Source organism: Rhizobium sp. ZPR4, assembly GCF_040215725.1.
GTDB classification, from domain to species: domain Bacteria; phylum Pseudomonadota; class Alphaproteobacteria; order Rhizobiales; family Rhizobiaceae; genus Rhizobium; species Rhizobium rhizogenes_D.
This window is the reverse complement of record NZ_CP157967.1, coordinates 2,538,105-2,650,270: the sequence shown is the minus strand read 5'-3', so window position 1 is coordinate 2,650,270 and position 112,166 is coordinate 2,538,105. Positions and strand designations below refer to the sequence as shown.

Sequence of the window (112,166 nt, the reverse complement as noted above, 5' to 3'; positions counted from 1 at the left end):
TTGGTCGTTGATCCGCAGTGGTCTCGATCAGCTCGGCCGCGCGATGGTTCTGACCACGATGCCCGGCCCTTATCTGCTGCAGGCGATGATCGCTGCCTGCCACTCCCGCGCGGCGACCGCGGCCGATACCGACTGGATCGCCATCGCCGCTTACTATCAGGCATTGGCGCTCGCAGCACCGTCGCCGATCGTCGAAATCAATCGAGCGGTCGCTGTCGGCATGGCATTTGGCGCTCCACAGGGTCTTGCCATCGTCGACGCGGTCAAGGACGAGCCGCGCCTGAAGGAATCGCATCTGCTGCCGACGGTGCGGGGCGATCTTCTGGCGAAGCTTGGGCGAATGGAGGAGGCTCGGGTGGAATTTTACCGCGCCGCCGAATTGACTGGTAACGAGCGGGAGCGCGTGCTGCTTTTGGCCCGCGCCGAGACATCCGTCATTCGGACATAAGCATCAGCTTCGCTGCCGTTCCATCATGCTGCGCGGCGCGGTCAGTATCCAGACGAGGCCAGCCGGGCGGAAATCGACTTCGACATGGCCGCTGAAGGATGCCGCGGCATGGGTTTTCGTGACGGTAGTGCCAAAGCCGGTATCGCTCGGTGGTTTGACCGGCGGACCGCCACTTTCGGTCCAGACGAAGCGGATCATCGTGCCGGTTTCAGCGGCTTCGTTCGTCCATTCGATGGTGATCTTACCCTCCTGCGCGGAAAGCGCGCCATATTTCACCGAATTGGTGGCAAGCTCGTGCAGGACCAGGCCGAGATTCTGCACCGCCTCTGGCTTGAGCAGGAAGTCATTGCCGAGAACGTCGAGTTGCTGAGGTCCCTGCAGGAAAGTCGCGAGATGGATGTCGATCACGCGGCGCAGCGACACGCCGGACCATTGTTCGCTGGTCAATACCTCGATCGAGCGTGCCAGCCCCTCCAGCCGGTCGGCGACGGCCCGTTGGAAAGTATCGACGCTGTCCGTCTGTCGCGCGAGCTGACGCGTCATTGCCTGGGCGAGCGCCAGCAGATTCTTGGTGCGGTGGACGAGCTCGTGCATGACGAAATGCAGCCGATCCTCCGTAACGCTGCGGTCGAAGGATGCATTGGAAAGCGCAACGGCCACCTGGTTTGCCTCGACAACGCTGGTGTCGATCGGCGCCACGATCTCGCCGCGGCCCATGCGGTCCGCCATGTCGGCAATGTCCTGTATGGTGGTGCGCACCTGACGCGCCAGCGCGTAGACGGCGATCAGCGCGATCAGCAGCAGCGTCACGCCGCCATAGATCAGGAAGCGCCAGGTGCTCATCAGCGACGCCTGCGCAGAGGCGATCGGGCCCCAGACGACGGCCTTCCAGGACCAGCCTGAGATTTGCGCATAACCGAGCACCGCGTTCGGCAGGACCTTGTCATCCTGATAGACGCCGCTGGATGCGATCAATTTCGGCAGAATATTCTTATTGAATGCGTCGCCCGGGGCGAGGGTCGTCGGGCCGCCGGCAGCAACGACATGGCCGGATTTGTCCAGAACGGCAGCAGACCAGCCGGGTGGCAGGGCTTCCGTCGTCACGAGCTTGGCGAGTTCGTCGGCATCCTGCGTTACCGCCAAGGCGGCGCCGGCCGGCGAATGTTCGAGGGGCAGGGTGACGTTATAGACCCAGCGGCGGGCAGTCGAGCCGACGAAGACATCGGATGCCTCGATGCGGCCGGAGTCCAGTGCCGATTGAAGTGCGGCGATGTTGCCGGTTTTGCCGAGTGGCTTGCCGAGCGGCCAGCGGGTATTCAGCCGGAGCTGGCCATCCTTTTCCATAAGCAGCACGAAAAGCGAATCGGTGCGCAATACCGTTTCCGTGCGGGCGAAGAAGGTGGCGATGTCGTTGCGCTCAAGTTCCGGTGAGGAAGACAGGAGGCGCAACGTCGTCGCCATGTCCTGCAATTGGCGATCGATGACGCGCGAAAGCGCCTGCGCATCCTGAACCGTGTCGCCTTTCAGGGCATCGCGTTCATTATCCTCGAGCTGGACCAGAAGCAGCGCGACGAAGGCGAGAATAGGCAAGGCAATCGCCAGGGCTATGGCGATCAGATAGGCACCAATCGACGCTTTCGGAAAATGCGGCTTCCTCATGGGGCGATCAACCGATCGTGCCTCCATGAGGGTCCGATGCGCTGGCAAACGCGAAGAGAATGGTATTGGTCATCATGCCAAGCGCCCCCGTGCCCAGATCCGAGCTACATGCTCCCGAAGCGCCATGTTAGGGCCCGGTAATTTTCCTTGCAACATCTGAAAAGTCATTATTGCGAAATCATAAGCGATCTCGGGTATTTACGACTGTGGCAATGCATCCCTGAAGTTGCGCTGACAAACCTTGTGTTCGAGCTAGGCAAAGCGTGAGAGGCGGAAAGGAGCAAGTTCGTGAGCTTCGCCACCATCAACGATCTCTTGTGCTGCGAGTAGGCCGACGAGCGGCGCCAGCGTAACGCCGGAGTGAAGGACTGCGAGGTAAAGGCCAGGTGCCGCACTGACACCGCCCAGAATTGGAAGGCCGTCTTTCGGCGTCGGGCGATAACCGATGGTGTAGAAATCAAGCTCCAGCGCCTCGCCGCCCTTCAATGTCGTTTTGACCCTGGCGAAAAGATCGTCGGCTGCGGCTTGTGGATCGCTGCCGGGATCGGTGCCGCCGAAGTCACTGCCGGCGATGATTCGCCCCTCCACCGTCTGGCGCAAATGCAGTTCCGGCGCCATTACCAGACCATTCAACATTTTCCGCACGGGGCGGGAATGAACGATGAGCCCTGGAGGCGTTTCCAGTGGCACGAGAATATCCGCCGAGGCCGCAAGTGCTGACGTGCCCGCGCCGGCTGCCAGAACGACATGATCGGCGCGCATCGGTCCTTCGCTCGTTTCGATGCCGGTAATTCGCCCGCCCTCTCTAAGCAGGCCCTTGACCTCGATGCCGGATGACAGGATCGCGCCCTGACGGCGGGCGTCTTCCAGCAGCAGCTTGGCGGCCGCAACAGGTTCGACAGCGCCTTCCTCGGCAACATGCAGGGCATAATCCGGTGGATTGGCGAGGCTCGGTTCGATCATCGCGCTTGTCGCCCGGTTGACCGGCTGTATGCCATAGCCCCAGCCATGATGTTGTGCGGCATAGGCGTCGAGTTCTGCCTCGGGCAGATCCCAGCACAGGCCGCCGCACCAGGACAAGGGAATATCCGGCAGAGCGTCCTGAAGCCTCGACCATTCAGCCATCGAGCGACGACGGACCTGGAAATAGAATTCCGGATTGCCCCAGCTCGCATTGATCCAGGCGAAGGAGTTCGGGGTCGCAACGCCGCCGGTCTGCTGAGCGACCACCATCACGGATGCACCCTTGCGACTGAGATGCCAGGCGATGGACGCACCGATGATTCCGGCGCCGACGACGATGACTTTTTGGGGGGAGGGCATGTCTTTGTCTCGCTTGAACGGATAAGTCGAGACTACAGCATGTCGCGCAAAAGTGTGCAGCGGTTTTGCGATAACGACATGCACAAAATCAAAGACCTAAAGCGCAAGAAGCGAATTTGAAGGATCGCGGTGTACCTTGGGCCTTTGCCGAGGCAAAGAAAAGCCGCCGGGCAGGGGATTGCCGGCGGCTGGATGTCTTGTTTCGCTATGCTCCTATATCAGGAGCCGGCGCCGACACGTGCCAGGCCATCTCTGGCCGGCTGGTAGTTAGGATCGAGATTGACCGCGTGCTGATAGGAACGGCGCGCTTTCGCCTTGTCACCCTTGCGCTCATAGACGAAGGCTTGGTTCGCCCAGGATTCGGCGACCTTGTTGTTCAGGTCGATGGCATGGTTGAAATCGGCGAAGGCGTTGTCGTCGTCATTCTGCGCGAGATAGGAAATGCCGCGGCTGTTGTAAGGCTCCGGCGAATTCGGCGAGAGCGAGATCGCCTTCGAGAAATCGTCGATCGCCTTATCCTGCTGATTGCGCTTCTGGAAGATCACGCCACGACCGTTATAGGCGCGGCCGTCCGTCGTGCCCAGGCTGATGGCCTTGGAATAATCGTTGAAGGCATCATTGTCGCGGCCGGCCTGGCGGTAAAGATTGCCGCGGCCGATATAGGCGACGTCGTAATTGCCGTTGATCTGCAGCGCGGCATTGTAGTCCGCGACCGCTTCAGGCAGCTTGCCCATGTTGCGATAGATGAGCGCGCGGTTGGCGTAGGCCTGATAGAACTTCGGATTGAGCTGGATCGCCTGATTGAAGTCGGCAAGCGCGCGGTTGAAATCACCGCCGCGGCCATAGGCCGTGCCACGCACATTGTAGCCTTCCGGATCCTGCGGATTGGCATTGATGACAGACGTCAGCGAGGAGATATTTTCCGAAGAGCCTTGCGCCTTGTCGATTTGGATCACGTTATCAGTGGTGGCGGTCTGGCAGCCGGAAAGGCTGATTGCGGCAAGTATCGCCAAGGCAGGCAGGGCTGCGGCGCGCTTCGAGACGAGTAAGGAGAGGTTCGAAGTGCGGAACTTTACGGAAGTCGTCATTGCCATTATCGGGTTCGCTTTCCCCATGCGTCATATCAGGCTGTTCTGATTTAATCCGATTTGCGTAGAGAATAAATCAAAAAGGCGGCGGCGAACGACTCGCCCCCGCCACACATGCATCTGAAAACGTCGAAAAAACGGCGATTACTTGGCAACAAGGCCTTCGCGCTGAGCGCGCTTGCGAGCAAGCTTGCGAACGCGACGAACAGCTTCAGCCTTTTCGCGAGCACGCTTCTGCGACGGCTTTTCGTAGTAGTCGCGCATCTTCATTTCGCGGAAAATACCTTCGCGCTGCATCTTCTTCTTGAGAGCGCGGAGAGCCTGGTCGACATTGTTATCGCGGACAAGTACCTGCACGAGAATCACGTTCCTTTGGTTTGGTTGATGCCAACGGCGACGGCAGCGCCAGGAGGCAAAAATATAACGTTCGCGAAGCCGCAGCCTTGCGATTGGTTAGGCGAGATAGCAGATCGGTTTGTCAAAGTCTAGCCAGATCGTGAGTTTGCAGAGGAAAAAGCGGTTTGTCGAGCACTGAATTCAGCCGGCGGTGCCTGTGGCGCTTCATCGAAGCTTTTGAATAAGGGGATTGGCAGATCCTGATCTTTGCGACATTGACATGCTTGTGTGAGTATTTCGGATCACAGTCATTCGTGGGCGGTGGCGATTGCGCCATCTCAGCAGTTGTTCGAGCAAAGGGGGGAATCGCTTTATATGGGATCGCTCGACTTCGCCGTCGTAGGGAGGCTGCTTGCAGCGCCCATGCTTGCCCTTGTCATTCTTGCGACGATACTTGGACCTGCCACAGCCGGCGAGGTGCGCTTCGGCAAGAATGTCCGAGTCGGCGGCCACGATTTTTCGCACCAGACTTTCGACAGCAAGCACCGTGCGAGGATCTATCTTTACAATGGAAAGCCGCGGAAAGAGGGTTGCGTATGGCGCAAGGATGGCCACGGCGGGCGCGTGAAGGTCTGCCATCTACAGCGCAAATAGATCTGCTAAGCAGTCATGGGCAGGCCACTCGGCTGATTGGCAATTTTAACCGTGTCGAAAGACGGTCCTGAATGCGTCGCAAAAGAGCCGTTGTGTCGGTTTTTGATTTGCGATTTGTATGGCCCATAAAAATGGCGTCTTGCCTGAAGGAGTTGAGGGCGAATGCGTAAATACTCGGTTTTTGCCGTGGCACGGGAAGCGATGCGGGCTCACAAGGGCTGGGAGGCTCAATGGACCTCGCCGGAGCCGCGCAAGGAGTATGACGTCATCATCGTCGGCGCTGGTGGTCATGGCCTGGGTGCGGCCTACTACCTCGCCAAGGAGCATGGCATCACCAATGTCGCCGTCATCGAAAAGGGCTGGCTCGGCGGCGGCAATACCGGCCGCAACACCACCATCATCCGCTCGAACTATCTCTATGAAGAGAGCATGCACATCTACGAGCATTCGATGAAGCTCTGGGAGGGGCTGTCTCAGGATCTCAATTACAATGTTATGTATTCGCCGCGCGGCGTGATGATGCTGTCGCACAATGTACATGACCAGCAGTCCTTCAAGCGGCATATCCATGCCAACCGCCTCTACGGCATCGACAATGAATGGCTGACGCCGGAACAGGCGAAAGCTTATTGTCCGCCGCTCGATATTTCGAAGACGGCGCGCTACCCGATCAACGGCGCTGCCCTGCAGCGTCGCGGCGGCACCGCGCGACACGACGCGGTTGCCTGGGGCTTTGCCCGCGCTGCTTCCGATCGCGGCGTCCACATCATCCAGAATTGCGAAGTGACCGGCATTCGCCGCGCCCCGGATGGCCGCGTCACCGGCGTCGAAACAAGCAAGGGCTTCATCGGCGCTAAGAAGGTCGGCGTTTCCGCCGCCGGCCACACGACGGTTGTCATGCAGATGGCCGGCGTGCGCGTGCCGCTGCAATCGAGCCCGCTGCAGGCGCTGGTCTCCGAACCGCTGAAGCCGATCTTCCCCTGCGTCGTCATGTCGAACACAGTGCATGCCTATATCTCGCAGTCCGACAAGGGCGAGCTCGTCATCGGCGCCGGCACGGACCAGTATAATTCCTACAGCCAGACCGGCGGTCTGCAGATCATCACCCATACGCTGGATGCGATCTGCGAGCTCTTCCCGATGTTCCGCCGCGTGAAGATGATGCGCTCCTGGGGCGGCATCGTCGACAACACGCCGGACCGTTCGGCGATCCAGTCGAAGACGCCGGTACCGGGCCTCTATGTCAATTGCGGCTGGGGCACGGGCGGCTTCAAGGCGACGCCGGGTTCGGCCAATCTCTTTGCCCATCTCATCGCCCGTGACGAGCCGCATAAGTTCAACGCCGGCCTGACGCTGGATCGCTTCCGCACCGGTCGCCTGATCGATGAGGCGGCAGCAGCCGCTGTGGCGCACTGATGCCGGCGGCGGTCGGGATCGTTCTTGCGGCAGGGCTTTCCCTGCCGATCGGAACGACCGCGACCGAAGTCAGCGATCTTATTCCGGGGGCGGAGGATTTTCGCATGCAGGTGATCCACAAGGCAAAGGATGAGGCCGACTGGCCCTTCGTTGCCGAAAGCGGCGTGCTTGCCTGCGCCAAGGTGCTGAACAAGCCGGCCGTTTATTTCGTGCCGGACCAGAAACCTGAGGCAACACGGGCTTTCGTGCTCGATACGGATCTTTTGGGCATGAGTCTGGTCAATATAGGGATGACCAACGTGCTGAAACCCTATGGATCGTTGGAGGCGCTGCTGAAGCGCATAACACCTTTCGTCACCATGGGACGGCGGCTTTGCGCACAGCCTCCCGGTACAAGCCTTACTGGCTCCGAGCTTTAACACAGGTAGAAAACGATGCTGCTGATTTACTGCCCCTATTGCGAGGAAGAGCGCTCGGAACTCGAATTCCGCAACGCCGGTGACGCGCACATCGTGCGGCCGGCCAATATTGCCGGGATCTCGGACGAGGAGTTCGAGGAATATTTCTTCCTGCGCGACAATCCGAAGGGCCTGATCTTCGAGCGCTGGCGGCACATCCATGGCTGCGGCCGCTTCTTCAATGCGGCGCGCGACACGGTGAGCGATCATTTCTACCGCACTTACAAGGCTGGCGAGCCGAAGCCCGATCCGGCGACGCTGCGGCCAGGTGCTTCCGAGCCGGCGGCGCAGCAACAGAACGAACAAGAACAGACGGCACAAACAGAGGGATTTGCTGAATGAGCGGCGCCAATCGTATCGCGGGCAAGGGACGTCTGACGCCGGCCAGAACCGCTCGCTTCACTTTTGACGGCAAGAGCTATACCGCGCTGGAGGGCGATAGCGTCGCCTCGGCGTTGCTCGCCAATGGCGTCCATCTCGTCGGCCGGTCCTTCAAGTATCACCGTCCGCGCGGCATCCTGTCAGCCGGGGCGGAGGAGCCGAACGCGCTGCTCGATATCTCCCGCGATGCGGCGCGGCGACAGCCGAACGTGCGCGCCAGCGTCCAGGAAGTCTTCGACGGCATGAAGGCGCAGTCACAGAACCGCTGGCCGTCGCTCGCCTTCGACATCGGCGGCGTCAACAATCTGATGTCGCCCTTCTTTGCTGCCGGCTTCTACTACAAGACCTTCATGTGGCCGAAGTCGGCCTGGAAGCACATCTACGAGCCCTTCATCCGTCGCGCCGCCGGTCTCGGCGTTGCTCCGACGGAGGAGGATCCGGATCATTACGCCAGCCGCTATGCCCATTGCGACGTGCTCGTCGTCGGCGCCGGCATTGCCGGTCTTTCGGCGGCGCTTGCCGCTGCCGAAACCGGCGCCAAGGTCATCCTCTGCGATGAGCAGCCGGAAGTCGGCGGCGCGCTGCGCTTTGACACCGGCGTCAAGATCGACGGCGTCGAGGGCTATGACTGGGCGCAGGGTGTCGTCGCCAAGCTCAAGGCAATGCCGAATGTTGAGGTGCTGACCCGCACGACCGCCTTCGGCTATTACAATCACAATTTCTTCGGCCTTGCCGAGCGTGTCACGGACCATCTGGCAAAGCCGGGCCGCGATCTGCCGCGCGAACGCCTTTGGCAGGTCCGCGCCAAGCGCGCCATCCTCGCGACAGGCGCCATCGAACGCCACATGGTGTTTCCGAACAACGATCGCCCGGGCATCATGTTGGCCTCGGCTGCGCGTGCCTATCTCAACCATTATGGCGTCGCGGTCGGCGCCAAGATCGGCGTCTATACGGCGCATGATTCCGCCTATGAGGCTGCCTTCGATCTGAAGCGCGCCGGCGTTTCCGTCGCCGCCATCGTCGACAGCCGCGCTCGTCCCGGCGAGGCCGTGCTGGCAGAGGCAAAGCGGCTGGGCATCGAAGTGATGACCGACTATGCCGTTGTCGATACGGCCGGTAAGCTGCGCGTTTCCTCCATGACGGTTTCGCGCAACGGCAGCTCCGCCACCCGCAAGATCCCCGTGGATGCCCTGCTGGTTTCGGCCGGTTGGACTCCTTCCGTTCATCTCTTCTCGCAATCGCGCGGCAAGCTGAAATTCGATGCCGAGAAGCAGCGCTTCCTGCCGGGCACCTATGTCCAGGACTGCCTTTCCGTCGGCGCCTGCAACGGCACGGACGGGCTGCAGGCCGCGATCGAGGAATCACTTGCCGCCGGCGAGCTGATGGCGCGCGCCACCGGTGCTACCAATGGCGGTGAGAAGATCCAGCTTCACGCCGAGCAGGCATTCGAATGGACCGGCGGCATGATCGGTGTGGCCGAAGGCGCCGGACCGGACACGAATGCCAAGGCTTTCGTCGATTTCCAGCACGATGTCTGCGCTAAGGATATCCGCCTTGCCGTGCGCGAGGGCATGCATTCCATCGAGCATATCAAGCGCTTTACCACCAACGGTATGGCGTCCGACCAGGGCAAGCTTTCCAACATGCATGGGCTGGCGATTGCTGCCGAAATGCTCGGCAAGGATATCCCGCAGGTCGGTCTCACCACCTTCCGTGCACCCTATACGCCCGTCACCTACGGCACGCTGATCAGCCATTCGCGTGGATCGCTCTTCGATCCCACCCGCAAGACGCCGATGCATGCCTGGGAAGAGGCGCATGGCGCCATCTTCGAAGATGTCGGCAACTGGAAGCGCGCCTGGTTCTATCCGCGTGCCGGCGAGACCATGCATCAGGCCGTCAATCGCGAGTGCCGCACGGCGCGCGACGTGGCCGGCGTGTTCGATGCCTCGACGCTCGGCAAGATCGAAGTGGTCGGGCCTGATGCGGCCGAGTTCCTGAACCTGATCTACACCAATGCCTGGGATACGCTGAAGCCCGGCCGTTGCCGCTACGGCATCATGACCCGCGAGGACGGCTTCGTTTATGACGATGGCGTCGTCGGGCGTCTGGCCGAGGATCGCTTCCATGTGACGACGACGACCGGCGGTGCGCCGCGCGTGCTGCATCATATGGAAGACTATCTGCAGACCGAATTCCCGCATCTAAAGGTGTGGCTGACGTCGACCACCGAGCAATGGGCCGTCATCGCCGTGCAGGGTCCGAAGGCGCGCGAGATCATCGAGCCGCTCGTTGAGGGCCAGGATCTGTCCAACGAGGCCTTCCCGCATATGAGTGTCGCCGAGTGCAAGGTCTGCGGCGTGCCGGCGCGGCTGTTCCGTGTCTCCTTCACCGGTGAAGTCGGCTACGAAATCAACGTGCCGGCCGATTACGGCCAGTCGGTTTGGGAAGCCGTCTGGGCGCGCGCCGAGCCGCTGGGCGCTTGCGCCTACGGCACCGAGACCATGCACGTGCTGCGCGCCGAGAAGGGCTACATCATCGTCGGCCAGGACACCGACGGCACCGTCACGCCTGACGATGCCGGCCTTGCCTGGGCCGTTTCCAAGAAGAAGACCGATTTCGTCGGTATCCGCGGCCTGAAGCGACCGGATCTCGTCAAGGAAGGACGCAAGCAGCTCGTCGGTCTCGTGACCCGCGATCCGAAGGTGGTGCTGGAGGAAGGCGCGCAGGTCGTCGCCGATCCGAATGAGCAGAAGCCGATGACCATGCTCGGCCATGTCACCTCGGCCTATTGGTCGGAAAATCTCGGCCGCTCCATCGCCTTTGCGCTGGTTGCCGGCGGTCGCGAGCGCATGGGCAAGACACTCTATGTGCCGATGCCCGACAAGACGATATCAGTCGAGGTGACGGATCTGGTGTTCTTTGACAAGGAAGGAGGCCGGATCAATGGTTGATCTCGCTACCCGCAAACTGCCGCTCGCCGGCCGCCACGGCGGTTCTTCGACCGTCCGGCTGACGCCCGCGGCCCCCGCAAGCCGCATTTCGCTGCGTGCGCCTGGCGACTCCCTGGGCAGTCTTTCGCAGGCGCTCGGCCTGCAGCTGCCGACCCGGCCGAAGACCTCGGCCAGCAATAACGGACGTCATGCCCTGTGGCTCGGCCCGGACGAATGGCTTGTCATCGATGAAAACGGCGCCGATCTGGTCGGCGTGGCCGCATCGTCCGGTGCTCTGCACTCTGCGACGGATGTCTCGCATCGCAATACCGCTATTATCGTGTCCGGCGCCAGCGCAGAAGCAACGCTTGCCGCCGGCTGCCCGCAGGACGTTTCTATGGGAGCATTTCCCGTCGGCGCCTGCTCGCGCACGCTCCTTGGCAAGGCGGAAGTCGTGATCTTGCGGCTCGATGAAGAGACATTCCGCATCGAAGTCTGGCGCTCCTTCTCCGACTTCGCTTTCGGTCTTCTGGCCGAAGGCGCGGAGGATGCAGGCCTTTAGGCTCGGCAGGCTTTTGCGAGCAAAGCTAAGATAAAGATTGGCTGGGCGCATGATGCCGAGAGTTGATGGCAATCGATCTTGTTTGCCGTCAATTTCGGTCGCATATTGGTTGTATCGGCGAGCTCGCAACACTCGCCTTCAATCAGCGCATTTTGATGCGCGATACAAAGGCCATACCCGTGGGCTCTGATAGGAAAAGCCTTGAAGTCGATTCCAAATCATGGACCGGAATTGGGACTCAGTCAGAAAGCTCACAAGCTTCCGTGCGAAGTGAATATTTCAATATAGATTATATATGCCGCTTTGCCTTATGGTGGAGTTTAGCACAGGTGGTTTTTCGCATAATAGAGAAGATCGCATCTGGGCAATTTTCTCTGAGCCTTAAGTATATAAGGGCGGACTTTGGATTCTATATATTTTATATTTCATTCGCAGCGATTGCGTTTGTTATTCTGTCTTTGAGAAAAATGTCTCGCAATTCAGAAAAGCACTAAGCCTCTTCCGGCCGATCCTTCGGATCGAATTGCGATATGGTCGTCCATGTCGCAGTCAGTGCCGGTTTGCGCTCGTTTTCGATCTCGACGGTCACATCATAGGTGAGCATCAGCATGTTGGCGCCGCGCAGTCGCGTTTCGGCGAGGGCGAAACGCCCGCGCACCCGCGCGCCGCACTTGACCGGCGACATAAAGCGGATCTTCTCGAAGCCATAGTTGATGCCCATGGTCTGCTCGCGGATTTTCGGCAGGCCGCTGTAGTTCATTGCCGAGAGTAGCGAGAGCGTGAGGAAGCCGTGGGCAATCGTGCCGCCATAGGGCGTTTCCGTCCTGGCGCGCTCGGGGTCGACGTGGATGAACTGATGATCGAGTGTCGAATCGGCAAAGGTGTCGATCATCGTCTGGTCAACGATGATCCAGTCGGAAACGCCGATCTCCGTTCCCGCAAGTTTCATGATCTCAACAAGCGAAATTTCGCTGGGCATCCCATCCTCGTCAGTCTGTGTCGTCAGAATCCTTTCTGGCGAATCGAGACTGAAAGTGCAACCGCGATCAGTTTTCAAGAAGGAAGGCGACGGAGCGGGCGGCTACGGTGATCTGCTCTCCGGCCGGTGTTTCGCCTGCCGTCGTCAGCTCAGACCAGTCGCCGCTCTCCGAGGTCGGCAATGTGATGGAGCGTTCGTCCGCGGCGCGATTGAACACCATTGCGAGCCGCGTCGATCGGCCTGTTGCGCGATCCTGCGTTCGCAGCGCCATGCCAAGCACGTCCGCCCTTGGCGCTTCCCAATCCGGCACGGTCATCGGCGTTCCCGCGCCCGAGAACCAGAGCACGTCGCCGTCGCCGCGGAAGAAGTCCATAGTGTCAAAGGCGGCGAAGCGGCGGCGCAGGCCGGCAAGCCAGGCCGTGTGGCCGATCAGCTCCTCGTCCAGCGCCGTCCAGTCCATCCAGGTGATGGCATTGTCCTGGCAATAGGCGTTGTTGTTGCCCTGCTGGCTGCGCCCGCCTTCGTCGCCTGCCGTCAGCATGATCGTGCCGCGCGTGGCAAAGAGCGTCGACAGCATGGCTTCTATGTCGTTGCGGCGCTTGTCTCGGATGACCAGATCGTCCGTTCTGCCTTCGACGCCGTTGTTCCAGGAGAAGTTCTCGTTGTGACCGTCGCGATTGTTCTCGCCATTGGCCTCGTTGTGCTTGTTCTCGTAGGAAACGAGGTCCATCAGCGTGAAGCCATCGTGAGCGGCAAGGAAGTTGACGCTGCGCGTCTGCGAGCGGCCGCTGCGGCCGAAGATGGAGGAGGAGCCGGCAAGTACGGTTGCAAGGTCGCCGACGCCGGCGTCACCTCGCCAGAAGCGGCGCAGGTCGTCGCGGGCGCGGTCGTTCCATTCGAGGAACGGCGCGGGAAAATTCCCGAGCTGATAGCCGCCGGGACCGATGTCCCAGGGCTCAGCGATCATGATCCGATCCCTGAGTACGTCATCCGCCAGCATGGTGCGCAGCGTCATGCTGTCTGGATCGAAACCCTTGCCATTGCGGCCGATCACGGTCGCGAGATCGAAGCGGAAACCGTCGATGCCGGCATTGCGGACGAAATGGTTGAGGCTGTCGACGATGAGCTTGCGTACAGCCGGCTGATCGCAGGCGACGGTGTTGCCGGTGCCGGTATCGTTGACCAGCGTGCCGGGCTGATCCGGCAAGCTGCGGAAATAGGTGGGATTGTCGAGGCCGCGCAGGGACAGCGTCGGGCCTTGGCGATCGCTTTCGCCGGTATGGTTGAAGACAAGATCGAGGATGACGGCGATGCCCTCGGCGTGGAGGGCGGCGACGGTCTCGCGCAGTTCCTTCATGCCGCCGGGCGCGAGACGCGGGTCGAGCGCCATGAAGGCGACAGGATTGTAGCCCCAGCCGTTGGTGAGGCCGAGTGGCGGCAGATGCCGTTCGTCGATCCATGCGGTGATCGGCATGAGCTCGACGGCGTTCACCTGCAGGCGCTTGAGATGCGCGATGATCGAGGGATGGGCGAGGGCACCGAGCGTGCCCCGTTTCTCAGCCGGCACATCCGGATGCAGTATGGTGAAGGGCTTTATGGCGACTTCGTAGATCAGGCCGCCAGGTTGAAACAGAGGCTTGGCCGGTTTGACGACGACATCGCACGAGACGATCGCCTTCGGCATGAGGTCCTGCGTGTCTTCGCCGAAGACTCGGAGGCGTTGGTCATATCGGAACGGCCTGTCGATTTCGACCGCATAGGGATCGACAAGCAACTTGGACGGATCGAACCACAGGCCCTCGTCAGGATCATAGGTACCATGGGCGCGCAGGCCATAGCGCATGCCCTGCTTGGCGTTCTTGACGAAAAGACGGTGCTCGTCGCCGTCGCGCGTCATCGGCAGGCGCAGGACTTCCTTTTTTCCCTCCGCGTCGAACACGCAGAGTTCGATCCGCTTGGCATTCCTGGACCAGACGGCAAATTCAACACCGGTATCGGTAAGGGTCGCGCCGAGGGAACGGGGTGTCGGTTCTGACATGTCTCGCGGGCTTTCTGGCTGGCTAGCTAAAGGTCGCCCCCTCTCCCCGCATGCGGGGAGAGGGCTAGGGTGAGGGGCGGTGCGTCCGGCAGATTGTGCAGTCGCGGTGAATTTCGAGAAGGCCCCTCATCCGACCAGTCGCTGCGTCACTTCGTTCAGCCGCTCCTGGCCACCTTCTCCCCGCATTTGCGGGGCGAAGGGGCTTAAAACCTAAAACTCAGGTGATGACCGTCGGTGCGTCGCGGCCGGTGCGGCCCTTGATATCGGCGATATCCTGAGCGGCCGTGATGAGATCGGCGAGCGCTTCCTGGGTCTCGATATTGTGGCGGGTCGGGTCAGCCTCGTAGCGCTCGATATAGACGCGCAGCGTCGCGCCGGTGGTGCCGGTGCCGGAGAGGCGGAAGACGACGCGGGAGCCGCCTTCGAACATGATGCGGATGCCCTGATGCTGGCTGACCGACTTGTCGACCGGATCGTGATAGGCGAAGTCGTCGGCGGCAGAAACGGTGAGGTCGCCGAATTTCGTGCCCGGCAGCGTCGGCAGCTTTTCGCGTAGCGCTGCAATCAGGCCGTTGGCAGCATCGGTATCAACGCCTTCATAATCGTGGCGGGAATAATAGTTGCGGCCATAGGCGGCCCAATGCTGCGTCACGATATCGATGACGCTCTCACCGCGCACGGCCAGAATGTTCAGCCAGAGCAGCACGGCCCAAAGGCCATCCTTTTCGCGAACATGGTTGGAGCCGGTGCCGGAGCTTTCTTCGCCGCAGATTGTCGCCATGCCGGCATCGAGCAGGTTGCCGAAGAATTTCCAGCCGGTCGGCGTTTCGTAGATGCCAACGCCACGCTTTTCGGCAACGCGGTCGGCGGCACCGCTGGTCGGCATCGAACGGGCGATGCCGGCGATGCCATGCGAGTAACCGGGGGCGAGGTTGGCGTTGGCCGCGAGGATCGCCAGGCTGTCGGACGGGGTAACATAGATGCCCCTGCCGATGATGAGGTTACGGTCGCCATCACCGTCCGATGCCGCGCCGAAATCAGGCGCATCCTCGCTCATCATGTCGTCGTAGAGCTCTTTGCAATAGACGAGGTTCGGGTCGGGATGATGACCGCCGAAATCCGGCAGCGGCAGGAAATTGCGGACCGATCCATCGGGGGCGCCGAGACGGATCTCGAAGATTTCCTTGGCGTAGGGGCCAGTGACGGCGCTCATCGCATCGAAGTTGAGGCGGAAGCCGAGACTGATCAGATTGCGGATCGCGCCGAAATCGAACAGCTCTTCCATGAGGGCCGCATAGTCTTCGACCGGATCGATGACCGAGACGATCATGCCACCCACATCCTCGCGAGCGATGCGGTCGAGGTTGATGTCGGGGAAGTCGGCAATTTTGTAGCTGTCGATCACCTTGGAGCGCTCGTAGATGGCGTCGGTGATCTTTTCAGGCGCGGGGCCGCCATTGCCGATGTTGTACTTGATGCCGAAATCTTCCGTCGGGCCACCGGGGTTGTGGCTGGCCGACAGGATGATGCCGCCGAAGGCCTTGTACTTGCGGATGATGTTGGAGGCTGCGGGCGTCGAGAGGATGCCGCCCTTGCCGACCATCACCTTGCCGAAGCCGTTCGCGGCGGCCATCTTGATGGCCTTCTGGATGACTTCGCGATTGTAGTAGCGGCCGTCACCGCCGATGACCAGGCACTTGCCCTGATAGCCTTCGAGCGAATCAAAAATCGACTGGATGAAGTTTTCCGCGTAGTTCGGCTGCTGGAATACGGGAACCTTCTTTCGCAGGCCCGAAGTACCTGGTTTCTGGTCCGCGAAGGGGGTGGTGGGTACGGTTTTAATCATCGGGTTAAGCGCCTCTCGAGACTAGACTGGAGTAGAGAGCGACATAGCGTTCTGCGCTCCTGCCCCAGGATACGTCGGATTTCATGCCCTGCTTTTGCATCTGCGTCCAGACCTTTCGATCCTGGAAAAGATGCATGGCACGGCGCACGGCCTGTAACAGCCCCTCCGCGGTGACGGGCGAAAATTGAATGCCGGTCGCGACTTTTGCCTGCAGCGCGGCATGGTTGGCGTCGATAATCGTATCGTTCAGCCCGCCCGTTCGTGCAACGATAGGCAGGCAGCCGTAACGTAAGCCATAAAGCTGCGTGAGGCCACAGGGTTCGAACCGCGAGGGAATGATAATAGCGTCACAGCCGGCCTGCATCAGATGCGACATGGGTTCGTTATAGCCGGCTGAAACGCCGACACGGCCGCGATGGCGGCCGGCTGCGGCAAACAGTGCGCCCTCCAGCGCCGGATCGCCAGCTCCCAGAATGGCGAGCTTGCCACCCATGTGGACGATCTCGCTGGCAACTTCAGCCAGGAGATCCATGCCCTTCTGCCAGGTAAGGCGGCTGACGACACAGAAGATCGGACCATCATCGTCGTCGAGGCCGAAATGCTCGATGACGCGCTGGCGGTTCAAAGAGCGATCCTTCAGCGTCGTTGCATTGTAGGTCTTGGCGATCATCGGATCGGTCGCGGGATTCCAGATGTCGTCGTCGATGCCGTTGACGATGCCGTAGAGATTGTAGGCCTTGCTGGCGATCACGCCTTCGAGACCCATGCCGAATTCCGGCGTCAGGATTTCCTCGGCATAGGATGGACTGACGGTGGTCAAGGCATGGGCCGTCTGCAACCCGCCCTTGAGGAAACCGACATCACCGTAATATTCGATGCCTTCCATGGAAAAGGCATGGGCCGGCAGGCGCAAGCCGGGAAAGATGCCGGCGCCGAACTGACCCTGGAATGCGATATTGTGGATGGTCAGCACGCTCGGGAGCTCCGGCGTCGGATAGTAGCGCATGTAGACCGGCACCATGGCCGACTGCCAGTCATGCGCATGCACGAGGTCTGGCCGCCAGCCGGGCAGGAGACCGGCGGCAATTTCCGCGCCGGCCAACGACAGCGCGGCGAAGCGACGCCAATTGTCAGGATAATCCTTGCCAGTCGCATCGACATAAGGGCCGCCCGTGCGGCTGTAATAAGCGGGGGCATCGAGCACCAGGAAAGAAATGCCTGCGTGCTCGACCTCCAGAACGGTTGCCGGCTCGCCGAGCAGATCCGGAAGCTCCAAACGGGCAACCGGATCGCGGATTGCCTTCATGACGGCGGGATAGCCCGGGATGAGGGTCTTGGTTTCGACACCATAGGGCTTCAGCGCGATAGGCAGGGCGCCGGCGACATCGGCCAGGCCCCCTGTCTTGATCAGGGGGAAGACTTCGGACGAAACCGATAGAACCTTCATAAGTTACAGATCCAGCTTGTCGATCATGGATTGGGTGATGAGGCAGATGCCGCTCTCGGTGCGGCGCCAGCGTTTGGCATCCAGTTCCGGATCTTCACCGACTACCAGGCCCTCGGGAATGGTGACGCCGTGGTCGATGACGACATTCTTCAGCTGTGCCCGACGGCCGATCTTGACGCTCGGCAGCACGACTGCGCCCTCCAGCTTGGAGTAGGAATTGGCGCGTACGCCGGTAAAGAGCAGGCTGTTGTAGAGGCTGGCGCCGGAAATGATGCAATCGCCGGCGACGACGGAGGAGACTGCCGAGCCGCGGCGATCCTCGTCGTCATGGACGAACTTGGCCGGCGGGCTGATTTCCGCATAGGTCCAGATCGGCCAGGACTTGTCGTAGATGTCGAGTTCCGGCACCACGGCGGTCAGGTCGATGTTGGCCTGCCAGTAGGCATCGATCGTGCCGACGTCGCGCCAATAGGCTTCGCGCTCGAAATCCGAGCGAACGCAGGATTGGGTGAAGCGATGGGCGACGGCCTTACCGTTCTTGACGATGTAGGGGATGATGTCCTTGCCGAAGTCGCGGCTGGAATTCGGATCGGCAGCGTCGCGCTTCAGGCATTCGATCAGGAACTTCGTGTGGAAGACGTAGATGCCCATCGAGGCGAGCGCGAAATCCGGGTTGCCGGGAATGCCGGGCGGATCGGCCGGCTTCTCGACGAAATCGATGATCTGGTCTTTTTCGTCGACATGCATGACGCCGAAGCCGACGGCTTCCATGCGCGGCACTTCAAGGCAGCCGATCGTCACCTGCGCGCCGGAATCGACGTGCTGCTGCAGCATCCACTCATAGTCCATCTTGTAGATGTGGTCGCCGGCGAGGATGACCATGTATTCCGGGCCATAGGGCTCGATGATGTCGATGTTCTGATAGACGGCATCGGCCGTGCCTTCGTACCATTGCGTTTCCGAGACGCGCTGCGAGGCTGGCAGGATATCGAAGCTTTCGTTTCGCTCCGGGCGGAAGAAGTTCCAGCCACGCTGCATATGGCGGATCAGTGAATGCGCCTTGTACTGCGTCGCGACGCCGATGCGGCGGATGCCGGAATTGAGGGCATTGGATAGCGCAAAATCGATGATCCGGGTCTTGCCGCCGAAATAGACGGCTGGCTTGGCACGGCGGTCGGTCAGTTCTTTCAGGCGGCTGCCGCGCCCCCCGGCAAGAACGTAGGCCATGGCATCGCGTGCCAGCGGCTGGAAACGTTTTTCTACCATTTTATTCCTCCCTGTCCGTAGTGATCTCAAAATTCCGGTTCGAGCATGATCGTCGCCAGTGGAGGCAGCGTTATGATCGCTTGTACGCCTCCGCCGGCATTAACGGCCTGTACACGCCCGCCGTTCCCCTTGCCGCTGCCGCCGTAGATATCGGCATCGGTGTTCAATATCTCGCGCCACCGCCCCTCAGCTGGCAGGCGCAAGGTGTAATTCTCACGATAGACTGGCGTGAAATTGGTGATGACGGCAACCGGCTTTTCGCCAGGCGCCTTACGCAGCCAGGCAAAGACCGAGTTTTCGAAATCGTCGACGACAAGCCATTCGAAGCCATCGCCCTCGCAGTCGCGGGCATGGAGAGCGGGCTTGCTGCGATAGGTGAAATTGAGATCGCGAACGAGGCGGCGCATGCCTTCATGCATTCGGTATTGCAGCAGGTTCCAGTCCAGCGCGCGCTCTTCGCTCCACTCGCTCCACTGGGCGAATTCCTGGCCCATGAAGAGCAGCTTCTTGCCGGGATAGCCCCACATGAAGGCATAGTAGGCACGCAGATTGGCGAATTTCTGCCAGTCGTCACCCGCCATCTTGGCGATCAGCGATCCCTTGCCGTGAACCACCTCGTCATGAGAGAGCGGCAGGACGAAGTTTTCCGAGAAGGCGTAGATCAGGCCGAAGGTCAGCTCGTTGTGGTGATATTTGCGGTGCACGGGCTCGCGGGCGAGGTAGCTCAGTGTGTCGTGCATGAAACCCATGTTCCATTTGAAGCCGAAGCCGAGGCCGCCTTCATGGACCGGCTGCGACACCTTCGGCCAGGAGGTCGATTCTTCGGCGATGGTCATGACGCCGGGATGCGCGCCGTAGATTCGCGTATTCATCGACTGCAGGAAACGCACGGCTTCGAGATTTTCGTTGCCGCCATATTCGTTCGGGATCCATTCGCCATGCTTGCGGGAATAGTCGAGGTAGAGCATGGAGGCGACGGCATCGACGCGCAAACCGTCCAGGTGGTATTTTTCTGCCCAGTAAAGCGCATTGTTCAGCAGATAAGCGAGGACTTCGGTGCGACCGAAATTGTAGATCGCCGTATTCCAGTCGGGATGAAAACCCTTGCGCGGGTCTTCGTGTTCGTAAAGGGCGGTGCCATCGAACCAGCGCAGGCCATGTTCGTCTGTCGGGAAATGCGCCGGTACCCAATCGAGGATAACGCCGATGCCGACCTTGTGGCAGCCGTTGACGAAGCGGGCAAAGCCTTCCGGCTCGCCGAAGCGGGCGGTCGGGGCATAAAGACCTGTGGTCTGATAGCCCCAGGACGGATCGTAGGGGTGTTCGGTGATCGGCAGGAATTCGATGTGGGTGAAGCCCATGTCGACGCAATAGGGGATGAGGCGCGAGGCAAGCTCGTCCCATGACAGCATCGAGCCATCGTCGCGGCGCTGCCAGGAGCCTGCATGAACCTCGTAGATGGAGATCGGCTGGCGGCGCTGGTCGACGCTTGCCCAATGTTCGCGGTGCGCGGAATCGTCCCAGACCTGAAGCAGTTCGTTGGCGGTGACCGAAGCCGTCTTCGGGCGGAGCTCGCTACGCCTTGCAAAGGGATCGGCCTTCAGCGGCAGCAGCACGCCATCCTGGCCACGGATCTCGAACTTATAGGCAACTCCTGCAGGCACATCCGGGGCGAATATCTCCCAGATGCCGCTGTCCGAGCGGAAGCGCATGACGTGCCGGCGGCCGTCCCAATTGTTGAAATCGCCGACGACCGAAACGCGCTGTGCATTCGGTGCCCAGACGGCGAAATGAAAGCCCTGGACGCCTTCATGTTTCAGCGGGTGGGCGCCCATCTTGTCGAACAGGCGCAGATGCGTACCCTGACGGGCGAAGTAATCGTCCATCGGCCCGAGAACCGGACCGAAGCTATAGGGATCGGTAACCGCCCATTCGGCATCGCCGCGCCGGGCGCGATAGCGGACCGGCTGCTGCTTGGCGAGCTTGACGTCGCCCGAAAAAAAGCCTGCCGGATCGAGGCATTCGAGCTCGCCGATGACGGAACCGTCGAGCGCCGTGGCGGTGACGGCTTCCGCGCCAAGGATGAAACAGCGGGCAACATAGCCTTCGTCTGTCTTGTGAACGCCGAGAACGGCGAACGGATCGGAATGGGTGCCTGCGAGAATTGCAGCAATATCCTCTGCCGAAATATCGCTCAAGCTCGTGCCGTCAGCGGGTTTTTTCGGCTTTTTCATCCGGCTCTCCAGATTTCCTTGGCATATTGACGGATCGTCCGGTCGGAGGAGAACCAGCCCATGCGGGCGGTATTGTTGATCGTCTTGGTGTACCACTCCGACGGATTGGCCCAGAGAATATCGACTTCGCGCTGTGCCGAGGCATAGGCATCGAAATCGGCGGCAACCATGAACCAGTCGTGGCTGTAGATGCCGTCGATCAGGCCGGCGTAGCGGTTGCGGTCGTCGGGAGAAAAGACGCCAGAGGCAATGGCCGAAAGCGCTTGAGCCAATTCGCGCGAACGCTCGATAATGGCGCGCGGATTGTGACCGTCGCTGCGCAGGTTAGCGACCTCATCGGCCCGCAATCCGAAAATGACGATATTGTCCTCGCCGACATTGTCGCGCATTTCAACATTGGCGCCATCGAGCGTGCCGATGGTCAGCGCGCCGTTGAGGCCGAATTTCATGTTGCCGGTGCCAGAGGCTTCCATGCCGGCGGTCGAAATCTGCTCCGAAAGATCGGCGGCCGGAACCATGACCTCCGCCAGCGAGACGTTGTAGTTCGGCACGAAGACGACCTTCAGCAAGCCGCGTACCGAGGGGTCGTTGTTGATGACGCGGGCGACGTCGTTGATCAATTTGATGATCAGCTTGGCGTTGTGATAGCTCGGCGCGGCCTTGCCGGCAAAGAGCTTGACGCGCGGCTGCCAGTCGAGCTCCGGATGCGAGCGGATCTGGTCGTAAAGTGCCACAGCCTCGATGACGTTCAGAAGCTGGCGCTTGTATTCGTGGATGCGCTTGATCTGGATGTCGAACATCGCATTCGGATCGAGCTTGATGCCCATGCGGCTGGCGACGAGATTGGAGAGCTGTACCTTGTTGGCACGCTTGACCGCGGCGAATTTCTCCTGGAAGGCGCTGTCACGGGCAAACTGATCCAGCGGCTTCAGCTGCTCGGCATCATCGAGGAAGGCGTCGCCGATGGTTTCGCGCACGAGGTTCGTCAGGCCGGGGTTGCACTGCATCAGCCAGCGCCGCGGCGTGATGCCGTTCGTCTTGTTGTTGATGCGGTCCGGATAGAGCTTGTGCAAGTCGGCAAAGACCGTGACCTTCATCAGATCGGTATGAAGTGCGGAAACGCCGTTGATCGAATGCGAGCCGACGAAGGCGAGATTGCCCATGCGCACGCGGCGATCGCCATTCTCGTCAATCAAAGAGATCGAACGGATTTCGGTATCGCTGAAATTGCGCAGCTTACGAGCTTCGACCAGAACCTTGGCGTTGATGGCGTAGATGATCTGCATGTGCCGCGGCAAAAGCCGCTCGAACAGCGGTACGGGCCAGCTTTCCAGTGCTTCCGGCAGCAGGGTGTGGTTGGTGTAGCCGAAGGTGTTTCTAGTGATATCCCAGGCCTTGTCGAAATCGAAGCCGTGAACATCGACCAGCAGGCGCATCATTTCCGTGACGGAGACGGCCGGATGCGTGTCGTTCAGCTGGATCGCGACCTTGTCGGCGAGATTGGTCAGATCGTCATATTGCTGCAGGTGGCGGCGCAGGATGTCCTGCAGCGAGGCCGATGAGAAGAAGAATTCCTGGCGCAGGCGCAGCTCCTGGCCGGCAGGCGTCGCATCGGCGGGATAGAGGACGCGCGTCAGGCTTTCGGCCTTGTTGCTTTCGCGCAGCGCGCCGATGTGGTCACCGGCGTTGAAAGCATCGAGCAGGATCGGGTCGATCGGCTGTGCGGACCAGAGACGCAGCGTGTTGACGCGCTGGCCACGCCAGCCGACGACGGGCGTGTCGAATGCGGTGGCGATGACGCGCTCTGCCGGCTTCCAGACGTAGCGCGGCTGATCGTCATGGCTGCTGATGGTCTCGACAGCACCGCCAAAACCGATTTCATAGGAGCTTTCCTGGCGTTCGAATTCCCAGGGGTTTCCGTGCGCCAGCCAGGTTTCGGGCAGTTCCACCTGCCAGCCATCGGCCATCTGCTGGCGAAACAGGCCGTGGACGTAGCGAATGCCATAGCCATAGGCCGGCACATCGACGGTTGCCATGGATTCCATGAAACAGGCGGCGAGACGGCCGAGGCCGCCGTTGCCCAGAGCGGCATCGGGCTCGAGACCGGCGATGACACGAATATCGACGCCCAGCGAGGCGAGAGCGTTAGTGATCTCCTCCATCAGGCCGAGATTGGAGATGGCGTCGCGCATCAGGCGACCGATCAGGAATTCGAGAGACAGATAGTAAACGCGCTTGGCACCCGTCTGATAGGTTTTTCGGGTCGATTCAATCCATTTGTCGATGACGCGGTCGCGGATGACAAGGATCGTTGCCGTTAGCCAGTCGTGTGGCTTGGCTACCTTCGCATCCTTGCCGATGCGGTATGTCAGGCGCTCGATGATTTCTTCGGCAAGGATTTCGGGGCGGGAACTGCGCGGGGCTGGAACGGGGAGATCGGCCTTCGTCAAGTTATTCATACTATCAACTCTCGCCATTTATGATTTATATTCAGCGTGTTACGCTCAATTAAATCGATTTGCCTTTCCGTTTCACTATCAGTTTACGCACTGATGTAAAGCAGTTGCAACAAGCGAGTTGGGCGGATGCGAAAAATGCCGCCAAAGGTTTCCCGTGAGTGGGAAAAGACTTGATTCCGATGATATTTCGGGCTCTTATTCGCGCATCGATCAAACGAAAAGCCGCGCGATACTCGCATCGCGCGGCTTTTTTCTTTGTAATCCATCTATGGTTGCCTGGCGCGCTTGCCAAGCAGGATCACTTCGTCAGGAGTGTCATCTGCTTGGATGTCTCTGTGGCAATCGTCTTGAAAGCCGCGACCAGATCCGACATCTGCTGCGCGGCAAAGTAGTTTGATGGACTCGTTGCGCAAGTCTGCAGCAGATTTTGTCCGCGCGCCGGAGCCATGAAGGCAACGGTGTAGATCTTGATACCAGCGGCCTTTGCGGAATTGCAGGTTGCCAGCGTCTTCTGATCCGAATTGGTGTCGTTGTTTTCTCCATCTGTCATCAGGATGATGTACTTCTGGAAAGTCTTGTTATTTTTCTTGGCCTGCGCGGCTGCTTCGGAAGCCGACATAAGGTTGTTGTAAGCCATTGTCATCGGTGCACTGGACTCGGTACCGCCCTCAGCATTCAATCCGCTGACGACGTTGGTGCGAGTCGATTTTGTTCCCCAATCGAGATTGCTGTAGCTGTCGACTTCGCTGCTCCAGGCAATGGCCGCAGTGCGAACATATTGCGACGCAGGATCGGCCGCATCCAACTGGTCCAGAAGACTACCGACCGCTGTTTTCAGTGCTGCAATCTTTTTGATGTAGCAAGGGCTCTTCGCCTTTGGATACTGATATAGATAATTCCCGTCAGTATAATATTGGATACAGCTTTTCTGAGTGGTGTCGACGACATCTGTGTTCAGCAACATCGAGCCCGACTTATCGAGCGCGATTTCCATCGACAGCGCATTCTTCTGGGTTTCGGAAGTCTTTCCGCTGATTGATGTGCTGGACGCAGAAATGTTCAGGGAGCTCTGCCCGGTCAGACGGGTCATGCTGTTCACAGGCATCGAATAGGATGAATTTACGACGACCGTGTACCCCGAATTCCCGGAGGAATCGGTCGTTTTTGTTACCGTCGTGTTGGTGCCTGCTTTCAGCGAATTCGTAGCATCCGTATCGCCGGCGAGATAATTTGACATCTGGCCGAGCACAAAGTTGTTGGCGAGATCCTTCGCGGTCGTTGTGGTCGCACTTCCGTCCGCAAGCGCTGTTGCAGTTGCGAGCGCGGCCGCATCCGTTGATTCCTGCAGCTGGCTGCGCGTTAGCGACATGTTCGTGACATCGACCGCAACACCGCCCGCCACGGCCAGCACGGGGACTGAAATCGCGGTCAGGATGCCAAAGTTTCCGGCTCTATCGCGTAGAAGTTGTTTTAATGTGCAAAGTAAATTGGAGCCGGCAATCATCATGTCCGCCTGTTGGAAAGAGTTAGATTCTCAAGAACGGCGGGACTATTGATTACAAATATTAGTTGAAGGTTTAAACGACCAGTTGATTTTTAGCGAATTGCCTAATCTGACGCGATTTCCTTCAGGCCTTTACTACCTTAAGTATATTCTATTTTAGTGGAATGACATCTACTGCCTGAACGGCTTTCTGATTGCCGTAGCTCTTCAGTACGCCGATAACGGGGGCAACGTCCGAATAGTCGCGACCATATGCAACGACGATGTGATCCGTTCCGGCCGGGATATTGTTCGTCGGGTCGAGCTCGATCCAGCCGGCCGTTTCGCCGCACCAGACGCGCACCCACGCATGCATGGCGTCGGCGCCCTCCAGTCGTTCCTTGCCCGGCGGCGGGATGGTGCGCAGGAAGCCGCTGACATAGCCGGCGGGGATACCGAGACTGCGGAGCGCGATGATCATCACATGCGAAAAATCCTGACAGACCCCGCGCTTGAGACGAAATGCCTCCTTGGGCGTGGTGTCGACTGTCGTCGCCTTGGGATCGTAGGTGAAATCCTTGTGGATCTGCGCGCAGACCGCATGCGCGATCTGCAGGGTCGTCAGATTGGTTGATTTCCACTGCCTGCTGTAATCCGCGATCTCGCTTGTTTCGGGCAGACGCGGGCTGCGGCCGAGGAAATGGTGAGGGGAGGAAGGATCGATCGACCAACAGTCATCGATCTCCTCAGGCAATTTGGCGAGCAGCGGGGAAAAGTCGGCCCCGACGGGCTGGCTTTCCACCTGAACGCGCGCCTGCATGCGGATGTCAAGTCTTTCATGCGGATCGCGCACCAGGATCGAGGTTGCCGGATGCTGGAAGAAATCCGTGAAGTTCGATTGCTCGTCCGGTCCTGGGGTTATCTTCACCGAGCCGGCAATCAACCTCTGCCTATTGGGCAGGGAGAGCGGCATGACGCGCAGGATATGCCGCGCGCCGCTTGCCGGCACGTCGTAGATATAGCCCATGTGAAGCGAGAGGTCGTAGAGCATCACGTCATCCGAGGTAGGTGCGCGCCAGCAGGTCGGAAAGCCGCTCGAGTTCGCGCGCCAGCTGCTGGTAGACCTCGACCGTCATTGTCTCGGGCGTCATGACAGCCAGCCCGGAATGCAGCCGCATGGCCTCGCGGTAGAAGGGCGACATCTGGCCGTTGACGAAGGCGTTCGGCAATTGCTCCACCTCGCGGTGGATCTCGTTCATCTGGAAGAGGATCGAGCGCGGGTTCAAGGGGTCGAGTGCCAGCAGGTCGGTCACCGTCAGGCGGGCGGTATTGACGTTGTAGCGGCGGCGATGGGTCATGACGCTGTCGCCGATTTCCAGCAGCATATCGAGCGCGCCGTCGGGCGCATCGGGACCGGACATATGGCCGAGCAATCGCGTCATGTGCAGGCCGCGTTCGATATAGCGGCCGAGCGACAGGAAGCGCCAGCCGGTGAAGCGGTACATGTTTTCATGTACGAGACCGGCAAAGCCGGCGAGCTTGCGCAACAGGATCGTCATGGCATGGCTGGCGTCGTCGCCGTGCTTCACGCCTTCCTTGAAGCGGCGTGCCGTCTTGGCGAGGTCGTTCAGCGCCAGCCAGCCGTCTGGGGAGAAGCGGTCGCGGATATTGCTGGCGGAATAGACGGCGCTCTCGATGTTGCGCAGCAGGTTTTCCGGCACTGCCTGTTTGGTATCGATGTCGATGGCGGCGAGATAGGCGCTGACATCGGCAAGCAGGGGCTGGTTCGGATCGGCCGCTTCGGCGAAGCGCCCATGCCAGGCGCGCAGGATGCGCAAAGCGCCTTCTGCACGCTCGATATAGCGGCCAAGCCAGAAGAGGTTGTCGGCTGCCCGGCTCGGCAGGCTGCCCGGCATGTTGCGGGTGAAGGTCTCTTCGGCCGGCAGCAGCGTATGGGCCTCGACCGGCTTGTCCGACACGATCCAGACATCGGCGGCCGAGCCGCCCGCCTGCATTGCAATCGCCGCGACATCGTCGCCGCTGCCGATGCGGGCGAAGCCGCCAGGCATGATCTGCCAGCCGTTTTCCGTGCGGGCGGCAAAGACGCGCAGGCTCATCGGCCGCGGCGTCAGCTTGCCGTTGACCCAGGCCGGCGTGGTCGAAAGCGTCACCACCTCCTGGCCCACCAGCTTCTGGCCCTCGGTCGCCAGCCAGTCCGCGATCGAATCGCGGGCGGTGCTGCGCAAGGTCGAGCCCAGCACGGACTGGCCGTTATCATCGAAGAATGGCATGCGGGAATAGGCCGGGCCGATGACCATCTTTTCTATATTGGCGGCGACATGCTCGCGCTCGCTCTTCTGGCCGCACCACCACGTCGCGATTGACGGCAGCTTCAGTTCCTCGCCGCGCAGGTGCCGACAGATGGTCGGCATGAAGGAAAGCAGGGCGCGCGTTTCGAGAATGCCCGAGCCGAGCGCATTGACGATCGTTACCGTCTGCGCCCGCAGCGCCTCGACCAGGCCCGGCGTGCCGATATGGGATTGCTGATCGAGCTCCAGCGGATCGGCATAGGCCGCATCGAGGCGGCGCCAGAGCACGCTGATCGGCCGCAAGCCCGCAACGGTGCGCACCATCAGCTGATCGTTGACGACGGTGATGTCCTCGCCTTCGAGCAGCATGAAGCCGAGATAGCGGGCGATATAGGCGTGCTCGTAATAGGTTTCGTTGGCGGGGCCGGGCGTCAGGACGGCGACGCGGCCTTCGCCGCTGCGCTTGCCGCCGAGCAGCGCATCGCGGAAAGCACCGAAGAAGGAGGCGAGGCGATGAACCTTGGTTTCGGCGTAGATATCCGAGAAGGCGCGGGTGGTGGCGACGCGGGTTTCCAATGCGAAGCCGGCTCCTGACGGTGCCTGCGCGCGATCGGCCAGCACCCACCAGTTGCCATCCGGACCGCGGCCGACTTCGAAGGCCAGGAAATGCAGATAGTGGCCGCTCGCCGGCTTGATGCCGACGAGTGGGCGCAGGAACTCCGGATTGGCGGCGATCAAGGCCGGCGGCAGCAGCCCTTCGCTCACCAGCCGGCTGTCGCCATAGATGTCGGCAATGATGGATTCCAACAGATCGGCGCGCTGCTGCAGGCCTTCGGAAAGAGCCTGCCATTCGCGTTCGTCGATGAGCACCGGGATATGCGAGATCGGCCAGCCGCGCTCGCTGACGCCCGTCGTTCCATAGGCCCGATAGAAGACGCCGGCATCGCGCAGATAGCGGTCGGCGCGGGCGAAGCGCTCGGTCAGCTCTTCTTCTGACATGCGCGACAGCGCCGATAGCAGATTTTGCCAAACGGGACGGACGGCGCCTCTATTGTCGACCATTTCATCGGCGACGCCACGCAGGGGACGATAGGCAAAGGCCGGCTCCTTGCCGATGCCGGTCTTTACCTCGTCCCGCCGTTCCGTCGCCGGTTTTCTAGCCATTCACAGTTCCGTCTCAAATTCCCGCCGGCCGTCTGAGGTCGAGTGTCAGCGGGAATTCCACCGACGCAGTCTCCGGTCTTACGGCGTAGCCACCTGCTGTATGCCCCCAAGGCTCGAAACGCGCAAGACGTCGCGCTTCCGCCTCGTTGCCGTTGACGGGGAAAGTGTCGTAGTTCCGGCCGCCCGGATGGGCAACATGGTAGATGCAGCCGCCGATCGAGCGCTGCGACCAGGTGTCGTAGATGTCGAAGGTCAGCGGCGTGTCGATGGGCAGAACCGGGTGCAGACCCGAGGCCGGGTGCCATGCCTTGTAGCGCACGCCGGCGACCGAAACGCCCGCCATCCCCGTCGGCGTCAGCGGCATGGGGCGGCCATTGCAGGTCACGGTATAGCGGGAAGGATTTGATGTCTCCAACCGAACCTGCAGGCGTTCGACTGACGAATCGACGTAGCGGACGGTGCCTCCGATAGCACCTTCCTCACCCATGACATGCCACGGCTCCAGCGCCTGGCGCAGTTCCAGCTTGCTCCCCTCATATTCGACTTCGCCACAGAAAGGGAAGCGGAACTCGAGCTGTGCCTGGAACCATTCCGGCCGCAGGTCGAAGCCGTTTTCGCGGAGATCGGCGAGAACGTCGAGGAAATCCTGCCAGATGTAATGCGGCAGCATGAAGCGATCATGCAGCGTCGTGCCCCAGCGCACGAAGCGGCCGTCGATGGGGTTGCGCCAGAAGCGGGCGATCAGCGCACGCACCAGCAATTGCTGGGCAAGGCTCATGCGAGCATTCGGCGGCATTTCGAAGCCGCGGAATTCGACGAGGCCGAGGCGTCCCGTCGGTCCATCCGGCGAGAACAGCTTGTCGATGCAGATTTCCGAGCGGTGGGTGTTGCCTGTGACATCGGTCAGAAGATTGCGGAAGAGCCGGTCCACCAGCCATGGAAGCGGTTGCAGCCCACGGCCGGGTGTCGGCACCTGGGCCAGTGCGATTTCCAGCTCATAGAGGCTGTCGTGACGGGCCTCGTCGATGCGCGGCGCCTGGCTGGTCGGCCCGATAAACATGCCGGAGAACAGGTAGGAGAGCGAGGGGTGGCGCTGCCAGTGCAGCACCAGGCTCTTCAACAGGTCGGGACGGCGCAGGAACGGGCTGTCCATCGTGTTGCGGCCGCCGACGACGACATGGTTGCCGCCGCCGGTGCCGGTGTGGCGGCCGTCGATCATGAACTTGTCGGTGCCAAGCCGGCTTTCGCGCGCCTCGTCATAAATCGCCGTGGTGATATCGACGGCTTCCTTCCAGCTCGATGCCGGATGGATGTTGACCTCGATGACGCCTGGGTCGGGAGCGACGCGGATCACATTGATGCGCTCATCCTGCGGTGGCGGATAGCCTTCGATATGCACAGGTAGGTTCAGGGCTGCCGCCGCACGCTCGGCGGAGGCGACGAGATCGAGGTAATCCTCGACGCTGACCGTCGGCGGCATGAAGATGCAGAGGCGACCGTCGCGCGGTTCGACGCTGATTGCCGTGCGCACATAGCCGCCGATCTCATCGAGGGATTGCGGCGCGATCGGCTGCTGGCCGGTGAAAGGCTGGAAATGGGCAGCCTGCAACGGCCGGCCCTTGTCCTCATCGTAGTCCGGCAGCGCTTCGCGCGGGATCGTCGGGTCCATCGGATTGATGTAGGGATATTGCGATGCGGGTATCCAGTCGAGCGAATTCAACGGCAGGCGATAGCCGACCGGGCTGTCGCCCGGCGTCAGGAAGACGCGGCCGCGGCGCGTGTGCCATTTCTCGCTCGTCCAGCGGCGGCCGCTGGCGCGCGCATTCCATGTCTGCACCGGCAGGATATAGCCCGTCGGCCGCGTCAGGCCGCGCTCGAAGACGCGGGCCATGCGCGAGCGTTCCTCCGGGTCCTTCAGCTTCGAGTTGGAGGGGTCGACATTGTCGGGAAGGTTCGCTTCCTTGACCAGCCATTCGGCCGGATCTTCGAAGGCCGGGGTTACATAATCCGGTTCGATGTCGAGCTCGCCGGCGATGGCCGTCAGCAGGCGGCCGGCATCATCTTCCGTGACGCTGTAATTGCGGCCCTCATTGGCGATCAGATCCGGGTTCGACCAGATCGGCAGGCCGTCGCGGCGCCAGTAGAGCGAGAAGGTCCAGCGCGGCAGGCTTTCGCCCGGATACCACTTGCCCTGGCCGTAATGCAGGAAACCGTTCGGCGCGAAGCGCTCACGCAGGCGGCGGATCAGCGTATCGGCCTTCTCGCGCTTGGTCGGGCCGACAGCGGCCGTGTTCCATTCGTCGGACTGGAAGTCGTCGATCGAAACGAAAGTCGGCTCGCCACCCATGGTCAGGCGCACGTCGTCTTCTTTCAGGATCGCGTCGACCTTTTCGCCGAGCGCATTCAAGGCATCCCAGCTTTCGTCGGAGAAGGGTTTGGTGATGCGCGGATGCTCGGCGACGCGGGCGACCTTCATGTCGAAATCGAATTCGGTCTTTGCCTCGCCGAAGTAGCCGCCGGAGATCGGTGCGGCGTTGCGATAGTGCGGCGTCGCGGCAAGCGGAATATGGCTCTCGCCGGTGAGCAGGCCGGAGGTCGGATCGAGGCCGACCCAGCCGGCGCCGGGAAGATAGACTTCCGCCCAGGCATGCAGATCGGTGAAATCGACTTCGGTGCCAGAGGGGCCGTCAAGCGCCTTCAGGTCGGGCGTGAGCTGGATAAGGTAACCGGAGACGAAACGGGCGGCGAGGCCGAGATGGCGCAGTATCTGAACGAGCAGCCAGCTCGTGTCACGGCAGGAGCCCTTGGCTTTTTCCAGAGTCTCTTCGGGCGTCTGCACGCCGGCTTCCATGCGGATGACGTAGCCGATCTCCTGCTGCAAGCGAGCATTGAGGCCGACGATCATGTCGACGGTCTTTTGTTCGGAGCGGTCGAGCGTTGCGAGGAAGGCTTTGAGCCTGGGGCCGGGCTCCTCCGGCTTCATATAGATCGATAGATCCTCGCGGATCGTCTCGGGATAATCGAAGGGCCATTTGGTGGCTTCCTCTTCGACGAAGAAGTCGAAGGGGTTGTAGACCGTCATATCGGCGACGAGATCGACCTCGATCTTCAGTTCGGTCACCGGATCGGGAAAGACGAAGCGGGCGAGATAATTGCCGTAAGGATCCTGCTGAAGGTTCACGAAGTGATTTGACGGCGTGACCTTCAGTGCGTGGCTCAGCACGCGGGTCTTGGAATGCGAGGCGGGTTTCAGGCGGATGATCTGGGGGCCGAGGCGGACCGGATTGTCGTAGATATAATGGGTGAGATGATAGATGCTCGCCTTGATCGCCATATGTCTCTTCGCCTAGTCCGCATCGTTGTGCGGTGATTACTGTTCCCACAGGCAGTGTGTGCAATGCAGCGAAAGAAAGCAAGGTGTTCCCCTGCGCTTCAAAAAGTCCTGCCGGGTAACACCAAAACAAAAACGGCGAGCTTTCGCCCGCCGTTCTGAAATTCTGATCTGGTTGCTTGCAATCAGCTTCTGCCGAATTCGTCGACGAGGCGGATGATGTCGTCTTCGCCGAGATAGGAGCCGGTCTGCACTTCGATCAGCTCCAGCAGGATCTTGCCGGGGTTCGACAGACGGTGCACTTCGCCGAGCGGGATATAGACCGACTCGTTTTCGCGCAGCATCTGTACGTTTTCGCCGACCGTCACTTCGGCCGTGCCCTTGACGACGATCCAGTGCTCGGAGCGGTGGTGATGCTTCTGCAGCGACAGCTTCTTGCCCGGCAGCACGAAGATGCGCTTCACCTGGAAGCGCTCGCCGTTCAGCACGGAGGTATAGCCACCCCAGGGGCGGTAGGAGGTCGGGTGCGTCTCGGTGAGCTTGGCGGTCTTCTTCTCGCTTGCGAGCAGCTTCACGAGCTTGCCGACTTCCTGGCTGTCCTTGAGATGGCCGACATAGACTGCGTCTTCGCTGGCGATGACAGCGACGTCCTCAAGGCCCTGCACGGCGACATGAAGGCTGTGCGACATGACGAGCGAATTCTTCGTGTTGACCAGCGTCGTGGCCCCAGCCGACACGTTGCCGCTTTCGTCGCGGCTGCCGACTTTCCAGACCGCATCCCAGCTGCCGAGATCGGACCAGGTGAAGGGCGAGGGGACAACGGCGGCATTGGCCGTCTTTTCCATCAGCGCGTAGTCGATGGAAATGTCCGGGCTCTTGGAGAAATTGTCGGCGTCGAGGCGGGTAAAATCGAGGTCGCGCGTCGACTTGGAGACGGCCTTGCTGGCAGCCTTTTCAACTTCGGGCGCAAATTCCTTCATCTCGGCGAGAAGCTGGGCGGCCGAGAACATGAACATGCCGGAGTTCCAGTAGAAATGGCCGCTGGCAACCATCTCCTTGGCCTTGTCCAAGGCAGGCTTCTCGACGAAGCGCTTGACCGCATGGGCGCCGGTCGAGAGTGCCTTGCCGCTTTCGATGTAGCCGTAGCCGGTTGCCGGCTCCGTCGGCTTGATGCCGAAGGTGACGAGCTTACCCTGGAGCGCCGTGTCGCGCGCCAGGCGCACGCAATCGTAATAGGTCGTATTGGCGTCGATCTCGTAGTCGGAGCCGAGCACATGCATGATCGCGTCCTTGCCGAAGAGCTCGGTGACGAGCGCGGCGGCGGCGGCGACGGCAGCGGCGGTATTGCGGGCGATCGGTTCCAGCAGCACGGCGGCGAGCTTCAAGTCGAGTTCGCGGGCTTGCTCCGCGACGAGGAAGCGGAATTCCTCATTGGTCAGCACGATCGGCGCTTCGTAGAGCTCCGGATCGGCTACACGCTCCAACGTGTTCTGAAACAGCGTTCTGTCGCCGATGAACTGGATGAATTGCTTCGGGGCGGAAGCGCGCGACAGCGGCCACAGCCGCGTACCCTTGCCCCCGGCCATGATCACCGGAACGATCTTTGCTGCCATACTCTGCCTCTCCTAGACACTTCAACCGAGAGCCGACCGTCGAGAGCGCAACCGTTGCGCTTTCCGCCATGCTCCTTCGACAACGTTAATCGCCATTGCGATATTTTTTGGCAAAACGCTAGCGCTAATATGCCGACAACGTAAACATTCGGCGATCTTGGCGCGGAAATCCTGATGAAAGTCCGATGCGGGCGTCTTTCCGCGGGAGAGAGGCAGAATCGATAGACACAACCCTGCCCCTCACGATCCGCCGTGGCCACCAAGGCCGTGGCGATGATCATCAGCAGTCGGAGATTAAGCTTCTGCCCTGTCGTGCCGTTCATCGTGCACCGGCGCATGGTTGGGGCCATTGCGCCTGTTGTAGCGGATCGAGGACCAGAGCGAGATGCCGATCAGGGCCGCGCCGCCAAGGCCGGTGATGACTTCCGGGATATGCGTCAGCGTCTGCACGTACATGATTATCGAAAGAATCAGGATGGCGTAGAAGGCACCATGTTCGAGGTAGCGATAGTGAGCGAGCGTGCCCTTTTCCACCAGCATGATCGTCATGGAACGGACATACATGGCGCCGATGCCGAGGCCGATCGCGATGATGAAAAGGTTCTGGGTGAGGGCGAAAGCCCCGATGACGCCGTCAAAGGAGAAGCTGGCATCGAGGATTTCCAGATAGAGGAAAGCGCCGAAACCGCCCTTTGCCGCCGCGCTCATCGTCTTTTGCGAGGCATCCAGAAAGCCGGCCAGAACCTCCACGAGCAGGAAGGTCAGCAGGCCATAGATCGAGGCGTGCAGGAAGGTCGTGGCGTCATCGCCATCGAGCACCGAGGTGAAAATGAGAACCATGACCAGCACGAAGGCGATCTCAACGCCCTTGACGGTGGCGAAGTGCGCCATCCGCTTCTCAATGAAGCTGATCCAGTGCACGTCCTTTTCGTGATTGAAGAAATAGGTCAGGCCGACCATCATCAGGAACGTGCCGCCAAAGGCGGCGATCGGCAGATGCGCCGCCCGCATGATCTCGGCATATTGCTCGGGCCTGGTGGCGGCAAGCTTCAACGCTTCCCACGGATTGATCCAGGCCGCGATAGCGACGATCGCCAGTGGAAAGACGATCCGCATGCCGAAGACGGCGATGATGATGCCCCAGGTCAGGAAGCGATGCTGCCAGACCGGCGTCATTTCCTTCAGCTTGTTGGCATTGACGATGGCATTGTCGAAGGAAAGCGAGATTTCGAGCACGGCCAGGACGGCACAGATGAAGAAGGCCGTGGCAAGGCCGCTGAAGGTGCCGGTGGTGTTCCAGCCTAACAGAGCACCGAGGGCAAGGCCGCCGACGGTAACGGCAAAAGCCCAGCCGAAATAGCCGAGCACGGATTTTGAAGCGATGGGCGGGCTCATGGGCGCGCCTCGCCGCAAAGAAAGTGAATCCATCCGGATTGCGCGCATAGCCGCATACCGAAGACGGCATGCGGGTGAGGCATGGTCAAGCTGATCATGGAAGCGAAGTCCGCCGGCTCATCTGCAGGCGGTACCGACATCGCGAGAGCGCCGTGAAAACTCTCGCCAGAGGGGCCCGGCACCAAAGTTCAATCCGTCGCCGATGTCAGAGAGGCGCGGAGATACGCCATAGTTAGTGAAGTTGCGACACAGGTCAAGAGTTGAAATCGTGGTGACAACAACTGCCCTTGATAATTGAGAATTCGAGGAACCAAACGGAAAGGGCTGCGTTTGGCCTTCAGGCGATCTTGCGCCACCCGCCGCTCGAATACTGCAGCGGATCATCACCCCGACAACAGCGACAGACAGGAGAAGCTCCGATGAGCCCGACACCCATTCACCGCAAGTCGCAAGCGCAAAAACCGGAACTGACGGAACGGCAGAAGAAGGCGCGGCCGAATACGCTACGCCAAGCTCAGGTCCTGCCGCCGCATCAGGTGGATCTCACCCTGCACCCCGTAACACATGAGGATGTGCACGTTCCCGCTCATGTCAACGGAGCTGACCTGTCACGGGAAGCGCCGGCCGATGCCAATCATGGCCGGAAGCAAAAGAACACGCCACGCCATTAATGGGGGTGCTGGAACTCGGATGCCAGCCGTGCGGTGAACGACCGCTACTTGTGCCGAGGCGCTTTGCCGTCGGATGTGAAGCTGCCGTTGAAGCTCATTTCTGTCGATTTCGCCGAGCATTCGATGGCGACCGGTTTGCCGGCATAGGGGTTGGCGAAGGTGCAGGTGCCCTTCGCTTCCACTTTGCCAGAAATCTTGTTGCCCGCACCCGTCGAGATGACGTCGATCGGCAACTGCGCCGTCCCTTTCTGGCCGCCCGCCTTGATACCCTTGCCGTTGCCCTGGAAGCCAAGCATCTTGCCGCCGGATGTGAAGATGAATGTCACGGATCCATCGGGGCCGGTTACGCTGGCAATTTCGGCCTTGCACCCCTTGGAGGCATCGAGCTTGCCGACCACGAGCTTGGAGCATTTCCCACCAATGACGGTAACGCCTTTCGATGGGAAATCATCCACGGCGCCGGCCGAGGTTGCGGCCAAGACGGTCAATCCAAAAGCAATGCCTGCGAATCGCATAAGAGGGGCTCCTTTCAAGCCCGGGCAGATTCGCCGATCCAAATGTGGCAGTCAACCCGAAGCGGAGCGCAAACCCAACGCCCGCTAAAATCGCCCGGATTCACTCCGGGCGCTTCAACGTCTGACGTCACACGTCTCGCTGTCGCAAGGCCATCCGCAGTCCTTGCGCGATATGCATTAATGTTGTTGTTGTGCCGCTTCCGGGACAAGCGAGCCGATCAACTGCAGCAGGGCATTCTGGCGATTGCCGCCCCCGGCGAGGAATTCATAGAGGGTCATGCTCTTTTCGCTGCCGCCGTCGACGACATAATCCGCCTGGCGGATGACGTAGACCTCACCGCTTTCGGTATCGCGGGCGAGGTGAAACATATATTCGTCGCCATTGGACTTGTGGTTCTTGTAGAACTGCCGCTTCACCACCGTCATCTCGTCCTCCCGTATGATCGATGCGCTGATATGACAGTAGGATGACGGCGCGGCCGGAAGTCAAGCGACTTGTGGCAGGAACTTGTGTCGCAGGCTCCGTTCAACTCGCAATCGCAGCGAACAGCAGCATGTGATTGGCTATCTTTCAAAAGGCGATTATTCTCGACCTGCGCTCGAATTTTTCGGGACGCGGCTAGTTGGAGATCGAAGCACATGAGAATGATGTTAGCGCTGGGAGCGATTTTGAGCCTGGCATGCGTCTCTGCCGGTGAGGCGCCTTCGAATTACCAGACCTATCACGGCGGCATTCGCGCCGACAGCGATCCGGTGGTGCTGGCAAGATACGACAGGGCTCTCAATCGTTGCGAGCCTGAAGCCTATTCCTGGCGACGCGGATCGCCGGATGCAAACAGCACGCTCTATTGGCTGGCTCTCAGGGATTGCCTCTACCGCCAGGGCTTTGTCGATCGTGGCGTCTATGCCTATCCGACGACAGCGGTGTTCCGGCATTTTCTGGATCGGTGACAGACGTCAACCAGCTTCGGCTTTCGGCGAACCTTTAGGACCAGTCTGGGCCAAAGCAAACGCTGAAGTTTTGCGGATCGGTATGAAACTAAAAAGGCCTTTCGATTTCTCGAAAGGCCTTGCTTTTCAGCGAATTAGGATGGTGGGCGTGACAGGGATTGAACCTGTGACCCCTACGATGTCAACGTAGTGCTCTCCCGCTGAGCTACACGCCCATCCGATGGCGGCGCATAGATCACAAAACCTCGGTAGCCGTCAATAGGCTTTTTTCGGTTTTGTGACGTGGCCGCCGAAAGCCTTACGCAGCAAGGAGTTTGTTGACTTCGTCGACGAGTTCGCGAAGGTGAAAAGGCTTGGAAAGGACCTTCGCATCCTTCGGAGCCTTCGAATCGGGGTTCAAAGCGACGGCGGCAAAACCGGTGATGAACATCACCTTCAGGTCCGGATCGAGTTCGGTGGCGCGCCGCGCCAGCTCGATGCCGTCCATCTCCGGCATGACGATGTCAGTCAAAAGCAGCGAGAACGGCTCTTCGCGCAGCCGGTCGTAGGCGCTGGCTCCATTGTCAAAGGACAAGACCTTGTAGCCGGCTTTTTCGAGTGCCTTCACGAGAAAGCGACGCATGTCGTTGTCGTCTTCGGCAAGAAGTATCTTCTGGGTCATCATCTCTATCGCTAATCAACTTTGTCTTGTTGGACTCGTCCAGCGTTTAGGGTACCGCGGCGCCGTAAACAAGCCGTGAATGGTCAGCCAAAACGCGCCATTCCAGCATTTGTTCGAAGCATAGGTACATTCCACGAAAACGTCTTGCGTTTTCGCTGACCGGGCATCCGAGATTCCGAATACGGTGTTTTGGATTAAGGCCATTTCGCTCAAGTTACTATGGACTTGCGGTCATGCAACTGGCAACATGATTACTGCGACAAGTTGTTGACATGGTAAAGACGTTGATGTCCGCGGAAATGCGCAGTTTCGAGATTTTCGAGGTATTGGAGCCCGCCTCCCAGACGATACCGTTTGTCTACAGTTCGCCTCATAGTGGTCGCATTTACCCCCCCGATTTCGTCGCCCAATCCCGCCTGCAGGGTATCGCTATCCGCCGCTCCGAGGATCATTATGTCGACGAGCTTTTTTCGGCGGCGAGTTCTCTCGGTGCGCCGCTGCTGTTTGCCAATTTTCCGCGCGCCTATATCGACGTGAATCGCGAACCCTACGAGCTCGATCCGCGCATGTTCGACGGTGCCTTGCCATCCTATGCGAATATCAATTCGCTGCGGGTCGCCGGTGGTCTCGGCACGATCCCGCGAATCGTCGCCGAGAATATGGAGATCTATGCACGCCGCGTCCCGGTCGAGGATGCGTTGAAGCGAATCGACACCATCTACAAGCCCTACCATGCCACGCTGCGCCGCCTGATCGCGCGGACCCATGTCAAATTCGGTTTCGGCGTGCTGGTCGATTGTCATTCGATGCCGGGCAATATCCGTATCGCCGGCAGCAATGCCCGCCCGGATTTCATCCTTGGGGATCGCTACGGCACCAGCGCCTCGGCCGAGCTGTCGCGCGCCGCCATGCAGATCCTCGAGGAACTCGGCTTCAACGCCGTGCGCAACAAGCCCTATGCGGGCGGTTTCATCACCGAACATTACGGCCGACCCTCCCGCGGGCTGCATGCCCTGCAGATCGAGGTCAACCGTTCGCTCTATGTCGACGAAACGACGCTGGAGAAGCGCCCGGATTTCGACGAGGTCGCCGCTGCCATCACGCTTTTCATGAAGCGCATGGCCGAGCATGTGGAATCCTATACGGGCGATCCCGCACTGGCAGCGGAGTAAGACCTGCTCTGCGCCTGGCCTTCAGGCATGCTTCCGCGCAGCAACTTCCATTGAAGTGATGATGGTGGAGCCGTCAGCCGGCTGCGCGCGGTCGTGGGCGCGTCTATCGGCAAAGAGCTTCCGACCAAAAAAGAACCGCGCTTGTGGCGCGGCTAAGTCTAGGGAGGAAACACCCAAGGAGGGTATTTACAGTCGGAAGACTGCAGAGGGATGTTGCTACTGCACTGCACAAATGTCAAGCATTTTATTGCGGTGCAAAATATTTAGGCAAATTTGGAAATTGTGCCTGATCTGCAGGCATTGCGCCTGCCGCGTCATCATCCCGTTTGCTTCAAGGCCTATATGCGTTATGACATCGCCATCCCGTCACTTATCCGGATTGACCATGCTTCCCGATCGCTCGTTCTTCTATCGTCTGGCCGAAGCGGCCAAGGTCGAAACCCTGCCGCGCTTTCGTGCCGGCATCGATGTGGTCAACAAGGAAGCCAAGGGCTTCGATCCGGTGACGGAAGGCGACCGCGCTGCCGAAGAGGCGATTCGTGCGCTGATCGAGGCCGAATTTCCCGATCATGGTATTCTCGGCGAAGAGCATGGCAATATCGGGCTCGATCGAGAGCATGTCTGGGTAATCGACCCGATCGACGGTACGCGCGCCTTCATCTCGGGCGTCCCCGTCTGGGGAACGCTGATCGGCCTGCAGAAGAACGGCCGCGCCGTCATGGGCCTGATCGACCAGCCCTTCACCGGCGAGCGCTATTTTGCCGACGGCAATGGCGCCACCTATTCCGGTCCCGACGGCGAAAGGCGGCTCAAGGTCCGCGATTGCGGCAGTCTCTCGAATGCCATCCTCTTCACCACTTCGCCGCATCTTTTCCTCGGCGAGGAGCTCGCCAAATATCGCGAGATCGAAAGCCAGGTCCGGCTCTTCCGCTATGGCTGCGATTGCTATGCCTATGCGCTGCTCGCCGCGGGGCATATCGATCTCGTCATCGAGAATTCGCTGAAGCCCTACGATGTCGGCGGCATCATTCCGGTGGTCGAGCAGGCCGGCGGCATCATGACCACCTGGGATGGCGGCCGGCCGGAAATGGGCGGTACGATCATCGCAGCCGGCAGCCGCGCGGTTTACGAGCAGGCCCTGGCGATACTGTCTCGCTAAGCCGCTCAGGCCTCCGCTTCGATCTCGTAGGCATTGGTCTTGGCGTCGCTGCCTGGGATAAAGGCGTGGATCGCGGCGAGAGCCTGGTTGCGGTAGATATCCCGCTCCTGCAGGATTTCATGCTTGGCGCCGTGAACCGGGACCAGCTGGGCAGCGCGGAAATAGCGCGACAGTCGCTCCTGATCGGCGTAGGGCACCACGCCGTCGCGGGTCGGGGCGATCAGCACTGTCGGGATCTGAATCGAAAACAGATGCTCCGGCATGTTCACCCGCTCGATCGCCCGTAAGGCCTGCGATAGCCAGCGCGCCGTCGGCGGTCCCAGACAAAGCTGCGGATGGGTGGTGCCGATGCCGATGTTGCGCCGGTAGCGCTGCTCGTCCGTTGTCAACGGATTGTCGGCGAAGGATTTCTCTTTGAACTTCTTGCTAAACTGCATGCGGCCGAGACCGATGCCGTTGACCATCCCAGAGATAAAGCGGATCAGGCCGGGGGAGGCGCCGTGACCGGTGAGGCCGATGAAGGGTGCCGACAGCACCATGCGGTCGATACGGGTCGCAAGCCTCGGGGCGGCGGACAGGGCAATCAGCCCGCCCGTCGAATGGGCGAGGAGAAAGAAGGGCAGGCGGGTATCCGGCAGGACGATCTTGTCGAGGAAAGCAGTCAGATCCCGTTCATAGTCGGAAAAGCGGCCGATATGTCCGCACAAGGGATCCTTCAGCAGCCGCTCCGATCCACCCTGGCCGCGCAGGTCGAAGGTCGCAACCCAGAGGCCCTTAGCCGTCAGATCGCGAATCGTCTCGAAATACTTTTCCATGAATTCGTTGCGGCCCTGCAGCAGGACCACCGTTCCCGTCGCAACCGGCTGCTCGCAACGGAAGACGGCATAGCGCAGCTTGCGGCCGTCGAAACTTTCGAAGAATCCCTCGGTGCGGTTTTCCGGCACGGGATTATCTGCTGTGGAATAGAGGATCGAATCCATGACGGTGTCGCGCCTCGCTGACCAATGGCTTATCTCAAGGGGATAGCGCAGGTTGGAAGAATTGCAAATAGTTTGTGGCTTTTCTCGGCATGACAAACGGCCGGGAAGGGTTGAGCGAGAGATTGTCCGAATCAGCTCTTCGGTGCCGCACCGCGCCGTTCGAGCGCGGTCTTGCGGATGATGTCGGCGATCTCGGGGCTGCTGCTCGACAGCATCTGGAAATCCGACGAATAGAGGGACAGCAGCGAGACTTCCGTTGCGGCGCTGACAGTTGCCGAGCGGGGCTCGCCGGTGATCAGCGCCATCTCGCCGAAGAAGCTGCCGGAGCCGAGCTCAACAGGATTCGGCGTGGCGACGCTGACACGGCCCTCGACGATGAAGTACATCTGGTCGCCGGCCTCGCCCTTGCGGCAGATGATGCCGCCGGCCGGCACCACGCGAGGTCTCAGCGCCCTGACGATCTCTATGAGTGCGGCCGATCCGAGCTTCTGGAACAGCGGCACGGCGGCCACCAGCTGCCAATTGCGCACGAAGTCCTGACGACGGACTTCTTCGTAGAACCCGGTCGCGAGAATGCCGGCCCAGAGCGCGAAGATGCCGATTCCGCTCATCATGACCAACCCGGCTAGGATGCGGCCGGCGAAGCTCTGCGGAATCTCGTCGCCATAGCCTGTGGTCGAGAGCGTCGTCACGGCCCACCACATCGCAAGCGGGATGCTGCCGAACTTGTCAGGCTGGACGTCGCGTTCGATGATATAGGCCGCAAGAGCGGCCACGAACAACACGATGCCGAAGATCGAGGTGACGCCGATCAGGTTGCGCGCCTCTTTCGTCAGCACCCGGCCCAGCAGCCGGAAGAATGTGGAGCCGCGCAGCGGCTTCAAGAGCCAGATGGCGCAATAGAGGCTCTGGTCGCGTCCGCGGATGAACAGGAAAGCCAGCAGAGGGATGAGAACGGCAAGCACGTCGACGGCGATTTCCACTCCCGTGCCGCGAACATCTTTCGCCCGCTGCATGACCAGCGTCTCGATCAATTGGAAGACATAGGCCGCCCATACGCAGATGAGCACGATCTGCAAGGCGAGCCTGGTCTGTCCGGTGATGTCAGGCGTCGTCAGCGCCGCCACCGTCAACAGGCCGACTGCAGCGAGCACCGCGTTCAGCGATGTGAGAATCTTCGAGAAAGGAAGCACTGACATTCATTACCCCGGGTGGGCTGCCATCTATCTGAGAATAGGATGCCTTCTGTCCAAACGTAAAGGGCTGGCCGGACATGTCCAACAGCCGATATCCAGCGCCTCGCGATGTTATCGCTGGCCGACCTCAAGCGGAAAGCCCTTGAAAGGCTTGATCTCCTTGAGCACGAATGTCGTCTGCATCTCCTTGATGCGCGGCAGGCGACGCACCACCGCCATGGCGAAATCGGCATAGCTGTCGAGATCGGCGGCCACGACTTGCAGCAGGAAATCCGCGTCGCCGGCGATGCTGTAGCAGGCGACGACCTCGCTGAGCTTCAGCACATCGCGCGAGAATTCCTCGGCCTCCGCCTCGCTGTGGCTGTCGATCTTGACCCTGATGAAGGCAAGGACGCCGAGGCCGATCTGACGCCGGTCGAGAGCCGCCGTATAGCCCTGGATCACGCCGGTTTCTTCCAGCTGGCGCACGCGCCGCCAGCATGGCGAGGTCGAGAGCCCGACTTCGGACGACAGTGCCTGGTTGGTCAGGCGCCCGTCCTTCTGGAGTGCTCCAAGAATTCGCAAATCGATGGGTTCGAGGGTATCGGGCATGTCTGACCTCTTATCTGTAGCAATATGGTAAATCCTACCACTTATATCGATAGGACAGCAATAAAAGGTAAGATTATCCCGAATGCCGGAGATATCCTGCGATCCAATTCTATTAACAGCAGCAGGTCTCCATGCTTCCCGATATCCGTCTTGCCATCGTCGTCAATCCGGCACTGCCGCTTGGACTGGTCGCCAACACCGCCGGCGCCATCTCAATCGGGCTGGGTGCGAAGTTTCCCGCGCTTGCGGCGCGGCAATTGACCGATAGGGAGGGGCGCGCCATCGACATCAGTTCGAACATGCCCGTTCCGGTGCTGCAGGCGGATGGCGAGATTATCAGATCTCTTCTGCTGAAGGCCTTGCCGCAGCAGGACGACCGCGCGATCGTTCCCTTTCCCGCTTTCGCTCGCTCGCTCCACGATTACAGGGAGTATGAGGCGACGTTTCCAAATCGTGATCTTGCCGGCGAAGCGATCGACGGTCTCGGGCTGGTGGGACCTTCGAAATGGGTGAAGTCGCTCACCGGTTCACTGAAGCTGTTGCGGTAGCGATTTTGACGCCATTCCGGACGGAAGCCGCTTCACACTTTTCTTGAATTGCTTGGGGGATCCAAAAGAAAAAAGGCCGGCGTGCGGAGATAGAGAGATCCGCTTCGCCGGCCGAGCAAGGACTGAAGAAGAAGGGACGATACACTTCAGTCATCGGACGATGGTGTTCCGATGGTTTGGACGATAGGCCCGCCAGCCTGAACGGGTTCCGAACCATCCGTTCATCTGCGGTTCACGCAGTGATTTTCTGCAAAATAAGGGTTGCGGCACAGGGGGCTTGAACTCCGGAAAAGCGATCCCCATCTCAACTCTGCGGGTGCCAAACGGGCTCGCGGAATCGTCCCGAGGCCGCCAGGAGTGGGGTCATGGGACAAAAATTGAAATCGCAATTGTCGCTCACAGGAGGACTCCATGCGTCACGTAGACTTCTCTCCCCTTTATCGCTCCACCGTCGGTTTCGACCGCCTTTTCACCATGCTCGACAGCCTCGGCCAGCCGGATCAGGCGCAGACCTATCCGCCCTACAACATCGAGCGTACGGGTGAAAACACCTATCGCATCACCATGGCCGTTGCCGGTTTCGATGAAAAGGAACTGAGCATCGAGGCCCACGCCCATGTCCTTCAGGTCAAGGGCGAAAAGAGCGAAGAGCCGGCTGAGACCAGCGAATATCTCTATCGCGGTATCGCCAAGCGTGCTTTCGAGCGCCGTTTCCAGCTCGCCGATCATGTCGAGGTCCAGGCTGCATCGCTGAAGAATGGTTTGCTGCACATCGATCTGTTGCGCAACATTCCGGAAGCCATGAAGCCCCGTCGCATCTCCATTGCGGCCGAGCCCGTGGAAACCCCGAAGGCCATCGAGGCACATATAAACTAATCCGGACTGACGGTTGTTGGCCGTCATGTCCAGGCTGACGGCCTTGGGCCGTCATGCCTTTGATCCTCCCAAGATCAAAAAGAAGCGGCGCCTATCCAGGCGCCGCTTTTGTTTTAACCCGATGTCAACGGAGCTTAGGCTGCGTTTGTCGCTTCGCCCGTTTTCGTCCCCGCCTGTGCCTTCGCAGCCTCGCGCCGCTTGGCGGCATCGGCATATTTCTGGGCAAGCACGGCGCATGTCATCAGCTGGATCTGATGGAACAGCATGAGCGGCAGCACGATGGCGCCGATACCCTGGCCGGCGAAGATGACATTGGCCATCGGCACGCCGCTTGCCAGCGATTTCTTCGAGCCGCAGAAGGTGATGGTGATCTCATCGGCTTTTTCGAAACCGAGAGCACGGCTGCCGAACATGGTGATGCAGATTACCATCGCCAGAAGCACCATGTTGGCGACGATCACGGTGGCGATGTCGAGTACCGAAAATGTGTGCCACAGCCCTTCGACCACGGCTTCGCTGAAGGCGGAATAGACGACCATGAGGATCGAGCCGCGATCGACCGGCATCAGGATCTTCTTCTTCGAGCGAATCCAGTCGCCGATCCACGGCTGCAGCAGCTGGCCGGCGATGAAGGGGGCGAGCAACTGCAGCATGATCTGCCACAGAACATCCCAGGAAAAACCACCGCCCTGGCCGCCGACCGAAAAAAGGATGCCGACGAGCAGCGGCGTCAGGAACATGCCGAAGATATTAGAGGCCGACGCGGAGCAGATCGCGGCCGGCACATTGCCGCCGGCGATTGAGGTGAAGGCGATCGAGGACTGCACGGTCGAGGGCAGCACGCTCAAAAACAGCATGCCGGTATAGAGCGATACGGGCAGGATGCTGTTCGGGACGATATGGCCCATGGCCAGCACCAGGAGGGGAAAGATGCCGAAGGTCGTCAACAGGATGACGAGATGCAGCCGCCAGTGCAGCATGCCGGCGATGACGACATCGCGCGAGAGGCGCGCGCCATGCAGGAAGAACAAAAGGCCAATGGCGAAGTTGGTGGCAATGCCGAAATAGTGAGCGCTTGCCCCCTGCACCGGAAAGAAGGATGCCGTCAGAACGGTGAGCACCAGCAGCATGGTGAAGGTGTCTGGAAGAAAGCGGCGCATCGTGCCTACCCCAATCGCATTTGCAAGTCTTGATGATTACTCCTTGCAGATAGACCTATTGTGATCCACGATGCAAGGAATAACAGTTATCACAATATAGGATAAGCCGTGCTGGATCTCACGCAGTTGCGCAGCTTCGTCGCCGTCGAGCAGATGGGTAGCTTCACGCTGGCGGCGGAGCGTCTCGGGCTTGGGCAATCGACCGTCAGCCAGCATATACAGCGGCTGGAAGCCGAACTCGGGCGCAAGCTTTTGGCGCGCGATACGCATCGCGTCGTCCTGACCGGCGACGGCGAGGCATTGCTCGGTCATGCGCGCCAGATGCTGTCGATCGAGGGGGAGGTGCGGCAGCTCTTTGCCGGCAATAGCCTGCGCGGCAGCCTTCGTCTCGGCGTTTCCGAGGATTTCGTCACCAGCCAGCTTCCGGACGTTCTTGAGGAATTCGTTCGCTCGCATCCGTCCGTCGATCTCGAGCTGACGGTCGCGCTCAGCGGCGTGCTTTATGAAATGCAGGACAATGGTGATCTGGATCTCGTGCTTGCCAAGCGCCGGCTCGGGGATGTCAGGGGCAAGCTCGTCTACCGCGAGCCGCTGGTCTGGCTGGCGCGCGATCCGGAGCGCATTCGCAAGCTGGCAGGGCCGCTGCCGCTGATCGCCTTTCCCACGCCGAGCGTTACCCGCGCGGTGGCGCTGGAGGCGCTCCGCCGGCAGCAGATGCCGTGGCGGATTGTCTGCACCTGCGGCAGCCTCAGCGGTTTGACGGCGGCGGCGCGTGCCGGCATGGGCGTCCTTGTGCAACCGAAGAGTACAGCGCCAGCCGGACTGATGGAGATCGCGTCGGGTTGGCTGCCTATCCTCGAAGATGTGGAATTCGTCCTTGTGCCGCGCAAAGGTGCGGACCAGCTTTTGGTCAAGGCGCTCTCGGACGATATACTCGCGAAGGTCAGGGGGCCGCGATCAAGTTAACGACGAAGTCGTCTATCAGGCATCGTTAAAATTCTTTTCCGATCATGTGGATGAGATCGGAATTTATTTTGCCGGCTGCCATTTCTCTTTTTCCGCTGCACTCGATTTCAGGCGGAAGTCAGCTTGTTCTGCTATCTCCGGTGGCGATGGGTGAATTGCGGGGGGATAGTCGTTCCGATGACATATGGTGCCATCTTCATTTCCGGACTTGTCGCCTGCGTCGTGGCAATGACGATGATCGTACATCATGCACCAGCGTCCGATCGCGACGATCTATCAAACTTCGCAATAATCGCCCATCGGAATTAAAACTGACCCCTTGCCGCTATTGAGAGCGCCGTCCGGCTGCAACCGGCTCCGGCGCTCGCTTTTTCATTTGGGTTAAGCCAGGCAGGCGAGGAAATTTGCCACATCGGCCTCGGTCGTGGCGAAGCTGGTGACAAGGCGGATCAGCGCCTCATCGTTGCCGACGAGATCCGGCTGCGATTCCGGGATCGGCCATTCGTAGAACTTCGCGCCCTTGTCCTCCGCTGTCTTGGCGGAGGACTTTGGTATGATCGCGAAGATCTCGTTCGAAACCGTCGGCCAGGCGAGACGAGCGCCGCGGGTCTTTTCAAGGCCGGCGCGCAGCCGACCGGCCATGCTGTTGGAATGGCGGGCAAGGTCGAGCCAGAGGCCGTCCTGGAAATAGCCGTCGAACTGGGCGGCGATGAAGCGCGATTTGGAGAAAAGCTGGGCGGCGCGCTTGCGGATGAAGTGCATCTCCTTGGCCTTCTCCGGATCGAAGAAGACGATCGCCTCGGCGCACCAGCAGCCGTTCTTCGTGCCGCCGAAAGAGAGGATGTCGACGCCGCGCTTCCACGTCATCTCGGCCGGGCTTGCGCCAAGTGCGACCAGCGCGTTGGCGAAACGCGCGCCATCCATATGCAGCGGCAGATCGTTCGCCTTGGTGATAGAGGCGATGGCGTCGATCTCATCCAGCGAATAGACCGTGCCGATTTCCGTTGCCTGCGTGATCGTCACCGCGGCAGCGCGGCCATGATGCACGGCATCCTGCGGGAAGCGGGCGATCTTGGTGGCGAGCGCCTTGGGATCGATCTTGCCGAGAGCACCGTCGACGGTCGCAAGACGCGCGCCGCTGAAGAAATCGGGCGCACCGCACTCGTCTTCGGCGACATGCGCCTCGGTATGGCAGAAGCTGATGCCACCAGGCTTCTGGACGCTGGCAAGCGACAGCGAATTGGCGGCCGTACCCGTTGCAACGAAGAAGACGGCGACCTCGCGCTCGAAAATGTCAGCGAACTTGGCTTCGACACGCTGGTCGAGCTCGCTTGTGCCGTAAGCGGAGGCAAAGCCACTGGACTCAGCGAGCAGACGTTCGGCGACTTTGGAATGGGCGCCGGCCCAGTTATCGGAAGCAAAGAACATGGAAATGCACCAGATGAAGGATTGAATTGCGGCTAGACTAGATAGGGTTGGCCGGACATTACGCCAATGCAAAAACCTATCAAGAGCGTGAGTTTGAAGAATGCATCACAGAAATTGATTGGCGCAATCAACAAATAAAATGATGCGCCGCAGCGAAACTTTATTGCTCGATTTATGCAACAAAGGCAATCTTCCGTCTTTCGTTGACGAAATTTTGCCGTTTTGCTCTTGCGAAGGCTTAAGCTTTCTGGCATAGAGCTGATGAATTAGGACAGTGTTGCTGTCCTATTTTGGCCGCCAAGGCCGAAGATGCGCTAGAGGGTCCTGACGATGTCGGGATTTCGAGCTATAGTTACCGGGAGCATGCCCTTTCCAGTCTTTCGAGGCGGCGGGCAATGCGGCGGTGGAATAGCAGGGCGCGAAACGCTGACGACGGGTTCCACTCAATGGGGCCACGGTTCGCGGCCGGATCTTCACAATGCAACAGCGCTGTCGCGCGTCGGCCCCGGAAACGGACCGCGCGGGACGAAGGAGCGCCCGCGACGCGGGCCTTATCGGAGGGAAGACCATGACGAACAGGACGACGTTTACGAGTTTTGACCAGACCGCTGCAGCCAATGCTGCCGCGACGGCCAAGACGTCGAAACGCGCTGTTGGCATCCCGCCGAAACAGGGCCTTTACGATCCGCGCAACGAGCATGACGCCTGCGGCGTCGGCTTCGTCGCGCACATGAAGGGCCAGAAGTCGCACCAGATCGTGCGCGACGGCCTGTTCATCCTCGAGAACCTGACGCATCGCGGTGCCGTCGGTGCCGATCCGCTGATGGGCGACGGCGCGGGCATTCTCGTGCAGATCCCCGACCGCTTCTTCCGCGAGGAAATGGCCAAGCAGGGCGTTATCCTTCCGAAGGCCGGCGAGTATGGCGTCGGCCATTTCTTCCTGCCGCGCGACGAAGCGCTGATCGAGCATTTCAAGACCGCCATCACGCAGGTCGTTGCCGAGGAAGGCCAGGTTCTGCTCGGCTTCCGCGACGTGCCGGTCGACAATTCCTCGCTGTCGAAGGCGCCTGATATTGCCGCCACCGAGCCGCATCATGTGCAGGTCTTCATCGGCGCTGGCCGCGACGCGGGCACGAACGAGGAGTTCGAGCGCCGCCTCTTCACCCTGCGCAAGGTGATCTCCAACCGCATCTATGCGGAATATGAGGGCGAGGAGAGCAGCTTCTACCCGGTCTCGCTGTCGAGCTCGACCATCGTCTACAAGGGCATGTTCCTCGCCTATCAGGTCGGCGCCTATTATAAGGACCTCTCCGATCCGCGTTTTGAGACGGCGGTTGCGCTTGTGCACCAGCGTTTCTCGACCAACACCTTCCCGTCGTGGAAGCTTGCGCATCCCTATCGCATGGTCGCCCATAACGGCGAAATCAACACGCTGCGCGGCAACGTCAACTGGATGGCTGCCCGCCAGGCGTCGGTCTCCTCGCCGCTGTTCGGCGAAGATATCTCCAAGCTCTGGCCGATCTCCTATGAGGGGCAGTCGGACACGGCCTGTTTCGACAACGCGCTCGAATTCCTCGTGCGCGGCGGCTATTCCATGGCGCACGCCATGATGATGCTCATCCCCGAGGCATGGGCCGGCAACCAGCTGATGGCTGCCGAGCGCAAGGCATTCTACGAGTATCATGCCGCCCTGATGGAGCCGTGGGATGGTCCCGCCGCCGTCGCCTTCACCGATGGCAAGCAGATCGGCGCGACGCTCGACCGTAACGGCCTGCGTCCGGCCCGCTATCTCGTCACCAGCGACGATCGTATCATCATGGCATCCGAAGCCGGCGTTCTGCCGGTTGAGGAAGAGAAAATCATCCAGAAGTGGCGCCTGCAGCCGGGCAAGATGCTGCTGATCGACATGGAAAAGGGCCGCATCATCTCCGACGACGAGGTGAAATCGGAACTGTCGAGCAAGCATCCCTATCGCAGCTGGCTCAACCGCACGCAGCTGATCTTGGAAGACCTGAAGCCGGTGGAGCCGCGCGCGCTGCGCCGCGACGTGTCGCTGCTCGACCGCCAGCAGGCTTTCGGCTACACGACGGAAGACACCAAGCTGCTGATGTCGCCGATGGCGACGACCGGTCAGGAAGCTGTCGGCTCGATGGGCACGGATACGCCGATCTCGGCCATGTCCGACAAGCCGAAGCTGCTCTACACCTACTTCAAGCAGAACTTCGCGCAGGTGACGAACCCGCCGATCGATCCGATCCGCGAGGAGCTGGTCATGAGCCTCGTGTCGTTCATCGGCCCGCGCCCGAACCTGCTTGACCATACCGGCATGGCCAACGCCAAGCGTTTGGAAGTGCGCCAGCCGATCCTGACCAACGGCGATCTCGAAAAGATCCGCTCGATCGGCCACACCGAGGATCGCTTCGACACCAAGACGCTCGATTTCACCTACGATGTCGAACGCGGCGCCGAAGGCATGCCCGAGATGCTCGATCGTCTCTGCGAGCGGGCGGAAGCGGCCGTTCGCGGCGGCTACAACATCATCGTGCTTTCCGACCGCCAGATCGGACCGGACCGCATCGCGATCCCGGCGCTGCTGGCAACGGCTGCCGTGCACCATCACCTGATCCGCAAGGGTCTGCGTACCTCGGTCGGCATCGTCGTCGAAACCGGCGAGCCGCGCGAAGTGCATCATTTCTGCCTGCTGGCCGGTTATGGTGCGGAAGCGATCAACCCCTACCTCGCCTTCGACACGCTGCTCGACATGCATCAGCGTGGCGAATTCCCGAAGGAAGTGGACGCGACCGAAGTCGTCTACCGCTACATCAAGGCTGTCGGCAAAGGCATCCTCAAGGTCATGTCGAAGATGGGCATCTCGACCTATCAATCCTATTGCGGCGCGCAGATCTTCGATGCCGTGGGCCTGCAGCAGGAGCTGGTCGACCAGTACTTCTTCGGCACGGCGACCATGATCGAGGGCATCGGCCTCGAGACGATCGCCGAGGAAACCGTTGCCCGTCACAAGTCGGCTTTCGGCCGCGATCCGCTGCTGGCAAGCACGCTCGACATCGGCGGCGAATATGCCTACCGCATGCGCGGCGAAAGCCACGCCTGGACGCCGGACGCCGTGGCAGCACTTCAGCATGCCGTGCGTGGGAATGCCGAGGACCGTTATCGCGAATTCTCCGAAATGGTCAATGAATCGGCGCTTCGGATGAACACGATCCGCGGCCTCTTCAAGATCAAGGGCGCGGATGCGCTCGGCCGCAAGCCGATCTCGGTCGACGAGGTCGAGCCGGCTGCCGATATCGTCAAGCGCTTCTCGACGGGCGCCATGTCCTTCGGCTCGATCAGCCGTGAGGCACATACGACGCTGGCAATCGCCATGAACCGCATCGGCGGCAAGTCGAACACCGGCGAGGGCGGCGAGGAAGCCGACCGTTACATGCCGCTCTTCGACGGCTCGCCGAACCCGGAACGCTCCGCCATCAAGCAGATCGCCTCCGGCCGCTTCGGCGTGACGACCGAATATCTGGTCAATGCCGATGTGCTGCAGATCAAGGTCGCGCAGGGTGCCAAGCCCGGCGAAGGCGGCCAGCTGCCCGGTCACAAGGTCGATGCCACCGTCGCCAAGACCCGGCACTCTACGCCGGGCGTCGGCCTCATCTCGCCGCCGCCGCACCATGACATCTATTCGATCGAAGATCTGGCACAGCTGATCTACGACCTGAAGAACGTCAACCCGACCTCGGATGTGTCGGTCAAGCTCGTCTCGGAAGTCGGCGTCGGCACGGTTGCCGCCGGCGTTGCCAAGGCGCGCGCCGATCACATCACGGTTTCGGGTTATGACGGCGGTACCGGTGCTTCGCCGCTGACTTCGCTGAAGCATGCGGGTTCGCCTTGGGAAATCGGTCTTGCGGAGACCCAGCAGACGCTGGTGCTGAACGGGCTGCGCTCGCGCATCGCCCTGCAGGTGGATGGCGGTCTGAAGACCGGCCGCGATGTCATCATCGGAGCGCTGCTCGGTGCCGACGAATTCGGCTTTGCCACCGCGCCGCTGATTGCGGCCGGCTGCATCATGATGCGCAAGTGCCACCTCAACACCTGTCCGGTTGGCGTCGCCACCCAGGATCCGGTCCTGCGCAAGCGCTTCAAGGGCGCGCCGGAGCATGTCATCAACTACTTCTTCTTCGTGGCCGAAGAAGTGCGCGAGATCCTCGCCTCGCTTGGCGTTGCCAAGCTGGATGACATCATCGGCGCTTCCGAGCTTCTGGAAAAGGACGACATGCTCGCCCACTGGAAGGCGAGGGGCCTCGATTTCAGCCGCATCTTCCACAAGGTCGATGCGCCGAAGGAAGAGACCTACTGGACCACGGTGCAGAAGCACCCGATCGACGACATTCTCGACCGCAAGATGATCGAGAAGGCGGAGCCGGCGCTCTCTTCCAAGACGCCTGTCGCCTTCGAAGTCGACATCAAGAACGTCGACCGTTCGGCTGGCGCCATGCTGTCGGGCGCGGTTGCCAAGCGCTATGGCCATCGCGGCCTGAAGGACGACACGATCAACGTCACCCTGAAGGGCACGGCGGGCCAATCCTTCGCAGCCTTCCTGGCACGGGGCGTCACCTTCAACCTGATCGGCGACGGCAACGACTATGTCGGCAAGGGCCTTTCGGGCGGCCGCATCATCATCCGTCCGCCGGAAAATTCGAAGATCGTTGCCGAAAACTCGATCATCGTCGGCAATACCGTGCTCTACGGCGCAACCGAGGGCGAGTGCTACTTCCGCGGTGTCGCGGGTGAGCGCTTCGCGGTCAGAAACTCCGGCGCGATCGCTGTCGTCGAAGGCGTCGGCGATCATGGCTGCGAATACATGACCGGCGGCGTCGTCGTTGTGCTCGGCGAAACCGGCCGCAACTTCGCGGCCGGCATGTCGGGCGGCGTTGCCTATGTTCTCGACGAGAAGGGCGATTTCGCTCGTCGCTGCAACATGGCGATGGTCGAGCTGGAGCCGGTTCCCGAAGAGGACGAGCTGCTGGAGAAGCTGCATCATCACGGTGGTGACATCATGCACAAGGGACGTGTCGACGTCTCCGATGACATGACGCGCCATGACGAAGAGCGTCTCTTCCAGCTGATTTCGAACCACTTCCACTACACGGGCTCGACGCGAGCCAAGGAGATCCTCGATCACTGGGCCGACTATCGCCCGAAATTCCGCAAGGTCATGCCGGTCGAATACCGCCGCGCCCTTGAGGAAATGGAGCGCAGCCGGATGAGCGTGGCGGCGGAGTAATCCGCCCCGGTTCTCAAACCAGTCGAGGGTTTCGCCTCGCATTGCGATCGCCGTCATAGCGATCGCGACTGTCGAACAGCGGAATCGGATTTGAATTAAAGTGCCGGACAGGGAAACCGAGATGACCCTCAGGCACGGGAGCCATGAGCTCCTCTTTTAGAGTGAGGAAACGAAAGCATGGGCAAGGTAACAGGCTTCTTGGAGATCGATCGGCAGGTGGCGAAGTATCAGCCGGCGTCGGATCGCATCCGGCATTTCCGTGAATTCACGATCCCCATGTCGGACCCGGAAGTGCAGAAACAGGCAGCCCGCTGCATGGACTGTGGCATTCCCTATTGCCACGGCCCGACCGGCTGCCCGGTGCACAATCAGATCCCCGATTGGAACGACCTCGTTTACAACAACAACTGGGAACAGGCGATCCACAACCTGCATTCGACCAACAACTTCCCGGAATTCACCGGCCGTGTTTGCCCCGCCCCTTGCGAGGAAGCCTGCACGCTGAACCTGGAAGATGCACCGGTCGCCATCAAGACCGTGGAGCAGGCGATCGCCGACAAGGCGTATGAGCTCGGCTTCATCCGGCCGCAGCCGGCAACCGTGCATACGGGCAAGAAAGTCGCGATCATTGGCTCCGGTCCTGCCGGCATGGCAGCGGCTCAACAGCTCGGCCGCGCAGGTCACGACGTTCATCTCTACGAGCGCGAAAGCAAGGCCGGCGGCCTGCTGCGCTACGGCATTCCGGACTTTAAGATGGAGAAGAACTTCATCGACCGCCGCGTCGAGCAGATGAAGGGCGAGGGCGTCACCTTCCATTGCGGCGTCAATGTCGGCGTTGACGTGAAGATGGAGCAGCTTCTGGCAGACTATGATGCCGTGCTCTATTGCGGCGGCTCGGAAACCCCGCGCGAAGCCGGCATTCCCGGCACGACGCTCGCAGGCGTCCATGATGCCATGCCTTATCTCGTGCAGCAGAATCGCCGCGTCGGCCGCGAAAGCATCGACAGCGTCGGCTGGCCTGCCGATCCGATCCTTGCCGGTGGCAAGCACATCGTCGTCGTCGGCGGTGGCGATACGGCGTCCGACTGCGTCGGCACGGCATTCCGCCAGGGTGCGGTGAAGGTGACGCAGCTCGACATTCGTCCGCAGCCGCCGGAAAAGGAAGACAAGCTCGCCGTATGGCCGTTCTGGGCGACGAAGATGCGCACCTCTTCCTCGCAGGCCGAAGGTGCCGTCCGCGAATTCCAGGTTGCGACACTTGAATTCATCGGCGAAGACGGCGTGTTGACCGGCGTGAAGTGCTGCGAAGTGGATGAGCGCCGCAAGCCGATTGCCGGCACGGAATTCGTCATCCGCGCCGATCTCGCCTTCATCGCCATCGGCTTCCGCGGCCCGTTCACCGACAGCGTGCTCAAGGAACTCGACGGCAAGCTGACTGTGAATACCGACCGCCGCGGCTCGACCAACGTCGTTGCCAACGACAAGGACTACAAGACCTCGGTCGACAAGCTCTGGACCGCCGGCGACATTCGCCGCGGCCAGTCGCTGGTGGTCTGGGCGATCCGCGAGGGCCGCCAGGCCGCCCGCGCCATCGATGAGGCTCTGATGGGTTCGACGGTTCTGCCGAACTGAGCTTTACCGCTATTTTCCTGCAATGATCGAAGGTCGGGTTCGTAATGAACCCGGCCTTTGTCGTTATCGGCTTGTGTCGTTATCGGCTTGCGGCGACGTTCCAGTTGTAGATGCAGCGGTCGAGGCCGATGGCGATTTCCAGCACTGCAACCTCGTGGTCTATCGCAGGCCCTTTCTTCGGCTGGCTGCGGTAGCGCTGAGGGAAGTCCGTGCGTTTTGAAATCGAGCAGACCTCCATCCATTTGTCGCCGTTGTCGACCTCGATATCCATGGTGATCTCAGAATAGGCCGGAACGCGATCGGACGGCACGATCCGCGTTGGCAGATGGATGACCGAGGCGATCATCCGGCGAACCGGTTCCAGCGAGGCGGCATGGTAGTCGTTACCGCTGTCTGCGGTGAAAGCGCATTGGAATTCGAGCTGCCAGAATTCCTTGAGCCGCACATGCTTGCTCGGTTGATCCTGTTCGCGGCGATAGGATTTCCCGGCCTGCCAGACGCATAAGGGCAACCTTGTTTTCGAATGATTTCCGAGAAGATGCTGCATGTAGACATAGGTAGACGGTGTCGTTTCGGGGCGCAGCGCGAGTTCGGCCTCGGTGTCCGACATTCGCTCCTGTACCCATATGTCCGTGTTGGAATAGGCGTCCGAGACGAGGTTTCGCGGCACCAGGGTCGGGGCCTCGACCCTACGCATATCCCAGGCGGGATTTGCCGATCGCAGGAAGTTTGCGACTTCGTCGGAAAAGAAGCGGATGAAGTCGTCGCGTAGCCGGATGTCCCGCTCTTCCCAATGAACGAGCGAATTGACGTTATAGATATTGAGCACGTGCCATTCTCCATGGGCAACGTTGATGTTCTGAGGTGAGGGCTTTACGTCCAGCAGCCGCCGGACGCATCAATGCCTCCGGCTGTCACGACTGGACGCGGAGACCTCGGCCGGAGAAAGCGCGCACAATCGCAGCCTGCGGGCAGGTGCGGTAACGATCGAATTGATCTGCGCTTTTGGTGCTCATGCGGTTCTTTTATTGGCGGGGCGGGGCCTTGTCAAACCGCATCCGTGCCGCCTAGCGTGCGACCGATCCCGGCAATCTGTAGTCGTCGACGCGGCCGACCGGCGCCGGGTCCATCAGACCCTTCTCGACCAGAAGATCGCGTGGTGATGAGGTCGCTACGGCTGGCGCAGGGCTGCTGCCCAGAAGCTGAGAGCCGCCGTCGAGATCGGGATCCGAGAGGCTCATCGGCTGCGTGCGGGTGATCTTCTCCGGTTCCGCGCCGGGAAGATTGGCCTGTTGCGCCGGCAGCGGATTGCCCGTGTCCAGGCGCGTGATGTCGGGGCTTGCCTGATCGCCCAAGATCCGGCGTGCGGATTTCTCGAGATAGAAGGCGACCTTGCGCTTGCCGGCAGCCGTCAGGTTGACGCCGTCCGCCGTCCTTAACCGGACCTGCTGGCCGTTGATATCCGAACCGGTGACGATGAATTCGCCGTTCTGGTCGGTAAATCCGTCCCAGATGTCGATGAATTCGCCGCCGACGCTGGTCACCTGGCTTTGATAGATCTGATTGAGCTTGACCGCGCTGGCGGTCAGCTGGTCCGAGCCGAAGGAGGGCAGGCCGACCCAGAGCAGTGGGATATGGCGGCTCGTCACAAGTTTGCCGAATTGCTGCACACGCTCTTCATAGGCAAGGAACCAGGGGTCGGTACCGTATTTCTCGTTCAGCCCGTCGCCGATCATCTGCTGGCGATCATTGGCGCCGATCATGACAACGACCATGGCCGGTTTCAGCTGGTCGATCATCCCGGGCAATTGCTGCGGCCAGTTGTAATAATCCTGCCGCACGAGACCGGAGGCGACGTTGCCGCGTGACTGGACGACCACGCCGGGGGAGGTGGAGAAGGCATCCTCCAGTCCGGTGGCCAAGCCGCTCGCCAGAAAGTCGCCGACGACGAGGATGGTCTTGGCGTCGGGAAGCTTTTCCGCCGGTGGCGGCGTTTCCGGCTGCGCGACCTGCTGGCGTGGCGGCGGGGTCGGCCGCTTTTTCGGCTGCACCTTGCGCCGCGGCGGTGGTTGCTCGGCCGGCTGGTCCGGGTAGTCGGGCTCGCGGGTGCCGAACAGCATGTCGAGCAGGTTTCGCCGCGGCCGCTCCTGCGCCTCGGCGATGTTCGGCAGGCAACCAAAGGCGATGACGGCGGAGAGGAACGCTGTCAGAACCACCTTCAAGGTCACCATGGTCGCGCGGGCAGAGTGTTTCATCATAGCTTCTCTTCCGCTCACGACTCCGTGGTCGCATAAGGACGATTTCATCGTCCGGCGATCCCGGATTCGCTTGAGGCGGCTTACTTGCGCAATGCCTTCAGCAGGCTCATCGAGGGCTCGCCATCCGCATCCATGCCCATGCGTTCCTGGACGGCGCTGATGGCAGCCTTGGAGCCCGAGCCGAAATTGCCGTCGACGACGCCGTCATAATAGCCGAGTTCCTTCAGGCGCGTCTGCAGCTCGAATTTCTGCTTGACGTCGAGCGCGCCGCTCGGGCGGGGCCAGGATTGCTGCATGCCGCCATAGCCGGCGATCTGGTCCGCGAGCAGACCGACGGCGAGCGCATAGCTGTCGGAGGCGTTGTAGCGCTTGATGGTGAAGAAGTTGCCGGTCATCAGGAAGCCTGGGCCGTTCGGACCGCCGGGCATCTTCAGCTGTGCGCGGTCGGAGGTCGTGCGGAAGCCCTTGCCGTTGGGGCGCACGAAGCCGAGAGCCGCCCATTGCGCAATCGTGTGCGTCTTGCCAGCCTGGGCGCCGCCACCGGGCGGCACGGTGACTTCATAACCCCAGGTACGGCCGGTATCCCAGCCGTTCTTGGCGAGAAGATTGGCTGTCGTCGCCAATGCGTCCGGAACGGAATTCCAGATATCGGCATGGCCGCTGCCATCGGCATCGACAGCATAGAGCAGGTAGCTGGTCGGGATGAACTGCGTATGGCCCATGGCACCGGCCCAGGAGCCGTTCAGATCCTTGCGCGAGATATCGCCCTTCTGCAGGATCTTCAGCGCGGCGATGAGCTGCTTCTTGGCATAATTCGCCCGCTTCGGATCGGCATAGGCAAGCGTCGCCAGCGCGCGGGGCACGTAGTGCAGCCGATCGTTCTTGGCCAGAACCTCGCCGTAATTCGATTCCATCGACCAGATGGCCAGCATGATATTGCGGTCGACGCCGAAGTGCTGTTCGAGCGTGCGCAGTGTGGACCCGTACTTGACCGCCATCTTGCGGCCAATATCGACCGTATAGGGATTGACACGGGAGTCGAGGTAATCCCAGACTTGGGACTTGAATTCCGGTTGGTACTGCGCCTTTTCGAGGACCGTGGGGTCTGGGTCCGTCACACCGGCAAATGCATTGCGGTAGGTCGATTGCGTAATGCCGCTCTTTGCGGCGGTCGTATAGAAGCCCGCGATCCATTTTTGGAACCCAGGGTCAGCATTGGCGTTAACGGGAAGGAATCCCGCCAAGGCGCCGAGCGCGAGCGCCAAAGCGAGACCACGAAGGGAGTGTTTGCGGTTTACGGTCATCTACAGCCTTGTCCATCAATCGTTGGATTTCGGTGCGGCGATGCACATAGCATCGGCCCATGCGTGACGCTAAACGAACGAAGTCAACAAATTCTTTACCATGGAAGTTCCGGTCAGTCATTATTTGCAAAACAGTAGCAAATTTAATCTACTGACCTTTAGAATGGCTTGGTGCCAACTGATTTAATGCCCAGGAGGTATGAGTGGGACAGCATAAGAAGGTTCGTAAGGCAGTATTTCCGGTTGCCGGACTAGGGACGCGGTTCTTGCCGGCGACCAAGGCGGTGCCGAAGGAGATGCTGACCGTCGTGGACAAGCCGGTGATCCAGTATGTCGTCGACGAGGCGATGGAAGCGGGCATCGAGCATTTCGTGTTCGTCACGGGCCGTAGCAAGCACGTCATCGAAGACTATTTCGATATTCAGTTCGAGCTTGAGCAGACGCTGCGCCAGCGCAACAAGAACGCCGAGCTGTCGCTGCTGAACGGCCTGCTGCCGAAGGCGGGCACGGCGAGCTTCACGCGCCAGCAGGAGCCACTCGGCCTCGGTCACGCCGTCTGGTGCGCCCGCGAGATCGTCGGCGACGAGCCCTTCGCGCTTTTGCTGCCCGACATGGTCATGCGCGCCGAAAAGGGCTGTATGAAGGGCATGATCGAACTTTACGAGCATAGCGGCGGCAACGTCATCGCCGTCGAGGAATGTGCGCCGGATCAGACCCATAAATACGGCATCGTCGGCGTCGGCGAGACGATCGGCAGCGGCTTCCGCATCACGGAAATGGTCGAAAAGCCGGCCAAGGGCACGGCTCCGTCCAACTTCTTCATCAACGGCCGTTACATCCTGCAGCCGGAAATCTTCCGTATCCTGGAAAGCCAGGAGCGTGGTGCCGGCAACGAGATCCAGCTGACGGACGGTATGCTGAAGCTTGCCAAGACGCAGGATTTCGCCGGCTATCACTTTCAGGGTCAGACCTTCGACTGCGGTGCAAAGGATGGCTTCATCCTCGCCAACGTCGCCTTCGCCCTGGCGCGCGACGATATTCGCCCGACCATCGAGGACGAGTTCAAGGCATTGATTGCGGCCCTGAAATAAGGGGTCGACCTTTTGGGAAAAATCTTGGGGCCTGGCATATGCCGGGCCTCAATTCATTTGAGCGGGTGGATTGGAGTTGAGCGAAGGCGGTGTTCAGCGTTTTACGGTCAGGCCCAGGCCGGCCTGGAATTGCCGGGTGTTGTCGCCCACATCTCTCGTCGTCAGCTGATAGCCGACATTGCTGGTGAGATCGAGGTAACGGTTGATCCCCCAGGTTAGCCCGAAAGCGGCGTCGTATTCGACCTCGTCGGAGGCACCGCCATTGGATGGGTAATTGCGCCAGGTCGGGCCTCCCGTCAGCTTGGCGGTGAGGTCGTCGCGCAGCTGATGGCTTACGGTGCTCGTGAGCTGGTAGGCGGTGTAGCCGCTGAGACCGGCCGTAGTGGAGGGCTGGACCGTGGTCGAAAGGCCGACGCTGATATCCGTGCCGCGCTGTGGCGACCAGGCGAGACTGCCGTCGATCGTCGGCGAATCGACCGAGGCGAGGCGCGAATCGTCGAATTGCGTGTGCTGGTAGCCGAAGCCGAGCTCGCCCTTGAATTTTTCACCGAGGTCGAACTCGACGCCGCCCTTGCCGCCATAGCTCTGGTTCGAGCGGGCATAGCCGTTGCCGTCGCGCGTCTCATCGTAGACGGCGCGGCCGAGGGTGACTTCAACGAAGGGAATGATGGCAGGCGATAGCTCGTAGCCGATGCGCCCGCGCCAGGTTCCGGCCGTCTGGTTACGGTCGCTGAGGGTGACCGTCGTCCCGTCAGATAGGACGGCATCGGAATATACGCTGCGTGTCAGCGCTACGGCCGTCGTGCCGCGCAGCAGGCCGAAATCGCGTTCCAGCGAGAGCCCGGCCGTGTACTGGTTGACGGCGGATTGCTTCGAGGCGCCGGCGATCGCATTCGGGTCGCTCGTGTCTTCGCGGTAGAATTGATAGCCGGCGGTGACATGCGCGGTGGTATCGGCGGGAAGATCCAGACGCAGGTCGGCATTCAGATTGACGGTTGGCTTCTCTTCGCCCGCGCCGCTGACGTTCTTCTGCCAGACGCCTTCGCCGGTGATGGTCAGGGCGTGCCGATCCCAATCCGATGTCAGGGTACTGCGCAGATCGGTCTGCAGGAAGGTGCGGTTGTCCTTGACGTCGCCGGTGCGATCCCGCTCGATGTTGATCGACTGGTTGACCGAAGGGCGCAGGGTGAAGGTGCCGAGCGGTATGCCCTGGACATCTGCTCGATCCGGATACTGGCGGGCCTTCAGACCGTCGACGGCGGGCTCCCGCTGGTTCACACGGCGCAGATCGTTATCCAGCGTCGAGCCGGTGGCTGTGGGGTCGATGCCGGTGAGGCGCAGCGGCGCGTTCAACGGCGCGTCGCCGGAGGCCGATGTCTGGTTTGCCGGTGCAGCTGTCTGGCTATCGGCCGCGGTCGCGGCATTCGGATCGGTCGGGGATGCCGATGCCGATGCCGAAGCAGGCAACGTGTCGTCGAGGTTCTGATCGGGTGACAGCGATTGCGCATTGGCCGGCGCCGCTACGGCGAATGCGATGCCCCAGCCGAGCACGGCGGAGGTCGCCCATGCCGCCAGCCGGAAGGCACCATGACCCGCCTTGTCCTTGCCGATGCCCATGTTGTTTATATCTGACCCTGCTGGAAATGACCTAAATTCTTACCCAAGTGTAAAGCCGCGTGGTTAACGCTTGGTTGCCAAGTGATGGCGACAAGAAAGGGTTCGATAATATTTGTCGGGAGGGCGTTGCAGGCTGCCGCCATCACTATAAGTCGATCTTTAGTGGACAGATTTGCAGAAAAGCGTTAGGCCTCGCTCATGAATAAGAGAGCTGTAAGACTCATCGAGAACGGTGCGATCGAATCTGCAATAAGGACGATTGAGACCGAGAGACGGGGCATGGAGGCGCTGGAACGCGCACTGACCAATGGTCTGGCCGAGCCCTTCAGCCGCGCGGTGGAACTCATCGGCGATATCAGTGGGCGCGTCGTCATCACCGGTGTTGGCAAGAGCGGCCATATCGGCAACAAGCTCGCCGCAAGCCTGGCTTCCACGGGTACGCCGGCTTTCTTCGTCCATCCGGTCGAAGCCAATCATGGCGATCTCGGCATGATCACGCAGGCTGACGTCATCATCGCCATCTCTTGGGGCGGCGAGAGTGCTGAACTGCGCGGCATCATCAGCTATTCCCGCCGCTTCTCGATCCCGATGATCGCCATTACATCAGGCGAAACTTCTACGCTTGCTCGCGAATCGGACGTAGTGCTGTTGCTCCCCAAGGAGCAGGAGGCCTGCCCGCACGGGCTCGCGCCGACGACATCGACGCTGCTGCAGCTTGCGATCGGCGATGCGCTGACCGTCGCCTTGCTGGAAGCGCGGGGCTTTACGGCCGAGGATTTCCGTACCTTTCATCCAGGCGGCAAGCTGGGGGCTAGCCTTTCTCATGTCGCCGACATCATGCACAAGGGCGACCGTGTGCCGCTGGTCAAACTCGGAACGGGCATGCCGGAGGCGGCGATGACGCTAGCGAAGATGCGTTTCGGCTGCGTCGGCGTGATCGATGACGATGGTTGCCTGTGCGGTATCGTCACCGATGGCGATATCGCCCGCAATCTCGGCGCCAGCCTCGCGGAGAAGCTGGTGGACGAGGTGATGACCCGCAACCCGAAGACGGTGAAGGAGACGACGCTGGCGACGAGCGCCATGGCCGCGCTCAACCGTCACAATATCTCGGCTCTGATGGTCATCGACGAAGCGCGCCGGCCGATCGGCGTCGTGCATTTTCATGATCTGCTGCGGATCGGCGTCGCCTGATCAGACCGGTTCGACCGTGAGCTCGCGACCATTGCTGGCGACCACTTTGACGCGGGTGCCAACAGGCAGGTCCGGCCCGTTGACCGTCCAATAGGTATCGTTCAGGCGAATGCGCCCGCGGCCTTCGGCGATCGGTTGGTCGAGGGTTGCCGTGCGCCCGACCAGGCTAGCGCTGCGCTGGTTCAGGAAAGGCTCATCGGTCACCTGGTTGTTGTTGTAGAGATAGCGGCGGCCGATGAGGGTGACGATCACAGCCGTTGCCGCAAAGACCAATCCCTGCACCTGCCAGACCCAGAAGCTGTGCTCCCAGAAGAGGAGCGACAGGGCGCCGACGATGATGCCGGCGAGCCCGATCCACACCAGGAAGAAGCCCGGCAGGATCAGCTCGGCGGCAAGCAAGACCAGACCGACGAGCCACCAGCTCCAGGGGCCGAGTTCGACGATGAGGTTGTCGAACATGTCAGCTCTCCTTCGGTGTCAGCGGATTGATCGCTGGCGTCGTGCGCGCGGGGCCTGGACGCGGGCGAGGCTGCTGCGGCGCGCCATTGCCGTCGCCATTGTCGCCGAAGACCTCGCGGGCGATCGCACCGATGCCGCCGAGCGAACCGATGATCGAGCTTGCCTCCATCGGCATCAGCACGATCTTCGAATTGCCGGCAGAGCCGATCGCGGTCAGGGCTTCGGTATACTTCTGCGCGATGAAGTAGTTGATCGCCTGGACATTGCCTTCGGCAATCGCCTCGGACACCACACGGGTCGCCTTCGCCTCGGCCTCGGCCAGGCGCTCGCGAGCCTCGGCATTGCGGAAGGCTGCCTCACGCTGACCTTCTGCCTGGAGCACAGCGGCCTGCTTGGCGCCTTCAGCGCGCAGAATCTGCGCGTTGCGCATGCCTTCCGCCTCCAGAACCTGAGCACGCTTTTCGCGCTCCGCCTTCATCTGCCGCGCCATGGCGTCGACGAGATCCTTCGGCGGCTGGATGTCCTTGATTTCGACGCGCGTCACCTTGATGCCCCAGGGCTCGGCCGCCTCGTCGACGACGCGTAGCAGCCGCTCGTTGATGGCGTCGCGGTTCGACAGCAGCTCATCGAGATCCATCGAGCCCATGACGGAGCGGATGTTGGTCTTGGTGAGATTGAGGATCGCGCTTTCGAGATTGGTGATCTGATAGGCGGCCTGGGCAGCATTCAGCACCTGGAAAAAGGCGACCGCATCGGCCGAGATGCTGGCATTGTCCTTGGTGATGACCTCCTGGGTCGGCACGGCGAGGACCTGTTCCATCACATTCATGCGAGCGCCGACCGTTTCGATGAAGGGCACGATCAGATTGAGCCCCGGCTCCAGCGTGCGGATATAGCGGCCGAAGCGCTGGACCGTGTACCGATAGCCCTGCGGCACGGTCTTGATGCCTGCAAACAGCACCAGAATGACCAAGACAACCAGGGCAATCACAACGATGCTGAAACCACCGACGACCATCGAACTCCTCCATGGACGCGCCTGCCTGAACAGGCTCGCGTCGCGTAAACCGCTACCGTTCGGCCTCCTATGCTCGGTCGAGCTCATGAGGCGGCAGCTCAATCAGATGTGGTGGGTTAGCATGTTCTCGGCAAGTGAGGAATGGGGCCGCAGCAGGCGTTTCGCTACGCGGCCGATCAACCAATCGCCGTCTGGGTCTTGCGCCCGGCGATTGATGTTCATACTTTATTACATGAACTTCCAGCTCCGCTGCCAAGCAGCCTTTCGGGGCAAGCCATCGCGCATCATCAGGGTGAAGCCATGAACTTAGATAGGACCTTGCGGTCGGTTGTGGCCGTGCACGCTTCAATTCCGGAAGACGCCTTCACGGCGGCAACGCTCGGCACCCGCAGAGAAGGGAGTGGCGTCGTCATCCGCGGAAACGGCCTGGTATTGACGATCGGTTATCTCATCACCGAAGCCGACGAGGTCTGGCTCACGACCAATAGTGGCCGCGTCGTGCCCGGCCATGCGCTCGCCTACGATCAGGAAACGGGATTCGGGCTCGTGCAGGCGCTCGGGCCTCTCGATGTGCCCGCCCTCGAATTCGGCGATACCAACAAGGCCGAGATCGGCGATGAAGTTGTCATCGCCGACGGGATCGGCCAGTTCGTCGAGGCGAAGATCGTCGCCAAGCAGGAGTTCGCCGGCTATTGGGAATATCTGCTCGACGAAGCGATCTTCACGGCACCGGCCCATCCCTCTTGGGGCGGAGCGGCACTTGTCGACGAAAAAGGCAAACTTCTCGGCATCGGTTCGCTGCACCTGCAGATGGCAACCCAGAATGGTGACAGCGCTGATATCAACATGATCGTGCCGATCAATCTTTTGATGCCGATCCTGGACGATCTCATCAAGCGCGGCCATGTCAACAAGCCGCCGCGACCCTGGCTTGGCGCCTTCTCTGCCGAAAGCAATGGCGAAGTCGTCGTCATGAGCGTCACCGAGGGCGGCCCGGCTGCCAAGGCGGGCTTGCGCCGGGGCGATGTCATTTCTGAAATCCGCGATGGCGAGGTCGACGGGCTCGCTGATTTCTATCGCAAGATCTGGCAGAGCGGTCCAGCCGGCTCCGAGATCCCCATGCGTGTGCTGCGCGACGGCCGCGAAGCCTGGCTGCGTGTCAAATCCGCCGATCGCGGCAGTTTCCTCAGAAAGCCGCAGCTGCAATAGAGCCGTGTCGCCGGCATCGCTGCCGGCGGTCTGTCACGCCCAGCCGAGCAGCTCCCGCCGCACGACCTTTTCCAGCACGTTCATGCCGTCTTCGCTGTCGTTGAGACAGGGAATGTGGGTGAATTTGTCGCCACCGTTGTGATGGAAGGATTCCGCCGCCTGCTCGGCGATCTCTTCGAGCGTCTCGAGGCAGTCCGAGACGAAGCCGGGATTGAGCACGGCGATCCGCTTGGTGCCATTCTTTGCAAGCTCTTCCACCGTCTTGTCGGTATAGGGCTGCAGCCATTCCTCCGGTCCGAAGCGGGACTGGAAGGTGACCATGAACTGATCTTCGGATAGGCCAAGCTTCTCGCGCAGCAGCCGGCCGGTCTTCTGACAGAAGCAGTAATAGGGGTCGCCGAGCTTGAAGTAAGACATGGGAATGCCGTGGAAGGACGCGATGATCTTTTCCGGCTGCCAGTCCAGCGTCGACAGGTGCCGGGTGACCGAATTGGCGAGCGCCTCGATATAGGTCTCGTCGTCGTGATATTGCGGGACGGTGCGGATGGCCGGCTGCCAGCGCATCTTCTGGAGCTTCTCGAACGCCTTGTCGTTGACGGTAGCCGTCGTGGCCGCCGCATATTGCGGATAGAGCGGAAAGAGCACGATGCGCTCGCAGCCACCGTCCTTTAGTGCCTGGATGCGATCGGCGATTGACGGCTGGCCATAGCGCATGGCCCAGTCGACCTTGACGTTGGGCAGATCGCGCAGCCGCTCGGCCATCAGGTCGGACTGGTTGCGGGTATAGGTGCGCAGATAGCTTTCGTCCTTCTCCTTGTTCCAGATCGTTGCATAGGCCTTGCCGACTTTCCCCGGACGAGTGTTGAGCACGATGCCGAACAGGATCGGATACCATTTCCAGCGCGACCATTCGATGACGCGGCGGTCGGTCAGGAATTCTTTCAGATAGCGACGCATCGAGGAGTAGTCGGTGCTGTCGGGTGTTCCGAGATTGACGAGCAGCACGCCGACCTTGCCGTATTTCACGCTCGGGTGATTGGGCGCAAGCGCGGTCAGGTCTGCTGTCATCGATCGAATTCCTCTCAAGATACGAAGCACTTCACATAAGAACAAAAGCCGGTTCGGGGAAGCCCGGACCGGCTGGTGTAAGCGAGACAAATCGTCCTTACTTGGCCGGAATCCTCAACTTTTCGCCGACCGTCAGGTGATGCGGCTTGATGTTGTGGTTGGCGGCCACGAGTTTGTGCCATTGCTTGGCGTTGCCGTAGTAGGTCTTGGCAATATCCCACAGCGTGTCGCCGGCGATGACGACGTGGGTCGTCGGTGTCTTCGGCGGTTCGCTTGCCTTGGCCTCGGGCGCTGCCGTTGCCGGAGCCGTGGTCGCGGGTGCGGAGGTGGCCGGAGTTTGCGCCGCTGGAGCCGAGGCGGCGGGTGTCGAGGCTGCCGGATCCGAATTTGCCGGAACGGTCGGCGTGGGCGTCGGGTTGACCGGGGTCGTCGTGCTCGGCGTCGTCACCGTCGGGGCGGAAGAGGCCGGCGGTGTTGTCGTGGGCGAGGCGGTGCCGTTATCGGTAGCAGAAGCTGCCGGTTTCTGCTCCGGTGCTGCCTGCGGTGCCGTTGCGGCGGGCTTCGCCGGCTCCGGCTGAGCGGTTGTCGCCGTTGCGGCAACCTGGGTTATGCGGCCATCCGTATAGGGTTTATAGGGATTGTGCGCGCCAAGATAATCGGCGACCACCGATTCCAGATTGGGGCCGAAATCGTAGGCGTTCTTGCCGTCCTTGGCGAAGACGGTATAGCCGTCGCCGCCGGCGCGCATATAGTTGTTGCTGACGACGCCATAGGTCTTTTCCGGGTCGATCGGCTTGAATTCGGTGCCTTCCTGCACGTCGACGGAGACGAGGCGGCTGCCCGGGGGCTTCGATTTGTCGAAGCTGTATTTGAGGCCGGCTACCTGGGGGAAGCGGCCAGCGCCGTCATCGATCTGGCTGAGCCCGTTTTCGAGCGCCGCCTTGACGTCGGCGCCGGTCAGCTGAAAGGTCGCAACCGTGTTCTGGAATGGCAGCACGGTCAGCACGTCGCCCATGCTGACATCACCGGCGGCGATCGAGGCACGCAGGCCGCCGCCGTTCTGGATGGCGATGGAAATGCCCTGCGCCTTGGTGCGGTCGAGCATCGCGTCGGCGACAAGATTGCCCATTGAGCATTCCTGAACGCGGCAGATTTCACGTGCGCCTTCGATCGGCCCTTGCGAATTGCCGATGATCTTCCTGCGTAGTTCCTCGATCGGTTTTGCCATCTCCTGCACGCGTGCGAGGATCGTCGGATCGGGCTTGATGGAGGCATCGAGCAGGATCGGATCGCCCTTGGCGTCCTTGACAGCGCCGTTGTCGTCGAAGGTGATGACGAGATCGCCAAGATATTTGCTATAGGACGCGGCCTGGACGACGGGGACCTTATAGCCGGCCGGATTGTCGACCATGGTCGGGTAGGGGCCGGCTGCCTTCGGGTCGGTATTCGACAGGAGCGTATGCGAGTGACCGCCGACGACGACGCTGACGCCGGCGATCTTGGCGATCTTCTCGACATCGCGCGGATAGCCGACATGGGTGAGCGCGATGATCTTGTTGACGCCTTGCGATTTCAGCGCATCGACTTCGGCACTGATGGCGGCGGCATCGTCGGTGATCTTCACATGGGGGCCGGGAGAGGCAAGCTCAGGCGTTTCGGTCGTCACCGCGCCGACGATGCCGATCTTCTGGCCGCCGATATCGAGCACGATCGACTTCTTGATGCGGTTGCCGAGCTTCGATTGGTCGTCGACCACCAGATTGGCCGTCACGACCGGGAACTGCGCCTTGTCGAGGAAGGCTGCAAGCGGGCCTTCGCCATCGTCGAATTCGTGGTTGCCGACCGTCATGGCGTCGATCTTCATGTCGTTGAGGAATTCGCCTTCGGCCGCACCCTTGTAGGTCGTATAGAACAGGGAGCCCTGGAAATTGTCGCCGGCATCGAGGACGACTACGTTCTGGCCGGCAAGGGCGGCACGTCTCTGGTCGATGGCGGCTTTCAGCCGTGCTGCACCGCCGAAGCACTCGTTCTTGGCTTCTTCGGCTGCAGAGCAGGTGGCGTCGAACTTGTTGATCGATTCAACGCGCGAATGGAAATCGTTGAAGTGCAGGATGTTGAGTTGATAGTCCGCGAAGGCGGCGCTGGTGCTCAGCGCCAGCAGCGTGGCGGCCAAAAGACCCACTCCGAAGGGCTGCTTCATCTGTCTCTCCTGTTGGTCATTGCAATCCGGCCCGCCAATGCCCCGAGGCGGTCCCCCACGCCGATGTTTTCATCACGGCGGAGCGAGCGCAAGCAAAAGCTGTTGGCTTCATTAGGATTTTACAAAGCGGCGGATTGGAGCGCCGGATCAGGCACAGGCCTCGACGGAGGCAGCGCCATAGGATTCGCGCAGCGCTGCTGCGGCATTCCAGCCGACAGAGCAGAAGACGAGCGCACAACAGAGGAAGGCGACAAGATGAAGGCGCCGATTCCGCTTTCGGTAGAGCAGGATAGTGCCGGCGCCATAGATGAGCAAAGCCGGTACGGCAAAAAGGAGGACGCTTGCCGGGCCGTCACAATCAAGGGCTTCGAAGCCTTGAGCGCGATAAGTGTTGACGGGGGTAATGGTCGCCAGGATGGCCAGCGGAAGCGCGGCGATGAGAGCCAGGTAGAGAATCATCATCGCGCGCATCGCGGCCTATCCGTTCATCCAGCTTCTATCAGCCCTGGCGATTAAGCGAGAAATGCCCGCCGGTTTCGGACGTGCAGTTGAGCTGGCCCGGATTGGCCAGGAAGCAATTGACCTTCGAAGAGGTGCGCTTGATATTCGAATAGAGATTGATCTGAATGACGCCCGACGGATCGGTCGTATAGGTTCCCGAAGCCATCTGCTGGTTCGTGCCATCCGTCGTGTGCGTTTCGAATCGGCCGGCGTTGAAGGTCGAATTCAGGCCGTTCGAATCTGCCCAGCTTCCTTCCACTGAATTCATGCGCGGCTGGGAGCCGCCAGGGTTCATTGCCATCGGCGGCGGTCTGGAGCCGCCGAAATCGACGCAGGCAGATAAAGCTGCCGCAGCAGCGAGGAGGGCAAGAGCGGTTCTCATCTTCATAAATATCTCCCGCGAATAGGGGCGGTCTAAAGGCGTATCGGTTGCAAGGAAGATGGCGCGACCATCGAGCTAAAGCAAGATGTCACAGGCGATCTGCTTGATTTATCTGGCTTGCGTAACAAAAATGCCCGCACGACCTGTGCGGGCATTCGAGCCTTGCATCGGGTTAACGCTATACTCTTAGCGAACCAGAATGTTCCGGAACTGCCACGGATCCTTGGTGTCGATGTCTTCCGGGAAGAGGCCCGGGCGGCCATCGAGCGGGGTCCAGTCGGTGTAGTGACCTTCGACCGGGCCGAGATAGGGCAGCTGCACTTCGAGGCAGCGCTTGTAGTCGACTTCGTCGGCTTCGACGATGCCGGCCTTCGGATTTTCCAGTGCCCAGACCATGCCGGCGAGAACGGCAGACGTTACCTGCAGACCGGTGGCGTTCTGGTAGGGGGCGATGCGGCGGGTCTCTTCGAGAGACAGGCGCGAGCCGTACCAGTAGGCGTTCTTGGCATGGCCGTAAAGCAGCACGCCGAGTTCGTCGACGCCGTCTTCCAGTTCATGCTCGTCAAGAACGTGGTGAACCGGCTGCGGGGTGCCGCCGTTGCCGAACATCTCATGCAGCGAGAGCACGGCGTCGTTGGCCGGATGATAGGCGTAGTGGCAGGTCGGGCGGAAGGTGACTTCGCCGTCCTTGTCGCGCACGGTGAAATAGTCGGCGATCGAGATCGACTCGTTGTGGGTCACCAGGAAACCGTATTGCGGGCCGGGGGTCGGGCACCAGGTACGGACGCGGGTGTTCGCGCCCGGCTGTTCCAGATAGATGGCAGCCTTGCAGCCCTTCTTGTGCTTCTTGGCGTTCTTCGGCATCCACTCTTCATGGGTGCCCCAGCCAAGCTCGGCCGGCTGCAGACCTTCGGAGATGAAACCTTCGACCGACCAAGTGTTCCAGAAGACGTTGAGCGGCTTCGGATGCTTGGTGCGCTGGGTGTCGCGCTCGGCAATGTGGACGCCCTTGACGCCGACCTTCTTCATCAGCTTGGCCCAGCCTTCGCGGTCATGCTGATCCGGCTCTTCGAACTTCAGGCCGATATCCTTGGCGAGGTTGACGAGCGCCTGCTTGACGAACCAGGAGACCATGCCCGGATTGGCGCCGCAGGTGGAAACCGCCGTCGTGCCGCCCGGGTTCTTTTCCTTCTCCTTGCGCATGGTTTCGCGCAGGGCATAGTTGGTGCGGTCGGCGTTCTTCAGATTCTTGTCGAAATAGAAGCCGAGCCAGGGTTCGACGACGGTGTCGATGTAGAGCACGTCGAGCTTGCGGCAGAGCTTGACCAGATCGAGCGAGCCGGTGTCGACCGAGAGGTTGACGCAGAAGCCCTGGCCGCCGCCTTCCGTCAGGAGCGGCTTCAGGAGTTCCTTGTAATTGTCCTTGGTGACATATGCCTTGATGTGGCGGACGCCGTGCTTCGCCAGGATTTCCATATCGGCTGGCTCTTCACGCGGGTCGATGACGACCATCCGGCTCTTGTCGAATTTGAAATGGCGCTCGATCAGGGGCAGGGTGCCACGGCCGATGGAGCCAAAGCCGATCATCACGATCGGACCGGTAATTTCGGCATATACCGGATAGTTGTGTTTCGTCATTCTTTTCTCCTTCGAAAGGCAGGACGCCGTTCGGTTCACGAAATCTAGTTAGAGTTTGCGCGAAAGCGCTGGCAGAGTTTGCGCGAAAACGCTGGGTGAGCGGCTCTAATCATAATTTGATGTCACAATAAAGAGCTGTTCAGGGTTAGCCGGGCAAAGTCAAGTGACGGCCAACATACACGCCTTATGCGACGGGTTTGTTGCCTTCAAGGTTGGTTTTCGCTGACATAAGCGGAATGTTGCGTGTTGGCCGCGATCTCCCGCCGATCATCACCCCTTCAAGGTTTCCAGACCATCGGTGACCGTGGTGAGTGCAATTTCCTGGACCTCGTAGGCGGCGACGCCATGGATGGTGAAGGGGTCGGCGGCGACGTAGGCCTCCAGTTCGGTCCTCTCGCCGCGGGCGAAGATGACGCCGCCGGTGCGTGGCACCTTGCGGCCGGAGGCAAGGAACCAGCCCTTCGCATAGCCCTCTTTCACCCAGGCCATATGCGGCTCCATGTGCTTGTCGGCTTCGTCATTGCCCTTGAGGTAGGTGAGCGAGAGAATGAACATCAATCAATTCCATAGAAGTTGTGCACGGATCAGGCCACGCAGGGAGTTTCCAACGTAAAGGGTGCGATCTTTCAGGTCGTCGAGCTGGATGCGACCGACACGGGCCTTGCGCTGACAGATGAGTTCGGTGCGCAGGACGCCGGCGAGGAGACCGGAGGATATCGGCGGGGTGCGTAAGGTGTCTGGATCATCCTCAAGGAAGATTGAGGTGATCGTCCCCTCGCACACCTCATTCTTCTCATTGAGCAGCAGCACTTCATCCGCTTCATCGGGCCGATACTCCGCGCGGGCCGCTTCATAGACCGTGCGGCGCGTAGTCTTGACGCGCAGCAGCTTGTCGGCGGAATCGAGCCGGGTTGTGGCAATGCGCACGCGCCAGACGGTGTCGGGCAGCAGCGGGACAAACGGTGTCGTCGTCACTTCGGTCTGCCCGTCGCGATCCAGTGTCAGCCGGACCCTTAACGGTACGCCAGCACCGGCGACCGCCTGTTCCAGGTTTCCGAGCACGTTCCTGGGAGCAGAAAAGCCGAGGCGGCGGGCGGAGCGCTGCAGCCGGGCGAGATGCAGGCGCAGGCGGATGAAGCCGGTTTCCGGCTCGTAGCGCAGCGTCTCGATCAGGGAAAAATCCTCTACCGGTCGATCCATCGGTCCCCCACGGCGAAGCGCGCCTTGAGGAGGCATTCCTCATATTCCGCTTCCGCCGTCGAATCGAAGACGATGCCTCCGCCGACATTGAACACTGCGCGGCCGTCTTCGAAAAGCGAGATCGTGCGGATCGCCACCGAAAAACGCATGGCGCCTGTGGGCGAGATCATGCCGATCGCGCCGCAATAGGCATCGCGGGGGCCGTCTTCGAGGTCATGCAGGATTTCCATCGCCCGCATTTTCGGCGCGCCGGTGATCGAGCCGCAGGGGAAGAGCGCGGCAAGGATGCCGCGGATCGATATATCAGGCAGCAGCTTGGCCTGCACATGGCTGACCATCTGGTGCAGGGTAGGGTAGGTCTCGATTTCGAAGAGCTTGGGGACGTCCAGCGTGCCGACTTGCGTGATGCGCGAGATATCGTTGCGCAGCAGGTCGACGATCATGCGGTTTTCGGCCTGCGTCTTCTCATCGGCGAGCATGGCGGCGACGATCGCGTCGTCCTCCGCGGCATTTGCGCCGCGCTTGGCTGTGCCCTTCATCGGATGCGTCTCGATCCAGCCGTTCTTGTCCGTGCGGAAGAAAAGCTCCGGCGAGCGTGACAGGATGATAGGACCGCCGAGATCGACGAGCGCGCCGTATTTGACGGGTTGCCGCTCGATCAGCGACCAGAAGGCGGCGCGGGGATCGCCGTTCCAGCGCGCATGGATCGGCATGGTGAGATTTGCCTGATAGCAATCGCCCAGGCGTAGATGCTGATGCAGCCTGTCGAAGCGCTCCCGATAGGTCTCGAAATCCCAGGTAGCTTTCGGCTCCGTCAGGAACTCCTGGTTTTCCTGCCGCTGTGCGGGCTGAGCAAGCGGATGGTCATCCGCCGCCGGGGCGTCGAAAACGCCGAAGCAAAGCAGGGGCGTTTCCCTGTTTTCCTCGGCGAAGGGCGCGAGTTTTTCCTCGAAGAGATGGCCGGCCTCATAGGCGATGTAGCCGGCAAGCCACTTTCCCTGCCGCCTGGCGTCTTCCATTCGATCGAGGGCATCGAAGAATTGCTCGCGCGTATGGGCGATGATGATCTCGGCCGGTTCGGCAAAGATCATCACCTGTGCGGTGCTGTCGTCCCTGAAGAGGACGTAGGGTATGGCGTCGGCCATGCGCGGATTTCGATCCAGTGTTTCGTTCAGTCGATCCCAGGCATGATTGCAGGTGCCGTTACGCTTGGCCCCTCACCCTTGCCCTCTCCCCGCTCGTGGGGAGAGGGAACCGATCCGGCGTTTACCGCACCATTCTTGCCCAAATGATGCAAATATTGCTGCCGTATCTCCCTCTCCCCACATTGGCGGGGAGAGGGTCGGGGTGAGGGGTCATGCGCGAGGATGCAGCGATGGCAGACGTGCCTGACCTGCCACTCCTGCGAGCAAGCGAGAGATCTCAGTCCTTATCTAAATCTAACGCTTCCAGCTCGTCGATCAGCCCTTCGATCATCGACAAACCCTTGCTCCAGAACGACGGATCGGTGGCGTCGAGGCCGAAAGGCTTCAGGAGTTCGGAATGATGCTTGGTGCCGCCGGCCTTCAGGAGCTCGAAATACTTCTCCTGGAAGCCCTTCTCGGCGTTGCGGTAGACGGCATAGAGCGAGTTCACCAGGCAATCGCCGAAGGCATAGGCGTAAACGTAGAAGGGCGAGTGGATGAAATGGGGGATATAGGCCCAATAGGTCTCGTAACCCTCGGAGATCTTGATCGCCGGGCCTAAGCTTTCCTCCTGCACGGAGAGCCACAGCTCGCCGATATTGTCCGATGTCAGTTCACCATTCTTGCGGGCGGTGTGCACCTTGCGCTCGAATTCGTAGAAGGCGATCTGGCGCACGACCGTGTTGATCATGTCCTCGACCTTCTGGGCGAGCATCGCCTTGCGTTCGCGCTTGTCCGTGGTCTTGTCGAGCAGCGCGCGGAAGGTCAGCATTTCGCCGAAGACGGATGCGGTCTCGGCAAGAGTCAAAGGTGTCTGGCACATCAGCGCGCCCTGGCCGCCGGCCAGTACCTGATGCACGCCATGGCCGAGTTCATGGGCCAGCGTCATGACATCGCGCGGCTTGCCCATATAGTTGACCAGCACATAAGGATGGGCTGACGGCACGGTCGGATGCGCAAAGGCCCCCGGCGCCTTGCCGGGACGCACCGGCGCGTCGATCCATTCCTCGTCGAAGAAGCGCTTGGCGATCGCAGCCATCTCCGGCGCGAAATTGCCGTAGGCCGAAAGAACCGTGTCTTTCGCATCGGTCCAGGGGATCAGCGCATTGGGCGTTTCCGGCAGCGGCGCATTGCGGTCCCAGAAGTTCATCTGGTCCATGCCGAGCCACTTGGCCTTCATCTTATAATAGCGATGCGACAGGCGCGGATAGGCGTCGCGCACAGCGGCTGCGAGTGCATCCACCACCTCGCGCTCAACGCGGTTGGCCAGATGCCTCGAATCGGCGATGTCCTCGAAGCCGCGCCAGCGGTCAGCGATTTCCTTGTCCTTGGCGAGCGTATTGGTGATCAGCGTGAAGGTGCGCAGATTGGCCTTGAAGGTTTCGGCAAGTGCCATGGCCGCCTTGCGGCGTGCTTCCGGATCCTGTTCCTGCAGCATGTTCAAGGCGACTTCCAGCGGCTGCTTCTCGCCGTCGATCTCGAAGCGCAGCTCCGCCATCGTCTCGTCGAACAGCCGGTTGAAGGCAGCGGCGCTGGTCATCGACTTCTCCAGGAACAGCTGCTCGAGCTTGTCGTCGAGCTGATGCGGCTTGTCCTTGCGCAGGTCGACGATCCAGGGGCGATAGTGGCCGGCGGTGGCGTCGTTCGCCATGCAGGCATCCATCACAGCGTCGTCGATGCGGTTCAGTTCCAGCGGGAAAAACAGCAGATGTGCGGCATAGTCGGTCAGCTTTGCCTGAACGTCGCCATAGAGCTTGCCGTTGGCGGGATCGATGGTGTTGGAAAAATAGGTGAGCCCGGCATACGAGCCGAGGCGCCCCATGATATCGTCAAGCGCCTCATACTCCTTGATGGCTGCGCCGATGCCGGCGTCGCCCGTTTTGGCCGCTGCATCGGTAAGCTTGCCCTTCCACTTTTCCTCGAAGGCAATGGCCATCTTGCCGGCCTTTTCCATATCGCCGATGAATTCGGGGGACGTGGAGGAAGGATAGAGATCGCTTAGCTTCCAGGCCGGCAGGTCTCCAAGTGCCTGGCCGGTCGCCTGGCCCGCTGAGAATTTAATGGCCGAGAAATTAATGAGGGAGTGGAGCGAGGTCGGGCTCATGGGCGAAATTTCCTCTGCTTTTATTTTTCGGATCGTCCGATCCGTTCGTGTCTATTCGGCTGGAAAGCCTGCTGCAAGGCCTGATTTTCCTGCACCGAAGGTTGAATCATGGACGGCGTTACATTCGTCACAATGATTAAAATGCGAGGTTTTGGCAAAACTTCATGTTCAAGCCTTTCTGCGAATGTCCGTGTCAGGTTTCGCATGAAGTGAGGCACCAATGACCGTTTACAATAGCGCCAAGGGGGGCGCGCAGATTCTCGTTGTTGAGGATGATCCGATTCAACGCCGTCTGCTTAAGAATGCCATCGAGCGGCACGGACACGTTGCCCATTTGGCAGAAAATGGCCGTCTCGGCCTTGAGTTCCTGAAGCGTGGCAACGATCAGATCAACGTGATCGTACTTGATCTCATGATGCCGGAAATGAACGGCATCGAGTTCCTGGGCGCGCTGAACGATATGGGCATCGACCTGCCCGTGATCGTGCAGACGGGGCAGGGCGGTATCGATACCGTGGTGCAAGCGATGCGCGCCGGCGCCTTCGATTTCGTCGTCAAGCCCGTATCGCCGGAGCGTATCGCGGCATCGATCGCCAATGCTCTGAAGCTCGACCAGCGCGAGGCAAAGGCCCGCGCCGGACGCAAGTCGCGCTCGAGCAGCATCACCTTCGACGACATCGTCTCGGCAAGCCCGGCAATGATGCGCGTGATCGATCTCGCCCATCGCGCCGCGCAATCGAACATTCCGGTGGTGCTGGAAGGCGAGTCGGGCGTCGGCAAGGAACTGGTGGCCCGCGCCATCCAGGCCGCAAGCGACCGCGCCGGCAAGCCGTTCGTCACCGTCAACTGTGGTGCGATCCCGCACAATCTCGTCGAAAGCATCCTTTTCGGTCATGAGAAGGGCGCGTTCACCGGTGCGGCCGAGCGTCATGTCGGCAAATTCATGGAGGCCGATGGCGGCACGCTGTTCCTCGACGAGATTGGCGATCTGCCGCTGGAAGTCCAGGTCAAGCTGCTGCGCGCCGTGCAGCAGGGCGAGATCGAGACCGTCGGTGCGCGCGTCGCACAGAAGGTCAATGTCCGGCTGATTTCGGCCACGAACAAGGATCTGATCGAAGAGGTCAAGGCAGGGCGGTTCCGCGAGGATCTCTACTATCGCCTTAACGTTTTCCCGATCACCATGCCGGCGCTTCGTCGCCGCAAGGAAGACATCCCGCATCTGGCACGCGCTTTTGCCGACCGGTTCGCGCTGGAGCAGAAGCTCGATCACCCGCTCGGGATCAGCAACGATGCCCTTGCGCTGCTGACCGCCTACGACTGGCCGGGCAATATCCGCCAGCTCGAAAACGCTGTTTTCCGTGCGGTTGTTCTCTCCGAAGGGCCCGAGCTGCTCGACACGGATTTCCCGCAGATCGCCGCGCAACTGCCCGGCTATTTCGCTGCCGAGCATCCGACCTTGGTTGTGGATAATTCGCATGCCTCTTCGGCCGAAGTTCTCGCAGCTGAAAGAAGCGAACGGGTCGCTTACGGGGTTTCGCACGGATCGGCTGCAACCACTCCGCTTGCTTCAGTCGATGCGTCGGCGGGTGCGTCCGACAACGTCATCGTCAGCACGAACACGTCAGGCGATGTGAGGAAACTGGCGGATGTCGAGGAAGAATTGATCCGATTTGCCCTCAAATTCTATCGCGGGCAGATGAGTCAGGTCGCGAGAAAGCTCGGTATCGGCCGTTCAACCCTCTATCGGAAGTTGAAAGACTACGGCATAGACCCGGATGATCCGCAAAAAAGTGCTGCATGAAGGAAAGCTTAACGTTTAGGCAAGCATATTTTGTTACCCGTCGTAAAGCACTTGTTAGTGCATCGTTCACCATGTATGAAGGGGTCGATCATGTGTGGCATTTTTGCCATCGTGTCACCGCAATTGACAGCCATTTGGAACACGATGCGACATTGTCTGTCGGACGGGGATCGAATTGCCGAATTTGAGTGCAAATACCAAGCCTAATAGCTTGAGCTGGCATTCTGCGTGCTCTAACCTATTTAGCAAGGTGGCCAAGGTCGTAGCCGTTGGCCTCCTTGCTTTGGCCGTTTCTACCCCTGTTTTCGTTGGCACTCCCTCGCAGGCTGGCGGTGAAACCCGCAGCCTGAAGATCTATTATGTCCACACCGGCGAAAAGGCCGTCATCACTTACAAGCGCAATGGCAAGTTCGATCCGGACGGCCTGGAGAAGCTGAATCGCATCCTGCGCGACTGGCGCAAGAATCAGCCGACCAAGATGAATCCGCGCCTGTTCGACCTGATCTGGGAAGTCTACCGCGAAAGCGGTTCACATGAATTCATCTACGTGATCTGCGGTTTCCGTTCGCCAGGCACCAACGAGATGCTGCGCACGCGCAACGCCCATACCGGCGTTGCCAAGAAGAGCCAGCATATGCTCGGCAACGCGATGGACTTCTATATTCCCGACGTCAAGCTCACCAAGCTGCGCGAAATCGGCATGAAGCTGCAGGTCGGCGGCGTCGGCTATTATCCGACCTCGGGATCGCCCTTCGTGCATATGGACGTCGGTGGTGTGCGCGCATGGCCGCGCATGGATCGCCAGGACCTCGTCCGCCTCTTCCCGGATGGCAAGACGATGCATATTCCGGCCGACGGCAAGCCGTTGCCTGGCTACCAGCAGGCGGTTGCCGATTATAAGCGCCGCATGTCGTCCGACGATATCCAGATCGCCAGTTCCTCTTCGCCGCGCCGCGGTTTCTTCGCTCGCCTGTTTGGTGGCGGCGGCGGTGCGGATGAGGAAGAGGACAATGCGGATACCGGAACGACGGCGGCACCGGTGGCTGTCGCCTCGGCTGCCCGCAAGGGTCAGCCGGCTCCGGTTGCCAGTGATGATGGTGACGATGGCGCCGCTCCGGCCCCAGCCCCGGCCCAGGTTCAGGTCGCCAGCGTAAACGCGCCTGTTCCGCAGGTTCGCCCGGCATTTGGCAATCAGCCTGCCGGCAGCGATGTGGCTTCCGCTCTCGTCTCGCCGTCTCGTAACGCTGCTCAGGATGCGCTTGCCGCCGCCATGCCGGATACGGGCGATCAGCCGCAATATGCCGATCTTCGCTCCTATCATGTGCCCGTACCATCCTTGCTTGATCGGCGTTCGCCTGGTGATGCGGAAGTGGCATCGGCCGAAGCTGACATGAAAGGCCAGCTGGCAGCCGTTCCGGTGCCGGCGCAGCGTCCGGAACTGGCGGAAAGCCTCCTGGCATCAGCCGATGCCGATCAGGAGGCTGCCGACGACCAGGCTGATGCAGGCGCACTTTCGCCTTCGGTCATTGCGGCTCTGGAGCAAAGCCGTCCCGATCGATCGGATGCCAATAGTGCGGTTCCGGTGGCACAGCCGTCAAACAACGTCGCGTCGAAGGATCAGCTGGCGCCCGCAAGCAACGGTAATGACGCGGCGCAGGCAATCGCCGCCGTTCTGCCGCAGCAGAGACCGGCTCAGCAAATGCCGATGCAAGTGGCCGCGCTCGCGCCGATCCGCAGCGAAGTTAAAGCCAGTAACCGTCGCTTCAACGACGGCTTCGAGCCGACAACGCCGCAGGAACGTCCGATTGCCGCTGGTATTGCGACCAAGGGCGGCCGGCCAAACAAACAGGATGCCGTCGATGCCGATTCAGGCCGAGCAACTGTGACGACTGCGCCGACGCTGACGGAGAAGATGATCTCGCAATGGGCGATCGCAAAGGCCCGGGTCGAGATTGTGAACCGCCCGGTCAAGGCACCGCGCTTCGTGAGCCCGACGCTCCGTGCCCAGCCGACTGCCGTTTACACGGATGGTTTCAAGGTGCAGACGGCATCGATCGATCCCGAACGCTTCAGCGGTTCGGCAGTGAATTTCCTTCAGGTGAAGAAGTTCAATTCGGTCGAATAGGCCAGATATAAACATCAGTATAGCTTCGGGGAGCCCGTTTGGGCTCCTTTTTTGATTCGGCAAGTTCTACTCGTTTGCGATCGAAATCGGGTTTGCGCGGCCTAGAGGCTGCGTGCAAATTTGAGCTGAAGCGCGGTTTTCAGGCACTGCTGTTGCTTGCAAGTGACATTGTGACGGCTTTCAGGTTCGTGTCAGGATTTATGCATCCTTCCCTGATCCGTCATTCAGTTTGGCTTCATTTGGCTCCATTAGGTCGGCGATTTCAGACCTGATGGATATTCATATTTGACCCGTAAGACGGCAATCATCATTGGCAATGGCGAGCTGCAGCGCGACCTCTCGGAGGTCGTGGACAATGCAGAATTTGCAATGCGTTTCAACGAGCCGAAGGCCTCGATCGGCATGAGCGGTTCACGCACCGATATTCTTATGCTTGCAGCTTCCAGCAAGCCGATGCAGCGCCGATTGACGGACCCGACCTTCCTGACCAGTGCGACGTTCACGGCAGCCAAAGAGGTCGTGCTTGCCTATCATCCCGACATTATCCGCAAATATCACCCCAAGCCCAATCTTCTCTCGCGCCTGAAAGGCAGACGAAGCGATTGGACCATGCGGACGATCGAATTGGTCGGTGCTGCCGGCAAGGAAATCCGCATCATGCCGCCGCAGTTCTACATCGAGGGCTGCAGGGAACTCGGCGTAACCCAATGCCGGATGCACCAGCTCTTCCCGAGTACCGGCTTCTTCGGCATCCGATATGTGCTGTCACGATTGCCCGCCGACGAATGGAACGTGAAGCTGTGCGGTTTCAGCTGGGAAGGGTGGAAACGCCATGCCTGGCTGGATGAACGCCGTTGGGTTGAAGACAAAATGGCGAGCGGCCGCATCAGCGTGCTCGTTTAGCCTTCTTTCAGTTGTTCAGACCAGTTGAAAACAACCATTTTCAGTTTCGCCTCAGGTTTGCCTAAGCTCGCTTTCATTCAGGATTGCTAGAGCCTCGCGAAATATGACCTCGAGGTATCCATTCATGCAAGCCCACGAATTCAACCCGTCTTCGGCGATGCCGCTCGAAAGATCTCATACGGGATTCGAGTTCGCTCCTGCGTCCAATCCGGTCGGTGTTGTTCGGGACACGCCGGACCAGCCTGTCATTCGCGGCTTCATCATCCATCTGGCTCGCGCCCGTGATCGCATGCCACAGGTCGAAAGGCTTGCTGCGAAGCTTCCGGTGCAAAGCGAGATTATCGACGCAGTCGATGGCCGCACTCTGAGTGCCGCCGAGATCGACAGCGTCTACCGTCCTCGGCTGCAGAAGCCGTATTATCCGTTTGCCATGAGCATGGGCGAGATCGCCTGCTTTCTGTCGCATCGCAAGGCTTGGGCTGCCATCGTCGAGCAGGATATCGACGCAGGTCTCATCTTCGAGGACGATGTCGAGATCGACGATGCGTTCCATGCGGCTTTTGCTGCCGCGAAGGCCTGTCTGAAGCCGGGCTCTTTCATTCGCTTTCCATTTCGTATGGGCAAGGAGCATGGCAGATGTGTTCTTTCCCAGGGAGAGACTAATGTCATTCAGCCGACACGGATCGGTCTCGGCATGGTAGCCCAGCTCGTCAGCCGCGATGCCGCCATCCGTCTGCTGGAAGCGACCTCCGTCTTCGACAGGCCTGTCGATACCACTGTGCAGATGAGCTGGTTTACCCGCGTATCTCCGCTCTCGGTCCTGCCGGGCGGCGTGCGTGAGATTTCTCCCCAGCTCGGCGGCAGCACGATCAAAAGCCACAAGACGCTGGTTGAGAGGCTCTCCAGAGAGGTGTTGCGGCCGCTCTATCGTGCGAAGATCGCACTTCGCTCGCGCCGCATCATCTGAGACGATCCATCGTGGCTGTTCCGATCCTCGCATATCATCAGATTGCGGCGCCGCCGTCGCGCAAGGCGCCGTTCAGAAGCATGGTCGTCCATCCCGAAGCGTTCCGTCGTCAGATGGAATGGCTGAAGAAGCTTGGAATTCAGGGCGTATCGCTGCGTGAGGCAATGCCTTACATCCGGGGCGAGAAGACCGGTAAAGTCGCTGCCATCACCTTCGATGACAGCTACGCCAATGTTTATGAGAATGCCTTGCCCGTGCTGCAGGAATTCGGCTTCACCGCCACGAATTTCGTTGTGGCAAACCAGATCGGCGGCGGTAATGTCTGGGATGCCCCCCTTGGCGTGGCGCATGCGTCTTGCATGTCGGTCGAACAGCTGAAGGCTTGGCACAGCCTGGGGCATGAGGTGGGGTCGCATACGCTTGACCACGTTCGCCTGCCGCAACTACCCATGGAAGAGGCGCGCCGTCAGATCACGCATTCGCGCGAGCTGCTCGAAGATTTGCTTGATGAGGGCGTTTCGTCCTTCTGCTTTCCCTATGGCGACGAAACGCCACTCGATCGCGTGCTTGCCTATGAAGCCGGTTACAGCGCCGCGACGACGACACGCCGCGGTCGGGCACGGCCGGGCGACGATCCGTTCGGCCTGCCGCGTGCGACCATCCGGCGCAACGACAGCTGGCTGCATTTCGTCAAGAAGTGCGTCGTCGGATAGCCGGCCAGCCCTTGTGATCAGGGTGCGACCGTAAAGCTGTAGCTGCCGTTGGTCTTGTGGCCGTCGTTGGAAAGCACCCGCCATTTGACGGTGTATTTGCCAGGCGCGAGCTTGTCGCTCACAGGTATTGTCAGCGTTTTGTCGCTGTCCGCCAGTGTGGCGCTACCAGTCTTGATCGTCTTCTTCTCCGGTCCGATGACCGTCGCGCCGCTGAATTTCAGATTGAGGCTTTCGGTGAAGCTGAGATCGAGCACCGAAGGTGCCTGCTTGACGATGCTATCGGCGGCAGGCGTGGAAGTTTTCAGGTGAGCGTGTGCAACGGCCTGACCTGCAAGAGCGATAGTCATCGTGGCTGTGGCAAGAAGCAGCGTCTTCATCCGAGGCATTTTCGTTTCCCTTTCAGCTTTGTCGGCTGCGACTGCAGTTATGGCTGCTTTTTCGACGCGGGATCGGCAGCCGGGTGACCATTGCCGTCGCTGAGTGTGAAGGGGCCACCGACGTGATTCTGTACCGTCGCCGCCGACGGCATGAGCGTCCAGGTGAAATAGGCGATCAGACCGCAGACACCCAGCAGGAAGACGGTGAGAATCGCCGGAATCGACCACTCCTTTGTAAACATCGGCGTTTGCCGACGAGACTTGAAAGAGGCGCGGCGTCCGGCCGCCGTCTTATTGAGTTGCGTCGGCATGGTCGCCTCCAAGGCTGTGCGTCTCTGTCGGAACAAGGGTGTGGACATCGGTCGTCTCGGCGGGGTGGGGGCCGAAGGCTGCGCGATGGCATATCAATCGGATCATGATCAGTTTCCTTGGGAGAGTTCTGCGCCTCGTGGCAGATGCTGCCCGCGAGGCATTTTATGGCAAGGTGCTTGCCCGCGTGACGGGGAGGGGAAACCGCCGTCGACAGGAAGGCTGCCGGCCAGGCGACTGCGGCATCGGCCGCAGCACAGGCTCAGGCAAGCGTTTGGAAGGCTGGCGGGGCGCGTGGTCCGCAATTAGGCGGATGGAGCTGCCGACGGTATGTCGCGGTTTCGGGTTCGACCATATCCTGGCGCACAAGCGCAAGATGGTCGCACACTTCAGCCGGTGGGTGGGGCAGGAGCGCTGCGGCAGAAATCCGGCAGGCCTCGCAGCCCACCATATGGGTCTTGCCGTGCTGCTTGCCGTCAGCCGTCTTTTCGGTGGTGCAGATGATGGGCAGGCTTCCATCCGGCAAGCGGTACTGCGCAAGTTCCAGCGGAGGTAGTTCGGCGGCGCTGGCAACAGCCGGATGATGCGCAAAACCGATCGACATCAACGCGACCGCGCATAAAATACGCATCAGTCCTTGCGTTGTTGCGAAGATCCGCTTCTGCACGATCTTTCCTCACTATCTGCCTGGCTGAAGCACGTACGACATTCGCCGTTTCAGCTCAATGCGGCAATTTGGTATCCCGGCCGCTGCGCCCGTTTACAGGCCGCGCCGAGGTCGGCTACAGATGGTCGCAGGGGTTCGCGTCGGCGGATTGGCGAGCCTCATATCACCAAGTCGTGCGGCTGGATTATTCTCCGGCGTTTGCGCGAAAAGGAATTGGAATGCCCATCGAATCCTGGAGAGGCGGCGAGGTCGACGTTGCCGTGATCGGTGCTGGAGCGGCAGGAGTGAGCGCTGCCCGGCAGCTGCAATCGCTTCGGCCGGATCTCTCGATCGTCCTGCTCGAAGCGTCCGATCGGGTCGGCGGGCGCGCCCGCTCGATCCATCCGTTCGGGACCGATGCGGCTGCGCTCGATCTCGGCTGTGGCTGGCTGCATGGCGCGCGTACTAACGCCTGGACCGGGATTGCCGGGGAAGTGGGCCTGATCGTCGATCGCACGCCCGCCCCCTGGAGCGACGGTGGCCATCGGCTGGAGCAAAACGATCCGGGCGCAATGGCCGCAGGCGCTGCCATCAACGACTTTTTCGAGCGTGTCGATGACTACGAGGGCGATGAAGACGCGGATCTTTCGACCATGCTGTCTCCCGACGATCCGTGGAGTGAAAGGATTTACGCCGTCGGCGCCTTCATGACCGGAGGAGAGCTCGACAAGTCCTCGGTGATCGATCTCGGCCGCTACGATCCCGGGCCCGGTCCCGACTGGCGCGTGCGACAGGGCTACGGCACTTTGGTTGCGACCTACGGCTTGCCGGTGCCGACCGTTCTCGGAGCCGAGGTCAGCCGCATCGACCACAGCGGCGCCGATCATATCGTTGTTTCGACGAGCAAGGGTGAGCTGCGGGCAAAGGCCGTCATTGTCACAGTTTCCACCAATGTGCTTGCGGCCGAACGCATCGCCTTCTGGCCGCCCTTGCCGGAGAAAATCGACGCAGCAGCGCGCCTGCCGCTCGGCCTGGCAAACAAGCTTTTCCTTCGCGTTGCCGAACCGGCGATGTTTCCGGACGATACGCATGTGATGGGATCGCAGCACAGCCGGCGTACGGGTGCCTATCAGTTGAAGCCATTCGGCATGCCGGTCATCGAAGCCTATTTCGCTGCCGATCTTGCGCTCGATCTGGAGCGGCAGGGCATCGATGCGATGTTTGATTTTTCGGTGGAGCAGCTGAAGCGCACCTTCGGCGCCGATGTGGGCAGGAAACTGTCGCCCTTGGCTGCGTCAGCCTGGGCGGGAGAGCCTTTCTTCGGCGGCTCCTATTCCTATGCGACGCCCGGTGCTTCCGATCTCCGCGGCGTCCTGGCCGCTCCCCGCGACGGGCGCTTGTTCTTTGCCGGAGAAGCCTGCTCGAGGGCGCGCTATTCTACCGCGCACGGCGCCTATGAAACCGGCGCTGCGGCCGCCGAAGCCATTGCGAAAGTGCTCTGATGGCAGCCCGATGAGACCGATAGTCGGCTTCCAGGCGAGAAATAGCGATTCGCCTCATAATTTTATGCAAATCGCTCTTAAACTTGCGTGAGAACAGGCGTAAACGCAATCAAATACCACCCGATTTGATTTACACCATCCTTCGGGAGATGGGCGGCGAAAGCCGTGACAAAAGAAGCATTGGAGGAGCCATGAGCAACGGCGAAACATTAACCTTCGACATCCAGAAAAACCCCAATCCCGCGACGGCAAGCGAGCGGGAAGCGCTGCTGCAGAACCCGGGCTTCGGCCGCATCTTCACCGACCACATGGTGACGATCCGCTATTCGCAGGATCGCGGTTGGCACAGCCCCAAGATCGAGCCGCGCAAGGCGCTTGCTCTCGATCCGGCTACTGTCGTGCTTCACTATGCCCAGGAAATCTTCGAGGGCATGAAGGCCTATCATCTGCCCGACGGCGGGGCGGCCCTTTTCCGCCCCAGCGCCAATGCGCGCCGTTTCCACAATTCGGCCGAGCGGCTGGCGATGCCAACCCTGCCTGAGAATATGTTCGTCGAGTCGGTTCGCGAGCTGGTCAAGATCGATCGCGAATGGATTCCGACCGCCGAGGGTTCATCGCTCTATCTGCGGCCATTCATGATCGGTACGGAAGTCGCACTCGGCACGAGGCCTGCGACCGATTACGTCTTCTGTGTCATCGCCTCTCCCGTTGCTTCCTTCTTCAAGGGCGGTGGGTCGGCCGTTACGCTTTGGCTTTCCGAGAACTACACGCGTGCGGCTCCCGGTGGCACTGGTGCTGCCAAGTGCGGCGGCAATTATGCCGCAAGCCTTTCCGCGCTTGCCGAAGGCCAGCGTGAAGGTTGCGATCAGGTCGTCTTCCTCGATGCGGTCGAAAAGCGCTGGATCGAAGAGCTTGGCGGCATGAACATCTTCTTCGTCTTCAAGGATGGCTCACTCCAGACACCGCCGCTGACGGGCACGATCCTGCCGGGCATCACCCGCGACTCGCTGATCAAGCTCGGGCGCGACATGGGCCTGACCGTTCGCGAAGAGCCCTATTCGATCGAGCAATGGCGGGCCGATGCCGAGAGCGGGCGCCTTAGCGAAGCCTTTGCTTGCGGCACGGCAGCTGTCGTGACGCCGATCGGCAAGCTGAAGGGCCACAAACACGGCTTCACCATCGGTAATGGTGAAGCTGGTCCTACGACCCTTCGCTTGAAGGCCGCGCTGACCGACATCCAGTTTGGCCGTGCGCCGGACAAGAATGATTGGCTGGACCGCCTGTTCTAAACGGACCATGACCCGATATCCGGCGAGAGAGGCATGTGAGCTCTCCCGCCGGCTCTGACACGAGAGATCGCATAGTCACCCGAACTATCGGAGTTGTTATGATGACCAACGTCAGCGAACGTCCCGGCGCCGCGCCGGGCGAGGAGATCGGCTTTGTCGGTCTCGGCGTCATGGGCCAGCCGATGGCCCTCAATCTGGCGAAGGCCGGCACGAGGCTCGTGGTCTGGAACCGCTCGCCCGCCGCCGGCGACCCGCTGCGCGAGGCAGGCGCGACTGTTGCGGTAAGCGTCGAGGACGTGTTCGAGCGCGCCCGCATCGTCATCCTCATGCTTGTCAACGAAATGGTGTTGGACGAGGTGCTTCGGCGCGGGACACCGGACTTTGCCAAGCTGGTCTCCGGCCACATCGTCGTGTCGATGGGCTCCAATCCACCTGACTATTCGCGTGGGCTTGCCGCCGATATTCTCGCTGCCGGTGGACGCTATGTGGAAGCCCCGGTTTCTGGCTCGCGGAAGCCTGCCGAGATGGGGCAGCTTGTGGCCTTGCTTGGCGGCGATCCGGAGGCGGTTTCCGAGGTGCGGCCGTTGCTTGCGCCCATGTGCCGCGAAACGATCCTGTGCGGCCCGGTCGGCAATGCGCTATTGATGAAGCTGACCGTCAATCTCTATCTTTGCACGATGCTGGCGGGGCTTGCCGAAGCGGCGCATTTTGCCGAGAGCAATGGGCTCGATCTCAAGACGTTCCAGGCTGCGATCGATTCCGGTCCCATGGCCAGCGATCTGACGCGCGTGAAAATTCCGAAGCTTATCGCACAGGATTTTTCAGTGCAGGCGGCAACGGCTGATGCCTTCAACAGCACGAAACTGATTGCCGAGGCGGCCCGCGCCGCGAATATGGCGTCGCCGGTTCTCGATCTCTGCAGCGCTCTCTATGGGGAAAGCGTCGAACTCGGCAATGGCCGGCTAGACATGGTGTCGGTCGTCAAGGCGATCGAGGTCCGCACCGCGGCGCTCAGACGGAACTGATGGAAGTATAAATTTCCCCAAGCTTATGCTTGGGAAGCAGCCGTGCGGCACCTATGTTGCATGAAGACCTGAACAGACTTTCCTGAAAGGAAAACGGACATGTCTGCCCCTACGGACAGCAATCTTTTTCAGCAGCTTGGTCTGAAGCATCCCTTGATCGTCGCGCCGATGGCCGGCGGCCCCTCGTCGGCGGAACTCGTGGCGGCGACATCGGCGGCAGGCGCGCTCGGCGCAATGGGCGGCGCCTATTACAACGCCGCGGCCATCGAAGCCTTTGCAGCTCAGGTGCGGCAGCGAACCGACAAGCCGTTTTCGATCAATCTCTTCATTCCGCATTCGATCCCGGAGGTCGCCGCCGATCGGGTTGAGCAAGCGGCGGAGGCGACCGCGCGGTACCGCCAGGAATTGGAACTGGCTTCGCCGCAGCTTGCTCCTCCCTATGAAGAGGATTTCGATACGCAGTTCGAGGCCGCTCTGCGCCTCAAGCCGGCCTGCCTCAGCTTCGTCTTCGGCCTGTTGCCAGCCGATCATGTACGAGAGGCGAAGAAGGCCGGCATTCCGCTGATCGGCACGGCGACGACGCTCGAGGAGGCGAGGGCGCTGGAAGGGAGCGGCATGGATGCGGTCGTGCTGCAAGGCTTCGAAGCCGGCGGTCATCGCGGCATTTTCGATGCCAGGGCGGCAGATCCGGAAATCGGCCTTCGCGATTTGCTTGATCAATGTGTCGGTATCATTCGGGTGCCGCTGATCGCGGCTGGCGGCATCATGACCACAGGCGATATCCGGGCGGCACTTCAGGCCGGCGCACAGGCCGTCCAGATGGGCACGGCTTTCCTTGCTTGCTCTGAAGCCGGGACATCGGCGCCTTATCGCAAAAAGCTGCTTGAGACGCCGGACCGTAATACGCGGACGACGCGCGCCTTTTCGGGCCGCTTCGCACGCGGCATCGAGAACCGTTTCATGGATGAGATGGATGGAAAGCCGGACGCCATTCTTCCCTTTCCGGCGCAGAACAAGTTCACCCGGGACATGCGCGGCGCATCGACGGCGAAGGGATCGCCGGATTTCCTGTCTCTCTGGTCGGGAACCGGCAAGGGCGAACTCTGGCAGGGCAGTGCTGCCGAATTGATCGCTCGCCTTTTCGCCTGATCATGCGCTCAAAAAGAAAGGAGCCGGCAAGCCGGCTCCCGATCATCTCGCAAGGCCGATGAGAGCCTTGATTATTCCATGCCGAGTGCGGCCATATAGGTCTGCAGGATGGATTCTTCTTCCAGGCGTTCGTTCGCGTCCTTCTTGCGAAGGCGGATGATGGTGCGGATCGCCTTGGTGTCGTAGCCACGGCCCTTGGCTTCGCCCATGACGTCCTTGATGTCGCTTCCAATCGCGGCCTTTTCTTCTTCGAGGCGCTCGATGCGCTCGATGAATTGACGGAGTTCCGCCGCGGCCACGTTCTCGACGCTGTTCTCTTCCATGCACTTCTCCTAAAGGGTCTTAAAGGGGTCGCTTGCAGCCCGTCGCAGATGAGATCGGCCAGTCACCGATACGGCACATCGCTTCCTGGCTTGCGCGGTATTTCGAATTCGATCGGGCAGTTGACGTGCCGCGAATGGCGCGCAAGGTCAAGCCGAATTGGTGAAGGGAGCGTTAATCTTTCGGCTTGTTCTGCTCGAAAGCGGCTTTTTGCACAGGCGAGGCTTCTTTCTGATGCAGGTTTTTCCAATCCTCGTAGGGCATGCCGTAGATCATTTCGCGGGACTCGTCCTTGCTGACAGGCAGGCCAGCCTCTTCGGCCGCTTCGCGATACCAGTTGGAGAGGCAGTTGCGACAGAAGCCGGCGAGATTCATCAGGTCGATGTTCTGAACGTCGCTGCGTTCGCGCAGATGCGCGACGAGGCGTCGGAACGCGGCGGCTTCAAGTTCGGTCTCTTGTTCCCGGGTGAGCGTGGTCATCTCTTTCTCCTTAATTCGCTTTTCGGCTCACGCCTCATAAGGGCCGGTGCGCGAAGGATATCGCTTATATTCATGCAGCGCCGGATCGGCATTGATCTCGGCGAAGATCGGTGCCAGCCGGTCGGCCCATTCGACAATGCCGGCCTCATCACCGATCAGATCCTGCCGGACCTCCAGCAGCGCGTGCGGGATGCCCTTCATCATGCAATGGCGGAACATCGTGTCGTTGCGCAGGGCGCCGTCATAGGGCTCGTTGTCTCCGATAACCAGATCGGGATCGGCGCCGAGCTTTGCAAGAAGCGGCACGACGGCACGTTCGTCGCTGTCCCAGAGCACGCTCGCGTGCCAGGGGCGGGGTACACCCTTCCACGCCGGCGTGAAGGAGTGCATCGAGAAGATCAGCGGTGCCTTGCCCGTCGCCGCGGCGACCGCGGAAATCGTCTCGTCGACTGCCCTATGATAGGGCCGGTGGAAGGCTTCGATACGGCGGTTCCATTCTTCATCCGTGATCGGGTGATTGCCCGGTATGATCGCGCCGTCCGAGATCTTCATGATGAGCGTCGGGTCGTCTTCGCCGCGGTTCGGGTCGATCAGCAGGCGGGAGAAGCCGCCGAGTACGCCCGGTACGCCCAGCCGGGCGCAGAGATGGCGGCAGAGACTTTCGATGCCGATGTCATAGGCGATATGGCGGGAAAACGCGGCCTCCGGCAGACCTAAGCTGCCATAGCGTGCGGGCAGGTGCCGCATGGCGTGGTCGCCGAGAATGACCATGCCTTTGTCACGATTGCCGGGTATGAATTCAAACGGTCTGAAATCGATCATGCGGATTGTCGGTTATTGAAATTTTCAACTCTTTGTTTGATTGCATGTGCGGATGGAAGGTGCAAGGTTCGCAACTTCGATCGGATGACGAACGGCGCATGGTGCCGTCAGCATCCCGTGAAGAAAATATAATCGATTAGAGTTGCGTTGACATTCATGGGATGGCGGCGCAAGAAGACGCAACAACGAATAACCGGGAGCCAATTGGAAGCCGTGTCCAGCCAAGTCGCGCCACGTTTCGTTAAGCGGTCAGGCCCGCTCGCCCGAATCGCCTTCCTCATCCTCGCTGCAGCAGCGCCGTTCTTCTTCATGCCGAATGCGGCTCATGCCGATTTCCGAACGTGCAACGGCACGCAGAATCTCGTCGGTGTGGCGGTCGGTTATCGCGGAAAGGACGGCTGGGTGACGGAGGGCTGGTGGCAGATTCCGGCCAATACCTGCGCCACTTTGATCGAGGGACCGCTTCAATCCCGCTATTATTACCTCTACGCAGAAGATGCGGCCCGCGGCGGCCGCTGGACGGGCGACGTCGAAATGTGCGTGGCGGAAAATGAATTCAAAATCCCAGGTGTCAAAGACTGCTACGCTCGTGGCTATCAGAAGATGGGATTCAAGGAATACGACACCGGGCGCCAGGCGAGCTGGATGGTTCAGCTTTCCGAGCCCTCGGGCAGCCAAGAAAGCCAGAATTGATGAGACGCAACAGAAAAGTCAAAATCCTCGCAACGCTCGGTCCCGCTTCCTCTTCGGAGGAAATGATCCAGAAGCTCCATGAGGCCGGGGCGGACCTGTTCCGCATCAATATGAGCCATGCCAGCCATGACGTGATGCGCACGCTGATCCAGCGCATTCGCGCCGTCGAAGCTCGCTGTGGTCGTCCGATCGGCATTCTCGCCGACTTGCAGGGTCCCAAGCTGCGTGTCGGCAAGTTTGCTGAAACCAAGGTCGATTTGAAGCCCGGCCAGACTTTCACGCTCGACAATCAGGATATCCCCGGCGACAACACGCGCGTTTTCCTGCCGCATCCGGAGATCCTGGAATCGGTTCAGCCTGGCCATCGCCTGCTGATCGATGATGGCAAGCTGGCGCTGCGTGCCGAAAAGTGCGACGGCAAGAGCATCGTCACAACAGTCATTTCCGGCACGAAGATTTCCGACCGCAAGGGTGTCAGCCTGCCCGATACGCTGCTCGGCGTCGGTGCGCTGACCGACAAGGATCGCGTCGACCTCGATGCCGTTCTCGCCACCAACGAAGTCGACTGGGTCGCGCTCTCCTTTATCCAGCGCCCGGAAGACCTGACGGAAGTTCGCAAGATTTCGCACGGCCGCGTCGGCCTGATGTCGAAGATCGAAAAGCCGCAGGCTGTCGAGCGCATCGAGGAAATCATCGAGCTTTCCGACGCGCTGATGGTGGCCCGTGGCGACCTCGGCGTGGAAATGCCGCTGGAAGCGGTTCCCGGCATCCAGAAGCAGCTGATCCGTGCCTGCCGCCGTTCCGGTAAGCCGGTGGTCGTCGCCACGCAGATGCTGGAATCGATGATCTCCGCGCCGGTTCCGACCCGCGCAGAAGTCTCCGACGTCGCGACCGCCGTCTTCGAAGGCGCCGATGCCGTCATGCTCTCCGCAGAATCCGCATCCGGCGACTATCCGGTTGAGGCCGTTTCCATGATGGCCTCGATCGCCGGCACGATCGAGCGCGAGCCGCACTATCCGGGCATCATCTATGCTCAGCGCGCTTTGCCTGAGGCAACTGGCGCCGACGCGATTTCGCTCGCCGCCCGCCAGATCGCCGAGACGCTGAAGCTTGCCGCCATCGTCTGCTACACCTCTTCCGGCACCACCGGTCTGCGCGCCTCGCGCGAGCGTCCGCAGGTTCCGATCCTGGCGCTGTCGCCGATCATCCAGACGGCGCGCCGTCTGTCCGTCGTCTGGGGCATGCACTGTGTCGTCACGCACGATGCGACCGATCTTGACGATATGGTCAACAATGCCTGCCGCATCGTTGCCGAGGAAGGCTTCGGCAAGCCGGGCGATCGCATCATCATTTCGGCAGGCGTTCCGCTCGGTACGCCGGGCGCCACCAATATGCTGCGCATTGCCTATATCGGTTCGGACGGCCAGTCTGGCGTGTGATTGCCGACATCTGACTGCGGCAGCACCCTGAAATATCCGAAACCCGCTGTCGAAAGACGGCGGGTTTTTTCTTGAAGCGAAGCGCCTGCGATCCCCCAAGCAGGCGGATTGAGAAGGAGATATGCCAATGAAAGTCGGATTTATCGGATTGGGCCAGATGGGCAGCGCCATGGCCGTCAATCTCATCAAGGCAGGACATGAAGTGACCGTCTACAATCGCTCGCGTGACAAGGCGGAAGCCTTGGCCGGCGAGGGCGCGAAGGTTGCCGCAACGGTGGCGGACGCTTGCGGCGGCGAGGCCGTCTTCACCATGCTCGCCCATGACGATGCGCTGTCGGCGGTCGTGCATGGCGATGGCGGCGTTCTCGACAGCCTCGGCAAGGGTGCGCTTCATATCTCGGCAAGCACGATCAGCGTCGCCATGTCCGAAAGGTTGACGCGGGAACATGCCGCGTCAGGTCAGCTTTTCGTTGCCGCACCCGTCTTTGGCCGTCCGGAAGCTGCGGTTGCGGCGAAGCTCTTTGTTGCCGCGGCAGGTGCGCCCGATGCCATCCGGTTGGTTATGCCGCTCTTCGACGCCATCGGTCAGCGAACCTTCGTGCTCGGGGAGGAGCCGAAGTCCGCCAATCTCGTCAAGCTCAGCGGCAATTTTCTTATTGCTTCGGTGATCGAGTCGCTTGGCGAGGCGATGGCGCTGGTCGAGAAGGGTGGTGTCGACCGCCATGCCTATCTCGATCTCTTGACCTCGACACTGTTCAACGCGCCTGTCTACAAGACCTATGGTGGGTTGATCGCGGGCCGCAAGTTCCAGCCGGCGGGCTTTACCGCGCCGCTCGGCCAGAAGGACATTCGGCTCGCGCTGGCTGCCGGCGAGGCGCTGAACGTACCGTTGCCGCTGGCGAGCCTGCTGCGGGATCGGTTCCTCAACCTGATGGCGCATGGCGGCGAAGAGCTGGATTGGTCGGCGATTGGCGCGCTGGCGGCCAAGGATGCGGGGCTGGAGGGGTAGCGCGGGGGCTGTGGTGTAATTATCGCCGATCAAGCTGATGGAGAGTGCGCGCCCCTCTGTCGCTGTCGCGACAGAGGGGGGTATCAGAGGTGCGGCAGACTGGAAGAAAGCCCCCTTGCTAACCACCGCCCCACATGCAACCTTCCTCCCTTCCAGAGGAGGGACCCCATGCATCTCACCACGTTGCTCGCCTTCGCCGCCGTTTCCTTCATCGGCATCGCGACGCCGGGGCCAACCGTGCTTCTGGCGCTCACCAATGGCTCGCGCTTCGGCGTCAGGCGCGCCTTGCCGGGCATGGTCGGTGCCGTTCTTTCCGATGCGGTTCTGATCAGCGCCGTCGCCATCGGTCTTGGCGCTCTGTTGGCCACCTCCGAGTTCTGGTTCTCGGCCCTGAAGTGGGTGGGTGCGGCCTATCTTGCCTTTCTCGGCATCATGATGCTGCGGTCGAAGGGAACGATTGACGGTGCCCTGCAGGCGAGCGCGAGCCAGCCGAAGGGAACAGCCTTTGCCATCGGCCTGAAGAGCTTCATGGTGGCTGTCACCAATCCCAAGGGCTATCTCTTCTTCTCGGCCTTCCTGCCGCAGTTCATCGATCCCTCGGCGCCGCAGATGCAGCAATATATCGTGCTCGGCGCGATCTTCGCCGGGCTCGATTTCATGATCATGTTCGGCTATGCGGTCTTCGGCTCGCAGGCCGTTCGTGTCTTGAAGTCGGAAGGGGCAAAATGGCTCGAGCGCGCTTGTGGCGGCGCGCTTTTGGCTCTTGCCGGGTCGCTGGCGCTCTATCGTCGCGCCGTGAATTGAGGCGAAGCGGATAATCCACTCCGCTCATCTGTTTTCGCGCAATTCCGGACGGAAAACCGCGTCACACTTTTCCTGGAATTGCTTTATTGCCGGCTCAGTGCCGCCTCGAAAACTTCCCTGTCGACATTGCCGCCTGAGGTGACGGCGATCACGGTATCGCCATCGATATCCTTGCCGTGGAAGAGTGCGGCCGCCAGCGCGACGGCACCGCCGGGCTCCACGACGATCTTCAGCCGGGTGAAGGCGAGCGCCATGGCCTTTTGTGCCTCCTCATCGGTCACGACGAGGCCTGGGCCGCAGAGGCGCTTCAGGATCGGGAAGGTAATGTTGCCCGGCTGCGGCGTGATGATGGCGTCGCAGATCGAGCCTTGCAGTGCGGCATTGCGCTCGATCTTGCCAGAGGCCAGCGAGCGGGTGGTGTCGTCGAAATTTTCCGGCTCGCACGGGCGCGCCTTGAGACCCGGAGCGCGGGATTCGAGCGCGAGAGCAATACCCGAGGTCAGGCCGCCGCCGCCGCAGGGGACGAGGACGCTTGCGGCCGTAATGCCTTCTTCGGCCGCCTGTTCGGCGATTTCCAGCCCGGTCGTTCCCTGGCCGGCGATGACTTGCGGCTCATCGAAGGGCTTGATGAGCGTCAGGCCCCGCTCGTTGGAAATACGGGCACCAATCTCATCGCGATCTTCCTTGATGCGGTCATAGAGCACGACTTCGGCGCCGAAGGCGCGGGTATTGGCGATCTTCAGCTTCGGCGCGTCCGTCGGCATGATGATGACTGAGGGGACGCCGTGCAGCTTTGCCGCTAATGCCACGCCCTGCGCGTGATTGCCGGACGAAAAGGCGATGACGCCTCTGGAGCGCACGGTCGGCTCCAGCGCCGAGACCGCAGACCAGCCGCCGCGAAACTTGAAGGAGCCGGAATGCTGCAGGCATTCGGCCTTCACGAACAGGCGGCGCCCGGCGATCTCATCGAGAAAGGGCGAGTAGAGCAGCGGTGTGCGTCGCGCCCGGCCGCCGAGGCGAGTGCGGGCGGCTTCGATCATTGCGATATCGACCATTGGGGGATCACTCTTTGGATTTAGAAAGACCTTCCATCCATAAGGCGCCCGCCTGTCCTTTAAAACAAGGAGATTGTCTCTGTGACACTTCAGGCGACGCCTGGCAGCGAGAGGTGCCCGACATTGTAGGTTTGCAGACCGGATCGGGCCGGATCTTTCGGCGGCTCGGCCAGTAGACGGAAGCGCACCAGCGTCCAGTGGGTCGGCTCGAAGGCGACAACGGAGGCGAGCGCTTCGCTGTTCGAAATTGCCTGCGCCGCTGCCTCGATCTCCTTTGCGCGGAGTTCGGCAAGCGATGTTTCGGTATCGATTGCGACCACCTCGCGCGTGGCGAATTCGGCGCGGCGAATGTCGGCTGATGTTTCCGCGTGCCAGGCGACCCACGTATTGATCTGAGGGCGGCCGAAATTCTCGGTCAGGGCGAGGAAGCCGGGGCCGCAGAGGAAGTCGCTCAAGCCCTCCTCCTGCTGCCAGACGTAGAAGGGGGAGTAGAAATTCTGCCGGCTCCCTGTGACGGCGTCGCCCTTTCTTGCCGTCAGGTACGCCTTGAACTTCAGGCCCGGGAGATTGTCGAGCAGCGGGCCTTTTTCGCGGATGCGGCGATCGATGATTGCCATGTCGTAATCCGCGGGGAGGGAGAAATTATATTGCATAGCGATCATCGGTCATTCCTCCAGCCAGGTTACGGCGCTTCCATCCTGCGCCGCCTGGATGCTGATATAGGAAAAGGCATTTTCCGGCGCAGCACCGTGCCGATGGCGCTCGTTCGGTGCGAAACTGATGCAGTCGCCGGCACGTAGTTCCTCGGCCGGGCCGCCGAAGCGTTCGGCAAGTCCGACACCGGATAGAACATAGAGAATCTGTCCATGCGGATGCCTATGCCAGCGCGTCATCACGCCGGGCTCAAGGGCACAGCGCATGGCTGTGAGGCCGCCGTTCTCGGCGTTCTCCAAGAGCGACTCCACCAGGAAAGGGGCGGTCGCGATGCCCTCGGGCGATGGCCGCATATTCGTGCCGGCGCGATGAATGGCGGGCGTTTGGGTCGATGTGGTCTGCGGCATCGCTCTCAGACCTGCTCGATCATCTGCGCGCGGCCGTCGGCAAAGGACCAATCTTCGCGCGTTGCCGTCGTGATGGTAATCATGATGTCTTCGGGGCGGATACCGGGGGCGTCTGCAAGAAGCTCGGCAACGCGGCGATAGAAGGCCTTCTTGACCTCCGTGCTGCGCGGCTTGCCGATCGTTACATCGAAGAAGACGTAATCGTCCGAACGCGGCTTGCTGGCGAAATAGGTGCGATCGAAGATGAGTTCATGCGACTCCAGCTGATGAATGGACTGGAAGCGATCGGTCGGCGGCACCTCGAAGGCTTCGACCAGGGCGCGATGGAAATTATCGGACAGTGCCTTCAGATGTTCCGGCGACTTGCCGCGCAGAAGGGTGATACGGGTGAATGGCATGGGATTGCTCCTGTTTCCGTGTCTCTTGACGATCATAGAATGCCAGCAGATAATCATCCTGAAAATCAGATAATTCAGGATAAATAATCCCAAAAATATGGACTATTATCCATGCGAAAGGTCATCTTCGATCTCGATGTGCTGCGCAGCTTCGTCACCGGCATGGATCTTGGCAGCTATGCCAAGGCGGCCGACAGGCTCGGGCGTTCTACTTCTGCCATCAGCGCCCAGCTGAAGAAGCTTGAGGAGCAGGCGGGTACGCCGATTTTCCGCAAGGCGGGGCGGGGGCTGGCACTGACGGAGGCCGGCGAAACGATGCTTGGCTATGCCAGGCGGCTGCTGGACCTGAACGACGAGGCGGCCACGGCGCTGCATGGGACCGAGCTGGAAGGTTGGGTGCGGCTCGGCTTGCAGGAGGATTTCGGCGAAACGCTGCTGCCGGAAGTATTGGGCCGCTTCGCCCGCGCGCATCCCAAGGTGCGTATCGAGGCGCGCGTGGTGCGCAATGTGGAGCTTGTGGAGCGGGTGACGTCAGGCAAACTCGATCTTGCGCTTGCCTGGAGTGACGGTTTTCGCACTGAACATACAGACCGTATCGCCGAAGTGCCGCTCTGCTGGGTCGGTCCGGCGAATGGCGCGGTGCAATGGCACGCTGATGGCGGAGAGGTCATGCCGCTTGCCTCGCTGGAGGCACCATGTCTGCTGCGCAACATCGCCACGAAAACGCTCGATCGCGCTGGCATCGGCTGGCGGATATCTTTTGTCAGCCCGAGCCTCGGAGGGCTTTGGGCGGCGACGGCCGCTGGCCTCGGCCTGGCGCTGCGAACGCCGCTCGGCCTACCGCCAAAGGTACGGCAATTGACGTCGGGCGAGGCCGGTCTGCCGGCTTTGCCGAAGCTCGATCTCGTGCTGCATCGTGCCGAGGCGGTGGCAAGCCCGGCGACGGAGCGCTTGGCTTCGATCATGCTGCAGGCGGTGCGGCAGACGATTGAGGCCGTGCCGCAGAGCCGGGTCTTCGAGGATGTGCCTGACTACGATGTCGTGACAGCCTGAGATATGGCGCCGGACTGCGAAGTTTCCCCCGTCAGGCTGGCGATGCGGATTTCGGCCTGCGCAGCCAACTCATAAAGGTCACGCGGCTGGCCTGCCAGCCGCTCCATGGCGGCGATCGCCACATCCGTCGTCACATAATCCGGCTTGTGGCCGAGATTGCGGATGGTGACGAGCTCGGCGTCTGCAATATCCCGCGCAAGCCCGCGTGAATGCAATTCCTCCAGCACGACCTCGTCGCTGTCGCCGGTGATGATGACGGTGGGTGCCTTGATCTCGCTGTAGCGCGGCGCATGGGCGGAGACATAGGCAAAGAGATTGACCACATCGATTGCGTTGTTGCGGAAGGTCTGCGGCCGCAGCACCAGCTCAGGTGCTGTCTTCATGATATAGTCGGCCGGTCGCGCATTCGGGCGGAAGATGCTGAGCGTGCCGGTCTCGACCCGGCGCAAGCCGAGCGGGATGACGAAGAGCTGGGTGAAGAGCCAGCCGAAGACCGGCATGGCGGCGAGCGTATAGTACCAGTCGACGCCACCGGGCCAGGGGTGAGTCGCCGGAGCAAGGAAAAGCAGGCCCTTGGTCTTGTCGGGATGGCGCATGCCGAAGGCGGCGGCGATCGCGCCGCCAAAGGAGTGGCCGATGATAATGGCGCTCTTGATGCCACGCTTGTCCATCAGCCGGGCAATGGCGTCGGCCTGACCGGAGGGCAGGGCGTTTTCGGCAGAGCCACGTTCGGAATAGCCGTGACCGGGACGATCGACGAACAGCATCTCGGCGCGGCCGCTTAAAGGCGCTGCGAAGGCTGCGAGCTGATCGCGCAGATTGCCGCTGGCACCATGGATGAAAACCAGCGCAGGTAGATCCGCGGTCGTGGGGTGCGGCAGATGCACAGCGTTGAGGCGATAGCCGCCGATGTCGGTAAGCTCGCCAACATTGGGATAGGCCTGTTCGATGGCATGAGTCTTGTAGGCGGAAAAACCTGCGGCGAGAACGACAAGGAGAATGATGACGGCGAACAGAGAATCGATCATTGCGGCACGGATTAAATATCTTAAGACGCTAATCTAGCGCGATATTGCGGCTTTTCATCCCTTCGAATGCGATTTCCGCGGGGAAGACTGCGGCATAAAATCAGGTGCGGCTGCCGGCAAGTTTTTCCGAAAGCTTATTCGCTTCTTCCTGGGCGGATCGATTCGCCGGGTAGACTTCCAGAAAGCGGTCCCAGACCCTGAGAGCCTGTGCGTCGTTGCCGCCTTCGCTCAGGATCGCCGCCAAACCGGCCAGCGCGCCGAAATGGCGCGGCTCGATGCGCAGGACCTGATTGATGTCTTCCATCGACTTGCGATAGTCGCCGATCGCAAAATTGAGTGTGGCGCGCCGGTTCCAACCTTCGACATAGTCGGGCTTCAGCGAGATCACCTGATCCAGATAATCCATGGCAGCGCCATTGCGCTTGTCCTGAATGGCCTTGTCGGCCCATTGCATCAGGAGATTGATGGTAGCGCTGCCGGAATCGCCGAGCTCGGCATTGATCTGGTCCGCAATCAAGCTTGCCTGATCGGGATCGCGTTGCCGCTTCAGCGCTGTGAACAGATTGTCGAGCTGCTGCTTGGGCGACAGGGTGCCGGAGGAATCGCCGGGATTCTGCTTTTCCACAGGGTTCGGTTCATCAGCCAGCGCCGCATGGGGTGCAGAGGCAGTCAGAGCAAGCAGAATCGGCAGGGCAAAATATGTCAAAGCAAAAACGCGCATGGCGGGCATAGTAGCCCGCCAATGTCGAAGATCAAAACAAATTTGATGCGATCAACTAAAACTGAGGCCCGATCCATAGGACCTGAGCCGCGCGCTATATCAGCCCTGACGAGCCTTGTAGCGCGGGTTCAGCTTGTTGATGATGTAGATGCGGCCCTTGCGGCGGACGAGACGGTTGTCACGGTGGCGCGCCTTGAGCGACTTGAGCGAATTCTTGATCTTCATTTTTCTGATCCGCGATCTCTGAGGGGGAATGTCACATTCGCCCGGGTCTTTAACAATCAAAAGCGCGCTCAGGGCGCGCTCTTTAGGGTGGGGAGCAAATACCCTGTCGACCGTGCGCTGTCAACCATGTCAGGGCTTTTTCCCGCTCCTCTTAGCGGAGAAGCTGTGTGACATGGCCCATCTTGCGGCCCGGCCGTGCTTCTGTCTTGCCGTAAAGATGCACCAGCGTGTCGTCAAGCCGCAGCCATTCCGGCAGCGCCAGGATGTCGTCGCCGATCAGATTCGTCATGACGCAGTCCGAATGGCGATCAGGATTTCCGAGCGGCAGGCCGGCGACGGCGCGGATATGCTGCTCGAATTGCGAGATGACGCAGGCAGCCTCCGTCCAGTGACCGGAATTGTGGACGCGCGGCGCCATTTCATTGGCAATCAGGCTGCCATCGGCCAGTACGAAGAACTCGATGCCGATGACACCGACATAGCCGAGCGCCGTCAGTATCTTCTCCGCAGCCTCGCGGGCAGCCGCGGCCGTCTCTTCCGAAATGCTCGCCGGCAGTGTCGATGTGTGAAGAATGCCGTTGCGATGGACGTTCTCCGCCGGATCGTAGCAGGCGACTTTTCCGTCGCTTCCGCGAGCAGCGATGATCGAGATTTCGCGCTCGAAGGATACGAAGCTTTCGAGAATAAGGGGCACGTTGCCCAAGGCTGCATAGCCGCCTTCGGCGCTGTCGGCGACGGAGCGATAGACGCGCTGTCCCTTGCCGTCATAGCCGAGACGGCGGGTCTTCAGCACGCCTTGCCCACCGAAATCGGCAAGCGCCTTTTCGAGATCGGCCTGGCTGTCGACGGCATGGAAGCGGGCCGTCGGAATGCCGCAGCCATTGATGAAGCTCTTTTCGGTCAGCCGGTCCTGCGCCATTTCCAGCGCCTTGGGCGGCGGATAGACCGTTACCTGCAAGGCAAGATCCTCGGCGGCGGTCACGGGGACGTTTTCGAATTCATAGGTCACGACATCGCAGCGCTTCGCCAGTTCGGCAAGCGCGGCCGCATCGTCATAGGCAGCGGCAATCTGCGCGTTGGCGACATGGGCGGCCGGGCAATCGGCCTGCGGTTCGAGGATGATGGTGCGGAAATTCAGGCGTGCAGCCGCCATGGCCAGCATGCGGCCGAGCTGGCCGCCGCCGATAATGCCGATCGTCTTCACGTTCATAGGTCGTCCATTGGATATTCGGCGACCGCCGCGCTCTGGCGCGCTCGCCATTCGTCGAGCCGGTCGGCGATCTCTTCGTCGCCGAGGGCGAGGACGGCAGCGGCAAGAAGGGCGGCATTGACCGCGCCGGCCTTGCCGATCGCGAGCGTGCCGACAGGAATGCCGGCTGGCATCTGCACGATCGAGAGAAGACTGTCCTGCCCGGAGAGCGCGCGGGATTGCACTGGCACGCCGAAGACCGGCAGCGGCGTCATGGACGCTGCCATGCCCGGCAGGTGTGCCGCGCCGCCGGCGCCGGCGATGATGACCTTGAAGCCCTCGTCCCTCGCGCCCTTGGCGAAGTTCACCAGCCTGTCCGGCGTACGATGAGCGGAAATGATGCGCGCATCATAGGTGATTTCCAGCGCTTCCAAGGTGTCCGCGGCATTCTTCATGGTTTCCCAGTCGGACTGGCTTCCCATGATGATGGCGACAGGCGGTCTTTCGGTCATCATCGTTGCTTTGTACTCCTCAGGCTATGATATCGGGGATGATCTGATCTTCCAGCTTGGTCAGCTTGTCCTTGATGACGAGCTTCTTCTTCTTCATGCGCTGGATACGGAGGGCGTCGCAGCCCGTCTGGATCATGGCATTGATTGCGGCATCATAATCCTCGTGTTCCTGGCGCAGCCGCGCCACGATCAGCCTGATTTCCGCCTGTTCCTGATCGGCCATGTTCATTTCCCCAGCATATCGCGGAATCGTATTCGTTCCGCCTCCTGAATCCCGCAAGCTCCTATCACCAAATGACGGTAACGGGAAGTTATCCTTCATCACGAATTTGCCGCCTATAGGCCACGTTTTCGCCTTCGACAACGGCCGGATATTATGGCACAGTGGGAGGGTTGACACCTAGGGCCTTGGCGAATGGATGGTCAGGGCCCTTAAAGAGGAAGGAAGGGTCATATGACTGTTCAAGCTCATCTTGAATCGCTCGAAAAGAAACATGTCGCGCTCGAGGAGGCGCTGCATCTGGCAATGTCATCTCCCTCTAGCAATGATACGGAAATAGCCGACATCAAACGCAGGAAACTGCGTGTCAAGGACGAAATCCAGCGTCTGCGTTCCTCCGTTCACTGAGGCAACGCTTCCAAAGTTCAAAAAGCCATCGATCTTGGGGGCAAGAGAGGCGGATCGAAAGGTCTCAAGGCAATTTTCCGGCCAGGATCGATGAGCATTTCCGTCAAAACGGATGCGCCAGCGTCATAGCGTCGAAAGTAGAGGTTGGCGCAATTTTCCTGAAATAACGTCTTCAGGACCAGAACTGATCCAGCCATAAATTCAGCTTGTCAAAGCCGCGGCTGTTGACCGCGTAGATGCGCTTCGTGCCTTCGTTGGTGACGGAAACGAGGTTGCTGTCGAGCAGCGCCTTGAGATGCTGCGAGACGGCCGGGCGGCTGATCGGCAGGCCCTGCGCCAGTTCGTTGACCGTCTTGGGTGCGCGGCGCAATTCCTCCAGCAGATGACGCCGGTTCGGGTCCGCGATGGCTGCGAAAGGGTCCATGGTCGACATGGCGGAAAGCTACGTCAAACGCCAAAGGGCGGCAAGTTAATTGTGCGCTGCATGATATATTGTGAGAATGGTCGCTTGCGAAGGTTCGCGCGGCGCTGTCCTCTGCTGCGAACTGCCGGTTTCCGCCGCTGCCCCTTGTCAGAGAGAGCTAACGGATTTACTCACGACTATTGAACCGGTGCGCCATCGCTGACGATGGAAGCCGAAACCATGGAAGCTCGCATGACCGTGCCCGAAGATCGTTGCCGCCTCGTTCTCATCGTTCCCGACATTGCCGATATCGAGCAGCGGGCGAAGGCGGTTGCCGATGCCTTGAGGGGCGGAGACGTCGCCTCGGTGATCCTTCCGCAATATGGGCTCGATGACGCTACCTTCCAGAAACATGCGGAAAAGCTGGTGCCGGCTATTCAGGCCGCAGGTGCAGCGGCGCTCATTGCCGGCGACAGCCGCGTGGCGGGCCGCGCCAAGGCCGACGGGTTGCATATTGCCGGCAATATCACCGAGCTTACCGAAGCCGTGGAAAAATTCGTGCCGAAGCTGATCGTCGGCGGCGGCAGCGCAGCCGACAGGCATAGCGCGCTGGAGGTCGGCGAGCTGCGGCCAGACTATATATTCTTCGGCAAGCTCGATGGCGATATCAAGCCGGAGGCGCATCCGAAAAACCTGGCGCTCGGCGAATGGTGGGCTTCGATGATCGAAATTCCCTGCATCGTCATGGGTGGCACCGATCCGAAGTCGGCGCTGGACGTGGCCCTGACGGGTGCCGAGTTCGTCGCGTTGCATAAGGCGGTCTTTGCCGATCCTGCGGCAGCCCCTTCGATCGTTGCGGAAGTGAATGCGCTTCTGGACGAAAAAGCGCCACGGTTTGAGGATTGATAGCGATTCATGTCGTCAACGCCTCGATTCCGCCATCGATCTTTCCTTGCCGTGCTCGCAACCGGGTTTGTGGCATTTCCATTGCTGGCTGCAGCGCAATCGGGCAATGGCGATACGTCGTTGCCGGGTGTTTCGCAGCCGGCGGACAAGGGCGCGCGGCCTGATGACAACGCACAGCCCGATGATGACACAACCGTGCCGGATGCACCGCAGCACAGCGACAATGTGATGACGCGGCCTCTGGGGGCCGATGTCGGCACCTTCAAGACCGAAAAGATCCAGCCGGGCGCGGAGCCGAAAGCCGATAGTGACATCAAGCCGTCCCAGGGTGTCGGCGTTTTCGAGCGCATGGGGGCGAACTTGCCTGACTTGCCGCCGGAAAAGCCCTTCACCGGCAAGGTGGACGATGCCTATGGCGCCTTCCAACGCGGCTATTACCTGACCGCTTTTCAGAGGGCATTGCCGCGGGCGCAGCTTGGCGATCCGGCCGCGCAGACCCTGATTGCCGAGCTGATGGCGCAAGGGCTGGGGGTCAAGCGCGACACCAAGGATGCAGCCTTCTGGTACAGCAAGGCGGCCGAGGGCGGCGATCCGACTTCGATGTTCAAATACGCGCTGATCCTGATGGAAGGGCGCGATGTGCCCCGCGACCAGAAGAAGGCCGATGAATGGATGAAGAAGGCGGCCGAAGCCGGGCAGCCTTCCGCGGAATTCAACGTAGCCCAGATGCTGACGGCCGAAAATCCCGGTCCTAAGGGCCTGCAGATGGCGCTTCCCTATTATGAGAAATCCGCCGCGCAGGGCATCGCCGACGCGCAGTACGCCGTGTCGCAGCTCTATCTGAACCTTCCCGACCTGCCGCCGGAAAAGAAAGCTCGCGCGCGGGAGTGGCTGTCGCGTGCCGCCAATGCCGGCTTCGACACCGCGCAGCTCGACATGGGCATCTGGCTGATCAACGGCACCGGCGGCACGCAGGATCTCGAAAACGGCTTCAACTGGATGCGGGTTGCCGCCTATCGCGGCAATGTCGTCGCGCAAAACAAGCTGGCGCACCTTTATATCAATGCCATCGGTACGAAGCAGGATCCGGTGGCTGCCGCCACCTGGTATGTCATTTCCCGTCGCGCCGGCCTGAAGGATCCCGAGCTTGAGGATTTCTATCAGGGCATCGAGGACTATCAGCAGAAGGCGGCCATCGACGCTGCCAACAAGTATCGGCGCGCGCAGTAATAAGGGGTGTCGAATTCGGCCTTATCGGGCCTGATGTGACACCAGTTTGTATGCGCCATAGTCTCACCACTTGAAATTCCCCCGATTTTATGGTCTTGAGGCCGCCAATCTTTTATTTCCGCTGACGCTCCCGCTCCGTCGGGGCCTGCTTTCAGGCCCGATCAGCGCTTTCTGCATTACCCAAGGAAACCCGATGGCCCGTTCTGCTCTTCTCAATGTCATGGTTCAGGCTGCCCTCAAGGCAGGCAAGTCGCTCAGCCGCGATTTCGGCGAAGTGCAGAACCTGCAGGTTTCGGTGAAGGGACCCGGCGATTTCGTCAGCCAGGCGGATCTAAAGGCGCAGAAGATCATCCGCGACGAGCTGTTGAAGGCACGCCCGACTTACGGTTTCCTCGGTGAGGAAGGCGAAGAGGTCAAGGGCACGGACGGCGCTCATCGCTGGATCGTCGATCCGCTTGATGGCACCACCAACTTCCTGCACGGCATTCCGCTGTTTTCCGTCTCGATCGCGCTCGAGCGCAACGACGAGATCGTTGCCGGTGTCATCTTCAATCCGGCGACTGATGAACTCTATACGACCGAACGCGGCGGCGGTGCATTCCTCAACGATCGCCGCCTGCGCGTTGCCTCGCGCCGCGTGCTGTCGGACAGCGTCATTGGCTGCGGCGTTCCGCATCTCGGCCGCGGCAATCACGGCAAGTTCCTCATTGAGCTGCGCCATGTCATGGGCGAGGTTGCCGGTGTCCGTCGGCTCGGCTCCGCATCGCTCGATCTTGCCTATGTTGCTGCGGGCCGCTTCGACGGCTTCTGGGAAACGGGCCTGTCTCCCTGGGACATCGCAGCCGGCATTCTGCTGATCCGCGAAGCCGGCGGTTTCGTCTCCGATTTCCACGGCGGCACCGACATGCTTGGCACCAATTCGATCATCTGCGGCAACGAGCATATCCAGAAGGCACTCGCCGAAGTGGTTAAGCGACCGATCCCGACGAAGTAAGCCATTCCTCCGTTCGCTTTTTCGAATGACAAAACAGTCTGTTGCCAACGGACTGTTTTGTGCTTTCCGTCTCTTCAATTCGGCACAATGTTGCTCTAGTCTCCGCCTGCGGAAGATGCGGTGTCGGAGCGTGTGATGGAAAATGTGAATCTGTCGGATCTCGGATCGACCGACAACGTATCGGGAAATTACGCCTACAAGCTTTCAAGTCCGATGGCCTTCTTCTGGACGATGATTCTTTTCCTGGTCATCGTCGGCTTCATCGTGGCGATCCTTTTTCGGCAGGCTCAGGTCGCCTTCCTGCACAATCCCGGTCTCAATGGCCTGATCGTCGGTGTTCTGGTCGTCGGTATCCTGCTCGTCTTCAACCATGTGCTGATGCTGAGGCCGGAGGTTCGCTGGTTCAATCATTTCCGCGCAGTCGGCAATGCCGACAAGGTTGGCCGCAATCCGCGGCTGCTGGCGCCGATGCGGGCGCTGCTCGGCAACCGCCGTGCCATGCAGCTTTCCACGGCGACGCTGCGCTCGATCCTCGACTCGATTGCCACGCGTCTCGACGAATCGCGCGATACCTCGCGCTATCTTATCGGCCTCCTCGTCTTTCTCGGCCTGCTCGGCACCTTCTGGGGCCTGATCGGCACGATCGGCTCGATCAATGACGTCATCCAGGGCCTCGATGCCGGCACCGGTGACAGCGGCGATATTCTGAGCGCCCTGAAATCAGGCCTCTCAGGGCCGCTGGTCGGTATGGGCACGGCCTTCTCGTCCTCGCTGCTCGGTCTGTCCGGCTCGCTGATCCTCGGCTTCCTCGATCTGCAGGCCGGCCGTGCGCAGAATCGCTTCTATACCGAGCTTGAAAACTGGCTATCCTCGGTGACGGATGTCGGTTCCGACATCGCCCCGGTCATTGAAGGCACGGTGGGCGCCTCCTCGGAAGACGTGCGGGCATTGTCGGACTATCTGCGCAAGATTGCCGACGAGGGCGGCGGCCAGCGCTCGGTGACGGCCATGGCGAACCTTGCCGAAGGCATTCAGGGGCTGGTCAAGAACATGCGCAACGAGCAGCAGATGCTGCGCGACTGGATCGAGGCGCAGCAGGAGGAGGCCAAATCGATGCGGCGCACGCTCGATCGTCTCGCCGACCGGATCAGCCACACCGAGAAGACCGGGAGCAAGTAAGCCATGGCGCTCGCCCGAAACCGACGGCACCAGAGAAGCGTCGACTATTGGCCCGGCTTCGTCGATGCGCTGTCCACGCTGCTCATGGCGATCATGTTCCTGCTGACGGTATTCGTCGTCGGGCAGTTCATCCTCAGCCGTGAGATTTCCGGGCGTGACGAGGTGCTCAATCGTCTCAACAGCCGCATCAACGATCTCGTGCAGCAGCTGGCGCTGGAAAAGAGCGGCAAGCAGGATCTGGAAGATGCCGTCGCCAATCTGCAGGCATCGCTGTCATCGGCGGAAAGCGAACGCTCGCGGCTGCAGGCTCTGCTGGCTGCCGGTTCCGGCAACAGCCAGGCCGCAGAGCAGCGCGCCGGCTCGCTTTCGCAGGAACTCGACGAGCAGAAGCAGGTGAGCGCGCGGGCGCTGAGCCAGGTCGAACTCCTCAATCAGCAGATTGCCGCCTTGCGCAGCCAGATCGCAGCCGTCGAAGCCGCACTGCAAGCATCGGAATCCAAGGACCAGTCGTCTCAGGTCAAGATCGCCGATCTCGGCCGCCGGCTGAACGTGGCGCTGGCGCAGCGCGTGCAGGAGCTGAACCGCTATCGTTCCGACTTCTTCGGCCGCTTGCGTGAAATCCTCTCGGACCGTGACAATATCCGCATCGTCGGTGACCGCTTCGTGTTCCAGTCCGAAGTGTTGTTCCCGTCCGGCGCTGCCGATCTCAATCCGGCAGGGCAGGCGGAGATGACGAAGCTCGCGGCAGCTCTCATCGATCTCGCCAAGGAAATTCCGCCCGAGATCAATTGGGTACTGCGCGTCGACGGTCATACGGATAATGTACCGCTCTCAGGCAGTGGCCGTTATCCGGATAACTGGGCACTCTCGTCCGCGCGCGCCATCGCCGTCGTCAAGTTCCTGATCTCACAGGGCGTTCCTGCCGACAGGCTCGTTGCCGCCGGCTTCGGCGAATTCCAGCCGATCGCGCCCGGCGATACGCCAGACGCCCGCGCTACCAACCGCCGTATCGAGCTGAAGCTGACCGAAAAATAATCGGTCAGCCATTCCCTGGTGAAATGGAGTCGAGGCGCCGGAGCAGAAATTGCCGCACGGCCTCGCTGCTGCTCAATCCGACCGCGGAACGATAGGCGCTGCTCGCTTGCTCCGTATTGCCGGCTTCGACGAGTAGATGCGCACGAACGGCCCAATAGGGTTGGTAGCTGGCGATATCACGTTCGGCCATCCCATTGAGGAGATCCAGCCCCGCAGCAGCGCCTTTTACCTTGGCAATGACAGCGGCGTGGCTGATGCGCGCGCCGGTCGTCGGCTTCATCATCAGGAGCGCCTCGTAAAGCTTGGCAAGCGCCGGCCAGTCTGTCGCGCCGGAACGACGTCGTTCGGCGTGCACGGATTGAATTGCGGCCTGGCACTGGAACGGCCCGAAGCGGCCGAATGCACCGGCTTTTCGCAGCAGCCTGTCGGCCTCGATGATCATTTCGGCATTCCAGAGGCCAGTCTGCTGCTCGTCGAGAGGTACATAGTCTCCGCTCGCATTCCGGCGCGCGCCGTGGCGGGAATGGCTATAGAGCATAAGCGACAGCAGGCCTATTGCCTCCGGCTCCTCGGGCAGGGTCGCATGCAGCGCACGCCCGAGCCAGATGGCTTCGTCCGCAAGAGAACCTTGCTTTTCGTTTTCTCCGAGCCCCTCCCAGCCGAGACCATAGGCGGCGTAGATGGCAGCGAGCACGCCTGACAGCCGCTCCGGTAGCATTGGCTTCTCCGGCACGCTGAACGGAATGCGCGCTTCGCGAATTTTGATCTTTGCCCGTACAAGCCGCTGGCTCATCGCCTCCGGTGACAGGATGAAAGCCTTTGCTATCGTCGCCGCGTCGATGGCGAGCACGGTTTGCAGCATCAATGCCGCGTGAACAGAGACGTCGATGGCAGGATGGGTGCAGGCAAAGAGCAGCTTCAGGCGTTCGTCCGGAAAGGTCGAATGATCCGCATTCATGCGCTCTTCAGCCTCTTCCATCGCCATTGCTATCCTGGCGCGGCCTGCGGCTTTGACGGCTTCATGTCTGACGCCGCGAAGCAGATTTCGCCGAGCGGCGACGAGCAGCCAGGCTTCAGGGCTATCGGGAATACCGCGCTCCGGCCAGCTGCGCAGCGCTGCCGCAATCGCCTCGGACAAGGCGTCTTCCGCCGCCGGCACATCATGCGAGCGCGTGGCGAGAAAGGCGATCAGCTTGCCGTAGGATTGGCGCGCCACCTGTTCGGTGGCGCGTTCGGCATCGGACAGCATCGAGGCTTACATCTGCAGGCGCGGCCGGACTTCGACCGAGCCGTGCTGCGAGATCGGAACCCGCACTGCCCATTCCAGCGCCGCATCGAGATCCGGCACGTCGATCAGATAGAAGCCGCCAAGCTGTTCCTTGCCTTCGGGGAAGGGGCCGTCCTGCACATCATGGTCTTCGCCGCGGCGGCGGATGACGGTTGCCGTCTCGGGCGGGGTCAGCCCGGCGCCGCCGGTCATGATGCCGGCCTGCACAAGGGCCTGGGTGTAAGCGACCCAGCCGTTCCTGTAGGCGGGATCTTCACGGCGTTTGAAATCCTCGGGTGCTTCTCGAATGATCAAAGCGTATTGCATGGAGCTACTCCCACTCGCTGTGTTGGCTGGAGGCCGGTCGACGCATCATTGTGGACCTGATTCCAGAATGAGCAACGCCGCCCGCGAAACGACGTCCTGCCGCTTCGATACAATGAGCCTTGGCCAGAGATGATTTCGACAGAGGTAATCGTATTTTCTGAAATTTATTATCGAGAAGACAAAACGGCCGGCGTGCCCGATGGGCAGCCGGCCGTGAGTGGCTTTGCAGCAAATACGTGACGCGAAGTATTATGCGGTGGCGATGGTCTGGTCGTCGATGACGGCACCGCCGACGTGAGCCTTGATCGACTCGATGGCATGCAGGGCCGAGGCCTTCGCCTTATAGCCTTCCGAACCGAACATGGTTTCGCCGTTCGAGGCCTTGAAGCGGAAGCGAAACTCGCCGGCCTTGTCCTTGTAGACTTCAAATTTATACATGGTTCTCGTCTCCTAGAATCGCGTCAGCGCGGGATAACGCTGAAAATCTAGCTCAACTTTGAAACTATTTCCACAAGGTTGTATTCGGCACGACTTGCCCGGTTATCGCTATTTCGCGATGAGCATATGTTCCTCGATGCCGGCGTCGAACTGCAGACGCGCAAGCTTGGCGTAGATGCCGCCGTGGCGGATCAGGGTTTGATGCGTGCCTTCCTCGACAATGCGGCCCTGATCCAGCACCAGAATGCGGTCGGCCTTGAGCACGGTTGCCAAACGATGAGCGATGACGAGGGTCGTGCGTGCCTCCATCAAGCCCTCCAACGCCTTTTGCACCAGGGTCTCGCTCTCGGCATCGAGGGCCGATGTTGCCTCGTCGAGCAGGAGGATCGGCGCATTCTTCAGGATGGCGCGGGCAATGGCGATGCGTTGGCGCTGGCCGCCGGAAAGGGTGACGCCACGCTCGCCGACCTGGGTGTCGTACCCTTCTTCCAGGCGCGAAATGAATTCGTCCGCCTGCGCGGCCATCGCGGCGGCGCGCACTTCGTCACGGGAGGCGCCGGGGCGGCCGAAGGCGATGTTGTCATGGATCGAGGCGGCAAAAATCGTGGTGTCCTGAGGCACGATGGCGATGCGCTCGCGCAAGGCGTCCGGCATCACGTCGCGGGCATCGACGCCATCCAAGGCGACGTGGCCCTTCTGCGGATCGTAGAAGCGCAGCAGCAACGAAAAGATCGTACTCTTGCCGGCGCCCGACGCCCCGACGATTGCGACGGTTTCGCCTGGCTTTACCGAGAAGGAGAGGCCATGCAGTGCCGATCTGTTTGGTCGCGACGGGTAGAAGAAGTGGACATCGGAGAATTCCACGCGGCCCTGCGGCGGCTGCGGCAAGGGCAGGGGATTGGCGGGAGCGGTGATCGGCGATACTTCGGCAAGCAGCTCGCCCAGGCGGTCGGCAGCACCCGCAGCCTGGGACAGCTCGCCCCATACTTCGGACAGTGAGCCGAGCGAGGAGCCGGCGATGACGGAATAGAGCAGAAACTGGCCGAGCGTGCCGGCCGACATGGCACCGGCAAGAACATTCTGCGCGCCGACCCAGAGAACCGCGACGATACTGCCGAAGACCATGGCGATTGCGAAGCCCGTCAGCAGCGAGCGGGATCTGATTGCCGCGCGCGCTGCCTGATAGGCATCCTCGACGGCACTGCCATAGCGCTGTGCGGCGGCATCTTCGCCATTATAGGCCTGAATAGTGCGGTTGGCCGCGATGGTCTCGTTGGCATAGGCTGACGCTTGCGCCAGCGTCTCCTGCGCGGCCCGCGAGCGCTTGCGCACGGAACGGCCAAAACTGACGAGCGGCAGCACGATGATCGGGATCGCGATCAGCACGATGCTCGACAGCTTCGGGCTGGTGACGATCATCATGATCACGGCGCCGAGACAGAGGATGAGGTTGCGCAGCGCGACGGACGCGGTGGCGCCGACCGCGGACTTGATCTGAGTCGTGTCGGCCGTCAGCCGCGAAACGATCTCGCCCGACTGGTTGACATCGAAGAAGGAGGGCGACAGCCGCGTCACGTGGTCGAAGACCTCGCGGCGCATGTCGGAGACGATGCGCTCGCCGATGGAGATGACGAAGTAATAGCGCAGCGCGCTCGCAGCGGCGAGCAGCAGGGCCATGATCATGATCGCGACGAAATAGCTGTCGATCAGAGCGCGGTCGGCCTGATCGAAGCCGTGATCAATCATGCGACGGACGGCGACCGGCAGAGCAAGCGAAGTCACGGCAGCGATGACGAGTGATATGATCGCACCGGCCACCATGCCCCGATATCGCCTGAGGTAGGGTGCCAGTCGTCCGAGAGGACGGATTGAACGGTTTTTCTTTTCCTCAGCCTGGCCAGTCTCTGACAAGTCGTCTCCAATCCCCATATCAGCAAGGGACTTGACGTTTCGCCCCTTGTTATCGCCGCTGCCTTCATGTATAGGCACGCCATCTTAATTGGAAGCCGTGGCCTTTAACGGACTGCGGCTTCATTTATTCAATCGGTTCGGTTGCCGCAATGGCTTGCGACAAATGGACCCTGGCATGACAGGAAGATTGTTATGAAGGCCAACATTCATCCCGACTACCACACGATCAAGGTAGTCATGACCGACGGCACCGAATATGAAACCCGCTCGACCTGGGGTTCTGAAGGCGCTGTCATGAACCTCGAAATCGACTCCAAGTCCCATCCGGCTTGGACCGGCGGCAACCAGCAGCTGATGGACCGTGCCGGCCGCGTTTCGAAGTTCAACAAGCGCTTCGGCGGTCTCGGCATCTAATCGCATTGCGATTTGCTGTTTGAAAAGAGCCCGGCTTCGCCGGGCTTTTTTGCGTTCGAAGCGTAACTTGGCAGATCATCGCATGCGTCGCAGGTAATCGGCACGGTCGAACGGATTTGCTGCTGCGCGCTCCCGCACATCGTGTGGACCCGATAGCGGCGCGTGATGATCGAAGGCGTGATCCAGAACGCCCGCCCCAGCCGACAATCCCGGCAATTGCCTTTGGATGGTCTGGATCATCGATGATGCCACTGTGCCTTCCAGCCGGGCCAATCCTTCGTCGATCTGCGTTTTTCTCATCGATGCGCCGGCCTTGGCGAGCAAGCTGTGCACGCCGGCCAAAGCCGTTGCCGGTATCTCGATGTGAAAATGCTCGATAGGCTCGCATAGGATCGTCTGTGCGGACGAAAGCGCGGATGCGAGTACCAGCGGCGTCAGCTTGCGGAAATCCACCGCCGTGCTCGCCGGCGAGCTCTGCCGCGCCGCCGTCATGGCGACATGGCAATCGATGACCTGCCAGCCGAAGAGACCTTCCTTGAGCGTTTCGAAAACTGCTTCCTCGACCGCGCGATAGAAACTTGCCGGCATCTGGCCGATATCCACCTCCAGGGTAAAGCTGTTGCCGGTGCCTTCCGACCGCGGCTCGACACGCAAGCCGACCGTTGCGAGAAACGGATTGGGCTCCTTGAATATCAGTTCGACCGCGCTTCCCGTCTGAGCCAGCCTCTCTACATGGATGACAGTGCTTTCTTCGAAGACGATGTCGAGGC

103 protein-coding genes and 1 tRNA gene (2 of these 104 cut by a window edge) are annotated in these 112,166 nt (G+C 60.7%); 42 read left to right on the top strand and 62 right to left on the bottom strand.

Annotated features, from left to right (window positions below):
• Positions 1-448 carry the final stretch of an RNA polymerase sigma factor gene (locus ABOK31_RS12990; protein ID WP_349956301.1) on the top strand. Its footprint begins 809 nt before the window's first position, so the window shows 448 of its 1,257 coding nt (coding positions 810-1,257); the start codon falls outside the window, past its left edge; the stop codon is at positions 446-448.
• Between the two features lie 3 nt (positions 449-451).
• Here ABOK31_RS12990 and ABOK31_RS12985 read toward each other — a convergent pair whose 3' ends face one another.
• The 4 genes from ABOK31_RS12985 to rpsU form a co-directional block, all read right to left on the bottom strand.
• A complete protein-coding gene (locus tag ABOK31_RS12985) occupies positions 452-2,107 on the bottom strand; it encodes a sensor histidine kinase (protein ID WP_349956300.1) in 1,656 nt (551 codons plus the stop codon).
• 252 nt (positions 2,108-2,359) lie between these two features.
• Positions 2,360-3,430 carry an FAD-binding oxidoreductase gene (locus ABOK31_RS12980; protein ID WP_349956299.1) on the bottom strand — a complete coding sequence of 357 codons (1,071 nt, stop codon included), beginning with the start codon at positions 3,428-3,430 and terminating at the stop codon, positions 2,360-2,362.
• Positions 3,431-3,648: 218 nt separating this feature from the next.
• Positions 3,649-4,524, bottom strand: coding sequence for a tetratricopeptide repeat protein (locus ABOK31_RS12975; protein WP_174176908.1), 876 nt, complete (start codon positions 4,522-4,524; stop codon positions 3,649-3,651).
• 138 nt (positions 4,525-4,662) lie between these two features.
• On the bottom strand, positions 4,663-4,875 hold the full coding sequence (gene rpsU, locus ABOK31_RS12970) for a 30S ribosomal protein S21 (protein ID WP_004117638.1): 213 nt from the start codon (positions 4,873-4,875) through the stop codon (positions 4,663-4,665).
• Between the two features lie 354 nt (positions 4,876-5,229).
• Between rpsU and ABOK31_RS12965 the strand changes: the two genes are divergently transcribed.
• From ABOK31_RS12965 to ABOK31_RS12935, 7 genes are all read left to right on the top strand, one after another.
• Positions 5,230-5,508 (top strand): hypothetical protein, encoded by a 279-nt coding sequence (locus ABOK31_RS12965; protein ID WP_349956298.1) that lies wholly within the window; start codon positions 5,230-5,232, stop codon positions 5,506-5,508.
• A 162-nt stretch (positions 5,509-5,670) separates the two neighbouring features.
• Positions 5,671-6,924, top strand: coding sequence for a sarcosine oxidase subunit beta family protein (locus tag ABOK31_RS12960; protein WP_349956297.1), 1,254 nt, complete (start codon positions 5,671-5,673; stop codon positions 6,922-6,924).
• Positions 6,924-7,343, top strand: a complete 420-nt coding sequence (locus tag ABOK31_RS12955; protein WP_349956296.1) for a hypothetical protein — start codon at positions 6,924-6,926, stop codon at positions 7,341-7,343. Before ABOK31_RS12960 ends, ABOK31_RS12955 begins: the two co-directional genes overlap by 1 nt.
• A 15-nt stretch (positions 7,344-7,358) precedes the next feature.
• Positions 7,359-7,724, top strand: coding sequence for a sarcosine oxidase subunit delta (locus ABOK31_RS12950; RefSeq protein WP_174176906.1), 366 nt, complete (start codon positions 7,359-7,361; stop codon positions 7,722-7,724).
• Entirely contained in the window at positions 7,721-10,717 is a 2,997-nt protein-coding gene (locus ABOK31_RS12945; RefSeq protein ID WP_349956295.1) for a sarcosine oxidase subunit alpha, read from the top strand. The genes ABOK31_RS12950 and ABOK31_RS12945 overlap by 4 nt, the downstream gene beginning before the upstream one ends.
• Entirely contained in the window at positions 10,710-11,258 is a 549-nt protein-coding gene (locus tag ABOK31_RS12940; protein WP_349956294.1) for a sarcosine oxidase subunit gamma, read from the top strand. The genes ABOK31_RS12945 and ABOK31_RS12940 overlap by 8 nt, the downstream gene beginning before the upstream one ends.
• Positions 11,259-11,323: 65 nt before the next feature.
• A complete protein-coding gene (locus ABOK31_RS12935; RefSeq protein ID WP_349956293.1) occupies positions 11,324-11,752 on the top strand; it encodes a hypothetical protein in 429 nt (142 codons plus the stop codon).
• Here ABOK31_RS12935 and ABOK31_RS12930 read toward each other — a convergent pair.
• The 13 genes from ABOK31_RS12930 to ABOK31_RS12870 form a co-directional block, all read right to left on the bottom strand.
• Positions 11,749-12,237 (bottom strand): MaoC family dehydratase, encoded by a 489-nt coding sequence (locus tag ABOK31_RS12930; protein ID WP_349956292.1) that lies wholly within the window; start codon positions 12,235-12,237, stop codon positions 11,749-11,751. The genes ABOK31_RS12935 and ABOK31_RS12930 overlap by 4 nt on opposite strands.
• Before the next feature lie 67 nt (positions 12,238-12,304).
• Positions 12,305-14,275, bottom strand: a complete 1,971-nt coding sequence (glgX, locus tag ABOK31_RS12925; RefSeq protein WP_349956291.1) for a glycogen debranching protein GlgX — start codon at positions 14,273-14,275, stop codon at positions 12,305-12,307.
• A 217-nt stretch (positions 14,276-14,492) separates the two neighbouring features.
• Positions 14,493-16,121, bottom strand: a complete 1,629-nt coding sequence (locus tag ABOK31_RS12920) for an alpha-D-glucose phosphate-specific phosphoglucomutase (protein ID WP_174176894.1) — start codon at positions 16,119-16,121, stop codon at positions 14,493-14,495.
• Between the two features lie 4 nt (positions 16,122-16,125).
• Complete coding sequence (glgA, locus tag ABOK31_RS12915; protein WP_349956290.1) at positions 16,126-17,568, bottom strand: glycogen synthase GlgA; 1,443 nt, start codon at positions 17,566-17,568, stop codon at positions 16,126-16,128.
• Between the two features lie 3 nt (positions 17,569-17,571).
• On the bottom strand, positions 17,572-18,834 hold the full coding sequence (gene glgC, locus ABOK31_RS12910; RefSeq protein ID WP_174176892.1) for a glucose-1-phosphate adenylyltransferase: 1,263 nt from the start codon (positions 18,832-18,834) through the stop codon (positions 17,572-17,574).
• Between the two features lie 26 nt (positions 18,835-18,860).
• Positions 18,861-21,068, bottom strand: a complete 2,208-nt coding sequence (gene glgB, locus ABOK31_RS12905) for a 1,4-alpha-glucan branching protein GlgB (RefSeq protein ID WP_349956289.1) — start codon at positions 21,066-21,068, stop codon at positions 18,861-18,863.
• Positions 21,065-23,527, bottom strand: coding sequence for a glycogen/starch/alpha-glucan phosphorylase (locus tag ABOK31_RS12900; protein ID WP_174176890.1), 2,463 nt, complete (start codon positions 23,525-23,527; stop codon positions 21,065-21,067). Before ABOK31_RS12900 ends, glgB begins: the two co-directional genes overlap by 4 nt.
• Positions 23,528-23,825: 298 nt before the next feature.
• Entirely contained in the window at positions 23,826-25,034 is a 1,209-nt protein-coding gene (locus ABOK31_RS12895; RefSeq protein WP_349956288.1) for a TadE/TadG family type IV pilus assembly protein, read from the bottom strand.
• Between the two features lie 148 nt (positions 25,035-25,182).
• Positions 25,183-26,061, bottom strand: coding sequence for a transglutaminase family protein (locus ABOK31_RS12890; RefSeq protein ID WP_349956287.1), 879 nt, complete (start codon positions 26,059-26,061; stop codon positions 25,183-25,185).
• 4 nt (positions 26,062-26,065) lie between these two features.
• On the bottom strand, positions 26,066-28,483 hold the full coding sequence (locus ABOK31_RS12885; protein WP_174176888.1) for a circularly permuted type 2 ATP-grasp protein: 2,418 nt from the start codon (positions 28,481-28,483) through the stop codon (positions 26,066-26,068).
• Positions 28,484-28,496: 13 nt separating this feature from the next.
• On the bottom strand, positions 28,497-31,817 hold the full coding sequence (locus ABOK31_RS12880; RefSeq protein ID WP_349956286.1) for a transglutaminase family protein: 3,321 nt from the start codon (positions 31,815-31,817) through the stop codon (positions 28,497-28,499).
• 182 nt (positions 31,818-31,999) lie between these two features.
• On the bottom strand, positions 32,000-33,427 hold the full coding sequence (locus tag ABOK31_RS12875; RefSeq protein ID WP_174176885.1) for a mannose-1-phosphate guanylyltransferase/mannose-6-phosphate isomerase: 1,428 nt from the start codon (positions 33,425-33,427) through the stop codon (positions 32,000-32,002).
• A 294-nt stretch (positions 33,428-33,721) separates the two neighbouring features.
• Complete coding sequence (locus ABOK31_RS12870) at positions 33,722-34,822, bottom strand: DUF475 domain-containing protein (protein WP_349956285.1); 1,101 nt, start codon at positions 34,820-34,822, stop codon at positions 33,722-33,724.
• A gap of 419 nt (positions 34,823-35,241) precedes the next feature.
• Between ABOK31_RS12870 and ABOK31_RS12865 the strand changes: the two genes are divergently transcribed.
• Positions 35,242-35,493 (top strand): hypothetical protein, encoded by a 252-nt coding sequence (locus tag ABOK31_RS12865; protein WP_174176881.1) that lies wholly within the window; start codon positions 35,242-35,244, stop codon positions 35,491-35,493.
• Between the two features lie 44 nt (positions 35,494-35,537).
• On the opposite strand, the gene ABOK31_RS12860 is transcribed toward ABOK31_RS12865, so the two are convergent.
• Both ABOK31_RS12860 and ABOK31_RS12855 read right to left on the bottom strand, forming a co-directional pair.
• Positions 35,538-36,008 (bottom strand): hypothetical protein, encoded by a 471-nt coding sequence (locus ABOK31_RS12860; RefSeq protein ID WP_174176879.1) that lies wholly within the window; start codon positions 36,006-36,008, stop codon positions 35,538-35,540.
• A 177-nt stretch (positions 36,009-36,185) separates the two neighbouring features.
• Entirely contained in the window at positions 36,186-36,434 is a 249-nt protein-coding gene (locus tag ABOK31_RS12855) for a hypothetical protein (RefSeq protein WP_174176877.1), read from the bottom strand.
• Between the two features lie 213 nt (positions 36,435-36,647).
• Between ABOK31_RS12855 and ABOK31_RS12850 the strand changes: the two genes are divergently transcribed.
• The gene (locus ABOK31_RS12850) at positions 36,648-36,959 is read left to right on the top strand and encodes a hypothetical protein (RefSeq protein WP_174176875.1); all 312 of its coding nucleotides are present in this window, start codon (positions 36,648-36,650) and stop codon (positions 36,957-36,959) included.
• A gap of 140 nt (positions 36,960-37,099) precedes the next feature.
• Here the strand turns inward: ABOK31_RS12850 and ABOK31_RS12845 are convergent.
• Together ABOK31_RS12845 and cpdR1 are read right to left on the bottom strand one after the other, a co-directional pair.
• A tRNA-Val gene (locus ABOK31_RS12845) sits at positions 37,100-37,174 on the bottom strand.
• An 83-nt stretch (positions 37,175-37,257) separates the two neighbouring features.
• A complete protein-coding gene (cpdR1, locus tag ABOK31_RS12840) occupies positions 37,258-37,620 on the bottom strand; it encodes a response regulator CpdR1 (protein ID WP_004117561.1) in 363 nt (120 codons plus the stop codon).
• Positions 37,621-37,892: 272 nt separating this feature from the next.
• On the opposite strand from cpdR1, the gene ABOK31_RS12835 reads away from it, so the two are divergent.
• Positions 37,893-38,792 (top strand): N-formylglutamate amidohydrolase, encoded by a 900-nt coding sequence (locus tag ABOK31_RS12835; RefSeq protein WP_234910313.1) that lies wholly within the window; start codon positions 37,893-37,895, stop codon positions 38,790-38,792.
• A gap of 385 nt (positions 38,793-39,177) precedes the next feature.
• A complete protein-coding gene (gene hisN, locus ABOK31_RS12830) occupies positions 39,178-39,951 on the top strand; it encodes a histidinol-phosphatase (RefSeq protein ID WP_349956284.1) in 774 nt (257 codons plus the stop codon).
• Between the two features lie 5 nt (positions 39,952-39,956).
• On the opposite strand, the gene ABOK31_RS12825 is transcribed toward hisN, so the two are convergent.
• From ABOK31_RS12825 to ABOK31_RS12815, 3 genes are all read right to left on the bottom strand, one after another.
• Positions 39,957-40,931 carry an alpha/beta hydrolase gene (locus ABOK31_RS12825; RefSeq protein ID WP_349956283.1) on the bottom strand — a complete coding sequence of 325 codons (975 nt, stop codon included), beginning with the start codon at positions 40,929-40,931 and terminating at the stop codon, positions 39,957-39,959.
• Positions 40,932-41,062: 131 nt separating this feature from the next.
• Positions 41,063-42,130: a cyclic nucleotide-gated ion channel gene (locus ABOK31_RS12820; RefSeq protein ID WP_174176869.1), complete on the bottom strand. Its 1,068-nt coding sequence runs from the start codon at positions 42,128-42,130 to the stop codon at positions 41,063-41,065.
• Positions 42,131-42,238: 108 nt separating this feature from the next.
• A complete protein-coding gene (locus ABOK31_RS12815) occupies positions 42,239-42,718 on the bottom strand; it encodes an Lrp/AsnC family transcriptional regulator (RefSeq protein ID WP_174176867.1) in 480 nt (159 codons plus the stop codon).
• 131 nt (positions 42,719-42,849) lie between these two features.
• Here ABOK31_RS12815 and ABOK31_RS12810 point away from each other — a divergent pair, with 131 nt between their 5' ends.
• Together ABOK31_RS12810 and ABOK31_RS12805 are read left to right on the top strand one after the other, a co-directional pair.
• Positions 42,850-43,266 carry a DUF2000 domain-containing protein gene (locus ABOK31_RS12810; protein ID WP_349956282.1) on the top strand — a complete coding sequence of 139 codons (417 nt, stop codon included), beginning with the start codon at positions 42,850-42,852 and terminating at the stop codon, positions 43,264-43,266.
• 411 nt (positions 43,267-43,677) lie between these two features.
• On the top strand, positions 43,678-44,142 hold the full coding sequence (locus ABOK31_RS12805; protein WP_015341097.1) for an Hsp20 family protein: 465 nt from the start codon (positions 43,678-43,680) through the stop codon (positions 44,140-44,142).
• A gap of 134 nt (positions 44,143-44,276) precedes the next feature.
• Here ABOK31_RS12805 and ABOK31_RS12800 read toward each other — a convergent pair whose 3' ends face one another.
• Positions 44,277-45,302, bottom strand: coding sequence for a bile acid:sodium symporter family protein (locus ABOK31_RS12800; RefSeq protein WP_174176863.1), 1,026 nt, complete (start codon positions 45,300-45,302; stop codon positions 44,277-44,279).
• A gap of 108 nt (positions 45,303-45,410) precedes the next feature.
• On the opposite strand from ABOK31_RS12800, the gene ABOK31_RS12795 reads away from it, so the two are divergent.
• Positions 45,411-46,268 (top strand): LysR family transcriptional regulator, encoded by an 858-nt coding sequence (locus ABOK31_RS12795; protein ID WP_349956281.1) that lies wholly within the window; start codon positions 45,411-45,413, stop codon positions 46,266-46,268.
• 381 nt (positions 46,269-46,649) lie between these two features.
• Here ABOK31_RS12795 and ABOK31_RS12790 read toward each other — a convergent pair whose 3' ends face one another.
• Positions 46,650-47,696 (bottom strand): low specificity L-threonine aldolase, encoded by a 1,047-nt coding sequence (locus tag ABOK31_RS12790; RefSeq protein ID WP_174176859.1) that lies wholly within the window; start codon positions 47,694-47,696, stop codon positions 46,650-46,652.
• Between the two features lie 568 nt (positions 47,697-48,264).
• Here ABOK31_RS12790 and gltB point away from each other — a divergent pair.
• The gene (gene gltB, locus ABOK31_RS12785) at positions 48,265-52,989 is read left to right on the top strand and encodes a glutamate synthase large subunit (RefSeq protein WP_174176857.1); all 4,725 of its coding nucleotides are present in this window, start codon (positions 48,265-48,267) and stop codon (positions 52,987-52,989) included.
• A gap of 177 nt (positions 52,990-53,166) precedes the next feature.
• Positions 53,167-54,621 (top strand): glutamate synthase subunit beta, encoded by a 1,455-nt coding sequence (locus ABOK31_RS12780; RefSeq protein ID WP_174176855.1) that lies wholly within the window; start codon positions 53,167-53,169, stop codon positions 54,619-54,621.
• Between the two features lie 79 nt (positions 54,622-54,700).
• On the opposite strand, the gene ABOK31_RS12775 is transcribed toward ABOK31_RS12780, so the two are convergent.
• From ABOK31_RS12775 to ABOK31_RS12765, 3 genes are all read right to left on the bottom strand, one after another.
• The gene (locus tag ABOK31_RS12775; RefSeq protein WP_349956280.1) at positions 54,701-55,450 is read right to left on the bottom strand and encodes an aminoacyl--tRNA ligase-related protein; all 750 of its coding nucleotides are present in this window, start codon (positions 55,448-55,450) and stop codon (positions 54,701-54,703) included.
• Positions 55,451-55,688: 238 nt separating this feature from the next.
• The gene (locus ABOK31_RS12770; RefSeq protein ID WP_349956279.1) at positions 55,689-56,879 is read right to left on the bottom strand and encodes a DUF459 domain-containing protein; all 1,191 of its coding nucleotides are present in this window, start codon (positions 56,877-56,879) and stop codon (positions 55,689-55,691) included.
• Positions 56,880-56,959: 80 nt separating this feature from the next.
• Entirely contained in the window at positions 56,960-58,183 is a 1,224-nt protein-coding gene (locus tag ABOK31_RS12765) for a lytic murein transglycosylase (RefSeq protein ID WP_174176852.1), read from the bottom strand.
• Positions 58,184-58,386: 203 nt separating this feature from the next.
• Between ABOK31_RS12765 and galU the strand changes: the two genes are divergently transcribed.
• Positions 58,387-59,274 (top strand): UTP--glucose-1-phosphate uridylyltransferase GalU, encoded by an 888-nt coding sequence (gene galU, locus ABOK31_RS12760; protein ID WP_113348822.1) that lies wholly within the window; start codon positions 58,387-58,389, stop codon positions 59,272-59,274.
• 93 nt (positions 59,275-59,367) lie between these two features.
• Here the strand turns inward: galU and ABOK31_RS12755 are convergent, their stop codons facing one another.
• The gene (locus ABOK31_RS12755; protein ID WP_349956278.1) at positions 59,368-60,891 is read right to left on the bottom strand and encodes an outer membrane beta-barrel protein; all 1,524 of its coding nucleotides are present in this window, start codon (positions 60,889-60,891) and stop codon (positions 59,368-59,370) included.
• A gap of 198 nt (positions 60,892-61,089) precedes the next feature.
• Between ABOK31_RS12755 and ABOK31_RS12750 the strand changes: the two genes are divergently transcribed.
• Positions 61,090-62,085: a KpsF/GutQ family sugar-phosphate isomerase gene (locus ABOK31_RS12750; RefSeq protein WP_349956277.1), complete on the top strand. Its 996-nt coding sequence runs from the start codon at positions 61,090-61,092 to the stop codon at positions 62,083-62,085.
• On the opposite strand, the gene ABOK31_RS12745 is transcribed toward ABOK31_RS12750, so the two are convergent.
• The gene (locus ABOK31_RS12745) at positions 62,086-62,544 is read right to left on the bottom strand and encodes an NfeD family protein (protein WP_349956276.1); all 459 of its coding nucleotides are present in this window, start codon (positions 62,542-62,544) and stop codon (positions 62,086-62,088) included.
• A gap of 1 nt (position 62,545) precedes the next feature.
• Positions 62,546-63,562 carry an SPFH domain-containing protein gene (locus ABOK31_RS12740; RefSeq protein ID WP_174176845.1) on the bottom strand — a complete coding sequence of 339 codons (1,017 nt, stop codon included), beginning with the start codon at positions 63,560-63,562 and terminating at the stop codon, positions 62,546-62,548.
• A 300-nt stretch (positions 63,563-63,862) separates the two neighbouring features.
• Between ABOK31_RS12740 and ABOK31_RS12735 the strand changes: the two genes are divergently transcribed.
• Complete coding sequence (locus ABOK31_RS12735) at positions 63,863-64,771, top strand: S1C family serine protease (protein ID WP_174176843.1); 909 nt, start codon at positions 63,863-63,865, stop codon at positions 64,769-64,771.
• A gap of 33 nt (positions 64,772-64,804) precedes the next feature.
• Here the strand turns inward: ABOK31_RS12735 and hemH are convergent, their stop codons facing one another.
• From hemH to ABOK31_RS12690, 9 genes are all read right to left on the bottom strand, one after another.
• Complete coding sequence (hemH, locus tag ABOK31_RS12730; RefSeq protein WP_349956275.1) at positions 64,805-65,839, bottom strand: ferrochelatase; 1,035 nt, start codon at positions 65,837-65,839, stop codon at positions 64,805-64,807.
• A gap of 97 nt (positions 65,840-65,936) precedes the next feature.
• Positions 65,937-68,039: a 5'-nucleotidase C-terminal domain-containing protein gene (locus ABOK31_RS12725; protein WP_349956274.1), complete on the bottom strand. Its 2,103-nt coding sequence runs from the start codon at positions 68,037-68,039 to the stop codon at positions 65,937-65,939.
• Positions 68,040-68,186: 147 nt separating this feature from the next.
• Positions 68,187-68,510, bottom strand: coding sequence for a hypothetical protein (locus tag ABOK31_RS12720; RefSeq protein ID WP_174176838.1), 324 nt, complete (start codon positions 68,508-68,510; stop codon positions 68,187-68,189).
• Between the two features lie 28 nt (positions 68,511-68,538).
• Positions 68,539-68,928 carry a hypothetical protein gene (locus tag ABOK31_RS12715; protein ID WP_174176836.1) on the bottom strand — a complete coding sequence of 130 codons (390 nt, stop codon included), beginning with the start codon at positions 68,926-68,928 and terminating at the stop codon, positions 68,539-68,541.
• Positions 68,929-69,108: 180 nt separating this feature from the next.
• On the bottom strand, positions 69,109-70,560 hold the full coding sequence (locus ABOK31_RS12710; RefSeq protein ID WP_349956273.1) for a homospermidine synthase: 1,452 nt from the start codon (positions 70,558-70,560) through the stop codon (positions 69,109-69,111).
• 270 nt (positions 70,561-70,830) lie between these two features.
• Positions 70,831-71,115 carry a YciI family protein gene (locus ABOK31_RS12705; RefSeq protein WP_349956272.1) on the bottom strand — a complete coding sequence of 95 codons (285 nt, stop codon included), beginning with the start codon at positions 71,113-71,115 and terminating at the stop codon, positions 70,831-70,833.
• A gap of 3 nt (positions 71,116-71,118) precedes the next feature.
• Entirely contained in the window at positions 71,119-71,760 is a 642-nt protein-coding gene (locus ABOK31_RS12700; protein ID WP_349956271.1) for an aminotransferase class IV family protein, read from the bottom strand.
• Complete coding sequence (locus tag ABOK31_RS12695; protein ID WP_349956270.1) at positions 71,745-72,905, bottom strand: aminodeoxychorismate synthase component I; 1,161 nt, start codon at positions 72,903-72,905, stop codon at positions 71,745-71,747. The genes ABOK31_RS12700 and ABOK31_RS12695 overlap by 16 nt, the downstream gene beginning before the upstream one ends.
• Before the next feature lie 277 nt (positions 72,906-73,182).
• Complete coding sequence (locus ABOK31_RS12690; protein WP_349956269.1) at positions 73,183-75,048, bottom strand: M3 family oligoendopeptidase; 1,866 nt, start codon at positions 75,046-75,048, stop codon at positions 73,183-73,185.
• Between the two features lie 220 nt (positions 75,049-75,268).
• Between ABOK31_RS12690 and ABOK31_RS12685 the strand changes: the two genes are divergently transcribed.
• The 5 genes from ABOK31_RS12685 to ABOK31_RS12665 all read left to right on the top strand — a co-directional run bounded on the left by ABOK31_RS12685 (position 75,269) and on the right by ABOK31_RS12665 (position 81,557).
• Complete coding sequence (locus ABOK31_RS12685; RefSeq protein WP_349956268.1) at positions 75,269-76,849, top strand: sigma-54 dependent transcriptional regulator; 1,581 nt, start codon at positions 75,269-75,271, stop codon at positions 76,847-76,849.
• A 175-nt stretch (positions 76,850-77,024) separates the two neighbouring features.
• A complete protein-coding gene (locus ABOK31_RS12680) occupies positions 77,025-78,974 on the top strand; it encodes a DUF882 domain-containing protein (RefSeq protein ID WP_349956267.1) in 1,950 nt (649 codons plus the stop codon).
• A gap of 285 nt (positions 78,975-79,259) precedes the next feature.
• A complete protein-coding gene (locus tag ABOK31_RS12675) occupies positions 79,260-79,877 on the top strand; it encodes a hypothetical protein (protein WP_349956266.1) in 618 nt (205 codons plus the stop codon).
• Positions 79,878-80,166: 289 nt separating this feature from the next.
• Positions 80,167-80,844 carry a glycosyltransferase family 25 protein gene (locus tag ABOK31_RS12670; protein ID WP_234910320.1) on the top strand — a complete coding sequence of 226 codons (678 nt, stop codon included), beginning with the start codon at positions 80,167-80,169 and terminating at the stop codon, positions 80,842-80,844.
• An 11-nt stretch (positions 80,845-80,855) separates the two neighbouring features.
• Positions 80,856-81,557 (top strand): polysaccharide deacetylase family protein, encoded by a 702-nt coding sequence (locus ABOK31_RS12665; protein ID WP_349956265.1) that lies wholly within the window; start codon positions 80,856-80,858, stop codon positions 81,555-81,557.
• Between the two features lie 17 nt (positions 81,558-81,574).
• Here ABOK31_RS12665 and copC read toward each other — a convergent pair whose 3' ends face one another.
• Positions 81,575-81,943 (bottom strand): copper homeostasis periplasmic binding protein CopC, encoded by a 369-nt coding sequence (gene copC / locus ABOK31_RS12660; protein WP_349956264.1) that lies wholly within the window; start codon positions 81,941-81,943, stop codon positions 81,575-81,577.
• Positions 81,944-81,981: 38 nt separating this feature from the next.
• The gene (locus ABOK31_RS12655; protein WP_174176817.1) at positions 81,982-82,245 is read right to left on the bottom strand and encodes a hypothetical protein; all 264 of its coding nucleotides are present in this window, start codon (positions 82,243-82,245) and stop codon (positions 81,982-81,984) included.
• 137 nt (positions 82,246-82,382) lie between these two features.
• Here ABOK31_RS12655 and ABOK31_RS12650 point away from each other — a divergent pair, with 137 nt between their 5' ends.
• The 5 genes from ABOK31_RS12650 (at position 82,383) to ABOK31_RS12630 (ending at position 87,854) form a co-directional block, all read left to right on the top strand.
• Complete coding sequence (locus ABOK31_RS12650; protein ID WP_349956263.1) at positions 82,383-82,799, top strand: hypothetical protein; 417 nt, start codon at positions 82,383-82,385, stop codon at positions 82,797-82,799.
• Positions 82,800-83,128: 329 nt separating this feature from the next.
• On the top strand, positions 83,129-84,391 hold the full coding sequence (locus ABOK31_RS12645) for an NAD(P)/FAD-dependent oxidoreductase (protein WP_349956262.1): 1,263 nt from the start codon (positions 83,129-83,131) through the stop codon (positions 84,389-84,391).
• A gap of 191 nt (positions 84,392-84,582) precedes the next feature.
• A complete protein-coding gene (locus ABOK31_RS12640) occupies positions 84,583-85,680 on the top strand; it encodes a branched-chain amino acid aminotransferase (protein WP_349956261.1) in 1,098 nt (365 codons plus the stop codon).
• Between the two features lie 101 nt (positions 85,681-85,781).
• The gene (locus ABOK31_RS12635; RefSeq protein ID WP_350019258.1) at positions 85,782-86,705 is read left to right on the top strand and encodes an NAD(P)-dependent oxidoreductase; all 924 of its coding nucleotides are present in this window, start codon (positions 85,782-85,784) and stop codon (positions 86,703-86,705) included.
• Between the two features lie 99 nt (positions 86,706-86,804).
• Positions 86,805-87,854, top strand: a complete 1,050-nt coding sequence (locus ABOK31_RS12630; RefSeq protein WP_349956259.1) for a nitronate monooxygenase — start codon at positions 86,805-86,807, stop codon at positions 87,852-87,854.
• Between the two features lie 71 nt (positions 87,855-87,925).
• On the opposite strand, the gene ABOK31_RS12625 is transcribed toward ABOK31_RS12630, so the two are convergent.
• The 3 genes from ABOK31_RS12625 to ABOK31_RS12615 all read right to left on the bottom strand — a co-directional run bounded on the left by ABOK31_RS12625 (position 87,926) and on the right by ABOK31_RS12615 (position 89,477).
• Entirely contained in the window at positions 87,926-88,177 is a 252-nt protein-coding gene (locus tag ABOK31_RS12625) for a DUF2312 domain-containing protein (RefSeq protein ID WP_015341059.1), read from the bottom strand.
• A gap of 172 nt (positions 88,178-88,349) precedes the next feature.
• Positions 88,350-88,655: a DUF1244 domain-containing protein gene (locus ABOK31_RS12620; RefSeq protein WP_349956258.1), complete on the bottom strand. Its 306-nt coding sequence runs from the start codon at positions 88,653-88,655 to the stop codon at positions 88,350-88,352.
• 27 nt (positions 88,656-88,682) lie between these two features.
• Positions 88,683-89,477, bottom strand: coding sequence for an N-formylglutamate amidohydrolase (locus tag ABOK31_RS12615; RefSeq protein ID WP_349956257.1), 795 nt, complete (start codon positions 89,475-89,477; stop codon positions 88,683-88,685).
• A 204-nt stretch (positions 89,478-89,681) separates the two neighbouring features.
• Between ABOK31_RS12615 and ABOK31_RS12610 the strand changes: the two genes are divergently transcribed.
• The 4 genes from ABOK31_RS12610 to ABOK31_RS12595 all read left to right on the top strand — a co-directional run bounded on the left by ABOK31_RS12610 (position 89,682) and on the right by ABOK31_RS12595 (position 93,422).
• Entirely contained in the window at positions 89,682-90,170 is a 489-nt protein-coding gene (locus ABOK31_RS12610) for a DUF1036 domain-containing protein (protein WP_174176794.1), read from the top strand.
• Positions 90,170-91,609 carry a pyruvate kinase gene (gene pyk, locus ABOK31_RS12605; protein WP_174176793.1) on the top strand — a complete coding sequence of 480 codons (1,440 nt, stop codon included), beginning with the start codon at positions 90,170-90,172 and terminating at the stop codon, positions 91,607-91,609. The genes ABOK31_RS12610 and pyk overlap by 1 nt, the downstream gene beginning before the upstream one ends.
• A 127-nt stretch (positions 91,610-91,736) precedes the next feature.
• Positions 91,737-92,618, top strand: a complete 882-nt coding sequence (locus ABOK31_RS12600; protein ID WP_349956256.1) for an NAD(P)-dependent oxidoreductase — start codon at positions 91,737-91,739, stop codon at positions 92,616-92,618.
• Between the two features lie 168 nt (positions 92,619-92,786).
• The gene (locus tag ABOK31_RS12595) at positions 92,787-93,422 is read left to right on the top strand and encodes a LysE family translocator (protein ID WP_349956255.1); all 636 of its coding nucleotides are present in this window, start codon (positions 92,787-92,789) and stop codon (positions 93,420-93,422) included.
• Positions 93,423-93,505: 83 nt separating this feature from the next.
• Here the strand turns inward: ABOK31_RS12595 and ABOK31_RS12590 are convergent, their stop codons facing one another.
• From ABOK31_RS12590 to ABOK31_RS12575, 4 genes are all read right to left on the bottom strand, one after another.
• Entirely contained in the window at positions 93,506-94,477 is a 972-nt protein-coding gene (locus ABOK31_RS12590) for a threonine/serine dehydratase (protein ID WP_349956254.1), read from the bottom strand.
• Between the two features lie 89 nt (positions 94,478-94,566).
• The gene (locus ABOK31_RS12585; protein ID WP_349956253.1) at positions 94,567-95,139 is read right to left on the bottom strand and encodes a DUF4865 family protein; all 573 of its coding nucleotides are present in this window, start codon (positions 95,137-95,139) and stop codon (positions 94,567-94,569) included.
• Between the two features lie 3 nt (positions 95,140-95,142).
• Positions 95,143-95,538, bottom strand: a complete 396-nt coding sequence (locus tag ABOK31_RS12580; protein WP_349956252.1) for a cupin domain-containing protein — start codon at positions 95,536-95,538, stop codon at positions 95,143-95,145.
• Positions 95,539-95,543: 5 nt separating this feature from the next.
• Complete coding sequence (locus tag ABOK31_RS12575; protein ID WP_349956251.1) at positions 95,544-95,936, bottom strand: tautomerase family protein; 393 nt, start codon at positions 95,934-95,936, stop codon at positions 95,544-95,546.
• 111 nt (positions 95,937-96,047) lie between these two features.
• On the opposite strand from ABOK31_RS12575, the gene ABOK31_RS12570 reads away from it, so the two are divergent.
• On the top strand, positions 96,048-96,989 hold the full coding sequence (locus tag ABOK31_RS12570) for a LysR substrate-binding domain-containing protein (protein WP_349956250.1): 942 nt from the start codon (positions 96,048-96,050) through the stop codon (positions 96,987-96,989).
• Here the strand turns inward: ABOK31_RS12570 and ABOK31_RS12565 are convergent.
• The 6 genes from ABOK31_RS12565 to ABOK31_RS12540 form a co-directional block, all read right to left on the bottom strand.
• Positions 96,968-98,017 carry an alpha/beta hydrolase gene (locus ABOK31_RS12565; RefSeq protein WP_349956249.1) on the bottom strand — a complete coding sequence of 350 codons (1,050 nt, stop codon included), beginning with the start codon at positions 98,015-98,017 and terminating at the stop codon, positions 96,968-96,970. The genes ABOK31_RS12570 and ABOK31_RS12565 overlap by 22 nt on opposite strands.
• A 100-nt stretch (positions 98,018-98,117) precedes the next feature.
• Positions 98,118-98,747 (bottom strand): hypothetical protein, encoded by a 630-nt coding sequence (locus ABOK31_RS12560; RefSeq protein ID WP_349956248.1) that lies wholly within the window; start codon positions 98,745-98,747, stop codon positions 98,118-98,120.
• Between the two features lie 90 nt (positions 98,748-98,837).
• Entirely contained in the window at positions 98,838-98,963 is a 126-nt protein-coding gene (gene ykgO, locus ABOK31_RS12555; protein ID WP_003582204.1) for a type B 50S ribosomal protein L36, read from the bottom strand.
• Between the two features lie 151 nt (positions 98,964-99,114).
• Positions 99,115-100,173: a 5-(carboxyamino)imidazole ribonucleotide synthase gene (locus ABOK31_RS12550; protein ID WP_113349702.1), complete on the bottom strand. Its 1,059-nt coding sequence runs from the start codon at positions 100,171-100,173 to the stop codon at positions 99,115-99,117.
• Positions 100,170-100,664: a 5-(carboxyamino)imidazole ribonucleotide mutase gene (gene purE, locus ABOK31_RS12545; protein ID WP_106999120.1), complete on the bottom strand. Its 495-nt coding sequence runs from the start codon at positions 100,662-100,664 to the stop codon at positions 100,170-100,172. Before purE ends, ABOK31_RS12550 begins: the two co-directional genes overlap by 4 nt.
• A 19-nt stretch (positions 100,665-100,683) precedes the next feature.
• On the bottom strand, positions 100,684-100,887 hold the full coding sequence (locus ABOK31_RS12540; protein ID WP_075851912.1) for a DUF465 domain-containing protein: 204 nt from the start codon (positions 100,885-100,887) through the stop codon (positions 100,684-100,686).
• 231 nt (positions 100,888-101,118) lie between these two features.
• Between ABOK31_RS12540 and ABOK31_RS12535 the strand changes: the two genes are divergently transcribed.
• Positions 101,119-101,292 carry a DUF465 domain-containing protein gene (locus ABOK31_RS12535; protein WP_047629072.1) on the top strand — a complete coding sequence of 58 codons (174 nt, stop codon included), beginning with the start codon at positions 101,119-101,121 and terminating at the stop codon, positions 101,290-101,292.
• A gap of 172 nt (positions 101,293-101,464) precedes the next feature.
• Here ABOK31_RS12535 and ABOK31_RS12530 read toward each other — a convergent pair whose 3' ends face one another.
• Positions 101,465-101,725, bottom strand: a complete 261-nt coding sequence (locus tag ABOK31_RS12530; protein WP_015341040.1) for a metalloregulator ArsR/SmtB family transcription factor — start codon at positions 101,723-101,725, stop codon at positions 101,465-101,467.
• Positions 101,726-101,947: 222 nt separating this feature from the next.
• Between ABOK31_RS12530 and ABOK31_RS12525 the strand changes: the two genes are divergently transcribed.
• The 5 genes from ABOK31_RS12525 to ABOK31_RS12505 all read left to right on the top strand — a co-directional run bounded on the left by ABOK31_RS12525 (position 101,948) and on the right by ABOK31_RS12505 (position 107,039).
• On the top strand, positions 101,948-102,601 hold the full coding sequence (locus ABOK31_RS12525) for a thiamine phosphate synthase (protein WP_349956247.1): 654 nt from the start codon (positions 101,948-101,950) through the stop codon (positions 102,599-102,601).
• 9 nt (positions 102,602-102,610) lie between these two features.
• Positions 102,611-103,831: a tetratricopeptide repeat protein gene (locus ABOK31_RS12520; RefSeq protein WP_349956246.1), complete on the top strand. Its 1,221-nt coding sequence runs from the start codon at positions 102,611-102,613 to the stop codon at positions 103,829-103,831.
• A gap of 193 nt (positions 103,832-104,024) precedes the next feature.
• A complete protein-coding gene (locus ABOK31_RS12515) occupies positions 104,025-104,825 on the top strand; it encodes an inositol monophosphatase family protein (protein ID WP_349956245.1) in 801 nt (266 codons plus the stop codon).
• A gap of 135 nt (positions 104,826-104,960) precedes the next feature.
• Complete coding sequence (locus tag ABOK31_RS12510) at positions 104,961-106,004, top strand: flagellar motor protein MotA (RefSeq protein WP_174176764.1); 1,044 nt, start codon at positions 104,961-104,963, stop codon at positions 106,002-106,004.
• 3 nt (positions 106,005-106,007) lie between these two features.
• Positions 106,008-107,039 carry a peptidoglycan -binding protein gene (locus ABOK31_RS12505; RefSeq protein WP_174176762.1) on the top strand — a complete coding sequence of 344 codons (1,032 nt, stop codon included), beginning with the start codon at positions 106,008-106,010 and terminating at the stop codon, positions 107,037-107,039.
• Between the two features lie 4 nt (positions 107,040-107,043).
• Here ABOK31_RS12505 and ABOK31_RS12500 read toward each other — a convergent pair whose 3' ends face one another.
• From ABOK31_RS12500 to ABOK31_RS12485, 4 genes are all read right to left on the bottom strand, one after another.
• On the bottom strand, positions 107,044-108,288 hold the full coding sequence (locus ABOK31_RS12500; RefSeq protein ID WP_349956244.1) for a DUF6596 domain-containing protein: 1,245 nt from the start codon (positions 108,286-108,288) through the stop codon (positions 107,044-107,046).
• A 6-nt stretch (positions 108,289-108,294) separates the two neighbouring features.
• Positions 108,295-108,633 carry a YciI family protein gene (locus ABOK31_RS12495; RefSeq protein ID WP_174176758.1) on the bottom strand — a complete coding sequence of 113 codons (339 nt, stop codon included), beginning with the start codon at positions 108,631-108,633 and terminating at the stop codon, positions 108,295-108,297.
• A gap of 249 nt (positions 108,634-108,882) precedes the next feature.
• Positions 108,883-109,071, bottom strand: a complete 189-nt coding sequence (locus ABOK31_RS12490) for a YegP family protein (RefSeq protein WP_068400257.1) — start codon at positions 109,069-109,071, stop codon at positions 108,883-108,885.
• Positions 109,072-109,179: 108 nt separating this feature from the next.
• The gene (locus ABOK31_RS12485) at positions 109,180-110,982 is read right to left on the bottom strand and encodes an ABC transporter transmembrane domain-containing protein (protein WP_349956243.1); all 1,803 of its coding nucleotides are present in this window, start codon (positions 110,980-110,982) and stop codon (positions 109,180-109,182) included.
• 192 nt (positions 110,983-111,174) lie between these two features.
• On the opposite strand from ABOK31_RS12485, the gene rpmE reads away from it, so the two are divergent.
• Positions 111,175-111,396 (top strand): 50S ribosomal protein L31, encoded by a 222-nt coding sequence (rpmE, locus tag ABOK31_RS12480; RefSeq protein WP_015341030.1) that lies wholly within the window; start codon positions 111,175-111,177, stop codon positions 111,394-111,396.
• Positions 111,397-111,471: 75 nt separating this feature from the next.
• Here rpmE and ABOK31_RS12475 read toward each other — a convergent pair whose 3' ends face one another.
• Positions 111,472-112,166, bottom strand: partial view of a translation factor GTPase family protein gene (locus ABOK31_RS12475; protein WP_349956242.1) — the 3' end only. Its footprint extends 1,243 nt past the window's final position; only the last 695 of its 1,938 coding nucleotides appear in the window; the start codon falls outside the window, past its right edge; its stop codon occupies positions 111,472-111,474.

What these genes read in the sequence shown, in the direction of transcription:
- ABOK31_RS12985 (WP_349956300.1), bottom strand. Translation starts at nt 2,107, where the DNA reads ATGAGGAAGCCGCATTTTCCGAAAGCGTCGATTGGTGCCTATCTGATC.
- ABOK31_RS12980 (WP_349956299.1), bottom strand. Translation starts at nt 3,430, where the DNA reads ATGCCCTCCCCCCAAAAAGTCATCGTCGTCGGCGCCGGAATCATCGGT.
- ABOK31_RS12975 (WP_174176908.1), bottom strand. Translation starts at nt 4,524, where the DNA reads ATGGCAATGACGACTTCCGTAAAGTTCCGCACTTCGAACCTCTCCTTA.
- ABOK31_RS12965 (WP_349956298.1), top strand. Translation starts at nt 5,230, where the DNA reads ATGGGATCGCTCGACTTCGCCGTCGTAGGGAGGCTGCTTGCAGCGCCC.
- ABOK31_RS12960 (WP_349956297.1), top strand. Translation starts at nt 5,671, where the DNA reads ATGCGTAAATACTCGGTTTTTGCCGTGGCACGGGAAGCGATGCGGGCT.
- ABOK31_RS12955 (WP_349956296.1), top strand. Translation starts at nt 6,924, where the DNA reads ATGCCGGCGGCGGTCGGGATCGTTCTTGCGGCAGGGCTTTCCCTGCCG.
- ABOK31_RS12950 (WP_174176906.1), top strand. Translation starts at nt 7,359, where the DNA reads ATGCTGCTGATTTACTGCCCCTATTGCGAGGAAGAGCGCTCGGAACTC.
- ABOK31_RS12945 (WP_349956295.1), top strand. Translation starts at nt 7,721, where the DNA reads ATGAGCGGCGCCAATCGTATCGCGGGCAAGGGACGTCTGACGCCGGCC.
- ABOK31_RS12940 (WP_349956294.1), top strand. Translation starts at nt 10,710, where the DNA reads ATGGTTGATCTCGCTACCCGCAAACTGCCGCTCGCCGGCCGCCACGGC.
- ABOK31_RS12935 (WP_349956293.1), top strand. Translation starts at nt 11,324, where the DNA reads ATGGCAATCGATCTTGTTTGCCGTCAATTTCGGTCGCATATTGGTTGT.
- ABOK31_RS12930 (WP_349956292.1), bottom strand. Translation starts at nt 12,237, where the DNA reads ATGCCCAGCGAAATTTCGCTTGTTGAGATCATGAAACTTGCGGGAACG.
- glgX (WP_349956291.1), bottom strand. Translation starts at nt 14,275, where the DNA reads ATGTCAGAACCGACACCCCGTTCCCTCGGCGCGACCCTTACCGATACC.
- ABOK31_RS12920 (WP_174176894.1), bottom strand. Translation starts at nt 16,121, where the DNA reads ATGATTAAAACCGTACCCACCACCCCCTTCGCGGACCAGAAACCAGGT.
- glgA (WP_349956290.1), bottom strand. Translation starts at nt 17,568, where the DNA reads ATGAAGGTTCTATCGGTTTCGTCCGAAGTCTTCCCCCTGATCAAGACA.
- glgC (WP_174176892.1), bottom strand. Translation starts at nt 18,834, where the DNA reads ATGGTAGAAAAACGTTTCCAGCCGCTGGCACGCGATGCCATGGCCTAC.
- glgB (WP_349956289.1), bottom strand. Translation starts at nt 21,068, where the DNA reads ATGAAAAAGCCGAAAAAACCCGCTGACGGCACGAGCTTGAGCGATATT.
- ABOK31_RS12900 (WP_174176890.1), bottom strand. Translation starts at nt 23,527, where the DNA reads ATGAATAACTTGACGAAGGCCGATCTCCCCGTTCCAGCCCCGCGCAGT.
- ABOK31_RS12895 (WP_349956288.1), bottom strand. Translation starts at nt 25,034, where the DNA reads ATGATGATTGCCGGCTCCAATTTACTTTGCACATTAAAACAACTTCTA.
- ABOK31_RS12890 (WP_349956287.1), bottom strand. Translation starts at nt 26,061, where the DNA reads ATGCTCTACGACCTCTCGCTTCACATGGGCTATATCTACGACGTGCCG.
- ABOK31_RS12885 (WP_174176888.1), bottom strand. Translation starts at nt 28,483, where the DNA reads ATGGCTAGAAAACCGGCGACGGAACGGCGGGACGAGGTAAAGACCGGC.
- ABOK31_RS12880 (WP_349956286.1), bottom strand. Translation starts at nt 31,817, where the DNA reads ATGGCGATCAAGGCGAGCATCTATCATCTCACCCATTATATCTACGAC.
- ABOK31_RS12875 (WP_174176885.1), bottom strand. Translation starts at nt 33,427, where the DNA reads ATGGCAGCAAAGATCGTTCCGGTGATCATGGCCGGGGGCAAGGGTACG.
- ABOK31_RS12870 (WP_349956285.1), bottom strand. Translation starts at nt 34,822, where the DNA reads ATGAGCCCGCCCATCGCTTCAAAATCCGTGCTCGGCTATTTCGGCTGG.
- ABOK31_RS12865 (WP_174176881.1), top strand. Translation starts at nt 35,242, where the DNA reads ATGAGCCCGACACCCATTCACCGCAAGTCGCAAGCGCAAAAACCGGAA.
- ABOK31_RS12860 (WP_174176879.1), bottom strand. Translation starts at nt 36,008, where the DNA reads ATGCGATTCGCAGGCATTGCTTTTGGATTGACCGTCTTGGCCGCAACC.
- ABOK31_RS12855 (WP_174176877.1), bottom strand. Translation starts at nt 36,434, where the DNA reads ATGACGGTGGTGAAGCGGCAGTTCTACAAGAACCACAAGTCCAATGGC.
- ABOK31_RS12850 (WP_174176875.1), top strand. Translation starts at nt 36,648, where the DNA reads ATGAGAATGATGTTAGCGCTGGGAGCGATTTTGAGCCTGGCATGCGTC.
- cpdR1 (WP_004117561.1), bottom strand. Translation starts at nt 37,620, where the DNA reads ATGACCCAGAAGATACTTCTTGCCGAAGACGACAACGACATGCGTCGC.
- ABOK31_RS12835 (WP_234910313.1), top strand. Translation starts at nt 37,893, where the DNA reads ATGGTAAAGACGTTGATGTCCGCGGAAATGCGCAGTTTCGAGATTTTC.
- hisN (WP_349956284.1), top strand. Translation starts at nt 39,178, where the DNA reads ATGCTTCCCGATCGCTCGTTCTTCTATCGTCTGGCCGAAGCGGCCAAG.
- ABOK31_RS12825 (WP_349956283.1), bottom strand. Translation starts at nt 40,931, where the DNA reads ATGGATTCGATCCTCTATTCCACAGCAGATAATCCCGTGCCGGAAAAC.
- ABOK31_RS12820 (WP_174176869.1), bottom strand. Translation starts at nt 42,130, where the DNA reads ATGTCAGTGCTTCCTTTCTCGAAGATTCTCACATCGCTGAACGCGGTG.
- ABOK31_RS12815 (WP_174176867.1), bottom strand. Translation starts at nt 42,718, where the DNA reads ATGCCCGATACCCTCGAACCCATCGATTTGCGAATTCTTGGAGCACTC.
- ABOK31_RS12810 (WP_349956282.1), top strand. Translation starts at nt 42,850, where the DNA reads ATGCTTCCCGATATCCGTCTTGCCATCGTCGTCAATCCGGCACTGCCG.
- ABOK31_RS12805 (WP_015341097.1), top strand. Translation starts at nt 43,678, where the DNA reads ATGCGTCACGTAGACTTCTCTCCCCTTTATCGCTCCACCGTCGGTTTC.
- ABOK31_RS12800 (WP_174176863.1), bottom strand. Translation starts at nt 45,302, where the DNA reads ATGCGCCGCTTTCTTCCAGACACCTTCACCATGCTGCTGGTGCTCACC.
- ABOK31_RS12790 (WP_174176859.1), bottom strand. Translation starts at nt 47,696, where the DNA reads ATGTTCTTTGCTTCCGATAACTGGGCCGGCGCCCATTCCAAAGTCGCC.
- gltB (WP_174176857.1), top strand. Translation starts at nt 48,265, where the DNA reads ATGACGAACAGGACGACGTTTACGAGTTTTGACCAGACCGCTGCAGCC.
- ABOK31_RS12780 (WP_174176855.1), top strand. Translation starts at nt 53,167, where the DNA reads ATGGGCAAGGTAACAGGCTTCTTGGAGATCGATCGGCAGGTGGCGAAG.
- ABOK31_RS12770 (WP_349956279.1), bottom strand. Translation starts at nt 56,879, where the DNA reads ATGATGAAACACTCTGCCCGCGCGACCATGGTGACCTTGAAGGTGGTT.
- ABOK31_RS12765 (WP_174176852.1), bottom strand. Translation starts at nt 58,183, where the DNA reads ATGACCGTAAACCGCAAACACTCCCTTCGTGGTCTCGCTTTGGCGCTC.
- ABOK31_RS12755 (WP_349956278.1), bottom strand. Translation starts at nt 60,891, where the DNA reads ATGGGCATCGGCAAGGACAAGGCGGGTCATGGTGCCTTCCGGCTGGCG.
- ABOK31_RS12750 (WP_349956277.1), top strand. Translation starts at nt 61,090, where the DNA reads ATGAATAAGAGAGCTGTAAGACTCATCGAGAACGGTGCGATCGAATCT.
- ABOK31_RS12745 (WP_349956276.1), bottom strand. Translation starts at nt 62,544, where the DNA reads ATGTTCGACAACCTCATCGTCGAACTCGGCCCCTGGAGCTGGTGGCTC.
- ABOK31_RS12740 (WP_174176845.1), bottom strand. Translation starts at nt 63,562, where the DNA reads ATGGTCGTCGGTGGTTTCAGCATCGTTGTGATTGCCCTGGTTGTCTTG.
- ABOK31_RS12735 (WP_174176843.1), top strand. Translation starts at nt 63,863, where the DNA reads ATGAACTTAGATAGGACCTTGCGGTCGGTTGTGGCCGTGCACGCTTCA.
- hemH (WP_349956275.1), bottom strand. Translation starts at nt 65,839, where the DNA reads ATGACAGCAGACCTGACCGCGCTTGCGCCCAATCACCCGAGCGTGAAA.
- ABOK31_RS12725 (WP_349956274.1), bottom strand. Translation starts at nt 68,039, where the DNA reads ATGAAGCAGCCCTTCGGAGTGGGTCTTTTGGCCGCCACGCTGCTGGCG.
- ABOK31_RS12720 (WP_174176838.1), bottom strand. Translation starts at nt 68,510, where the DNA reads ATGCGCGCGATGATGATTCTCTACCTGGCTCTCATCGCCGCGCTTCCG.
- ABOK31_RS12715 (WP_174176836.1), bottom strand. Translation starts at nt 68,928, where the DNA reads ATGAAGATGAGAACCGCTCTTGCCCTCCTCGCTGCTGCGGCAGCTTTA.
- ABOK31_RS12710 (WP_349956273.1), bottom strand. Translation starts at nt 70,560, where the DNA reads ATGACGAAACACAACTATCCGGTATATGCCGAAATTACCGGTCCGATC.
- ABOK31_RS12705 (WP_349956272.1), bottom strand. Translation starts at nt 71,115, where the DNA reads ATGTTCATTCTCTCGCTCACCTACCTCAAGGGCAATGACGAAGCCGAC.
- ABOK31_RS12700 (WP_349956271.1), bottom strand. Translation starts at nt 71,760, where the DNA reads ATGGATCGACCGGTAGAGGATTTTTCCCTGATCGAGACGCTGCGCTAC.
- ABOK31_RS12695 (WP_349956270.1), bottom strand. Translation starts at nt 72,905, where the DNA reads ATGGCCGACGCCATACCCTACGTCCTCTTCAGGGACGACAGCACCGCA.
- ABOK31_RS12690 (WP_349956269.1), bottom strand. Translation starts at nt 75,048, where the DNA reads ATGAGCCCGACCTCGCTCCACTCCCTCATTAATTTCTCGGCCATTAAA.
- ABOK31_RS12685 (WP_349956268.1), top strand. Translation starts at nt 75,269, where the DNA reads ATGACCGTTTACAATAGCGCCAAGGGGGGCGCGCAGATTCTCGTTGTT.
- ABOK31_RS12670 (WP_234910320.1), top strand. Translation starts at nt 80,167, where the DNA reads ATGCCACAGGTCGAAAGGCTTGCTGCGAAGCTTCCGGTGCAAAGCGAG.
- copC (WP_349956264.1), bottom strand. Translation starts at nt 81,943, where the DNA reads ATGCCTCGGATGAAGACGCTGCTTCTTGCCACAGCCACGATGACTATC.
- ABOK31_RS12655 (WP_174176817.1), bottom strand. Translation starts at nt 82,245, where the DNA reads ATGCCGACGCAACTCAATAAGACGGCGGCCGGACGCCGCGCCTCTTTC.
- ABOK31_RS12645 (WP_349956262.1), top strand. Translation starts at nt 83,129, where the DNA reads ATGCCCATCGAATCCTGGAGAGGCGGCGAGGTCGACGTTGCCGTGATC.
- ABOK31_RS12640 (WP_349956261.1), top strand. Translation starts at nt 84,583, where the DNA reads ATGAGCAACGGCGAAACATTAACCTTCGACATCCAGAAAAACCCCAAT.
- ABOK31_RS12635 (WP_350019258.1), top strand. Translation starts at nt 85,782, where the DNA reads ATGACCAACGTCAGCGAACGTCCCGGCGCCGCGCCGGGCGAGGAGATC.
- ABOK31_RS12630 (WP_349956259.1), top strand. Translation starts at nt 86,805, where the DNA reads ATGTCTGCCCCTACGGACAGCAATCTTTTTCAGCAGCTTGGTCTGAAG.
- ABOK31_RS12625 (WP_015341059.1), bottom strand. Translation starts at nt 88,177, where the DNA reads ATGGAAGAGAACAGCGTCGAGAACGTGGCCGCGGCGGAACTCCGTCAA.
- ABOK31_RS12620 (WP_349956258.1), bottom strand. Translation starts at nt 88,655, where the DNA reads ATGACCACGCTCACCCGGGAACAAGAGACCGAACTTGAAGCCGCCGCG.
- ABOK31_RS12615 (WP_349956257.1), bottom strand. Translation starts at nt 89,477, where the DNA reads ATGATCGATTTCAGACCGTTTGAATTCATACCCGGCAATCGTGACAAA.
- pyk (WP_174176793.1), top strand. Translation starts at nt 90,170, where the DNA reads ATGAGACGCAACAGAAAAGTCAAAATCCTCGCAACGCTCGGTCCCGCT.
- ABOK31_RS12600 (WP_349956256.1), top strand. Translation starts at nt 91,737, where the DNA reads ATGAAAGTCGGATTTATCGGATTGGGCCAGATGGGCAGCGCCATGGCC.
- ABOK31_RS12595 (WP_349956255.1), top strand. Translation starts at nt 92,787, where the DNA reads ATGCATCTCACCACGTTGCTCGCCTTCGCCGCCGTTTCCTTCATCGGC.
- ABOK31_RS12590 (WP_349956254.1), bottom strand. Translation starts at nt 94,477, where the DNA reads ATGGTCGATATCGCAATGATCGAAGCCGCCCGCACTCGCCTCGGCGGC.
- ABOK31_RS12585 (WP_349956253.1), bottom strand. Translation starts at nt 95,139, where the DNA reads ATGATCGCTATGCAATATAATTTCTCCCTCCCCGCGGATTACGACATG.
- ABOK31_RS12580 (WP_349956252.1), bottom strand. Translation starts at nt 95,538, where the DNA reads ATGCCGCAGACCACATCGACCCAAACGCCCGCCATTCATCGCGCCGGC.
- ABOK31_RS12575 (WP_349956251.1), bottom strand. Translation starts at nt 95,936, where the DNA reads ATGCCATTCACCCGTATCACCCTTCTGCGCGGCAAGTCGCCGGAACAT.
- ABOK31_RS12570 (WP_349956250.1), top strand. Translation starts at nt 96,048, where the DNA reads ATGCGAAAGGTCATCTTCGATCTCGATGTGCTGCGCAGCTTCGTCACC.
- ABOK31_RS12565 (WP_349956249.1), bottom strand. Translation starts at nt 98,017, where the DNA reads ATGATCGATTCTCTGTTCGCCGTCATCATTCTCCTTGTCGTTCTCGCC.
- ABOK31_RS12560 (WP_349956248.1), bottom strand. Translation starts at nt 98,747, where the DNA reads ATGCCCGCCATGCGCGTTTTTGCTTTGACATATTTTGCCCTGCCGATT.
- ykgO (WP_003582204.1), bottom strand. Translation starts at nt 98,963, where the DNA reads ATGAAGATCAAGAATTCGCTCAAGTCGCTCAAGGCGCGCCACCGTGAC.
- ABOK31_RS12550 (WP_113349702.1), bottom strand. Translation starts at nt 100,173, where the DNA reads ATGAACGTGAAGACGATCGGCATTATCGGCGGCGGCCAGCTCGGCCGC.
- purE (WP_106999120.1), bottom strand. Translation starts at nt 100,664, where the DNA reads ATGACCGAAAGACCGCCTGTCGCCATCATCATGGGAAGCCAGTCCGAC.
- ABOK31_RS12540 (WP_075851912.1), bottom strand. Translation starts at nt 100,887, where the DNA reads ATGGCCGATCAGGAACAGGCGGAAATCAGGCTGATCGTGGCGCGGCTG.
- ABOK31_RS12535 (WP_047629072.1), top strand. Translation starts at nt 101,119, where the DNA reads ATGACTGTTCAAGCTCATCTTGAATCGCTCGAAAAGAAACATGTCGCG.
- ABOK31_RS12530 (WP_015341040.1), bottom strand. Translation starts at nt 101,725, where the DNA reads ATGTCGACCATGGACCCTTTCGCAGCCATCGCGGACCCGAACCGGCGT.
- ABOK31_RS12525 (WP_349956247.1), top strand. Translation starts at nt 101,948, where the DNA reads ATGACCGTGCCCGAAGATCGTTGCCGCCTCGTTCTCATCGTTCCCGAC.
- ABOK31_RS12520 (WP_349956246.1), top strand. Translation starts at nt 102,611, where the DNA reads ATGTCGTCAACGCCTCGATTCCGCCATCGATCTTTCCTTGCCGTGCTC.
- ABOK31_RS12515 (WP_349956245.1), top strand. Translation starts at nt 104,025, where the DNA reads ATGGCCCGTTCTGCTCTTCTCAATGTCATGGTTCAGGCTGCCCTCAAG.
- ABOK31_RS12510 (WP_174176764.1), top strand. Translation starts at nt 104,961, where the DNA reads ATGGAAAATGTGAATCTGTCGGATCTCGGATCGACCGACAACGTATCG.
- ABOK31_RS12505 (WP_174176762.1), top strand. Translation starts at nt 106,008, where the DNA reads ATGGCGCTCGCCCGAAACCGACGGCACCAGAGAAGCGTCGACTATTGG.
- ABOK31_RS12500 (WP_349956244.1), bottom strand. Translation starts at nt 108,288, where the DNA reads ATGCTGTCCGATGCCGAACGCGCCACCGAACAGGTGGCGCGCCAATCC.
- ABOK31_RS12495 (WP_174176758.1), bottom strand. Translation starts at nt 108,633, where the DNA reads ATGCAATACGCTTTGATCATTCGAGAAGCACCCGAGGATTTCAAACGC.
- ABOK31_RS12490 (WP_068400257.1), bottom strand. Translation starts at nt 109,071, where the DNA reads ATGTATAAATTTGAAGTCTACAAGGACAAGGCCGGCGAGTTTCGCTTC.
- rpmE (WP_015341030.1), top strand. Translation starts at nt 111,175, where the DNA reads ATGAAGGCCAACATTCATCCCGACTACCACACGATCAAGGTAGTCATG.